We start from the raw sequence: 115343 nt of genomic DNA, 5'->3' as shown, positions 1-115343 counted from the left end.
GGTACTCGTTCACCGGCAGCAGGCCGCTCGTCGTGATGAATGACGCCGTGTTGCCCTGGTTGTCCGCGCTGTCGGCACCGTTGAGGTTCAAGGACACGCCGGTGAGCGGGTTCGCGACGCCGCTGACCGGGAACGTGTCGCCGGTGTCCGGATCCTGCCCGGCGCCGCTGTTCACGATCGCCGCGCCGAACCAGTAGGTGAGGACGTCGTTGACGCCGTCGCCGGATCCGTCGAGCGGACGGCACCGCAGCGCCGCGTCGGGCAGCGTGGAGCACTGCTTGTTCTCGAACGGGTCGTAGACCTGGTTGCCGAACCCTCCCGCGTACTGGTGCCCGGCGTTCTGCCCGGTGTAGAGCACCTTGCCGCCCTCGTTGAGGTAGTCGCGGATCTCGAACAGCTCGGTCTGCGCCAGGCTGGACGCGTTGCCAGGTCCCCACCCCGGCTCACGAGTGACGACGTCATCGCCGGTGTACCAGATGACGGCCTTGTAGTGGCTCAGCACGCCGAGCGCGTCGGGTGCCTTGCGGCCGTTGGCATCCACGTCGTACACGTCGTGCGCGACGCCGTTGGCGTTGAGCGCGTCGGTGTAGTACGAGAGGTACTGCGGTGCGGTCACACCCTGGGCGGGTGAGGCGCCGGTGTAGTCCTCTGCGGCCATGACGAGCACGTCGGCACCGGACTCGGAGACCGCGGTGTAAGTGAACGAGCCGCTCGTCTGCCCGCCGCCCTCGAACCACACCTTGACCTGGTCACCTGGGTTCGTGCCGGTCACCGTGCCGCGCACGACGTGGTAGTAGTTCGAGTTGCCTGCGCTGTACCGCTCGCCGCCGGTCCACACGCTCGTCGGTGCGCTCTGCACCGGTCCACTGCCGATCTGCCACTTGGCCGTGACGGCACCGAGCGACTTCTTGGCCAGCACGCGGACTTCCTGCGGGTCGCCGTACGACTTGTCGAACGTGAAGTCCAACATGGACAGTGGTGTGTTCTCCTGGTCCAGTTCGGCCTGGTCGAGGTAGAACGGCTTGGTGGTGATGCCCACCGCCGACTTCGGGTTCGCCGGATCGGGCGCGGACTTCGCGAGCGACAGCGAGAACGGCAGCGTCTTCTGGAACTCGGCCTCGACGAGCGTCTCGTCGTCCGGGAAGACGAAACCGCAGCCGTCGCAGCCCTCGCTGAGCTCCGGGGTGAACGCCACGGTGCCGTTGCGGCTGTCGGCGTAGTCGGTGGTCTCGCCGTTGGTCACGTAGAGCTCGTCGGAGCTGATGCCGGGGTCGAACCCGGCGATCGCGGGCGTGGCGTCGGTGCCCGCCAGCGCCACGTAGATCGGGTTGTCGGCTTCCGGCGATCCGGTCTGCCAGCCCTGCGGGTAGAGGATCCACTGGCCGGCGGAGTGCCAGTTGGACTGGAACTTCGGCTTGATCCGGTCCAGCAGCCCCTGCATGGCCTTGGTCTCGGGCTCGGACGCCGCGCTCGTGCCGCGGTAGGTCTCGCTGGCGGTCGCGGACGACGAGCCCTCGTTGTCGTAGTTGAAGTGCTCGTCGAAGTTGCGGTTCGGGTCGACGCCGTCGCCGACGGTGATCTGGCCGTTGCCGTCGTTGTCACGCAGGTTCTTGCGCCACAACCGTTCCGCGTCGAACGTGTACTGGTAGCCGTCGGGGTTGGCGACCAGCACGAACCACAGCTCGGTGGACTTGAGCAGGTTCTTGATCTCGTTGTCGCCCGCCTTGAAGCGGTTCACGTAGTGGTTGAGCAGCCTGCGGTTCACCTCGGTGCTGATCCACTCACGTGCGTGCTGCGTCGACGAGTAGAGCACCGCGGGACGGACACCGTCCTTGATGCCGTTGGCGCCCTGGGTGACCTTGACCGCGATGATCTCGCGTCCCTGTCCGGTCTTGCCGAGCACCTCGAGCTTGACGAGGTTCTGGTTGTTGCGCGCCAACGAGTACAGCTGGTCGCGGATACCGCCGGGTTCGTCGTAGGACCGCCACACGGTGAACCCGCCCGCGGCCTGTTCGGCGGCGAGCTGCCTGGTCGTCTTGCCGTCCTTGGTCTTCTTGAGCTGCGCGTCGACACCGCGCCCGGCCAGCTCCTTCTGCTGGCCCTGGGACAACACCAGCTCGAGCTCCACCTTGTCGCCGGTGGTTCTGGTGCCGGCCACGTCGAAGCCTTGTCTGGACAGGGCACCGGCCTGCGCAGGGGTCACCTGCGCCACGTAGACGTCGAGGGGGTCGTCGGCAGGGGCGGCGAGCGCGGGTGACACCGCCACGCCGCCCAGGACGAGTACAAATGCGGACAGGACTGTCGCGGACCGCTTCATCGCGTTCCTCCGGGGCGTGCGTGGTCGACGCAAGATGGCGGAACGCTACGCCGATCGGCCGTTACATTGACGTGCCTTTCGGCCCTACTCGTTCAGCCCAACGGGCGCACACCGTGATCAAACGGTGGCAGGGCGTCATTTCAGCACGAGTGCGGGCAACCGGTAGCGGGTCCGCTGGATCACTCGTGCCGCGGCACGCACGTGCTCGTCGGAGTCCCAGCTCCAGCCGAACGCGTTGCCCAGCCGGTTGACGACGTTGAAGACCGCGTTGACGTGCAACGCTTCCACGAGTGCCGACGAGGGCACACCGGCCGCGCGCACGGCCTCCGCGTCCTCCTGCGTGACACCGGCGCGGTTCAGCCGCGTGATGAACGTGATCACCGCCGCCAGTTCGGGCCGCACGTCCCGGTGTCCCGCGAGCCGCGCGGTCTCGGTGTGCACCCGCACGCAGAACGGGCACTCGTTGAGCTCGGAGGAGATCGCGGCGAGGTGCTCGCGTTCGGCCACCGACCAGAACGACGGCCCGCGCAGCACCTCCTGCCCGTACTCGAAGAACGGCCTGCCGAAGAACGCGGGCCGGTGCAACGCCGTCTTCACGACGTCGTCCACCTCGTGACCCATGAACGTGACCACAGCCTTCTGGAACCACCGCGCGGCCCTGCCGTGCCCGTGCTCCAGCACGTCGAGCCTCATGACGGCCCCGCCACCCGGAGTCCGGCGTCGAGCCGCGCCAGGGCAGCGCCCACCGCGGCGGCGACGGTGACCTCGAAGATCTCCTCCTCGCCGAGACCATCGGCCTTCAGCGCCGCGATGTCCTCTTCGGACACGAGGTAGGACGCGTCCCGCACAGCCCTGACGTACTCCGTCCACGGCCTTGGCGCGGCACCCGACGCCGCGGCCTGGCGCAGCGACGAAGCGGTGACACCAGGCCCGTCGAGCACGGCTGCTCGCAGTGCGGCCAGCCGGTCGGTGGGCTCCATCGGCCGAGTATGCGCCGTCAGCCGGACTTGTGCCGTGGCCACACGTACGGCTGGACGACACTTCCCTCGTACAGCTTGGTCAGCGCCTGCTCGGCCGTCGTGCCCGGCGCGATCCTCGCGGCGACCGCACCTCCGACGACGGCGGCGGCACCGGACGTGCCAACCCACGACGCGTAGCCGGTGAACTCCTTGATGTCGTGACGACCCCCGGAAAGCCGCCGCCGCGGCCAGGCACGGCCTGCGCGTCCTCGACGAGAACCACGCCGCTCTCGGCGCCGGAGACCTCCGCGCCCACGCCGCGCTGCACCGCGCCGATCTGGCCTCGTTGGGCCTGCGCCTGGCCCTGACCAGCGGAAAACCGGCGGACGTCTTCGAATGGTCCGAACGCGGCCGGGCGAGCAGCCTGCTCCACCAGGCCGTCCGCCCGCCCGACGATCCCGAGCTCGCGTCGCTGCTGCCCCAGCTGCGCGCCACGGCGTTCGAACTGGAGAGCGCGCGGACCTCGGGCGCGCCGACGTCGAAACTCGAACACCGCCAGGTAGAGCTGGAACGCCGGATCAAGAACCGCAGCCGCCTCCTGCGCGCGTCCGGGGAAGCCCCGGCCGATCCTGTCCGTCCGTCCGAGCTGGACCTCGGCGACCGGGTGCTCGTGCAGTTCGTCGAGGCGGACGGCGCCGTGCTGGCGTTGACCCTCGCGGACGGCCGGATGACCCTGCGCACGGCGGGCACGGTCCGCGAGCTGAACGACCTGCTCGACCGCGTCCCGTTCGCCCTGCGCCACCTGGCCAGGCGGCCACGCCCGGAGCTGCGGAAGATGCTGAGCACGACGGCGGAGAAGCTCGACGAGCTGCTCCTGCCGCGGCACGACCGCCCGCTAGTGGTCGTGCCGACCGGTGCCCTGCACTCCCTCCCGTGGTCGATCCTCCCGTCCTGCAAGGGAAAACCGGTGGTCGTCTCCCCGTCGGCAACGCTCTGGCACACCGCCGCGCGCCGCCCCGCCCGCGCGAGCACCTTCGCGGTGGCGAGCGGCCCAGGCCTGCCGGGTGCGGAGGAGGAGGCGCAGGCCGTCGCGGACATCCACGACACGACCTGCCCTCCTCACGCGACGGTCGACGACGTGCTGAAAGCCCTCGCCACGGCCGGCACCGTGCACCTCGCGGCCCACGGCAGGCTCAACCCCGGCAACCCGCTGTTCTCGGCGCTGTCCCTGCACGACGGCCCGCTGGTCGTCCACGACGTCCAGCGCCTCGACCAGGTGCCGGAAACCGTGGTCATGGCCGCCTGCGACGTCGGCCGCTCGGTCGTCGTGGCGGGCACCGAGCTCCTCGGCCTGGCCGCCACGTTCCTCGAACGCGGCGCGTCCCGGCTGATCGCCCCGGTCGTGCCGGTGCCGGACGCCGAGACGAAGGACCTGATGGTCGCCGTGCACCGCCGGTTGCGGGACGGCCGGTCTCCCGCGCGGGCGCTGGCCGAGGCGCAGGAGGAGCTCGACCGGCCGAACGGGTTCGTGTGCGTGGGCGCCTAGGACCGCCCGGTGATCTTGGCGAGGGTGAGGACCTCGCCGCGGATTCCCCAGCCGCCGTCGATCACCTCGTCGACGAGAACCATCGTGTTGTCGCGCACGGCATCCCCGAACGTCTCGGCGTAGAGGTCCGTGACCTTCCCGACGAGAACCTCCTTCTGCTCCGCGGTGAGCGTTCCCGCGGGGACCTTCAGGTTGGCGAACGGCATTGCTGCTCCTTCAGTGGTTGGTGATCTCAACCCTGACCGGAGCGGCACGGGGCAACCAGGGGTTGTCGACCCCTCGCTCGCGACGGCGCGGCTCGGTGAGACTGTCGGGGTGAACCTCGCCGAACTCGGTCTGTTCCTGCAGTCGCGCCGTGCCCGCATCACGCCCGCGGAGGCCGGACTGGTCGCAGGCCCGCGGCGGCGGGTGCCGGGACTGCGCAGGGACGAGGTCGCGCAGCTGGCCGGCGCCTCCGTCGACTACTACATCGAGCTGGAACGCGGCCGGGGCGCCCAGCCGTCCGGGCAGATGCTCGCCGCGCTGGCCAGAGCACTGCGCCTCGACGCCGACGAGCGGGAGCACCTGTTCCGGCTCGCCGGCCGGTACTCGCACACCGTCGCCGCGCACGTCCCACCGGCCATGCTCGCGTTGCTCGACCGGCTCGGCACGGCCCCGGCGCGGATCATCACCGACCTGCACGAGACCGTGACGCAGAACCGCCTCGCCACCGCGCTGCTCGGACCGGCGAGCCCAGGGAGCTTTCTGCTGCAGTGGTTCGAGGACCCGGCCACCCGCGCCGTCTACCCGGCCGAGGACCACCCGCACCACTCGAAGGTGCTCGTGTCGGACCTGCGCGCGGCGGTGGCGAGGCGCGGGCACGACGAGTCGTCCACCGCGATGATCAGACGGCTGCGCGAAGTCAGCGAGGAGTTCGCGGCGCTGTGGGACACCGGTGACGTGGCGGTGCGGCGCGGCGAGCGCAAGCGGATCGTGCATCCGGAGCTGGGGGTCGTGGAGGTGCACTGCCAGAACCTGTTCAGCGAGGACGGGCGCCAGCGGCTGCAGTTCTTCACGCCACCACCGGGAAGTCCGGCGGTGGCGCAGCTCGAACTGCTCGGAGTGATCGGCGTTCAGGAGCTCGCCGAACCCCGTTGACCTTGGCGGACACCGGGGCTGTCACCCTTTGTATCGGCCCGATCGCCCAAAGGGATGTGAGCAGGAACACTCGCCTGTGACGTTGCCGTGTTCATTTCGTAATATGGCCCGCCGTGTGACCATGCCCCCGTCCCCGACGCAAGGTGCTCCTGAATGCCGGGCCGACATAGAACCCCGCAGACCCCCAACCGCAAGCTGCCCATCGCAGTCGCCGCCACTCTCACCGCAGGCCTCGCCGCGACCTTCTGGGTCGTCCGGGGTTCCGACCAGCCGGTCGACCCGACCGGAGCCGCCGCCCTGCTGGCCGCCCCGTCGTCTTCCGTCAGCGCTGTCACGTCATCGACCACCGCGCCGCCGTCCTCGGAAGCTCCGACGACCACGCCGCCTCCGGTGACCACCACACCGCCAGAGACCACCACGCCACCGCCGCCGCCTCCTCCACCGCCCCCGCCGCCCTGTCCGACCACCCTGGACGGCGTCAAGCCGCACGTGGCACAGGTCGGCCACCACGTCGGCGGCAAGTTCGGTGTCGAGGACATCGGCGGTGCCACGGGCCGGGCCGGCTCCGGCGAGCACCCCCTCGGTCTGGCGCTGGACTTCATGGTCGACACGGCCACCGGCAACTCCCTGGCCGACTACGTGCTGGCCAACCGCAAGGCGTTCGGCGTCACCTACGTGATCTGGCGCCAGCGCTACAACGACGGCAGCGGCTGGAAGCCGATGGAGGACCGGGGCAGCCCCACGGCCAACCACATGGACCACGTGCACGTGTCGTTCCAGGCGAACGCGACCGTCAAGGTCACCTGCTGATCTCCTCGAGCGCTCGGGTGAAGTTCGCGGCGAGCGGCCTCGCGGTCGCTTGGGCGGGCAGGACGGTGAGCTTCGGCGGAGGGCCGTCCGTCGCTGCGAGGCCCGGCTCGCCTTCGCCCCGGCTGGACCACCAGGCCTCTCTGGACTCGCCGCCCGCTGGCAGTTCGCCGACAGCAGTTACTTCATCCGGGCCTTCAAGAAGCACTACGGCCAGACACCCACCGAATACGCTCGTTCGAACGAACGGCCACCAGGCGATCGACAGGAGTTCCCCCTGGCCACTTCACGCGGCCTCGACCGCGGGGGAGTGGGTGGGTGAGGCCTTCCCGCAGCAGGACGTCGTCCTCAGCGATCACAATGCGTACGCCTCATGGTCCCGTGGGAATCGCCACCCGCACGACGGTGGGGCCACCCAAAGGGCTGTCGATCTTGGTCGTGCCGTCGAACGCGGCGATCCGGTGGTGGATTCCGCGCAGGCCGGTGCCCTGCCCGTCATCGGCGCCGCCGTGGCCGTTGTCGGTGACCTCCACGACGAGTGCGCCGTCCTCGGCGCGCAGGCTCACGGCGATCCGGTCGGCTCCGCTGTGCTTGACGGCGTTGGTCAACGCCTCGGCCACGACGAAGTAAGCCGCCGCTTCCACCGCCGCAGGTGCCCGTGGCAGGGGATGTTCGTCGAGTGTGCACGGGATCGCGCACTGCGCCGCCAGCGAGGCCACCGCCTCCGAAAGGCCCCGTTCGGCCAGCACCGCCGGATAGATGCTGCGCACCACCTGGCGCAGTTCGGCGAGCGCGTCGGTGGCCGCGTTCTGGGCGGTGAGCACCGAGGGCAACGCCGCGGCGGGATCGCGCATGAGGGCTCGTTCCACCAGTCCCAGCTGCATCACCACCGCGACAAGACGGTTCTGGGTGCCGTCGTGCAGGCTGCGTTCGATGCGCTGAAGCTCGATGCCGTGCGCCTCCAACGCGGCCGCCCGTGTCGCGGTGACCTCGGCGAGGCGTTCGGCGAGCGACTGCACCGGCGGCGCCAGCCGGGCGGCGCTGACCTTCGCGTACCACCGGGCCACGTGCGGTACCACGAGGACGCCCATCAGCCCGTACGCGGCGGCCGTGGCCAGCGTGAGGGCCGCGTCGCTCCACGACCGCACCGGCATGCCGAACGTGGAGGTGACCCCGGGGAGGAACGGCCAGAACGCGGCGATGAGCACGTTCTGCGCGATGCCGGTCACCGACCCCACCGGCAGCAGCCCCGCCAGGATTCCGGCGGTGGCCTGCAGCGTGAGCCACCGGACGTCCCGACGAACGGTCGTGGCACTGTCCTCTGTGGACGGTAGCGGGACCGGGGTCGCCAGGTATCGGCCGACGCGGTCGCGTTCGTTCGCGGCGAGCTGACCGACGGCCTCCAGGACGCGGGGCTGGTGCGGCAGCGCCATCCTGACCAGCAGACCCAGTGCCCGCAGCCCCACGACCACACCGAAGGCGAGGAAACGCCAGGCCTTCAGCCGTGGCTGGTTCGTCACGGTGACTCCTTCTCGATCAACCGGGGGCGATGGTGACACGCTAGGCACCCGCGCCGACGGCATCGACAGGACCTCGTCAACTACTTCACGCCGAGCTTTGTCCGATGTCGTGCTCCACCGCGGCTATTTGATCAACCAGTGGGGCCGTTCGGCCGCAAGTACGGGTCGGCGAACCGGACTGCGAGCACGTCGCTGCCCGGTCCTCCATCCTTCGATCGGAGGATGAAGGGAGTCCACCGCGTCCGGGGCAATTCCCGCCCGCGTGGTCGATCCGGCTCGCTCCTGCGGGCGGCAGGCTTCAGAACACGGCCATCATCGAGCCGACTGCACACGTCAACAGCCGAGCGGCTGGTACCTGACGGGTGCGAGTACCAGCTGTTGACCCCGCCGGCCGAGGGCGTGCGATCATGGCAGGGCGCCACGGCCGGTCACCGGCCTCAGCCGCTGTGACGCCGGGGTGGGCGATCCTCGACGGTTTCCCGTCCAGGAGGGACTTCTGCTAGGAGCAGGTCGTGGGCGTCGAGGCCGAGTTGCGCGAGGAGTTCGACCGCTGGGAGCGCAAGGAGACAGCGGTCCTGAAAGCGCTTCCGTACCCGTTGCTGGCGGTCAGCGTCGTGTTGACTCTGCTGCAGCCGCTCTGGAACGCGGAGGTGCACCTTCCGTGGGTGCTCGTGCTCTCCACTCTGCTCGCCGCGTGGGTGCTGTGGTTCCACACGTTCCATCCGGAGTTGCACGGCAACGGCGTGCTGATGGGCCTGTACTACACGGGGCTCATGGCGTTGACCGCCTGCCTGGTGCTGCTCACGCCCTGGTTCGGCTTCTTCGCCTTCGTCGGCTACGTGCACGCCTTCCAGTACCTGAAGGGCCGGTGGCGGTACGTCGGCGTGGCCGCCACGTCCGCGGTCTCGGCGGTCTCCTACGTGGGAGGGGCCGACGGCATCACGGCCGACGGGTGGTGGAAGTGGCCCGCCGTCAGCGCGCTCACCACGGTGATGGCCACGGCGGCCTTCTACGCCGACGTGATGTCAGACCGGCGCAACCACCGGCAGAAACGGGCGCTGGTCGAGTTGCACAAGGCCAACGTCGAGCTGGAGACCGCATTGGCGGAGAACGCCGGCCTGCACGCTCAACTGCTGGTGCAGGCCCGCGAGGCCGGCGTGCTCGAAGAGCGGCAGCGGATGGCACGGGAGATCCACGACACTCTTGCTCAGGGGCTGGCCGGCATCCTCACCCAGCTCCAGGCCGCCGAGCAGGCGTCGTACGAACCGGCGGCGTCGCGCCGGCACGTGGCGAACGCGATGGACCTGGCCCGCGAGAGTCTCACCGAGGCCCGCCGGACGGTGCACGCCGTGGGACCGTCCGCCCTGGCGCAGGCTCGCCTCCCGGACGCGATCGGTGACGTGGCCAGGCGCTGGTCGAAGGTGAACCACGTCGAGGCGGTGCTGACCACGACCGGTGACGCCCGGCCGATGCACACCGACGTCGAGGTGGCGCTGCTGCGGACCGCGCAGGAGGCACTCGCCAACGTCGCCAAGCACGCACGAGCCGGTCGGGTCGCTCTGACCCTGTCGTACATGGAGGACCTGGTGACACTGGACGTCCTGGACGACGGCGTGGGTTTCCTGCCCGACGCCGTGCGCGCCAACAGCTCCGCGGACGGGGGGTTCGGGCTCGCCGGCATGCGGCAGCGGGTGCAGCTCCTCGCGGGGAGGCTGGACGTCGAGTCCGAGCCGGGCGGGGGCACCGCGATCACGGTGACGGTGCCTGCGATCCCCGCTGGGAGCGAACGTTGATCTCACTGCTGATCGTCGACGACCACCCGGTGGTGCGGGACGGATTGCGCGGCATGTTCGGCTCCGATCCGCGCTTCGAGGTGGTCGGCGAGGCCGGTGACGGTGCGGAGGCGGTCGCGGTCGCGGAGCGCCTCAGCCCCGACGTGATCCTCATGGACCTGCGGATGCCCGGGACCGACGGGGTCGCCGCCATCAGGGAGCTGGCGAAGCGCGGAGTGCCGTCACGGGTGCTGGTGCTCACCACGTACGACACGGACAGCCACGTGCTGCCCGCCGTCGAAGCCGGCGCAACGGGATACCTGCTCAAGGAGACGCCGAGGGCGGAGCTCGTCCGCGCGGTGGAGGCTGCGGCACGCGGGCAGTCGGTGCTCTCTCCCGCCGTCGCGACGAGGCTCTTGGGACAGGTGCGCAAACCAGCCCCGGCACCGCTGTCCCAGCGCGAGCTGGAGGTGCTGGAGCTGATCGCCCAGGGCTCGACGAACCGCGAGGCGGCGAAGCGGCTCTACATCAGCGAGACGACGGTCAAGACGCACCTGCTGCACGTGTACGCGAAGCTGGGCGTCAACGACCGGGCAGCCGCCGTGGCCGCCGCGTTCACCCGCGGTTACCTGATGCCGCGGGACTGACGAGGAGGCCACATGAGTGCGGGAATGATCTTGTTGGCCGTGCTCAACGGCATCGTCTCCCTGCTGTCCACCGGGTTCGCGATCGTGGCGGCAGTCCGGCCGTCGTCCCTGAGTCACGAGACGACACCGACCACGGGCGAGCGCTTCTACGCGTGGATGTACTCGGCCAGGGGGGTGCCGCTGGGACTTCTCGTCTGCGTGGTGCCGTTCGTCGCAGCCGGACCGGTCAGCGCACTGGTGCTGATCACCGCCGCGGTCGTCCAGGCCGGGGACGCCGCCATAGGCGCTCATCGGCGCGAGGCCCGCATGACCGTCGCGCCGGCCATCGCCGCTGTCGTCCACGTGATCACCGCGCTGGCGGTGGCGGCACCGTAGAGTCGTCGGCGGCGTCGAACGTGTCGCAGTTGTGCTGGACCAGGGGCATGTACTGCTCAGCCCAGGTTCGCAGGCTCCGCAGCGGCGCGACGAGCGTGGTGCCCAGGCTGGTCAGGCGGTAGTACACCCGCGGAGGCTTGCTCGCCTCGACACGACGACCGACGAGCCCGTCTCGTTCCAGTGTCCTGAGGGTCTGCGCCAGCATCTTCTGCGACACACCGGTCATCTCGCGTTTCAGTTCGGTGAACCGCAGCTCGCCCTCGGCGGCGGCAAGCGACAGCACCGCCAGGGTCGACCACCGCGACCCCACGCGGTCGAGCAGCTGCCTCGTCGGGCACAGAGGATCGAACAGGTCCCCTTTCCGCGAGGCGGTTACCACGACGTCACCTGGTGCCGGGAAAGTGCCTTCTTCCCCGTTCACGAGCGGTTTCCTACGGTTACCACGTTCCCAAGCGTAACCAAGAAGGGCTCCTGTGCACCAGATGACTCTGTCTCCTCACCTTCCGGGCGCGACCGTGCACCGGGTACCGATCTACGGCGTCGACCTCGTCGTGGAGACTCTCGGGCAGGGGCCGGCCGTGCTGCTGCTGCACGGCTTCCCGCACACCCGCGCGATCTGGCGCGATGTCGCACCCCGGCTGGCGGCGGCAGGCTTCAGGGCCATCGCGCCGGACCTGCACGGGCTGGGCGACAGCACACCTGCCGTCCGCGGCTACCAGGCATCCGCGATCGCCACGGACCTGCTCCGGATGTTGGACGTCCTCGGTGACAGCGCGGCACACGTCGTCGGCACCGATCTGGGTGTCACGCCGGCCTTCGCGCTGGCGGCATCGTCGCCCGAGCGCGTCACCAGCCTGACCCTGTCCGAAGGGCTGATCGGACTTCTTCCCGGCGCCGAGGCCTTCCTGCGGCAGGGGCCGCCGTGGTGGTTCGGCCTCCACCAGGCGCCCGGTGGTCTGGCCGAGGACGTCCTGGAGAACTCGGCGGAGCGCTACATCCGCTTCTTCCTCTCCGCCGGCAGTCGCCGAGGTGTGCCGGAAGACCTCACACGGGTGATCGTCGAGGCCTATCGGGCCAAGACGAGTCTCGGCAACGCCTTCGACCACTACCGCGCGATGCCGGCCACCGCGGAATGGATCGGAAGCTGGGCGCAGGACCAGCGCCTGACGACGCCGACCCTCGCCATCGGCGGTGGCGTGATCGGCGCGGCGACCGCCCGCCAGCTGGAGCCGATCACCGGCTGCCTCGACCAGCACCTGCTCGAGGACTGCGGGCACATCACCCCGATCGACCAGCCGGGCGCCTTCGCCGACCTCCTCATCGAGCACGCCAGGGCCGTCTGAGCTCACCGTGGTCATCCGATCGGAGGATGCGGCCTGGTTGTCCGGTGGACCGGGTTTCAGCCGCTGGCCTTCGATTCGGTCGATGTGTGCCCGATGCCCGCGCTGAGACGGTTTGCGTGCCCAGTGAACCGGAAGGGATCGCGGATGAGTCGATCGGAACGCAACCAGATCAGTCGTCGTGTGCTGCTCGCCAGTGCGGGTGCCGCGGCAGGCGCCACGTTGACAGCCGGAGTGTCCGTGCGGGCGGCCACCGAGCCGCCGGCGTTCGGGCCGGTGAAGATCCGGCCGGGCGATCCGCGGTACGAAGGTCTGTTGCGCGGCAACAACTTCAGGCACGTGGGACGGCCGGACGAGATTCGCGTGGTCGGCTCGACCGACCAGGTGGTGCGTGCGGTGACCGAAGCGGTGCGGGCCGGGCGACGGGTCGCGGTGCGCAGCGGCGGCCACTGCTTCGAGAACTTCACGACCGACCCGGCGGTGCGGGTGCTGCTCGACCTCTCGTCCATGGACGAGGTCGGCTACGACGCTGACAAGCGCGCGTTCGCGGTGCAGCCGGGAGCCACGCTCGGGCAGGTGTACCGGGCGCTGTACAAGGGCTGGGGTGTCACGATTCCCGGCGGTGGTTGCCCGGCGGTGGGCGCCGGCGGGCACATCGTGGGTGGCGGGTACGGGACCTTGTCGCGCCGGTACGGCTCAGTGGTGGACCACCTGTACGGCGTGGAGGTCGTGGTGGTCGACCGGGACGGCACCGCTCGCGCGGTGACCGCCACCCGTGAGACGAACGACCCGCACCGCGACCTGTGGTGGGCGCACACCGGTGGAGGTGGAGGCAACTTCGGGGTGGTCACCCGGTACTGGCTGCGCTCGCCCGGTGCCACCGGCGATCCGTCCCGGCTGTTGCCGGCCTCGCCAGAGCGGATGCTGGAGTGCGTGCTCGTCTGGCCCTGGGAAGGTATGACCGAGCAGGCGTTCACCACGCTCATGCGCAACTTCGGCGTCTGGCACGAGCACAACAGTGCGCCCGGCTCGCGGTCCGCCGGTCTGTTCGGTCTCTTCCTGGCGCAGCACCGCAACGCCGGGTTCTTCTCCGTGGTCGCGCAGATCGACGCGGACCTGCCCGGCGCGGACGGCGTCGTGACCGATTTCGTGGCCGCGCTGACCGCCGGCACCAGCGTCCAGCCGATCGTCGACCGGCGGCGGACGTTGCCGTGGCTGCACAAGACGACCTGGCCGGGCACGGGTGAACTGGGCGACGGCGCCACCCGCCGGTACAAGCTCAAAGCCGGGTACCTGCGCCGGTCGCTGACCGACAGGCAACTCGCCGCGGTCTACCGCAACCTGACGAACTCCACCGGCGGTGAGGAGTCCGGCATGTATCTCCTCGGCTATGGCGGCCAAGTGAACACGGTGTCGCCGGCGGCCACCGCCGTGGCCCAACGCGACACGGTGATGAAGGCGATCTACCAGACGGTGTGGGCCAACGAGGCCGACGACGCGGCCAACCTCTCCTGGATCCGCAGCTTCTACCGCGACGTGTACGCCGACACCGGTGGCGTGCCGGTGCCCAACGACGTCAACGACGGCTCCTACATCAACTACCCCGACACCGACCTGGCCGACCCGGCGTGGAACACCTCCGGCGTGCCGGCACGCACGCTCTACTACAAGGACAACTACCCCCGGCTTCAGCAGGTCAAGGCCCGCTGGGACCCGCGTGGCATCTTCCGGCACGCCCTGTCGGTGGAACCGCCGGAACGGTGAACGTCCGGCTCTGCAACGAGAAACCAGCACTTCGCTTCCAGAACCAGGAGATGTCCGGCATGGGCAGGTACGAAATCGCCTTGCCGGCGCGGCCGGACGAAAGCTTTGTCCCCCGTGCGAGCTACACGGAATTGTCCACTGCGCGGTGACGATCTTGCGTCGCTGATCCCATAGCGTTCGACGTGGCAACAAGCGCTCCAGCAGGTCAAGGCCCGCTGGGACCCGCGTGGCATCTTCCGGCACGCCCTGTCGGTGGAACCGCCGGAACGGTGAACGTCCGGCTCTGCAACGAGAAACCAGCACTTCGCTTCCAGAACCAGGAGATGTCCGGCATGGGCAGGTACGAAAGCAAGAAGGTCGTGATCACGGGCGGCAGCAGCGGGATCGGACTGGCCGCCGCGCAGTCGCTTGTGGACGAAGGGGCGCGAGTGCTGATCACCGGGCGCACCAAGGAAACACTGGACGCGGCCGCCGAGCAGCTCGGCGAGAACGCTGTGGCAGTCCGCAGTGACGCCACGTCGCTCTCCGACATCGAGGCGCTGGCCGACCGCGTGAAGACCGAGTTCGGCACGGTCGACGTCCTGATCGGCAACGCAGGCGGCAACAACGGCTACGGTCCCTTCGAGACGATCACCGAGGAGATGTACGACCAGAACCTGATGGTCAACGCCAAAGGCCCCTACTTCACGATCCAGAAACTCGCCCCGCTCATGGCGGACGGCAGCGGCATCGTGCTCACCACGACGATCGCCAACTCGCTGGGCCTGCCGATGTTCAGCACGTACGCGGCCGGCAAGGCGGCCCTGCGGTCGATGACCCGCAGCCTGGCCCGGGAACTGCTCCCGCGGAAGATCCGCGTCAACGCGGTCAGTCCGGGCGCCATCGACTCCGGTGCCCTGGAAAGGGCCCTGCCTCCGGAGATGGTCGATCAGGCGGTGGCGCAGTTCATCGCCACCACTCCCATGCAACGCCTGGGCACCCCGGCCGAGGTCGTCAAGGCCATGCTGTTCCTCGCGTTCGACGCCACCTACACCACCGGCGCCGAACTCGTCGTGGACGGTGGCACCACTCAGCTCTGACGGGGCAACGGCCAAGAGGAAGGGGTGGAGGATGCCCGAGCCGCTCGAGGCCCAGCTCGCTCTGGTGGCCGGAAAGCTGCTGCTGAATGCTGAGGAGCTGGTGGCCGCGCAGTTGGGGGTGACCGGCGCGATCGCCTCGTATCGCGTGGTTGGGCCGTCGGAGGTCCGGCCGTCCGCGCATCGCAACGTCGTCCGCGTGGTCGCCGCCCTCGGCGGTGAGGAGAACCTGACGGCCGGGCCGGCGGAGGATGAACGGGAGACGGGGCGGCGGCGGGCGTTGCAGGGCATCCCCGTCGTCGACGTGCTGACCGCCTATCGGAGTGGTGTCGCGTTGCTGCGCGACGAGTTTCTCCGGATCGCCCGGGCCGAGGGGACCCCGGCCGATGCCGTGCTGCTGGGCACGCAGCGGATCTGGCAACTCGGCGATCACTACAGCAACGAGTTCCTCGCAGGTCACCGGGAAGCCGAGTTCGACGTCACCCGCCGCGAGACGCAGCAGCGGACGACTCTGCTCGCCCGTGTGCTGGAGGGCACGATGACCACCGACCAGATGGTCGCGGCGGGGGTCGGGTACGGGCTCGCCACCGACCAGCGCTACTGGATCCTGCGGGCACGATCCGCGAACACCGACCCGTTCCCGCTCACTCGCGTGCTGGAACGCGCGGCCGGGCCGCAGGACACGGTTCTGGTCGGCGCCTACGGCGGCGATGCCGCAGCAGTGCTGTCCCGTCCCGTCACCGGCGGGCTGGGCGACGACGTCACGGCCGGCCTGGCCGGCCCGATCGAGCTGGCGCGGTTGCGTGCCGGATTCGCCGAGGCCACGCAACTGCTCGAGGTGGCCACCAGGTTCGGCCACCGCGGGATCGTCGACCGCTGGCGCATGGCGCTGCGGCTGGCCGTGGCGAACGAACCCGAGCTGGGGAAGCACCTCCACGCCCGTTACATCGAACCGGTGGAGGTGGAGAGTGCCATCGGCGAGGCACTGCTCGCCACCGTCGAAACCTACTTGTCCCGGCGGCGGTCGATCCCCGAGGCCGCCGCCGCCTTGTCCGTCCACGTCAACACACTGCGCTACCGGTTGGACCGGTTCGCCGCGCTGACCGAAGCGGATCTCCAGGAGACGGAGACCATGTTCGAGGTGTGGTGGGCCCTGCAGTACCGCAGCTTGCGCGGATCTCCGATCTCGCACGGCTGACGCGGCAGCCGCGTCACCGCTCGGCGATGCCGGGGTTCGGCTCGAGGGTGGGCACGGTCGCGGTCCAGCTGGCGAGGAGGTCGAGAGCTCGTCGTGAGGGTGAGCCCGGTTCGGTGGTGTAGATGAACAGGGTGGTCTCGGGGTCGCCGGGCAGGGTGAGGGTTTCGTATTCGACGGTGAGGTCTCCGACGAGGTTGTGCCGCAGGCGCTTGGAGCCGTGGGTGCGTTGGTGGACGCGGTGTTGGGCCCACCACTGGTCGAATTCGCGGCTGCGCTCGCGCAGTTCGGTGACGAGGTCGGTGGTGGCGCGGTCGTCGGGGTTGCGGCCGACTTCGAACCGGAGGCTCTCGACGGCGGCGCGGGCTTGGTCGGACCAGTCGAGGAAGAGGGCTCGGGCGTCGTCGTCGAGGAACATCCAGCGGGCGTAGTTGCGGTGGGTGGCGGCGAACTGGTCGAAGTCGGCGAAGAGGGCCTTGGCCATGCGGTTGGCGGCGAGGACGTCGGTGCGGCGGCCGAGGACGAGGGCGGGTTCGCCGTCGAGGGCGTCGAGGAGCTGGTAGAGGCCGGGGCGGACGCGTTGGACGTCGTGGCTTCGGCGGGTGGGTGTCGAGGGCAGGCCGATGAGGTCGTTGAGGTGGGCGCGTCCGGCGGCGTCGAGGCCGAGAGCGCGGCCGACGGCTTCGACGACGGCGGCGGAGGGAGTGATGCGGCGGCCTTGTTCGAGGCGGGCGTAGTAGTCGGTGGACACGCCGGCGAGGCGAGCGACTTCTTCACGGCGGAGGCCGGGTACGCGGCGGACGCGTCCGTCAGGGGGCAGCCCGGCGCGGGCGGGATCGACCTGGCTGCGTGCTCGCCGCAGGAAATCGGCGAGTTCCTGGTTGGTTCTGCTCACGGGTTCGAGTGTCCCTGAGCCTCCGCGGTCCTGGGTGGACCTGCGAGTCCTAGGTTCCCCGGACCGCGCCCCCACAGGGCGCGGGATAGGCCTCCGAAGGGGCTTGCGGCGGGTCAGTCTTGAAGCACGCCACCACGGGAACAGCCCGGCGGCGCATCCCCGAAATCATGAGCAGAGGACGACCATGAGTTTTCCGACGGACCGACCCGCGACCTGGTTCGTGACCGGTACTTCCCGCGGTCTGGGCCTGGAGTTGGTCACGCAGCTGCTTCGGCGTGGCGACCAGGTCGCTGCGACGACCCGTTCCACGCAGCGGCTGCTGGCAGCCCTCGGTGAGGGCGTCGACACTTCGCGGCTGCTGCCGCTGACCGTCGACCTGCGTGATGACGAGCAGGTCCGGCAGGCCGTCCGCCAGGCCACGGAGCGATTCGGCGGCCTCGACGTGGTCGTCAACAACGCCGGCTACGGCTACCTGGCCGCGGTGGAGGAGACGAGTGCCCGCGAGGTTCGCGACATGCTCGACGTCCAGGTCGCCGGGGTGTGGAACGTGTTGCGTGCCACGTTGCCGCTTCTTCGCGAGCAGAAGAGCGGTCATGTGGTCAACGTGTCGTCGGTTCTCGGGCTGACCGCGGTTGCGGGCTGGGGCCTCTACTGCGCGGGCAAGTTCGCGCTCGAGGGTCTCACCGAAGCGCTGGCCCAGGAGATGGCCGACTTCGACGTCGAGGTCACCATCGTCGAGCCCGGCTACTTCCGCACCGATTTCCTCACCACCGACTCGCTCGCGCTGCCCGCCTCGACGACGGACGCGTACCCGGGTCTGCGTGAGATGACCGAGAACCACCTGAAGCTCCAGGGCAACCAGCTGGGCAACCCGGTCAAGGGCGCGGAGGCGATCATCCGCCAGGTGGTCCGCGGCGAGGGCCCGCTGCGCCAGCTGCTCGGCTCGGACGCCCACGCCTACGCCACCGCCAAGGTCGATGCCCTGCGCGCGAACCTCGAGGCCACCGCGCAGACCGCCGACGCCACTGACTTCGCCGACGCCTGAGAACTCGCCGTCGGTAGCAGAAAGGAAACAATCGTGCGCAAGATCCTGATCGTCATGTCCGCCGCCGGCATCTGGGAACGCAACGACGGCTCGGAATACCCGACCGGGTACTGGGCCGAAGAGCTCGCTGCGCCCCACGAGAAGTTCGTGCAGGCCGGCTTCGCGGTCGACTTCGCTTCCCCTGGCGGCGTTCTGCAGCCGCTCGACGCCCACAGCGCCGACCCGGAGATCGCCGGCCCGGACTGTGCGCGCTACGTGGAGCACGCCGCGCGGGCCCTGAGTGAGTTCGGTCCGCTGCTCAAGCTGGACGAGATCGACATCAACGACTACGTCGCCGTGGTCATCCCGGGCGGGCACGGTCCAGTCGTCGACCTCTACCAGGACCGCGACCTCGGCCGCCTGCTCACCGAGGCGGACGCGGCCGGGAAGATCATCGGGGCGGTCTGCCACGGCCCGGCCGGTCTTCTGTCCGCAGTGGACGAGAACGGCGAGTGGCTGTTCGCAGGTAGGGAGATGACGGCCTTCACCGACGAGGAGGAGCAGAGCTTCGGCACTGCGGAAGGCGCTCCGTGGCTGCTGGCCAGCACGCTGCGTCAGAAGGGTGCGAAGCACTCCGGGGGACCGGCGTACGAGGCGTACAACGTGCAGGACCGGAACCTCTTCACCGGCCAGAACCCGGCCTCCAGCGGCCCCATGGCCGAGGCCATGATCGGCGCGCTCGAGTAGCAGTGCCGACCGGCGTCCATCGGCAGATGACCCCCATCACGATCGCTCAGGAAGAAGCGTGGAATCCGTGCTCACATCTCTGTCTCAACCTGATGCCGTTGAACGTGTCGAGAAGGGCTTGTTCATCGGCGGTCGATGGCGATCGGCATCCGGTGGGGGCAGCTTCTCGGTGGAGGATCCCGCCACCGGGCGGACACTGTGCGAGGTGTCGGACGCGACCCCGACGGATGCGCTGACCGCCCTTGACGCTGCAGGTGCCGCACAGACGAAGTGGGCTGCGGTACCCCCGCGCCGGCGAGGCGAGATTCTGCGGCGTGCCCATGATCTGCTGATCGAGCGTATTGACGAGTTCGCGTTGCTGATCACCCTGGAGATGGGCAAGGCACTGGCCGAGTCCCGGGCGGAGGTCGAGTACGGCGCGAACTACTTGCGCTGGTTCGGCGAGGAAGCCGTCCGGATCGACGGAAGCTGGAAGGTGAGCGAGGACGGCACCGCCCGAGTGCTGGTCACCCGCCAGCCGGTCGGGCCCTGCCTGCTGATCACGCCCTGGAACGCGCCGCTGGCCATGCCGGCCCGCAAGATCGGCCCGGCCGTGGCCGCCGGCTGCACCATGGTTGTCAAACCCGCGCAGCAGACACCCCTGACGATGGCTGCGCTGGCGGCGCTTCTCGCCGAAGCCGGCCTCCCCGGTGGCGTGCTCAACATCGTTCCCACCTCACAACCCGCCGCGATCACCGAGGCCCTCCTGGGGGACGGCCGGCTGCGCAAGTTGTCGTTCACCGGCTCCACGCCCGTCGGCCGCACGTTGCTGTCCCAGGCAGCCGACACCGTCCTGCGAACCTCGATGGAGCTGGGGGGCAATGCTCCGTTCATCGTCTGCCGCGACGCCGACATCGACGCCGCGGTCGAGGGTGCGATGACCGCCAAGCTCCGGAACGTCGGTGAGGCCTGCATCGCCGCCAACCGCTTCCACGTGCACGCCGACGTCGTCGACGAGTTCAGCGAGAAGCTCGTCGCGCGCATGAGCACCATCACTGTCGGACCCGGCACGGACCCTGCCTCCGACCTCGGGCCGATGATCGACGCGCGCCAGCGGCGCAGGGTCGCGGACCTGGTCGACGAAACAGTCGACGCGGGCGCCCGAGTGCGCACCGGCGCTCGGGTTCCGGAGGGTCCGGGCTACTTCTACCCACCCACCGTGCTCACCGACGTCCCCGCCGGCGCTCGCATCACGTGCGAGGAGATCTTCGGCCCGGTCGCGGCCATCCAGACCTTCAACACCGAAGCCGAAGCCCTTCACGACGCCAACGACACCGAGTTCGGTCTCGTGAGCTACCTCTACACCCAGGATCTGGGTCAGGCCCTCCGGATGAGCGAACAGCTCGAAACGGGCATGGTGGGTCTCAACCGCGGCTACGTGTCCGACCCGAGCGCTCCCTTCGGGGGCATGAAGCAGTCGGGCGTCGGCAGGGAAGGTGGTAACACCGGGATCGACGAATACCTCGAGCAGAAGTACATAGCCATCCACATGGGTTCTTCCCAGTTCGGGGACAGCGGTGCCCTCGCCGCCGCAACGTCGATCCGATCCGGCGTCGGTGGGGCGGAGGGCGGGCGATGACCCGCAGCACCGTTTTCGACTCGTTCCTGTTCCGCGACCTGTTCGGGACAGCAGAGATGCGGGCTGTCTTCTGTGACCTGTCCTATGTGGACCAGGTTGTTCGCGTCGAAGTCGCCTTGGCACAGGCAGAAGCACGAGTCGGCGTCATACCGCGCCACAGTGCGGACGTGATCGCGGCATCGTGCGACCCGGCGCGACTCGACCGTGATCGACTTCGCCGCGACACGGAGACGGTCGGCTACCCGATCCTGCCCATCGTCGAGCAACTCGCTGAGCAATGCGGTGACGCCGGCGGACACGTGCACTGGGGAGCCACCACCCAGGACATCATGGACACGGCGACGGTTCTCCAGTGCGCCAAGGGTTTGACCCTGATCTCGGCTGCGCTCGATCGCCTGCGCGCGCACCTGCGCCATCTGGCCGCGGAGCACACCGACACGGTCACCGCCGGCCGGACTCATCTCCAACACGCCCTGCCCGTCACCTTCGGCTACCGGGTGGCCGTCTGGTTGTCCGCGCTGGACCGCCATGCCGATCGGTTGACCGCTGTGCGGGAGCGGGACCTGATGGTGCAGTTCGGAGGAGCGGCAGGGACCCTGGCCTCTCTCGGCCCAGGCCCGGCGGGCCTTCGAGTGCGGGCAGAACTGGCCGCGGAACTCGGCCTTCGCGACCCCGGAATCACGTGGCACGTCGCACGGGACGGCCTTGCCGAGATCGTCGGCCTGCTCGCGGCGATCGGTGCTTCGGTCGGCAAGATCGGCACCGATGTCGCGTTGATGTGCTCGACGGAGTTCGGCGAACTCGCCGAACCGTTCGCGCCGGGCCGGGGAGCCAGCTCCACCATGCCCCAGAAACGCAACCCCATCTCCAGCGAGCTCATGGTGGCAGCGGCGAAGCTGCTTCGCGACAAGGCCTCCGCCATGCTCGACGCGATGATGCAGGACTTCGAGCGCGCCACCGGTCCCTGGCACGTCGAATGGGCGGTGATCTCCGAGGCGTTCCTGCTGCTCGCCTCCTCGCTTTCGCAGGCGGAGCAGGTGATGGCAGGTCTGCACGTCGACGCGGAGCGAATGCGAGCCAACCTGGACCTGACCGGCGGGCTCATCGTCGCGGAAGCCGTGATGATGGCACTCGCACCCGAGATCGGCCGTCAGCACGCCCACGAGCTCGTCTACGCCGCCTGCAGCCGAGTACGGGATGCCGGCACCGAGCTGGCCGTCGAGCTGCGACAGGACCCGGAGGTCGCGGCAATCCTCGGCGCCGACCGGATCGACGCGCTCTGCCACCCCACCGGCTACCTGGGAAGCGCCCAGGCCATGGTCCGCAGCGCGGTGGGGGTTGTCGCGCATCGCAATTCGTGTGGATCTCCAATTGGCGCCGACTGACGTTGTAGCGCCACACCTGGTTTCCTTGCTGGATCAGTCGTTACGGTTTATCGGTGACGCACCAGCCGTCCTCGGTTTCCATTGAATTTTCACTTCTGCGGAGGACTCAGTTGGCTCGAAAGTGGAAAAAGCTTGCAGCGGCTGCACTGGCCACCCTCGCGGTGTCGGTCGCAGTTCCCGCCGGCTCGGCATTTGCGATCGACGAAGTCGGTTGCAACAACCGTGAGTACTTGCGGGTCGAGTACCACTCCACCACCGGCTCCAGTCATACCAGATGTTTCGCGAACGCTGGATCCAGGCGTATTTACGACCAGTTCAGCCGGAGTGTCTGGGTCACCGAGATCTGGACGGGAAACAACCGCGTCCAGTGGAACGGCGACGGGCGGTGGCAGCCGGACATTCCGATCGACAGGTGGACCTCGTTCACCTGGCCGAACACCCCCGGCGGAGTGAAGCTCGACGAGATTCGTATCCTCTGATGGTCTGCAGTTCAACTTCGAACGGTCCTGCATCAACGAATTGGGGTCAATGGTGAAGAAGGTGAGCCTGGCCGGCGTCGCCGCCATACTGGTGGCGCTTCTGCAACCGGCCGCGACCGCCTCTGCGGTGGAGGTCGACTGCGTTGACCCGAACTTCGTCCGGGTCTGGTGGCACCCCAGCGGCGGGCCCACCTACGAGACCTGTTTCGCGGGCGCCGGCAGGAACTGGTTCCGCGGCGCAGTTGGCTACTCCAGCTGGATGCAACATCTCCGCACCGGCAACAACGACATCACATTCGTGGACTGCAACGGGACGACGGTGGACTACGGACGAGGCAGCGACATCTCGTTCAGCACCCACCGGTGTGTTGCCTGGATCAACATCAAGCCCTATTGATCTCCGAGGTGGCGGCGCTGATCCGTGTGTTGTGCAGCGAAGTGTTGTGCAGCGAACCGACTGCACGGGGCGGGATGCGCGGGCCCTGACCGGTCTTCTCGGCGGGTGAGTCGGTCAGACCTCGTGCTGCACAACAACCACCTGTTCGCGGTCAGCGACCTCGCCAACGCCGGCGCCTCGGTCCACCTGTGAAGGTCCTGACCAGGGCGTCGGCGTCGGCCTGAAGACCTCGATATCCGTTTTCCTGGATGAGCGTGAGAGCCCGCCCCGCCGTGGCCGTCGTTTCGTCGGCTCGGTCGAGTGCCCGCAGTGCCGCCGCCATGCCAACGAGTACCGCCGCCTGCACGTACCGGCTGTCAGTCGCGACTGCCAGCCGGTAGGCGTGCTGGTGTTGCTCGAGCGCGCGCTGCGGGTGCCCGCGCTGCAGGTAGACGCTGCCGAGGGTGTTGGCTGCGATCGCTTCGGTCCGTCGGTCGGCGATGTCCACGGCGAGCGTGAGCGCGGTGCGGGCGAAGTCCAACGCCTCGTCGCACCGGCCGGCGACGCGATGCACGTTCGCCAGGCCGTACAGACAGATCGCCTGGCGGTCTCGGTTGCCGGACTGGCGGTGCAACGTCAGGGCATCCGTGTACAGCGTCAGGGCGTCGTCGAGTCGCCCCAGGTCGTGGTAGGCGTCGGCGAGGTTGGTCAGTGCCGTCGCGTGACCAAGCCGGGCGCCACTCGCCTGGTGCAGCTCGACTGCCCGCTTGTGGAGGGTGACAGCGGCCTCGGGGTCACCCAGTTCGCGGCGCACTCTGCCCAGGTTGTCGAGGCTGACCGCCTGTCCGGCCAGGCAACCGGCCCGTTCATGGGAAGCGGCCGCGCGGACGTAACGCTCGGCGGCGTGGCGGTGCCGACCGGCCTGCGAGTGCACGGTGCCGAGGTTGTTGAGCGCTGCGGCCTGTCCTTCATGCCATCCGGCCCGCTCGGCAAGGCGCAACGCCGCTGTGAAGTGGGTGATGGCGGCTTCGCCGTCGTTTCGGGCGTTGTGGGCAGTGCCCAGGCTGAGGTGCGCGGCTGCTTGCGGGCCCGGTTCATCGTCCGCGGCCCGTAGCGCGTCCGTGGCAACGGCCAACCAGTCGCCGATGTGGCGGCGCAGGTAGAAGTAACCCCGCAAGGCGTCCGCCAGCTGGCACGCAGCCCAGTGCGGACCGCGTCCTGCCGCCTCGTGCACCAGTGCGAGCAGGTTGGCGCGTTCACGGTCCAGCCAGTCGGAGGCCGACGCCGGGTCGGTGAACGGCACGTCGACTGGGCCTCTCGGTGGCGAGAACGCCGTTGTCCACCGCGTCGTCTCGGGGTAGAGCAGCTTCGCCGCGGCGTCCGTCGCGGTCACGTAGAACGCGCACAGCCGGTCCACGGCGGACGTGATCTGACCTTGGCCGTCCTCGGCGTCGGCGAGCGTGCGCGCGTACAGCCGCAGGAGGTCGTGCAACGTGAAACGGCCGGTGGTCGTCTCGGCGACGAGGTGGGCGTCGACGATCCGTCCGAGCATCCGTCGGGCGTGTGCCGGCTCGGAGTCGGTGAGGGCTGCCGTGGCCGACAGGTCGATGTCGGTGCCAGGCACCAGCCCCAGCATTCGGAACATGCGGCGTTCGTCCGGCTTCAGCGCCGCGTAGGACAGGTCGAACGCCGTTCGGACCGCCGACTGTTCGTCGCCGTCGACCTGCAACGAGTCCAGCCGGTTGCCGCCGCGCAGGTCGGCGACGTACCGCGCGATGCTGTTGTGCGGCCGCATGACCAGATTCGCAGCGGCGATGCGCAGCGCGAGCGGCAGGTAGCCGCACACCTCGGCCAACTCGGCCGTCGCCTGCCGTTCGGCGTCAACCCGCCGCTGGCCGAGCATTCCGGTCAGCAGGGCCTCCGCCTCGTCCGCCGCGAGGATGTCGAGCGTCACCAGGCGGGCACCGTCGCTCACGAGCAGACCGCCGAGACGGACCCGGCTGGTGACCACCACCAGACACCGCGGACCGCCCGGCAGGAGGGGGCGCACCTGCTCCGGACTGCAGGCGTCGTCCAGCAGGATCAGCACCTGCCGGTCGGCCAGCAGACTCCGGTACGTCCCGGCGGCCTCGTCCACGTCGACCGGGATGCGTTCAGGTGGCACGCCGAGGCCGCGCAGCAGCTGCCCGAGCGCGTGCGCGGGCTGCATCGGCGGGCTGGTCGCGTAGCCGCGAAGGTTCACGTACAGCTGGCCGTCCGGGAACCGTGCCCGGACGCGGTGACCCCAGTGCAACGCCAGCGCGGTCTTGCCGATGCCGCCGACGCCGCCGATCGCGGCGATGAGCAGCGTCGACCCTCCGCCGTCCTGTGTCGCGGCGAGGAACGAGTCCATCTGCTCGAGCTGCGCGGACCGTCCGACGAACCCGTCCACCGGCGCCGGGAACAGCGCAGGTCCCGGCGCCTCGTAGGACCTCGCCGCCACCCGCGGCCGGTGCAGCTCGGGGTCGTGCCGCAGGATGGCCCCCTCGAGATCGCGCAGGTGCGGGCCAGGATCGATGCCGAGGTCGTCGTGGAGCACCCGTCGCAGACGCTGGTAGGTGCCGAGAGCGTCGGTCTGCCGACCGGATCGGTACAACGCGAGCATGAGCTGTTCGTGGAAGCGTTCGTGGAACGGGTGTTGCCGGGTCAACTCCTCCAACTCGGGCACGAGCTCCTGGTGCTCGCCGATGGCCAGTCTGGCCTCGACGAGCGTTTGAACGGTCTCCAGTCGTAGAGCGGCCAGGCGCTCGGCCTGGCCGCGCAGCCATTCGAGCTCAGCGACGTCCATCAGCGGCTGTCCCCGCCAGAGGCCGAGCGCCTCCCGCAGGAACGCGATGCTCTGCGACGGGTCGCCGGCCTGCTTGCTCTGGCGGATGAGGCGTTGTGCGACCTGCAGATCCGTGCTCTCCGCACCGAGGTCGAGCACGTACCCCGGTGACCGCGCCACGATCGCACGCCTGCTGCCCAACACCCGTCGCACGTGGGAAACATGGCTCTGCAGCGTGTTGGCAGCCGTCGCCGGAGCCTGGTCGCCCCAGACGACGTCGATGAGGTGGCCGACGCTCACGATCTCGCCGGCCGCCAACCCGAGCACCGCCAGCACGCTCTTGCGCCGCAGACCCGAAAGCGACCGGACCGCGCCGCCGACAACCACGTCGACCGAGCCGAGAAGCCGCACCTGCATGAGTCCGCCTGTTGTCCCACGAGATTCGAACAAGACCACCGCCAAGCCGAAGCCCTCGTCCGGCAGTAGAGATGAGCGAAAGTGCCGGTCCTGGATACGTCGTGGTGCGGGTGGGTGGTGCTCATGAGTGGCTTCTGACCGGAAGTCCCTGCTGTCACGGACAAATCGGCTGGTGGTCGGCAGGTCCCGTTCCAGCGCGCTTTCAGCACGGGATCAGGCGGTGCCGCCACCGTTGACGAGCCCTGGGGGAACGGGCCGCCGCAACCTGGGTAACCGAGGCGCCGATTTGGGTACGCGGCTGCCCGCATCGCGGCGCCGTCAACGGATACACCTTCTGGAGCAGGGGCAACGGGGGAGGAAAGTCAGGTGGATGACGGCGCGCTGTCAGGTGGGCTGACCGTGTTCGTGTTGGGCGAACTGGAGGTGCATCAGGCGGACCGGGTGCTCAAGAACGCCGCCGTGGGGAGCAGGAAGGCGCGCCTCGTGCTGGCGATGCTCGCGGTGCACAAGGGGTACTTGCCGGTTGATCGCATCGCGTTCGAAGTGTGGGGTGGCCGGGCACCGCGCGACTCCGGTGCCAACGTGGCCACGCTGGTGAGCAGGCTGCGTTCCGTGCTCGGACCGCGCACGATCACCGGTGGCCGCGGTGGTGGCTACCGGTTGGCGGAAGCGGTGCGCGTCGACCTCACCACGGCCGCGGACCTGGTGGGCGAGGCGGAGTCGCACCACAGCCAAGAGCGGCCGGCGACCGCGCTGGCGGCGGCTCGCCGAGCGATGACGCTGCTGGACGCCGGTGCCGTGCTCGCCGGGGAGCCGGAGGCAGGCTGGCTGGAACCGGCTCGCGCCTGGCACGCACGGCTGCTGCGCCGGGTGCGGCAGGTGAGCGTCGACGCCGCCCTGGGGACCGGGGACGTCCGTGCGGCGGTGCACGCGGCCGAGGAGGCGGTGGCAGCCGATTCGTTCGACGAGGCGGCTTGTCGGCTGTTGATGCGTTCCTACCGCGCTGCGGGCGAGCCGGTGCGCGCGCTGCTCGCCGCGGACCGGCTGCGCGGCATCCTCGCCGCCGAGCTCGGGGTCGATCCGGCACCGGCGACCCAGCAGCTGTACCTCGCGATATTGCGTGACACCGCAAGAGCCGCCGGTTAGCCGATATCTGGGCGCCCGTCGACGCCCACCTTTGGTTGTGATGCTGGAGCGAGAGCACGAGATCGCCGAGCTGGCCTCCGCCGCCACCGCGGCCGCCGGCGGCTCCGGATCGGTGGTGCTGCTGTCCGGAGAGGCGGGCATCGGCAAGTCCAGGCTGGTAGCGGCCGTGCGCGGCGTGCTCCCGCCACGTGGCCGGCTGCTCGTCGGCTACTGCGACGACCTGGCCACGGCGCGGACACTCGGCCCGTTCCGGGACCTGGCGGACGATGTCGGCCCCGAACTGGCCGGCGTCCTGCGTGACGGCGGTGACCGGGACGAGCTGCTCGACGCGCTGCGCAGGGAGCTGACCCGGCCGCGGCGGCCTACGGTGCTCGCCGTCGAGGATCTGCACTGGGCCGACGACGCGACTGTGGACGTGCTGTCCTACCTCGTGCGGCGGGTGGCGGAGCTGCCGGCCGTGTTGCTGCTGACCTACCGCGACGGCGAGTCGACCGCTGGTCATCCGCTCGAGCGGTTGCTCGGTCAGGCGGCCAGGGCACCTCGGCTGCGGCGGCTCGAGCTGGCGCCGCTGTCCGAGACGGCGGTGCGGCGACTGGCAACGCCCAGCCACCTCGACCCGGACGAGGTGTACGCGGTGACCCGCGGAAACCCGTTCTTCGTCACGGAGGTCCTCGCGGCAGCGGACGTCGATGCGGTCCCGCCGACGGTCGTCGACGCCGTGCTGGCCACGGTCAGCCGGCTGGACCCGCAGACCCAGGAGGTGCTGGCCCAGCTCGCGGTCGTGCCGTCTGCTGTGCACTCACACCTGCTGGACAGGTTGTTGCCGCAGGGAATCGCCGCGGTCGCGATCGCGGAGCGGCATCGGCTGCTCGACGTGTCGCCGGACCGGGTCGTGTTCCGGCACGAGCTGATCCGCCGCGCGATCGCCGACGCGTTGCCAGTGGCGCGAAGGGTCTTGCTGCACCGCCGGGTGCTGGCCGCGCTGGCCGCACAGGAGGGATCCGACCCGTCGGCGATCATGCACCACGCCGTGCAGGCGGGCGAGGTCGCCGCGATCGTGAGGTTCGGCCCACGTGCCGCTCGTGACGCGGCCGAGGCCGGCGCCCACCGCGAGGCCGCGAGCCACCTGCGTCAGGTACTGGAGCACCGGGACTGGTTCGAAGCCGGCGAGCTGGCCGATCTGCTCGGCCGGTACGCGGTCGAGTGCACCACGATCGGTGAGATCTCCGCGGCGCTGACCGCCCAGCGCGACGTGGTGGAGGTGTGCAGAGCCCTCGGCGACGCGCGGGAGCTCGGTGCCGCGTTGCGGTGGCTGTCCCGGATCTGCTGGATGGCGGGGGAGCACGAGCTCATGGAACGCACCGCGGACGAGGCGGTCACCGTGCTGGAGAAGGCGGGCGACGACAAGCTGCTGGCCCAGGCGCTGAGCAACAGGAGCTGGCAGCACCTGCTGGCCGGCCGGTGCGCCGACAGCGTCCGCACCGGCATGCCCGCGATCGAGCTCGCCGCCGAAGATCCGGTGACCCTCTCGCACGTGTTGAGCACCGTGGGCACGGCCCAAAGTCAGCTGGGACTGCCGGGCGGCAGGCGGCTGCTGGAGCACAGCCTGCGGGTGGCGTTGTCGGCAGGGTCGGCCGACGCGGCCTGTCGTGCCTACAGCAACACCGTCTGGCTGGACATGCAGGAGCTGCGCTTCGCGCGGGCCGGGGCCGTGCTCACCGATGCGATCAAGCTCGCGGAGGGCACCGAGCACCTGACGTTCCTGCACCACTTCTTCACGTTGCGGGCAGAGGTCGCCCTGGCCACCGGCGCGTGGAACCAGGCAGTGGCGGATGCGGAGCTGGTCATCACCGTGCACCCGCACGTCCAGCCGCTGATCAGGTGCCCGGCGCTCACGGTGCTCGGCCTGGCCGTGATCCGCCGCGGCCGGCCGGGAGGCGACGCGTTGCTGACGGAGGCCTGGGAACTGGCGCAGCGGATGGCCGAGCCGCAGCACACCGTGCCCGTCGCCGCCGCCCGAGCCGAAGCGGCCTGGTTGCACGGCGACGTCGTCGAGGCGGTCGAATGGCTGGCGCCCGCCTACGCAGAGGCCTGTCGGCCGGGACACCCGGCGTTTCGTGCCGAACTGTCCTACTGGCTCGGGAAAGCCGGGGATCCTGTGCCGCCGGACGACTCGGACCACCCGTACGCGCTGCAGGCCGCCGGTCGGTGGCGGGACGCGGCCGCAGCCTGGCAGCGCGCGGGCTGCCCCTACCACCACGCCGCGGCCCTGGCCGAGAGCACCGAACCCGACGACCTGCTGGCCGCACTGTCCATTTTGGATGACCTGGACGCCCGGCCGTTGGCTCGGCGGGTCCGCCACCGGCTGCGAGAGCTCGGTGTGCCGCGCATCCCACGTGGTCCTGCCACCGCCAGCCGGACCAACCCGGCGGGACTGACCGGTCGGCAGCTGGAGATCGTGCACCTGCTCGCCGCCGGCCTCACCAACGCCGAGATCGCCGACCAGCTCGTGCTTTCCGTGCGCACCGTCGACAACCACGTCGCGACCGTCCTCGGCAAACTCGGTGTCAGCACACGACGTCAGATTGCCGCCCGTGCCGAGGCGCTGGGAATCTCGTTGCAGACCAACGCGTGTTGACCGCTCCCGCTGCAACGGCACTGCAACGGCACTGCAATCCGGCTCGCCATCCTTGAACACGTCACGAACACGACGTCGTCGAGGAGGTGAATCGCATGAGCGTGCTCAAGCTCCAGACCATGACCGCACAGGTGAAGTCGGGCCCGGTGGCCACCAGCTGCACCAGCAGCGGTGGCAACTGCTGCAACGGCAAGCCCACCGCCGCCGGCCGCTGACCGTTCCGCCAGTTCTGACAGCGAGGGGGATCGGATGAGTGTGCTCAAGCTCCAGCGCATGACGCCTCAGGTCAGGTCGGGCGCCGCGGTCGCCACCATCGGCAGCAGCCACATGAACTGCTGCAACGAGCTGACCAGAGCTGTTCGGTTCTGAGGACGACCCGTGCGGGGGCGAGGCCCGCCCCCGCACGGCTTCCAACGCCAGGAGGAAGAAAGACATGCGTGACGAGAGATGGGTGGACCGGTTCTTCTTCGCCTGGCGGGACACGCTGTTCTTCGATCCGCTGGAGGTCTACTACGTGCCGAGGGAGGACCACTTCCTCGCTTCGCTCGACGAGCGGGCACGCGAGCGGTTCGTCCGCCACGGCATCTGGTGGATGCACCGGCACAACGAGCACCTGCCCGTCCAGGGCTGGAAGATCCACGTGTCGGCGAGCGGGCGCAACGTGTACGACGTCGCCGCCACCGCGATCGGGTACCTGACCGCCCACGAGATCGACTTCAAGATCGCGCTCGACCGCAACATCTTCGAGATGCTCAACACCAAGACGATGTCCCGCGGCAGCAGCGGGAAACTGGTGACCATCTACCCGCGCGACGACGACGAGTTCCGGTCGTGCCTCGCCGATCTCGCCGAGCTCCTGGCCGGTGAGGAAGGCGCGTACGTGCTCTCCGATCGGCGTTATCGGGACTGCAGGTCGCTTTACTTCCGGTACGGCCAGTTCCTCGACAACCACACCGTCGACGCGCTCGGCAGGCAGGTGCAGCACATCACCGGGCCGGACGGGCTGATCGACGACGACCGGCGCCCCGAGTTCGTCCAGCCGTGGTGGCTGCCGTGGCCGTTCACCGACTGGAAGCCCGACGACGAGGACGAGGACGAGCTGCTCGGCGGCCGCTTCCGGGTGACCGAGGCCATCCAGTTCTCCAACAGCGGCGGTGTGTACAAGGCGGAGGACACCGCCGACGGCGATCGGACCGTGGTGATCAAGGAGGCACGCCCGCACTCGAACATCAATCCGCGCGCGGGCTACGACGCCGTGGACGTCCTCGCTCGCGAGTGGACGTTCCTCAACCGGCTGGCCGACGTCGGCGCGTTCCCCGCGCCCGTTGCCGAGTTCCGCCATTGGGAACACCACTTCATCGCCGAGGAGTTCGTCGACCGGCAGGACATCCGTTCGGTGCTGCTCGAACGCAACCCGCTCGCCCGGCCGGGGTTCGACATCGAGCGGTCGCGGGAGTTCCTGCGGCTCTTCCTCGCGATCTTCCGCGGGCTGGCGCGCGCCGTGCGGGCCGTCCACGAGCGCGGCGTGATCCTCGGTGATCTGAGCGCGCCGAACGTGCTGATCGACCCGGAGACCTTCGAGGTCACCATCGTCGACCTGGAGGCGTGCCGGCTGGACAGGGCCGACGACACCGAGGCGCACCTGGAGAGCGCGATCGAACTGTTCACGCCGGGATTCAGCCACTCACGGCGCGAGTTCGTCGCGCAGGGCACCGCGGACGACGTCTTCGGCCTGGCGAACATCATGGCGTACTTCATCTTCCCGATCGCTGCGATGTCGTACCTGCGCGAGGACGTGCTCGACCTCTACCGGATCTTCGTCGACGCCCTCGGCTGGCCCGCCGGGGTCCACGACCTGATCAAGGACCTCGCTCAGGGGCGGATCACGCTCACGGACGTCCTGGCAGCGCTGGAAGACGAGGCGGATCTCGTTGGCCAGGTCGAGGCGCCACCACCGCGACCTGCCGACGAGGAACGGCTCAGGTCGGCGGAAGCGGGCGTGGCCGCCTTCGTCGAGGCAGCCGCCGATCCGGACCGGAGCACGCTGTTCCCCACGGATCCGTTCGCGCACCTCACCAATCCGCTGAGCCTGGGCTTCGGGGCGAGTGGCGTGCTGTGGGCACTCCGAGCGTCCGGTGTGTCCTGCCGGCCGGAGTGGATCGCGTGGCTGCGCGAGCAGCTGCACGGCATGGACGTGGGGGAGTACCCGGACGGTCTGATGAACGGCCTCGCCGGCATCGCGTGGGCGGCGGACTCGCTCGGACTCGTGGCACCGGCCAGGCGGCTCCTGCGGCAGGCCAACGAGCGGGCGGCGGAGGCCGGCGACTACACGTTCTACTACGGCCTCGCCGGTCTGGGGATGACGAACCTGCACTTCTACCTCCGCGACCGCGCCGAATGCGACCTGGCCGCGGCCAGGGAGTGCGCGGAAGCGTTGCGCGCCAACGCACACCACGACGGTGACCACACCTACTGGATGAACGAGTTCGCCCAGGACGGGCCGCTGACCGGCCTCGGTTTCGGTCAGGCCGGCGCCGCGATGTTCCTGTTGCGGATGTACCAGGTCACCGGTGACGAGGACTACCTGCGGCTCGGGCGAGGTGCGTTGTCTTGGGAGATGGCGAATGTCGAGCCGTTCGACGACATCGTCATGTTCAAGCACCAGGGCACTTTCGAACCGTATGTCGAGGTGGGGAACGCGGGTGTCGTGCAGGTGCTGCTGCGCTACGGCGACCTGGAATCCGCCCGAAACCTCCTGCCCGCGCTGGACATCGGTTGTTCGGTGATGCCGGGATACGCGTTCGGCATCACCGGGGTCGCCGACGCGCTGCTCGACGCGGCCGCGTTCACCGGCGACGCCTCCTACCGGCGCACCGCGCTGCGGCAGCTCGACTTCGTCAGGAACGTGTTCCTGTTCGAGCCCGCCGAGCGGTTCGAGGTGCCCCGTCGGGACGGGACGGTGCCGCTCGGTCTGCCGGGTGAAGGTCTGTTGCGCTGCGCCTGCGACTACCTCACGGGCTCGGCCGGGGTGCTGCGGGTGCTGCACCGCCTGAACCACGGTGGTACGGCCGACTTCCTGCTCGACGAGGTGTCGCGATGACCGAGCTGTGGCACGCCCTGAGGGGACACCGGACCCCGTTCGTGCTGATCGCCGCGAGCGTCGCGATCATCGGCGGGGTCGAGGCCGTGGTGCACCCGTTGCTGATCCAGGCGTTGTTCGACCGGGCGATCATCGCGGGCGACTACGGCACTTTCCTGGCACTCGGTGTCTTCTACCTGCTGCTCGGTTTCACCGTCAACATCGCGAGCTACTGGATCCTCCGCTGGCGCAAGCGGTTCGAGAACTCGTTCACGTTGTCGGTGGAGATGGAACTGCTGGACCGCACACTCGCCCTCGACCTGCGACCGGTGTCGGCCGCGGGCAACGCCTCCTACGTGAGCCGGATCCACAACGACGTCCACGAGGGTGTCCTGCCGGCCATCGACGTCTGGATCCGCATCGCGAGGACGACGGTCGCGTCCACGGCGTTCGTCGGAGTGCTGCTGTACCTGTCCTGGCAGGCCAGCCTCGTCCTGCTGGTGATCGTGCCGCCGCTGGTGTTCGTCAGCAACCGCCTGGCCAGGCGGATAGCGGAGAACACCGAACCCGAACGCGAGGCGGAGGCCAGGTACGTCAACGTGCTGGCCAGGACGCTCGAAGCGTTCCGGGCACTGCGTGGTCTCCGGTTGCTGCTGCCCGGCACCCGTGAGGCGAACAGCAAGGCACTGAGCGGTTTTCTCGACATCACGTTCGTCAACTACCGGCTCGCCCTGAAGCAGAGCACGCTGAGCGACCTGGTGATGAACCTGTCGGACACGGCCTCCATGATCGTCGGCGCGTACTTCGTGTTCGTCGGCAGGATGACCTTCGGCAGCTTCCTCGCGTTCGTGAACTCGCTGTGGCGAGCCGTGACCGGAATCTTCGACCTCATCAACATGATCCCGGAGACGCGCCGCAACACCGCGGTGCTCAAACGCATCGACGGCCTGCGCGGCTCGCAGCCTGCGCGATACCACGACGAAGGACCCGTGGTGCTGGTCGACGGTGCCAAAGTCACCTACGACGACGGCTCGACGGTCTGGCTCGACGACTTCGAACTGCGCGCGGGTGAGCGCGTCCTGCTCCGAGGCCCGAACGGTTGCGGGAAAACAACATTGCTGCACGTCATCTCCGGCACGCTCGCCCCCGAGACCGGCTTGGTGGCCACGCCCGCGCGGGTGGCGAGCCTGACCGCACCGGTGAACCTGCCGCCCTTGCCGGTCCGCTCACTGGTCCCCGACGCCGACCTTCGCGCGTCGCTGGACCTGGACGGCCTTGCCGACCAACTGCCGACGGACCTGTCGTCCGGCCAGCGGCAACGGGTCGGGATCGCCGCGCTCGTCGGTGAGGACGCGGACGTGTACCTCGTCGACGAACCGTTCGCGAACCTCGACGAAGACGCGAGGCAACTCGTTCTCCTCGAGCTGATGCGGCGGACCAGCGGTCGCGGCCTGCTCGTCGTCCACCACGGCGACGAGAACCTCGACTGCCACTTCGACCGCGTGGTGACTTGGTCGGGCGCGTTCACCTCCGGGTGATGAACCGTGGGCCTCGCCGAGGATGAGCCGGATCCACTGGCCTGTGGCTGCCGTTCGCGGATGGAGGCCGCGTGCCGGACGTGGTCGGCGGTGAGCCTGCCCGCGGTCTCGGCGTCACCGTCCCGCAGTGCCTGGAGGATCTCGTCGTGGTCGCGCTGCAACGCGTCCGCATGCTCGGTGGGCCAGATCGTCGCGGGCGGTGTGAAGCGCACCCACAGCGCCTCGACGTACTGCAGCACCAGCGGTGACGACATCTCGTAGATCGCGAAGTGGAACCGCTTGTTGAGCCGGGAGAGCTCGGCGGGTGCGGTGCCGTCGCGCATGCCACGTTCGTGCGGCGGGTGATCGGCCGTGCGTGAGGTCGTTTTCGAAAGGCTCTGACCATCGGGGAAAAGATTTTCGGTTAACCATCTTCTGTGTCGTCGCTGTCATGTTCCTGTATCGGTTGTGTCAACGACCGGAATCTTTGTTGAGTCGAGGCAAAATCGCGGAGCCTCGGATCGAGCCGCGCCCAACGCACGGGGACATCCGTAACAAAGCCCAGGACGCGTAACCCGCTGGTGTTCCGGATGAAACGGAACGGAAATGGTTGACGGTTGAACTTGTCCGTGTCATCAACGGACTGCGGGGAGGCAACCGTGCCTGAAGTTTTGTTCCGCGTGCGCTGGCCGGACGACTCGGTTAACAGATGCTATTCGCCTTCGACCGTTGTTGAGGAGTACTTCCGTGCGGGTGGCTCCTATCCTTTGACGGAATTCGTCGCGTTGAGCAGGAAGGCGCTGACGGAGGCATCGGAACGGGTGCGCGAGATCTACGGGTTCGGGTGTGCTCAGGCGGAGGCGCAGCTCACCGACATCGAGCTGAAGGCGGCGGAGTTCGCCGACCAGCAGGCGAAGGTCGTGGTCGAGGGGTTCGAGCGATGAGCACCGACCTGGACGGGGTTCATCGCACGGTGGTCGTCGTCGGCGGAGGGCAGGCCGGGCTGTCCACCAGCTACTGCCTCAACCTCGCGGGCATCGACCACGTCGTGCTGGAGCGCGATCGTCCCGGTGGCGAGTGGCGGAACCGGCGGTGGGACTCCTTCTGCCTGGTGACCCCGAACTGGCAGTGCCAGTTGCCCGGTTTTCCCTACCGGGGAAGCGATCCCGACGGGTTCATGGTCCGCGACGAGATCGTGCGCTACCTCGAGGACTACGTGAAGTCCTTCGACTGCCCGCTCGTCGAAGGCGTGACGGCGGTCCGGTTGCGGCGCCGTGAAGGTGGCGGTTTCCGGGTGTCCACGACGCACGGCGAGCTCACCGCTGATCACGTCGTGCTGGCCACCGGGCCCTACCAGGTGCCGCTCAAGCCGAGGATCGCCGAGCGCGTGCCCGCGGACGTGGTGCAGCTGCATTCCTCCGAGTACCGCAACCCCGACGCGCTGCCGCCGGGTGAGGTGCTCGTCGTCGGTACGGGACAGTCCGGCTGCCAGATCGCCGAGGACCTGCACCTGGCCGGCCGGCAGGTGCATCTGGCGGTGGGCAGCGCACCGCGGGTCGCCCGGTCCTACCGGGGGCGCGACGTGGTGGCCTGGCTGGAGGACATGGGGTACTACCGGCGTGGCATCGACGAGTTCGAGGACGCCGACGCGGTGCGGTTGCGGGCGAACCACTACGTCACCGGTCGCGAGGGTGGCCGTGACATCGATCTGCGGGCGTTCGCCCGTGACGGGATGCGGCTCTACGGCAGGCTCACCGACATTCGTGACGGTCTGGCGCGGTTCGCGCCGGACCTGACCAAGAACCTCGACCACGCCGATGCGGTGTCCGAGGGGATCAAGGACTCGATCGACGCTCACATCCTCGCCCGCGGTGTCGACGCGCCCGCCGAGGCCAGGTACGTGCCGGTGTGGACGCCGGGCACCGAACCGTCCGAAGTGGACCTGTCCGGAATCACCTCGGTGGTGTGGAGCACGGGTTTCGGCCGCGACCACCGCTGGATCGACGTCCCCGTCTTCGACGGGCGCGGGTATCCCACGCACGAGCGCGGTGTCACCAGCTGCCCCGGGCTCTACTTCATCGGACTGCCCTGGCAGCACACCTGGGGCTCCGGCCGGTTCTGCGGCGTGGCGGACGACGCCCGGCACCTGGTGTCCCACATCGCGTCGGAGCGCCGCAGCGGGATCGCGAACGGGGTGCCGTGGATCGCGGGGACACCCGAGGACACCTTCCCCAGCGACGAGTACTGGACGGCCACCCGCACCGTGGCCTAGGCCCGCAACCGACGAAGTGGGTGCCATGCCTGACCGAACTGTCCACGACGCGCACCGGCACATCGGTGTGATGCCCGCCTTTCCCTTCTACGGCGGCCCGGCGGTGCGACCCGACGTCACCGCCAGGGCCACGATCGACGAGCTGATCTCCGACCTCGACGCCGAAGGCACCGAACGAGCGCTCGTGCTGCCCAACTACGGCGTGCCCGACCCGGACATCGCCTTCTCCTTCAACGAGTTGTGCGTCGAGGCGGCGAACCGCGACGACCGGATCCGGGCCTGTCTGTGGGTGTCCCCGCTGGAACGCGACGCACAGCGGACCGAGGCCGCGCTGGCGCTGGCAGGAGAACGCGGTGTGCGGGCGCTGAAACTCAGCTTCCTGCTCGGCGGCAGGCCGGACGACCCGGCGTGCCGCCCCGGTCTCGACCGGATCTTCGCGGTCGCCCGTGAGCACGGGCTCGTCGTCCACGTGCACACCTCGCCCGGCGCGGCGTCGGACATCGACCAGGTCGGGAACCTCGTCGACTGGTACGGCGACGACGTGGCCGTGCACCTCGTGCACTTCGGCGGTGGCATGAGCGGCCACATCAAGCTGGTCTCGCACCGGTTCTTCGACTGGATCGAGGTGGGCAAACAGGTCTACACCGACCTGTCGTGGGCGATCGGCTTCGCGCCGCGCTGGCTCGCCCACGAGATCGACCGGCGCGGGATCGGGCACGACCGGATCCTCTTCGCCAGCGACCAGCCCTGGGGAGACCACGAGGGCGAGTACGCCCGCCTGCGCGCCGCCACGGGCGACGGCGAGCTCGCCGGCCTGGTCTTCCGCGGCACCTTCGAAAAGCTCTACGGGTAGCTCCCGTGGTGAACGTCCCACCGAACAACCCCAGAGAACAACCGAGGAGAACGCGTGTCCGAGCTGACCGAGACCGAGAAGCAGAGCCTCGAGGAGATCCCGCACCCGTCGCTGCCGGAGGGCTCCAGCCTCTACGGCGGCACGAAGGTCTTCCCCGACTACCAGGCCGAGCCCGGTCAGTCCTACTTCACCCTGATCCACGGCATCGCGCACGAGTCGTCGGTGAGCTTCGTGGCGATCCTGCAGGCGACCCGCGCCCTGCGGAAGGGCTTCGAGTCCGCGATCTACTTCTACGGACCGGGCTCGATGAACTGCATGGCCACCCGCGGGTTCCCGACCACCGGCAACTCCGCGTTCCCCGGTGAGCACAACATCAACGACCAGCTGAAGACCTTCATCAAGGAGGGCGGCAAGGTCTACTGCTGCCGCTTCGGCCTGTCGCTGCACGGCCTGCGCGAGGAGGACCTGATCGAGGGCGTCATCCCGACGCACCCGCTCGACGTGCAGGACGCGCTGATCCACTACGCCCGCAAGGGCGCGATCATCAACTCCACGTACATGTGGTAGCTGCGCCGGCCGATTCGCGTTCCTCCCGAACGGTGGCTGCCGGCCGGGAGGTCCGGCCGGCAGCCCGACGTCCGATGTCCTTGCAGAGTCAGGGGTTTGACTTCTCCTTGCCCTGCAGGACAGGGATTCCCACCCGCCGTGTGGCGGGTAGCGCTTACGCGCTGTGCCTCGCGGCGCGGGTTTCCTGTTTCATCGCCGATCGCGGAAGAGAGGGCCCTTGCCGTCTGACATCAGCTCCGCAGGCATCACCCGAGACTGTGCTTCGGGCTACGGCTCGACCAGCCGCAAGGATGTTCTTCGCCGCGTTGAGATCCCGGTCGTGCCGGGTGCGGCAGCCCGGACACGTCCAGTGCCGGGCGGACAAAGCAAGCTCGGCGAGCACGTGCCCGCAGGCCGAACACGTCTTGCTGGACGGGAACCAGCGGTCGATCACGACCAGTGTGCGACCGGCCCGGTCGCACTTGTACTCCAGCTGCCGCCGGAACTCTCCCCAGCCCGCGTCGGAGATGGCGCGGGCGAGGTGCCGGTTGCGCACCATGTTCGTGACCGACAGGTCCTCGATCACGATCACGTCGGCCGAGCGCACCAGAGCAGTCGTTGTGCGGTGCAGGAAGTCCTGCCGGGCGTTGCGGACCTTGCGATGCGCGCGGGCGACCTTGGCCTTGGCTTTGCGGCGGTTGCCGCTGCCGCGCCGGCAGCGGGCCATCCGGCGCTGGTAGCGGGCCAGGTTCCGGGACTTGCCGGCCAGGTGCCGCGGGTTGGCGATCCGCTCACCGTCACTGGTCACCAGCAAGTCGGTCAAGCCGAGGTCGACTCCGACAGCGTGCCCGGCGGGCTCGGTCGGGGCGGGCTCGGTGATGTCCACGGCGAACGTGACGTACCAGCGGTTGTCCGGCTGACGGGACACCACCACCATCGTCGGGTCCAGTGCGGCCGGGTCCACGTCGTCGAAGGACCAGACGAATCGCAGCGGTGTGCTGGTCTTGGCCAGCGTCAGCACACCCTCGCGCATCCGGAACGCCGAGCGGGTGTAGTGCGCGCTCTGCCGCCCGGTACGGGACCTGAACCTCGGCGCGCGGGCACGCCCGGCGAAGAAGTTGCCGAACGCGGTGTGCTGGTGGCGCAGCGTCTGCTGCAACGGCACCGACGACACCTCCGACAGAAACGCGAGCTCCGTGGTGCGTTTCCACTCGGTCAGCGCGGCATCGGTCTCGCGGTACGAGGTACGCGCACCCTCGGCGCGGTAGCGGCGGTTCCGCTCGGCGAGGGTCTTGTTCCACACCAGACGCACACACCCGAACGTGCGGTTCAGTACCGCAGCCTGCTCGGAGGTCGGGTAAGCCCGGCACCTGTACGCCGTCCGCACGACACACAACCTACCGGGAGCACCATGACGACCACGACGCCGACCCGCCGACCCGCGCACCATGTGCTCGGACCACCCCGGCTCCGCCGAGACGCTCCTGGCAGAGTCCGGATTCCTCTCCGGCCTGAAGGCCAGGGCTTCCACCGGAGGCCCTGGTGACCGTGCGCGTTGACACAGATGAGCAGGCGGCGCAGAAGCTCGCCACGAGGATCGACCTGGCCGTGCGGGGCGTGCGGGTGGACGCGCCGGTGCGGCGCAGCAAGGGTGCGGGCCCGAGCGACGACGGCCACCTGGTCGTCGACGGCGCCAACGCGGCACTGCCGCTGAACCCCGAAAGTCCTTACACCGTCCGGGACGGGCGGGTGTTCGAGGGGACGATCGACCTCGGCCTGTCCGTGGAACCGGTGGCACGGCCCGAGTTCTACGACCTCACCACGGCGGACGGTGTGCCGTACCGCAAGATCGCGCTGTTGCACGGACGCGACGTGCTCGCCACGACCGTGGTGCAGACCTGCATCCGTTACGCCGAGGAACAACGCTGCCGGTTCTGCGCCATCGAGGAGTCACTGCGTTCCGGCGCGACGGTCGCGGCGAAGACACCGGCGCAGCTGGCCGAGGTGGCCGAGGCCGCGGTCCGGCTGGACGGCGTGCGGCAGATGGTGATGACCACCGGCACCACGGCCGGGCCCGACCGCGGCGCCCGGCACCTCGCACGATGCGTGCGCGAGGTGCTCGAGGCGGTGCCCGGCCTGCCGATCCAGGTGCAGATCGAGCCGCCCGCCGACCTCGCCGTGCTGACCGAGCTGCGCGAGGCGGGTGCGACCTCGATCGGCATCCACGTCGAGTCGCTCGACGACGACGTGCGGCGGCGGTGGATGCCGGGCAAGGCGACCGTGCCGCTCGCCGAGTACGAAGCCGCGTGGGACGAGGCGGTCCGGGTGTTCGGCCGCAACCGCGTCTCGACCTATCTGCTCATCGGTCTCGGTGAGGATCCGGACGACCTGGTGGCGGGCGCGGCGCGGCTGATCGAGCGCGGTGTGTACCCGTTCGTGGTGCCGATGCGGCCGATGCTGGGCACGCTCGCCCGCCGTGACGGCGCCGAGCCACCCGCGCCCGCCGTGGTCCGCGACGTCACCGAGCGGGTGGCCGCGTTGCTGCGCGCCGCGGGGATGAAGGGCGCCGACCAGGGCGCCGGATGCGCGGCCTGCGGGGCGTGCGGTGCACTGAGCGCGGCGGGAGGCTGACGGTGATCGACGTCCTCGCGGTCCTGGGAGACCGTGCCACCATCGCGCGTCAACCCGCGTTCCGCATCGAGCAGACCGACGACGCGGTGACCACAGCGGCCTACCACGCGTTGCGGACCGAGGTGTTCGTGCGAGAGCAAGGCCTGTTCACCGGACACGACCGCGACGATCGTGACGACGACCCGCGGACCGTCGTGCTGGTCGCCCGTGACGGTGCGGGAGAGGTCCTGGGCGGGGTGCGGCTCGGCCCGGCGACCGAGGGACCCGACCTCGGCTGGTGGCTCGGCGGAAGACTCGTGGTCGCTCCGGCGAGCCGCGGGATGATCGGAGCGGCGCTGATCAGGGCGGCGTGCGCGTACGCCGAGAACGCCGGGGTGCTCCGCTTCGAGGCCACCGTCCAGACCCGCAACGAGCCCCTGTTCACCCGCCTGGGCTGGACGACGGTGCGGCCCGTGTCCGTGGCCGACACCCCGCACGTGCTGATGCGGTGGCCGATCGGCCGGATCGCCGCACTGGCCCAGGCCACCAAGAGCGATCTCGGGCCGCTGCTCGCCGGACTCACCGGCGTGCCCGGCTTCGTCGGCGACGACGGCGTGCCGGTACCGGGCAGCGACCTGGTCGCGGCGTGCGACGCGATCCTGCCGTCGATGGTCGAACGCGACCCGGACTGGGCGGGCTGGTGCTCGGTGCTGGTCAACGTCAACGACCTCGCAGCAATGGGCGCCGAACCGGTCGGCTTGCTGGACGCGCTCGGCGCGCGCGACCGCTCCTTCGCGGCACGTGTGCTGGCCGGGTTGCGGCGGGCGAGCCAGGCCTACGACGTGCCGGTGCTCGGCGGGCACACCCAGCTCGGCGTGCCCGCCGCGCTGTCGGTGACGGCGCTGGGCCGCACGGCGCGGCCGGTGCCCGGTGGTGGCGGGCGGCCGGGGCACCGGGTGCGGCTCACGGCGGACCTCGCCGGGAGCTGGCGGCCGGGATATGCGGGCAGGCAATGGGATTCCACGACCTCGCGGCGCACGCCGGAGCTGCGGGCGATGCTGGGAGCGGTCGCGACGGCCCGCCCCGCGGCCGCCAAGGACGTGTCCATGGCGGGAGTAGTGGGGACGCTCGGCATGCTCGCCGAGTCCAGCGGGTGCGGGGCGGTGCTCACCGTCGCCGACGTACCCCGGCCGTCCGCTGCGACGGTGGGGGACTGGCTCACCTGCTTCCCGGGCTTCGCGATGCTCACGGCGGACGAACCCGGTGCCGCCCCGCTCGTGAGCCCCGCGGTGAGTGCCGAATGCGGGGAGCTGGTGGCGGGCAGCGGCGTGACGCTGCGCTGGCCGGACGGCGAGGAGACCGCGGCCATCGAGGCTGGGGTCACGGGATTGGGGACTTCATGAGCAAGCTGCGCATGGCCGCGGTGGCCGCGCCGTTCGACCGCGACCTGGAGGCCGCCTTCGCGCGGATCTCGCGGCTGATCGACCGGGCACGTGCCGACGGGGTCGGGCTGCTCGCGCTGCCCGAGGCGTGTCTCGGCGGCTACCTGGCCAACCTCGACGGAGACGCGGACGGGCCACCGGCGCTCGCGCTCGACGGGCCCGAGATCCGCAGGCTCGCCGCGCTCGCCGGCGACATGGTGGTCACCGCCGGGTACTGCGAGGAAGCGGACGGGTTCCGTTACAACAGTGCGGTGTGCGTCCACGGTGACGGCGTGCTCGGCAACCACCGCAAGGTGCACCAGCCGTTGTCCGAGGACGCCACCTACCGGGCGGGCGACGCCTTCGCCGCGTTCGACACGCCGGCCGGCCGGCTGGGCATGCTGATCTGCTACGACAAGGCCTTCCCCGAGTCGGCGCGGTCGCTCGCGCTGGACGGCGCCGAGATCGTGGTGTGCATGTCGGCCTGGCCCGGCAGCCGGACGAGCCCCGCCGCGGATCTCGCGCAGGACCGGTGGAAACGACGGTTCGACCTGTTCGACCGCGCGCGGGCGCTGGAGAACCAGATCGTGTGGCTGTCGGCCAACCAGTCCGGCACGTTCGGCGACCTGCGGTTCGTGGCCAGCGCCAAGGTCGTCGACCCCGGTGGCGAGATCGTGGCCGACACCGGCGTGGCCGAGGGCGTCGCGGTCGCCGAGCTCGACGTGCGGCAGGCCCTGGACACTGCCCGGCGGTCCATGGGACACCTGAGAGACCGGCGACCCGAGGCGTACGAGGATCTCGTGGCAGCGAGATACTGACCCGATGGGAGCGATCCGCATCGGTGCCGTTGCCGCGCATTTCGGGCGGGACCTCGACTTCGCCCTGCAGCGCATCACCACACTCATCGACCACGCGCGCGCTTCGGGAGTCTCCCTGCTGGTGCTGCCGGACGCGGCGCTCGGCGGCTATCTCGCGGACCTGCGCCACCCGGACCCGCACGCGCTGCCACCCGCTCTCGAACGCGACAGCCCGCTGGTGAAGCAGATCGCGACGCTGGCCGCCGAGATGGTCGTCTGCGTCGGCTACTGCGAGGCGGCCGACGGCGACAGGTACAACGCCGCGGTGTGCGTGACCGGGGACGGGATGCTCGGGCACCACCGCAAGGTGCACCAGCCGCCGGGGGAGACCATCGCCTACTCTCCGGGCGACACGTTCGCCGCGTTCGACACGCCAGTCGGCCGGCTCGGCATGTTGATCGACTACGACAAGACGTTCCCCGAGTCGGCGCGGTCGCTGGCGCTGGACGGTGCCGAGATCGTGGCGTGCCTGTCCGCGTGGCCGACGAGCATCACCAACCGCGCGCCGCGCATGACCCAGGACCGCCAGTCCCGCCTGTTCGATCTCTACGACCAGGCACGTGCCGCCGAGAACCAGGTCGTGCTCGTCTCGTCGAACCAGACCGGTGCCATGGGCGGGATGCGCTTCCTGGGGCAGGCCAAGGTCGTCGGACCAGGCGGGGACATCCTCGCCCGCACCTGGAGCAAAGCCGGCATCGCCGTCGCGGAGCTCGACGTCGTCGCGGAGATCGCCAACGCCCGCCGGGTGCTGCACCACCTCGGCGAGCTCAACCCGGCCGCCTACCGGAGAACCCCGTGAAGATCGCGCTGCTGAGCTACTCGACCAAACCACGCGGCGGCGTCGTGCACACCCTCGCACTCGCCGAAGCGCTGGCGGCGGCAGGCGAGGACGTGACGGTGTGGACGCTCGGCCGCGGTGGCGACAGCGGTTTCTTCCGTCCCGTCGACCCCGCGGTCCGGCAGGAGATCGTGCCGTTCCCGGACCGCGACGGAGAAGACGTCGGCGCCCGCATCCTCCGTTCCATCGAGACCCTGCGCGCCGCCTTCGACCCCGTCGGCTACGACATCGTCCACGCCCAGGACTGCATCAGCGCCAACGCCGTGTCGCGGTGCGTCCGCACGGTCCACCACATCGACCACTTCACCACTCCCGAGCTCATCGCCTGCCACGAACGCGCGATCAGGGAGCCGTTCGCCCACCTCTGCGTCTCCGCGGCGGTGGCGGAGGAACTCAGACAGGGCTGGGGAATCCAGGCCGACGTCATCCCGAACGGTGTGGACTCGCGACGGTTCGAGCTCGCGGCCGAAGACGTCCTCGGGCTGCGCCGATGGCGCTCGCGGCTGGGCCGCTACGTGCTGGCCGTCGGCGGCATCGAGCCGCGCAAGGGCACGCTGGACCTCCTGGAGGCGTACGCGCTCCTGCGGGAGTCCGACCCGGACCTCGAGCTCGTGCTGGCAGGCGGCGAGACCCTGTTCGACTACCGCGACTACCGGGCCCGCTTCGACGCACGCGCCGCCGAACTCGGGGTCGAACCCGTGGTGCTCGGCCCGATCCAGCACGACGAACTGCCGTCACTCGTCGCCGCCGCGAGCGCGTTCGCCTTCCCGTCCACCAAGGAGGGCTTCGGCCTGGCCGCGATGGAAGCCCTCGCCGCCGGGGTGCCCGTGGTCACCCGGGACCTGCCCGTGCTGCGCGAGGTCTTCGGCACGGCCGCCCGGTTCGCCGCGGACCCCGCCGGGTTCGCCGCCCAGCTGCGCGCCGCACTCGCCGAACCCGGCTCCTTCCAGGCGGCAGGACAGGCCCTCGCCGCGGGCTACAGCTGGGAGAAGGCAGCGGCCAGCCATGTGCTCCTCTACCGGCGCCTGCTCGAGCAGAGCCGTCAGCTGGTGGCTCCTCGACCCGGTGGTTGATCTCGCCGCCAGCAGACGAGGCGTGGTGTGCGGATCTGGTCCGTGGTCAGAACGAGCCGGGCCTCACCGCGTGCATCGCGTCGTCCACGAGCCGGCGCAGGGATTCTGTTCCGTCGCTCTGCAGCCAGACGCCGTTGGCGACGCTGAAGCACGCGAGCGCGGCGGCGGTGAGTGCGGTCGCGCGCGGGTCGTGATCCGCGGCGGGCAGGGCCAGGCGTTGGGCGACGAGCGGGCTCAGCAGGTCCTGCCACTGCTTCTGCTGCTCCACGCGTCCGGCTCGCAGCGCCGGTGACTGGTCGGTGATCCGCAGCAGCGCGAGACCGTAGCGAGGATCGTGTTCGGTGGCGTTCACGATCACGTCGAACGAGCGGCGCAGCGCCGTCCAGGCGTCCTCCTCTGCGGGCCGACCGGCGAGCTCGTCCGCCAGGAGCGCGCCGACCTTCTCGAACTTCACCAGGACGACGTCCTCTTTGGACGCGAAGTAGCGGAAGAAGCTGCGCTGTGACATCCCGACCGCGGCGGCGATCTCGTCCACCGTCGTGGTGTCGTACCCCTGCCGGACGAACAGGTCCCACGCGACGTCCATCAACTGGGCGCGCACCGCCTGCCGGGTCCTCTCCCGCAGGCCCTGCTGCTTCGCACTCACGCGACCACTGTAGCTTCCGCCAAAGTTGACGCCTACCGTCTCATTTGTCAGCGGCTGACAAGTTTGACGTATGCTGTCGGCACGTACAGAGCACCAGAGGAGACCGATGCGCCCCACCACCGCCCTGCCCAGGAAAGTGGCCGCCACCGTGCTGGCCGTGACCCTCGGCGCCATGACCGGATTCGCACCAGCGGCCGTCGCGTCGAGTCCGGCACACTCCTGGCAACCGAGCGCGCTCGACAAGCACAAGGCCATCACCGTGCAGGTGCTCAAGCGCCTCTTCGAGGACGGCGACACCGCGGTCGTGGACCGCTACATCCGTCCCGACTACATCCAGCACAACCCGTTGGCACCCAACGGCACGGAGGCGCTCAAGGCCCTCGCCGGCCCGTTGACGGCGCAGTTCCCCCACCTCAAGTACGACATCAAGCGGATGATCGCCGACGGCGACCTGGTTCTGGTGCACTCCAACGTGGTTCTCACGCCCGGCACGCGCGGCTCGGCCGTGGTGGACATCTTCCGCTTCGACCGCAACCACATGATCGCCGAGCACTGGGACACCGTTCAGGACGTGCCGGCCACGTCCGTCAGCGGCAACGACATGTTCTCCACGGTCAGCTCACCGCGGACGAACCAGCCCGGCCCGCGCTGGCTGACGCAGCGCACCAGGTCGGCCGCCACCGCCTACTTCGACCAGCTCCTCGTCGACAAGGACGTCGACGCGGTCAAGCGCCTGGCGCCCGAGTACCACCAGCACAACCCCGCCATTCCCAGCGGCACGGCCGGTCTCCGGGAGACGTTCACCGCGTTCTTCCAGCAGTTCCCGCAGCTGACCGCGGACCGCAAGCGCGTCATCGCTGAAGGGGATCTCGTCGCGATCCACGCCCACTACCGGACCAGCCCCGAGGATCGCGGACAGTCCGTTGTGGACATCTTCCGCGTGCGCCCGGACGGCAAGATCGTCGAGCACTGGGACGTGGTGCAGGACGTGCCTGCAACGTCCGCCAACGACAACACGATGTTCTGACCCTGCGGCGGACGTTCGCTTCCCGGTAGGGCGACGATCAAGAACATCTGGAATGCCGCAGCCCGCACGCCTGGTTGCCGGCGGGTGGCCGGGCACGCAGTGCGCCCGGCCACCTGAGAACACGACTCGTCAGCCCTTCTTCACGATGCCCGGCATCGCCTTCTCGGCCAACCGGATGTCGGTGAACACGTCCATGCAGTCACCGTCGTTGAAGTTGCCGCCAGCGCTGAGGATGCCCTTCGCGACGATCTTCCCGCCGCTGACCGTGTAGGTCGGGCCGCCGGAGTCGCCACGCGCGGTGCAGGTGCCGCCCTTCTTGCCCAGGGTCACGTTGCGCGCCATCTCGCCGTCGAGGTACCGGATGTTGGTCTTGGCGTCCCAGACCTTCCAGCCGCACAGCTCGCCCTTGGTGGTGCCGCCCGTGCAGTACTTGTCGCCCTTCTTCGGCGCCCTGCTGGCGACTCCCTTGACCTTCCGGTAGGAGCTCGAGTTCGGCCCGCCGACGTACATCTTGCCCGCGGTCTTCCAGCTGCCGTTCATCTTCACCAGCGCGAGGTCACCGCTGTAGTACGACACACCGCTCATCTTGGTCGAGCCGGTGGTGTTGTTCCAGTTGTCCTTGACGACCTTGCCGACCTTCTGCGTGCCGTAGCGCGGCATCCGCACGTCGCTGTTGGCACTCGTGCAGTGCCCGGCGGTGAGGAAGTAGCTCTCGCCCTCGTGCGTCCAGGAGAACCCGACCGTGCAGGTGCCTGCGTTGGTGTTGGTGGTGGAACCGCCGAAGAACGGGTTGGCGTCGTCGTCCCGGCTGACCTGCTTCTGCGCGAAGGTGTTCGGAGCGAGGTGCACCGCGACCTTGTCGGCGCCGTACTTGCTCGCCAGCGCCGTGCGGGTCTCCTCGGTGAGCGCCGAGGCACGCACCACCACGCGGTTGCGCTCGGCCTCCACGGACGCGGCGTACAGGTTCTGCACACCGGGCACGTCGGACTCCAGCACCGCGTCCTTCACGGCGTCGAGCTCGGCCAGGCTGTACTTGGCGTTCGGCGTGCTCGGGTAGAAGATCTTCGGGATCACGACAGCCTGCGCGGCCTCCGGCTCAGCGGCCGCGGTCTCGGACGCCGGTTCCTCGGTCTTGCCGGTCTCGAGGCCGTCCTGGTTCGCGTCGTCGTTCCCGTTGTCCGCAGTGGACGGATCGACGCCGATGCTGCCTGCCGCGTAGGCGGTCTTCGTCGAGTCGGCGCCGGTGCGCACGCCCGCGACGATCCGGCCGGTGGTCCGGTCGACGTAAGGAGGCGCGAGGTCCGCCGGGTCCGCCTCGGCACGCGCCTCCGCCGCCTCCAGGGCCTGCGCCACGTCGTCGGCGAGTTGGTCCGGTATCGCGGGCGCCGCGGTGAACACCTCGACCGCCGTGGCGGTGGCCGGCCGGTCACCGGTCACGTCGGTGCTCGCCACAGCCGACTGCCCGGCAGTGAGCACCGTCGCCGCCAGGGAACCGACGGCGATCACGCGGGTCAGGATTCGACGCTTGTGTCTGTTCAAAGAAACCCCCATGCAACGAACGGCCACGGCGGACCGCCGTGGCCTACAGGGGAGGAAACGCGGACGAGGCGAGACCGGGTTGTCACGTCTGGCCACCCAGACACCGTGCTGATGATCACAATCGAGCGTCACAGGTTCAGGATGGTGGCTCGACGCTGTCGGTCTGTTCGAGGTCGGAGATCCACAGGGCGAGCGCTGTCCGTGCGTCGCGCAGGGTGCGTGCCGGCTCGCCGAGTCCGCGCAACGCCAGCCGCCGCTGTTCGAGCCTGGGGCTTCGGAACTTCGGGAAGGCGAGCTTGAGGCACGTGTCGATCATCTGGGCGTGGTAGTGCAGTAGCTGAGTCACCCGGAACTCCAGTGACGCGCGGTCGGCGTCGCCGATGAGGTCCAGAGCCCACCCGTGCAGCCGGCAGTAGTTGGACGCGATCCGGCCGCCCTGTCGGGCCACCTGTGCCGGAACGTTGCCGGGTTGTGCGCAGGCGTCGATGATCTGCTCGGCGGCGGGTTGGAGTGCGACCGCATGGGTGGCTACCTCCAGCAGCGAGCGCAGTGCGACCAGACGCGCGGCGGCGGGATCCTTCGCAGCTGCCACGGCCTCGCCTCGCCGAGGGCGACGTCCCGGAATCCGCATGTGATCCACCAGCCTCGATGAGCCAGCCCGGAAGCATCCAGTATGAACCGCCACGAGGCGCGCCGCGAGGTGCGGGAGTGTGGAAGGGCTTCCGGCCGGTGGGGCGTCGCGCTGGGGCGGCGGATCCGTTCGCTTCAGTGCCCTCGCGCACTGCCGTTGAACGGCTTGAGGTGAGCGGGTGCGAGACCGAACCGCCGGCGTGCGAGTGGCACCGGTGCTTGATGACCTTCGCTGCCGCGACGCGCACCGGAGAATCCTCGCTGGCCGGTGCCAGCCGGGCTTGCGCTTTGCGTTCTACGGCCGGATGTCGACGAGCACGTTTCAGGACATTCAGACGTCTCGTGCGTGGCCTGGTCGATCAACGATTTCACGTCGCTGAAACCAATGTGACACCCCCGCTGACCTAGTGTCTGGTCATCCTCGACGAGATTGATCCTTTCATCGGAACGGCTGCCACCTCACTGCCTGCGGCGCAGGGACTGGCGGCCACCTGGTGGTGGCCGAAAGCGCAGGTCGGCAACACCCATCCCGGCGCGACGTCGCCGCTGGGCATGGTGTCTGCCTGCGCCTACTCCGGTGCCTATCCGACCGGGTACGGCCTCTACATGAAGAACACCGAGGGGCAGCCGGAAGAGCTGTTCGATCGGCTGCACGCCTCGGGTTTCACCCACTTCCAGCAGTCCGGTACCGGTGCGATACGCAAGTACTACAACTACGTGCGGGTGACCCCGATGGTGCAGCCGCTGGACGTCCTCGGCCAGGCCTGGCCGCTGCACGACGAGACCGCTGAAGCCGGGTACTACGCGGCCACCCTCGACACCGGTATTCGGTGTGAGGTCACCGTCGGCGCCAAGGTCGCCGTCCACCGCTACGTCTTCCCCGAGCATCGCAGCGCACGGGTCGTCGTCGACCTGTCCTGCGGTGGGCTGGCCATCGACCTCGGTCGCACGGTGCCGCTGCGGGCGCACGTGGAGAGCCTCGGCAACGGCCGCGCCCAGGGAACGGTGGTCGTCGAGGGTGTGCCGCTGTCGGTGTACATCAAGGTCGACGGTCCGGGCTGGCGGCAGATGCTCTGGCACGACCGCCGGCTGATCGAGGGTGGCACGCGGCTCGACTTCGACCGCATCAGGCAGACCACGTTGCGCCCGTTCGGGATGCTCTACATGGGCCCCACCTCCGCCGGGCAGAGCGTCGAGATCCAGATCGGATTCTCGTTGCGCGGCTGTGAACAGGCCAGGGAAAACCTGTATCGCGAATGCGGTGACGGGGCGCGGGCGTTCGACGCCGTCCGGGCGCAGACCAAGGCTCGGTGGCGCGACCACGTGGGGCGGGTGGAGGTCGAAGGCGGCTCGCCCGCCCGGCGACAGGTGTTCGCGACGGCCCTGTACCACTCTCTGGTCAAGCCGTGCTTCGCCGACGACGAGAGCCCGTTCTGGCCGTCCTCCGGCCCCTTCGTGTTCGACATCTGCACGATGTGGGACATCTACAAGACCCAGCTGCCGTTGCTCATCGCCATCTGCCCGGACCGGGCGGTCGATCTCCTGGAGTCGCTGATCCGGGTCTGCGAGGAGGAAGGCAACTTCCCCATCGGATATCGGATGGCTCGCGGCGCGGACAGGTTCTTCCGGCAAGCGAGCGCGTTGGTCCACACCGCGCTGGCCGACGTGCACGCCCTCGGCCTCGGCGACCTGGACTGGACCTGGGCGCTGGTGCACATGTACGACGACCTGCGCCGGATGTACGGCGAGGACTTCTACGAGCACGGCGTCGTGCACCCGATCTCGCACACGCTCGACCTCGCCTACGCGTGCCACTGCACCTCCGGTGTCGCCCGTGCCCTGAACGACGTCCAGCTCGCCGACGACCTCGATGCGCGAAGCCGTCTGTGGTCCAACGCGTTCGACCCGGACACCGGCCTGCTTCTCGACTCGTCGTTCTACGAAGGCGGCAAGTGGAACTACTCGTTCAGGCTGCTGCACGACATGGCCGCGAGAATCGCGATGGTCGGTGGGAACGAAGCGTTCGTCAACACACTCGACGCGTTCTTCGGCTACGGCGCCCCGCGTGTGGTGCAGCCCGGTCAGCGGCCGGACGCGGCGGAGATGGCGGCCGGCTACCTGCTGAACCGGTTCGAAGGGCTGAACAACGAGCCGGACATGGAAGCGCCGTGGTCCTACCACTACGCGGCTCGGCCGGATCGCACGGCCGAGATCGTGCACGCGGCCCTGACCTGGCAGTTCGGCACGGGTCGCGGCGGCCTGCCCGGTAACGACGACTCGGGCGGGCTGAGCTCCTGGTACGTGTGGGCCTCGCTCGGCCTGTTCCCGGTCGCCGGGCAGAACCTCTTCCTCGTCAACGCGCCCGCCTTCAGCCACGCCACCCTGCACCTCGGGGACCGCGATTTCGTGATCGAGACACGTGGACACCGCGAGACGTCCATCAGTTCGGACGGGTTGGACGAGAACCCGCCGCCGCAGTACGTGCAGTCCGCCCAGCTGAACGGCACACCACTGGACGCGGCGCACCTGCGCGCGTCCGACGTCCACGCCGGTGGCCGGCTGCTCCTCGAACTCGGCCCGCAGCCCTCGGAATGGGGACGCAAGATCCTGCCGCCATCCGTGTCCGACCCGCTCGGAAAGGGGGCTCGCCCATGAACAGGCCACGCCGCCGTCTCGTCATCGTGGTCCGGGCCGACCCGGTCATCTGCGGTCACTCCGGAGAGGCCCGCAACCTGGCCGAGGTCGCGCTCACCCGCGGCTTCGACGACGTCCGGCTGCTGACCTGGCCGATACCCGTGCTGCAGGCGGCAGGCCTGCCCCTCAAGCCGCTGGATCGGATCATGCCCTACAGCGAGGGCATCACCGTGGAGCGGCCCGAGCCGGTCGGCGACTACCGAGTGCCCGACGGCCGGTATCTGGCGGGGCTGACGGGACGCCTGGTCGAACTGCTCGCCGAGCCGGTCCCGACCACGTGTGTGTCGATGTACCTCGCTCCCCACGACGCCGTGGTACGCGATGCCGTCGACGCGGCACGCGCGGCCGGCTACGCATCTGACGTCCACACCATCGCGAAGGCCGTCGGCTCGGACGTCACCAACGTGATCCGCTCGTGCCTGCGCGAGGGGCGATTCGGGGCAGCCGTGGTTCTGTTCACCCGGTTCCTCGCGAACGACCAGGTGATCGCCGTGTCGGAGTACACCAGGCAGGAGATCATCGCCTGTGCGGAGGCCGTCGACGAGCACTGCGGCACCCGGTTCGCCCGCCAGTGCGAGCGCCGGATATCGGTCAGCTATCCGCCGATCGACACCTCGGCCTACCTCGACCTCGATCCGGCGCTCGTGGACGCCGCCCTGAAGCGACGCGGCCTGGAACGCGACGGTTACGTGTTGTTCCTGTCTCGCGTGACGAGGGCCAAAGGCATCTACGACCTGGTGGACGCGTTCGCCCGGTGCCAGGCGCAGGCACGGCTGAAGCTCGTGGTCGCCGGCAACGGCCCCGAACTGGAGCACCTCCGGGCGATCACTCGGCACAACGACCGGATCGTCTTCCTCACCGACGTGGAGGACGAGGAGAAGCCGCTGCTGATGAACGGCTGTGCCGTGTACGCGCTGCCGACCAAGCCCGAACCGGACTTCGTCGAGACCTTCGGCATCGCGCTGACCGAGAAGATGCTCGCCGGCGGCGGGCCGGTGATCACGACCACCACCGGTGGTGTCGGTGAAGCGGTGGGCGGGACGGCCATCGTCGTCGAGGCCGGCAACGCGAACAACATCGCTGTTGCGATCGACCGGGTGGTGCTCGACATGTCAGCCGAGGAACGCCAACTCATGGCGGACCGAGCACGCGAGCACGCCCTGTCCTTCGATCGTGTCCGGGTGTTCGACAGCCTCTTCGCCACGTCCAACCCAGCTGTCGCCCTGACGGGATGAACGGGTTCGAACTGTCCACTGCGGACGACGGTCTCGCACCTCAGTCCTGGTGGCGCGAGGAACGGCGATCAACACGCCGGGTTCCGTTGCCCTGACGACGGAAACCACTCGCGGCACCGGGCGTCGTGCCCGTCCACCGACGGAACGCGCGGATGAACGTGGCGGCGTCGGCGTAGCCCAGTCGCAGCGCGGCCTGCTCGACGCTGAGGTGGTGCAGGTTCATGAGCTCGACGGCCTTGGCCCGGCGAGTTTCCTCGACGAGGCTCCGAAACGACGAGCCCTCCGCGGCGAGGTGCCGGCGGAGCGTGCGGTCCGACAGGTGCAGGCGCGCGGCGACGAGGCTCGCGTCGGTGACTCCTTCGTCGATGATCGTCCGCACGCGCTGCGTGATGCCGGGGGAGCTGCGTTCCAGCAGCAGTGTGTGGCACGCGCGTTCACACGCCGTCTTGGTGAGTGGATCTGCTTGGGGGAGCGGGAGGTCCAGCACCGCGGTGTTCGTGACGATCGCGTTGTGCGGAGCGTCGAACCGCACCGGTGCGTCGAGCACGGTCTCGTAGTCGAGGGACGGACGGGGCAGTCGCAGCTCCACGCGCATCGAGGGCGGTGACCCGTCGAGGATGGCGCGGAGGATGCCGGCCGTGACCGCGATCTCGCGCTCGACGAGGAACGTCCTGAGCGCCGGCGGCGAATCGGGTTCTTCCACGACCAGGTGGGCTTCGTCCTCGCACACGCACAGGCCGAGAGCGGTGACCGCGTAGGTGAGCGGCAGGTAGTGCAGACCGAACTCGACGGCACTGCGCACCGTCGGGCAGGTCAGCAGCGCGAAGCCCCAGACCCCGTAGGCGCGCAGGGAAAGCCGTTCACCGACGGCGAGCCCGACACCGGACTCGGCGCCGGACTCGGTGACCAGGTTGGCCGCCACGGCGAGTTCCTGCGTCCCGTTCACCACCGCGCCGCCGTGCAGCATCTCCGGGGAAATTCCGGTGCCGCGCAACATCTTCCGCACGTCCACGCCGTGCTCGGCGCCGACCTCGATCATCGCCCGCATCCCGGCCGTGCCGCGGCGGAACGCGAACGGTTGGCCGGAAAGAGCAACACCTCGGCCGCGATGGCCATCAGGCGACACCGTCGATCTCCCTAACCTCGAACCAGGTTGAGGGCGCCGGTGCCCGAGTTCGATCTCACGATAAGGGCGGCCGGGACACCGACCTGCGGCATCACCCGGACGCCGATGATCTGAAAGGTGCACACGATGACGCGCACAGTTCTGGTGACCGGTGGCAACCGGGGTATCGGCAGGGCGATCGCCGAGGCGTTCCTCGCCGGTGGCGCACAGGTCGCGGTGACGCACCGCGGCGGCGACCACCCGGAGGGGACGTTCGGCGTGAAGTGCGACGTGACCGACGGTGGGCAGGTGGACGCCGCGTTCACCGCGGTCGAGGCCGAGTTCGGGCCGGTGGACGTTCTCGTCGCGAACGCCGGCATCACCGACAGCACCCTCATCACGCGGATGGCGGAGGACAGGTTCACCTCGGTGCTGGACACGAACCTGACCGGGGCGTGGCGGTGTGCGCAGCGTGCCGCCACGCCGATGCTGCGCGCACGCCGCGGTCGGATGATCTTCATTTCCTCGGTGGTCGGGATGTACGGCAGTGCGGGCCTGACGAACTACGCCGCCAGCAAGGCGGGCCTGATCGGGCTCGCCCGGTCGCTCGCGCGCGAACTGGGCAGCCGGGGTGTCACGGCGAACGTGGTCGCGCCCGGCTACGTCAACACGGACATGACGGCGTCGTTGCCCGAGCAGTACGGCAAGCAGTACCGGGAGTCGATTCCGTTGCGCCGCTTCGCCGAGCCCGAGGAGGTGGCGGCTGCGGTGGTCTGGCTGGCCGGTGACTCGGCGCGGTACGTGACCGGGGCCGTCATCCCCGTCGACGGCGGTCTGGGGATGGGGCACTGATGCCCGTCTCCGTGCTGCTGATCGATGACGAGGTTCTGGTCCGCAGAGGGTTCCGGCTCGCGCTGGAAGAAGCAGCGGACGTGGTCGTGGTGGGGGAGACGGCCAGGGTGGCCGATGGACTGCTGCTCGCGCAACGACATCGGCCACACGTGGTGATCACTGCGGACGTGACGGAACTGGCGCGGCTGCGCGCGTGCGTCGACTGCGGCGTCGTGGTGCTCGCCGCGGAAGGCACTGACGAGCAGCTGCACCGGGTGCTGACCGAGGGAGCGCGTGGGTTCCTGCTCAAGCGGTCGAGCCACGAGGAGCTGCTCGCCGCGGTGTGCGCGGTGGCGCGTGGCCACGCCTACCTCTGCGCCGAGATGACCGGGCGCCTGCTCGACCGGTTCGAGATCCTGCCCCCGCCCGAGGAGGCCGACCGCGGGCTGGGGCTGCTGAGCGAACGGGAACGCCAGGTGCTCATCAGGATGGCGCGCGGCCGCAGCAACGACGAGATCGCGCGGGAGCTCTACCTCACCTGTGCGACGGTCAAGTCCCACGTGTCGCACATCCTCGCGAAGCTGGGCCAGCCCAACCGGATGCATGCGGCGTTGCTGGCGCAGCGGCTGGGGTTGCTCAGTCGGACCGCGTGAAGGCGAGCACGACGTTGTGACCGCCGAAGCCGAACGAGTTGGAGATCGCCGCCCCGACCCGCGCGTGCCGCGGCCGGTCCGCGACGATCTCCAGCTTCACGTCGGAGTCCTGGTCGTCGAGGTTGCGGGTCGGCGGGATGACACCATCGCGCACGGCGAGCACGGTGAAGATCGCCTCGACTGCTCCCGCGCCGCCGATGAGGTGACCGGTCATCGACTTCGTCGCGGTGACCAGCGGGTGCGGTCCCAGCGCCTCCAGGACGGCGGCCGCTTCGACGCGGTCGCCGACCTGGGTACCCGGTGCGTGGGCGTTGACGTGCGTGACGTCGTACGGGCTCAGGCCGGCGGACCGCAGCGCCCGCCGGATGGCGCGGATCTGGCCGTCCGGTGACGGTGCGGTCATGTCGTGGGCGTCGGAGCTCATGCCGACGCCGGCGAGCCGGGCGGCGATCCTGGGCCGACGCGCACGTGCGAACGAGCCGCGTTCCAGCACGAGCGCCCCCGCGCCCTCACCCATGACGAAGCCGTCGCGGCCGGAGTCGAACGGCCGGGACGCGTCCTCCGGCCGTTCGTGCCTTCGGGACAGTGCCCCCATTCTCGCGAACGCGGCGATCGACAGCCTGCCCAGACACGCCTCGGTGCCTCCTGCGACGACGACGTCGGCGAGTCCTCGTTGCAGGAGAGCGGCACCCAGTGCGATGGCCTCCGCGCCGGACGCACACGCGCTGGTGGGCGCGTGCGCACCGCCCCGCGCACCGAGATCCATGCTCACCGCGGCGGCCGGGCCGTTCGGCATGAGCATGGTGACGGTGAACGGTGACACGCGGTCGGGACCGAGCTCCTGGCACCGGTCGTACTGTTCGACCAGCGTGCCGCCACCGCCCAGTCCGGTGCCGAACACGACCGCCAGCCGTTCCGGCTCGACCTCCGGTGCCCCGGCGTCGGCCCACGCCTGTCGCGCGGCGACGACGGCGAGCTGCTGGCACCGGTCCATCCGCCGGCGTGCCACGCGGTCGAGCAACGTCCCGGGATCCTCGCGGACCGGCGCGCCGATCCGCACGGGCAGGTCGGCAGCCCACGGCGCGTCGAGCCGGCGGACACCGGAGGTGCCAGCCAGCAATCCGTCCCAAGTGGACTGGACGTCGGCGCCCTGCGGTGTCGTCATGCCGAGGCCGGTGACGACGATCGCCTCCTCCCTTCCGGGCAGCGGCGGCAGGGACGGGTGCAACACGGAGAAGTCGAGGAAGGTGTGTTCATGAGGCATGTGTCGAGGAGAACACCGCGATCTCTCCGGCGGCAGTGGTCACGGGACTGATTCGCACCTCCGTCGCGCGACCGATTACACCGCCGCCGGATCTCCGTAACGTCCGCACGGCAAGGAAATCGGGACGAGTGGGAGTTGATGCTCGGTGTCAGCGGAAACGGCGGCGGACGTGATGAGCCTGGCGGATCTGTGCCGCGGACATGCGGCGCTCAGAGGCGGGGAACGCGCGTTCGTGTTCCTGGAGAGCGGTGTGGTGGAGTCGACCTCGCTCACGTACGCGGAGCTGGATCGCCGGGCCCGAGCGATCGCCGTGCGGCTGCGGTCGCTCGCGGCGCCAGGATCGCGCGCTCTGCTGTGCCACCCGCCCGGACTGGAGTTCGTCGCGGCGTTCCTGGGTTGCCTGTACGCCGGCGTGATCGCGGTTCCGGCACCACCGGTGCGCCGGGCCGCCGGGGATGCGCGGCACACCCGGTTGCTCGCCATCGCCGAGGACTGCGGTCCGGAGCTTCTTCTGTCCACATCGGACATGATCGCCGGTGTGCGGGCGGTGCTCGGTGACCGGCCGATCGTTCCGCTCGCCACGGACACCGTGGTGGACGGCGATTCCGAGTGGAACGAACCGGGCGGGCAGCACGAGATCGCGTACCTGCAGTACACCTCCGGTACCACGGGCAGGCCCAAGGGCGTTGTGCTGACGCACGCGGGAGTGCTGCACAACCTGGAGCTCATCGTCCGTGGCGGCTCCCGGCCGGACGAGGACTACGGAAGGCTCGCGCCAACGGTGTCGTGGCTGCCCGTGTTCCACGACATGGGCCTCATCGGCGGTGTGCTGCAACCACTCTTCCTCGGTCAGCTGTCGGTGCTGATGTCCCCGCAGTCGTTCGCGCGCGTGCCGGCGAACTGGCTGCGGGCGATCTCCCGCTACGGCGCGGAGATCGCCGCCGCACCCAGCCTCGGGTACGAGCTGTGCCTGCGCCGCGTGACCGACGACCAGCGGGACGGCCTGGACCTGAGCCACTGGCGGATCGCCGCGATCAGCGACGAGCCGCTGCGGGCCTCGACGATCGACCGGTTCGCCGCGCGGTTCGCTCCGTGCGGGTTCCGTCGGCAGGCCTTCTTCCCCAGCTACGGCATGGCGGAGTCGACCGTGCTGGTCAGCGGTGGCCCGCTGGAGGGTCAACCGGTGGTGCGGCCGTTCGACTCGGCCGAACTGGAACGCGGACGAGTCGTCCGCGCGTCGAGCGGCGCTGGTGCGCGCAGCCTGGTCGGCTGCGGTGAGCCGGATCCGTCGCTGCAGGTCGTGATCGTCGACCCGGAGACCTGCGCGCCGCTCGGGCCGGACGAGGTCGGCGAGATCCTCGTGTCCGGGCCGAGCATCGGTGCGGGGTACTGGAACGACCCCGCCGGCACCGAACGCACTTTCGGTGCGCTGGTGGACGGCCAGCCGTTCCTGCGCACCGGGAACCTGGGATTCCTGTCCGAGGGTCAGCTCTTCGTCACCTGCCGGATCCCCGACCTGCTCGAGATCGACGGCCGTCAGCTCTACCCGTACGACATCGAGGCGACCGTGGTGGGCAGTCATCCCGCGGTGCGGACGGCGTGCGCGGTGATGGACGGCGCGGACGTCGTGGTGTTCGCCGAGGTCGATCACCGGCACCGCACCACGTCCCAGGAAGAGATCAGGTACGCCGTCTCCACGGCGGTGCACGCGGAGAACGGCGTCGTGCTCAGCCGGGTCGCACTGATGTCACCCGGCACGCTGCCGCTCACCACGAGCGGAAAGCTTCGTCGCGCCGCCTGCCGTGCGCTCATGTTTGGAGGCCAGTGATGCACGTCCAGGACGGAGTGAGGCTGCCGAAGGGCGTCGCGGGCGGCAGGCGCAAGTTCACCACGCTGGTCGACCTGTGCCGGGCCAGGGCCGAGGCCGAACCCGAGGTGCGCGCGTACTCCTTCTACGCCGACGGGCGGACGGAGTGGGACGCGCTGACGCTGGTCGACCTCGACCGCCGGGCACGGGCGCTGGCGGCGCAGCTCACCGAGCTGGCGCCGTGCGGCACCCGCGCACTGCTGTGCTTCGAACCCGGCCTGGACTTCCACGTCGCGTTCTTCGGCTGCCTGTACGCCGGGCTGATCGCGGTCCCGGTCGCACCGCTCGACGGCACCCGCACGAGCCTGAAGGTGGGCCGCATCGAGTCGATCGTGGCCAGTTGCGGGCCGGAGTTGCTGCTCTCCACCGGCCTCACCTTCGCCAAGTGCCTGGCGGTGGTCGAGGAGTCGCCAGTGCTGGCCGACCTGGTGCGCGTCGCGGTCGACGAGACCGATCCGGCACTCGCCGAGCGCTGGCGCCCTCCCGGCATCGGCATCAACTCGCCCGCGTACCTGCAGTACTCCTCCGGATCCACCGGTGAGCCCAAGGGCGTGACTCTGACCCACGGCAACGTCCTGCACAACCTCGCGCTGGTCCACGAAAACCTGTACCGCCCGTCCGACGAAGACGGGTTGCCCCGCCCGCCGAGCGTGTCGTGGCTGCCGTCGCACTACAACATGGGACTGATCGGAGGTGTGCTCGACCCGCTCTACGCCGGCCGGTCCGCAGTGCTGTTCCCGGCCGGAGTGTTCGTCCGCAGCCCGATCAGCTGGCTGCGGCTGATCTCACAGCTCGGCAGAGCCGACAGCTGCGCGCCGAACTTCGCGTTCGATCTCTGCGTGCGGCGCATTCCCACGGCGCAGTTGGCGAAACTCGACCTGAGCGGCTGGGAGATGGCACTCGTCGGAGGCGAGCCGGTCCGCGCGGAGACACTCGACCGGTTCTGCGAAGTGTTCGCTCCCGCAGGTCTGCGCAGGGGCTCGCTCGTTCCGGGATACGGCCTCGCGGAGTCGACGGTGATGGTCACCAGCGCGGTGGTAGGGGAAGGGCCGGTGACGCTGCGCTGCGACGCCGACGCGCTCACGAAGCAGCGGGTCCGGCCGGTCGATCCTCCCGGTGGCAGGCGACTGGTCAGCAGTGGCCCGGTCTCGCCCTCGATCACCGTGGTGATCGCGGACCCCGGCAGTCTCCAGGAGTGTGCGGACGGCGAGATCGGCGAGATCTTCGTGCAGGGCCCGAGCGTCGGCACCGGCTACTGGAAACGACCGGACGAGGTCTTCCACGCAGAGCTGCCCGGCCGGCGTGGCACGTTCCTGCGCACCGGCGACACCGGGTTCCGGTGGGACGGCGAGCTGTTCGTCACCGGACGCGCCAAGGAGGTGATCATCGTCGCCGGTGCGAACCACCACCCGCACGACCTCGAGACCACCGCGGAGGCAGCACATCCCGCAGTGGTCGCCTGCTGTGTGCTGGGCGTCGACGACGGGCAGCGGGAACAGGTCGTCGTGCTGGCGGAGGCGCTGGGCGACGCCGATCGGGAGGAGATCGCGATGGCGGTGCGCCGGACCGTCCACACCGGACACGGTGTGCGAGTGGACGACGTCCTCGTGGTCGCGCCCGGATCGTTGCCGCGCAGCTCGAGCGGCAAACTGCAACGCGGGGGCTGCCGGGACGCCTACACCGCGGGTGCACTCGGCTCGGCCGGCATCGAGTCCGGGAGTGGGCGTTGACGCAGCCGTTGACTGATGATCAGCGGAGTCACCGAACCGCTGCCGGATTCGGCTGCTGACCAGCTCCTCGTCGGCGTTGACGGGGTCGGTCGGCGTCGAGCCGACGACGTCGACCGTGCGACGAAGTTCTGCCCATCATGCGTCGGGCCGGTCGATCGGCTCGCGGAGCGCGTCGGTGCGGGAACACCACCGGGCGAGGACGAGAACGAGTTGGGAGTTCTTGGTCAGGTGTGAGTTCTTCCGCCACGGGTAGCCGCTGCACGAGAGCTGGCGAGGTCCGAGGAGGAAGACGCAGTGGCTACCCACAAGCCGGGCAAGCTCGTGAAGGCGGCACTCGAGAAGGCCGTGGACAAGGTCACCGAACTGGTGAACCCGCCGATCCCCGGAGCGCCGAACAGCGAACCGCCGTCGCTCGACGAGCCGACCGACCCGCGCGGGCCGTTACCGCCCAAGCCGGACCAGGCCGGGCCCGAGACGGTGTCGCCGACCGGCGCTCCGACCGGTGCCTCGCAGCTGTCCCGAGGACAACAGGGCGACTTCCTCACCACGTCGGCTGGCGCACGGCTGTACGACACCGACCACTCGTTGAAAGCCGGAGAGCGCGGACCGACGCTGCTGCAGGACCACCACCTGCGCGAGAAGGTCATGCACTTCGACCACGAGCGCATTCCGGAGCGGGTCGTGCACGCACGCGGCTACGGCGCGCACGGCGTGTTCGTGGGCTACGGCACGGCCGCGAACGTCTGCAGGGCCGCGTTCCTGGGTGACGGCGTCGAAACGCCGGTGTTCGTGCGGTTCTCGACCGTGCTGGGCTCGCGCGGATCAGCGGACACCGTGCGCGACACCCGCGGGTTCGCGACGAAGTTCTACACCCAGGAAGGCAACTTCGACCTGGTGGGCAACAACATCCCGGTCTTCTTCATCCAGGACGGGATCAAGTTCCCGGACATCATCCACGCGGGCAAGCCGCACCCGGATCGCGAGATCCCGCAGGCGCAGAGCGCGCACGACACGTTCTGGGACTTCGTGTCGACCCACACCGAAGCGACCCACCACGTCATGTGGAACATGTCCGACCGCGGCATCCCTCGGTCCTACCGGACGATGGAGGGCTTCGGCGTCCACACGTTCCGGCTCGTCAACGCCGCCGGTGAGACCTCGCTCGCGAAGTTCCACTGGAAGCCGAAACTGGGCGTGCACTCCCTGGTGTGGGAGGAGGCGCAGATGATCAACGGCATCGACCCGGACTTCCACCGCCGCGACCTGGCCGACGCCATCGAGTCCGGCGCGTTCCCGCAGTGGGAGCTCGGCCTGCAGATCCTGCCCGACACGCCCCGGCAGACGTTCGAGAACATCGACCTGCTCGACCCGACGAAGATCGTGCCGGAAGAGCTCGCGCCGGTGCAGCCGGTCGGGATGCTGACGCTCAACCGCAACCCGATGAACTTCTTCGCGGAGACCGAGCAGGTCGCGTTCCACCTCGGCAACCTGGTGCCGGGCATCGACGTCACCGACGACCCGCTGCTGCAGGCCCGGCTGTTCTCCTACCTGGACACCCAGCTGACCAGGCTCGCCGGGCCGAACTTCAACCAGATCCCGATCAACCGCCCGCACGCGCCGGTCAACGACATGTTCCGCGACGGCTTCCACCAGCACGCGGTGCACGCCGGTGTGGCCCCGTACCGGCCGAACACCCTCGACGGCGGCAACCCGTTCGAAGCACGAGCCGAGGACCGGCCCCTGGTCGAGGTGGCGCAGCCGTTGCCGAAGGCGGTGAAGGTCCGGCAGTCGCCCACGTCGTTCGCCGACCACTACACGCAGCCGCGGCTGTTCTGGCAGAGCCTTTCGCCGGTCGAGAAGGAGCACGTGGTGCGCGCGTTCACCTTCGAGCTCGGCAAGTGCTACGAGCAGGCCATCAAGGAACGCCAGCTGCTGGTGCTGGCCAACGTCGACCCGACGCTGTGCCGGGAAGTGGCGCAGGGCCTCGGGCTTCCGGCGCCGGCTGCCACCGTCCGGCCGAAGAAGGTCACGCCGAGTCCTGCCCTCTCCCAGATCGGGCAGACGTGGCCGACCGACGGGCGAATGATCGGGATCGTGGTCGATCCGGCCGATCTCGACGGCGTGCGGACGGTCCGCGAGACGATCCTGGCCGGCGGCATGGTGCCGCTGCTGATCGCTCCGACCGGCGGACCGCTCAACGACGAGAGCGGCCTGGTCGCCCAGCGCACGTTCCTCACCGCGCGGTCGGTCGAGTTCGACGCACTGCTGCTCGCGGGCAGCCCACCGCCTGGCGCCGACGCGGTGCCGGCCAGGGACGCGAAGGCCGGCGCACCGGGCGGCGCCGTCGATCCGCGGGTCGTCCTGATGATCCAGGAGTGCTTCCGCCACGCCAAAGCCATCGGCGGCTGGGGAAGCGGCCGTGCCGCCATCGAGGCCGCCGGGTGCGCCACCGGGCCGGGCGTCGTGATCGACGACGACCCGTCGGCCGTGCTCAAGGCAGTGACGATGCTGCTGGAATCCCACCGCGTGTGGGAACGCTTCCCCGCGACGATCTCCTGAGGAGCCCGGTCGTGACCACCCAGCTCACCGAGCAGGAGCTGGCCTTCCTGCACTCGATGTTCGACCTGGCCCGCACCGGTGACACCGACGGGCTGACCGAGGCCGTCGACGCGGGCATACCGGTGAACCTCACCAACAGCTCAGGCGACTCGCTGCTCGTCCTCGCCGCCTACCACGACCACCCGGAGACCGTCCGGGCGTTGCTGGAGCGGGGCGCCGACACCGGGCGGGTCAACGACCGGGGACAGACGGCGCTCGGAGCGGCGGTGTTCCGCCGCTCCGAGCGCACCGTCCGCCTGCTGCTGGACGCGGGAGCGGACCCCGCTCTCGGACCGAGGTCGGCGCTCGACGTGGCCAGGTACTTCGACCTGCCGGAGATGCTGAGCCTGCTCACCGAACGGTCCTAGTGTCCTGAGTCATCAACTCGGTGGCAGGACCGAGCGAGGTTGCCGAGGATCTCGTCGGCGGTTTTGGTCCACACGAACGGTTTCGAGTCGTCGTTCCACGCGTCGATCCACTCTTCGACTGGAACCGGGGGTGTCGGACCAGCCAGGTCGACGGATGCTCAGCGACCCAGGATCTTGCGGACCTTGTCGCGGGCGCGCGGGGAGAGCCGGCGTTTCGCGACGAGGTCTCGCAGAGCCCGCTTCCCGCGTTCCTCGTTCAGTTCCACCGCTCGCTCGCCCGCCTCGATGAGAACGTCGTCGTGGTCCTCATCGCCGACGATGTGGAGCAACGCCTCGAGAGCCTGCTTGTCGGGCAGCAGACAAGCCATCCTGACCCGGATCTGACCGCCCCGGCGGGTCTTGACGATCTTGTCGATCACCTCGGCGCCGAGCTTCCGGTCGACGTCGAGAAGCGCGGCGACGGCCTTCAACCGCAAGGCGATCGGCCCCGCCTGCAACGCCTGCTGGCGCAACACGGGCTTTCCCCGCGCACCAGCCTCCAGCGCGAGGCTCAGCTGGAAGGCGCGGTCCGAGGTGAACTTGCTCGCCAGGCGCGCCATCAGCTGTTCGCCCAGGTCCTGGTTCATCCCGACGACCTTGCGCGCGGCCGTGCGGGCGGCCTCCTTGTCCGAAGTGCGGGTCGCGATGTGCTGGTAGAGCTCGAGGGTCTTGGTCCTGTCGAAGATGCCGAGCTCGACGGTGCGGATGCGGAACGGCGCCGGCCGTCGAGTGTCCCGTGCGATCTCCTCGAGTGCCGCCGCCGCAGCTGCGGGGGCGAGGGCGTGTGCCTCGGAGAGCAGCGTCAGCTGGCCGGGGTCCGCCGACGTGGAGCTCTTCGCGATGTCGACGAGCAGCCGGCCACCGATGCGCCTGTCGACCTTGGCGACCCCGCGGGCTGCCTTGATCCGGCGATCACGGTTCTTCCTCGGGTTCGCGGCGAAGTCGCGCAGTGCGGTGACGGGCCCGCCCAGCTCGACGATGGCGAGCGCGGCTTTGAGCTGTGTTTCCTCGTCCTCCACCTCGCGCGACAGCCGGGCGAGGTCCGAGAACCGGCGGCTCGGCACGAGTTCGCCGATCAGGTGCACCGCGGCCAGCCGCACCGGTCCGGAGATCTTGCGCCCCGTCGGCCAGGCGACGTCGTCCGCGATGCGCAGCGCGACGTCCGCGTCCACGTCGCGGATCGCCTTGGCGATCTCCACCGGCGTCGCCTCGGAGCTCGTGGTGCTCGCGAACTGCTCGGCCGCCGGGATCGCCAACGCGGGGTCTGCATCGACCAGCGCGGCCAGCAGCCTCAGCAGTGCGGTGTCGGAGATGTTGCTGCGACTACTGACCTTGGCCGCCCAGAGCTTGGTGTCACCGGTGAGCTTCGCCGCCTCCGCCTGCAGATCGCCCATGTCCGGAGCGTCCGCGAGGTCGCGCAAGGCGCGGTCACCGAGTTCTTCGTCGCGCTGCCGGATCGCCTGGGCGACTTCGAGCCGCTCGGGCGGTCTGCCGCTGCCGGACAGCGTCTCCGCCAGCACGCGAAGCACCTGCTCGGCGCGAGCGGGATCGTGCTTGGCCAACTCGTCCACGGCGTCGAGCCGGCGCATCGAGGAGCCCGTCCGCAGCCGGCCCAGCCGCTCCAGCGCGTCGATGGTCTGCACGGGCTCGAGCATGTGCAACGTGCTGACCGTCGCCCGCCAGGCGTCGAGCTCCCGGCCGGGCTGGGCGAGGTGTTCGTGCAGGATCTCGACCGTCTTCCCACGAAGGTCGTCCGCGCTCACCAACCTCCGGTGCAGGAGTTCGGCGACGAAATGCACGTTGGGATCGCAGTGCTTCCGGCTCAGCAGCGCGGTGAGCCTCTTGCGCATCGCGGCCTCGGCGTAGGGCCACGACAACGCCACCCGGTAGAGCTGAGTCTCGCTGTCCGGCCACGGCCAGGTGGCGAGGGGCCGGAGGAACTTGCGCAGAGGCCGCCACAGGCGCGGGCCGCGTGGATTCTCCCGGACGAGGTGACAGGCGGCGAGATAGTCGGCGACGCCGTCAGGCACGAACTGGGTCACACCGCCGCGCTCGGCGACGACACCGTGTTCCACCAGCAGCTGATGGAGCGAGGTGCCCTGCCCGGGCTCGTCGAGCAGATTGGCCGCTGCTGCTCTGGCAAGCGCGTCGGTGAAGTCGAGCTCGAGGCCGTGGAAGGCGATCTGTTCGAGGACCGGACGTGCCTTGCCGTTGACGAGCGGCGACGCCTCCACCGCCGTGACGTGCCGCATCACGGCCGCTTCGAGCGACTCGATCTGCCCGGGCACTGTGCGAGGCGGCTCGTCGGCTGTCGTCACACGGAAACATGCTAGGTCCATCCAACGATTCGTCACTGGACAACAACATGACAGTTCCGGCCGCCTGGTTCGACTGGGGCACAAGGGATTCCTGCGATTGGATGATTGCGACGACCTGGGCTCCGTGAACGCTCAGACGAGCTCGCCGGCCTCAACCGCGCTTCGCGAGGTAGACGGTGTTGGTGGAGTCCCTGTCCTGCAAGCGGTTGGGAAAGCTGACGATCTCGGCCCGGACCGCGGTGAAGATCGTGGCGAGCGTGGCCGCGTACTCCTCGTCGGGCGGGTCGTTGGACCACAGCGCGAAGACACCGCCGGGACGTAGCACTTCGGCGAGCCGCGTCAGGCCCTCTGGCTGGTAGAAGTCGGCGTGGCCGGGGTGCAGCAGGTGCTGCGGGGAGTGGTCGATGTCGACGATGATCGCGTCGAACTGCGTGCCGGGGGCGGCCGGGTCGAAGCCGTGACCGGAGCGGAGCATGGCGAAGAAGTCACCGTGGACCAGGCGGCAACGGTTGTCGGCCATCAGCGCTTTCCCGGCGGGGACGAGCCCCTGCTGGTGCCATTCGATCACCTCGTTGAGGGCGTCGACGACCAGCAGCGAGCCGACGTGCGGATGCTCCAGCACGGTTTGTGCCGTGTAGCCGAGCCCGAGGCCGCCCACGACCACGTCCAGGGGTTTCCGTGGCAGGTCCGCGAGCGCCAGGCGGGCCAGTTCCACCTCGGCGACGGTGAAAAGACTGGACATCAGGAACTCGTCGTTGAGCTTGATCTCGTGGATCTCCTCGCCGCTGCCGAGATCGATCCGCCGACGGAGGCTGAGTTCACCCAATGGCGTCTGGCGCCAGTCGAGTTCCTGGAAACGTGCACTCATCCGCCCATCCTGCCTTGTGCCGCCCACTGTCACCGGTCCGGGAGCGGATCGGCTCTGCGGAGCGCCCGTGGCTCGCGGCTTCCGTCGCGCTAGGCCGCCCTCATCTCCGCCAAGCCCTTCTCCAGCGTCACGTCAGGTGAGTAACCCAGTTCGGTCCTCGCGGCGGTGATGTCGTAGGAACGGTCACGGCCGGTCCAGCTCACGAGCCAGTTCGTCAGCGGGGGCGCCGTCTTCCGGCGGAGCAGGCGTGCCGTGCGATCCATCATGGCCGCCATGGGTGCGGCGATCGTCATGGGCACGCTGCGGCTCTTGGACAAGTCCACACCACGCGTGGTGAGCAAGGGGGTGAGGAAGTTCCGGATGGGCATCGGGGTGCCGTCGGTGATGTAGTAGACGCCTCCGTGACGGCCCCGTGTGAGCGCGAGGAGGATCGAGCCGACCAGGTTCTCGACGTGTACGAAGTCGACGGTGTGCTTGCCGCTGTCGATCCAGGAGAACCGTCCGGCCTCGGCGACCTCGGTCAGCTCGTCGAGGGTCGCCATGCCGCGGCCCCAGATGAACGGTGGCCGGAGCACCACCAGTTCGGTCCTTCCGCCACGGGCCTTCAGCAGGGCGCGTTCGGTGGCCAGTTTGACCCGGCTGTAGGCGATGTTCGCCCTGCCTTCCGGCGTCAGCTCGTCCACGACGGGAAGACGCTGACTGCCCGTGGAGACGGACGCGGCGCTGACGAGCACGAACCGCCGCACGCCGGCGGCGACGCTCGCTGCGTGCAGGGCCACCGTCGGCACGTGATTGGCCTGCTCGAAGAGGGAGTCGGGTCCCCAGAACTCCATGTGGGCCGCGACGTGCACGACCGCGTCGACCTCCTGCAGCCTGGCGAGCCACGGCCGTGTGCGGGGATCGGTCTCGCGGAGGTCGGCGAGATCGCCGGGGACCGGGCCGGCCCCGGCTGCACGCACGCGCTGGACGCTCGAGGCCGACCTGGCGAGTGCCAGGACCTCATGTCCTTCGGCGACGAGGCGATGGACGAGAGAGCTGCCGACGAAACCGCTGCCCCCGGTGACAAAGATCTTCATGCTTCCACTCCTCGTGGGCGCACGTCTCGTGCGCTTCTGGTTCGAGTCCCGCGAGGCGAGCGGCTTGCCCGCTCGCCAGACGCATCGCTACCGAATAGTTTGGCGTCGATGTATCTACGTCTATGTAACCTGCCGTAGGATGGTGCGTCAAGCAGGAGGTGGCGATGTCCGGCGCGAGAGAACGCGTGACTGCGGCGCGAGTGGCCGACGAGTTCAGCCGTGCGGCGAAGATCCTCGTTCGTCACTTCAACGAACGTCTGGGTGAGCACGGCGTGTCGACACCGCGGTCCCGCCTCGTGGTCGAGGTGGCACGGTCGCAACCCGTTCGGGTCACCGAGCTCGCTCTCGCGGTCGGCATCACTCAGGGGACCGCTTCGTCCCTTGTGGACGCGCTCGTCCGCGACGGACTGCTCGAACGTCAGGCCAGCGAGGACGACCGCCGGTCCGTGTTCCTCCGGGTGACCCCGCAGGGAGCCGCGCTGGCTCAAGACTGGACGACCAGCTACGAACTGGCGGCGGAAGAGCTGTTCAGTCCACTCACCGCGGAACAGCTGTCCACACTGGTCGGCATCCTGGGGATTCTCAGTGCCGGCGAGACGTCCGCGGCTGGCGACTGACTGGCTGCGCACCGATCGGCCTGCTCGCCGGCGAAGTCGTGCTGATCACCGCGCTTCCACGCTGCGGTGATGACTTTCGAGCGTCACAGCCTGCCTGCTCGAGTTCTCTGGCGACGATGTTCACCAGCTCGGCCCAGCCACGCGTGGTGGATGTCTACGAGTGGGAGGAAAGCCGGCAGCAGCGCGCCGAACTGCTCACTCTGTTGCCGGGCTCGCCATGCTCCCGCACCGACGCGCTTCCCGAGCCCATCGATCTGCGGCTGCTCGTCTGGTTGGGGGATCGTCGGTTGGTGACCTTCTCAGGTGGCGAGGGCTTCGGTCGGCATCACCCCGGCCGCCCGCATCGACGGGTAGAGCCCAGCAACCACTCCGATCAGCAACGCCCCGGCGCAGCCTGCGGCGAGGAGTCCCGGCTCCAGGACGACGGGCCAGTGCTGCCGGGTGGCGTAACCGGCTACCGCGACCGATCCGAGCAGGGTGCCGAACAGGCCGCCGAGCCCTGACAGCGCAACCGACTCAGTGAGGAACTGGCCGAGGATCTGGCCGCGGCGCGCGCCCAGGGCACGCCGCAGGCCGATCTCGCGGCGGCGTTCGAGCACCGAGATGACCATGGTGTTGGCGACCCCGATCCCGCCCACCAGCAACGCCACCCCTGCCAGGCCCAGGAACAGGCCGGACAGCGCGGTCTGGGTGACGCGTTTGGCCGCCAGCGCGTCCGACGGCTTGGTGACCTGCACGGCGTCCGGCCGGGCCGGGTTGACCGTGGCGGGCAGCACGGCGCGGACGTCCTCGACCGCCGACTCGGTGGCACGGAGGTAGATCGTGCTGGGATGGCCGCCGAACTTGAGATAGCGCTGCGCGGCCGGCCAGCCGACCAGCACCGACCGTTCCAGCTCCGGGTACAGCGGCATGGGGGCGAGCACACCGATCACCGTGAACCAGGTGCCGCCGACGTAGATCTGCGGCGCTCCCTCCGGCCCCACGCCGAGCCGGGTGGCCGCCACCGCGCCGAGTACGGCGGTCGGGAACGACTGCGTTGCCTCGTCCAGGAAGCGGCCCGCCTGCATCCGGCCGTTGACGGCGGGGAGCAGTCCGAGTTCGGCGGCCTGCACGCTCACCCCCGACACCTCGGACGGGTCCGACCGGTCCGAGCGTGTGACCTGCGCGGTCGTCTTGCCCACCGAACTCGCCTCGGTCACCGGGGCGATCCGCCGCACCATCGCCGGCGACTCGACCGGCAGCGGCACGGGCGGTTCGATCTTGCCGGGAGACGACACCGCGAGAACGTTGGTGCCGAGGGCGGACAGTTCGTCCAGCAAGGCACGCTGGCTGGACGCGGGGATGCCGGTGACGAGGACGAGGGTGGCGATGCCGATCGAGATGCCGAGCGCGGACAGGGCGGCACGGGCCTTGCGCGCCCGCAGGCCGATCAGTCCGGCGGCGATGAGATCACGCATGCACACGCTCCGAGTCGGCTACGAGTCTGCCGTCGCGGATTTCGACCCGGCGCGGCAGTCGCGCGGCGATGTCCCGGTCGTGGGTGATCACCGCGATGGTGGTGCCCTCGGCGTTGAGCGTCGCCAGGAGGTCGATCAGGGCGGTCCCGGTCGCGGTGTCGAGCGCGCCGGTCGGTTCGTCGGCGAGCAGCAGAGCGGGTTCCTTGACCAACGCCCGCGCCACCGCGACGCGCTGACGTTCACCACCGGAGAGCTGACTCGGCAGGTGCCCTGCGCGGTGCGCGAGGCCGACGCGGTCGAGCGCCGCCAGCGCGAGCTCCCGGCGACGCCGCCTCGGCACACCGCTGTAGAGCAGGCCGATGATCACGTTGGCCGTCGCGGACAGGCCCTCGATCAGGTGGAAGTGCTGGAAGACGAATCCGATGAACCGCCCGCGCACCGCGGAGAGTTCGGCATCGGGCAGCGCCGCCACGTCACGGCCGTTGATCTCGACGCTGCCTGACGACGGCCGGTCGAGCGTGCCCATGACGGTGAGCAGGGTGGACTTGCCGGAGCCGGACGGCCCGACGATCGCGAGCAACTCTCCCGCGTGGATGCTGAGGGTGACGTCGTCGAGCGCGACGACACCGCCGGGGTAGGTCTTGCCCACGCCCCGCACCGCGAGAACGGGGGTCATGACGCGACCACGACCTTCAGGCCTTCGGTCACGTCCGGGCCGCTGACCTCGACCACGCCCTTGGCGAACAGCCCGGTGGTCACCGGGAGGAGCCGGCCGTCGGGCAGCTGCAACGCGTAGCCGCCCTGTTTGACCGCGAGCAGCGCGCCGACGGGAACGGCCAGTACGTCGGCCTTGGTCTGCGCGGTGAACGTGACCTGGACCCGGCCGGAGTCGGCCGTTCCGTTGGCTGGAGGCTCGTCGAAACCGATGAGCACGCTCATCTTGGCCGACGTCGAACCGTCGGTGCCCGCAGCCTGCTCGGGGGCCGTGACCGAGCTGACCTTGCCCGGTGTGGTGGTGCCGTCGGCGAGCGTGATGGTCACCGCGTCACCGGTCTTGACGCGGGTGGCCGCGGCGGCGTCCAGCTCCACGGTCACCGCCTTGGCCGTGCCGCTGACCGTCATCAGCGGGGCCGAGGCGCTGTCGCCGAGCTGGGCCTGCACGGCACCTACCCTGACCGGTCCGTCGAGGACGACCGCGTCACCGACGTCGAGCACTCCGCTGGGCTCGACGCCGATCGTCCTCTGATAGCGCTTGATCGCGTCCACCAGGGACTGGGTGAGCGCGGTCTCCTTCTTCACCCCGGACTTCGGCGCGTCGAGGCGGTACCCCAGCGCCTTCAGGTTGTCCGCGACCACGGTGACGTCGCCCCCGATCATGCCGACCGAGTCGAGCTTGCGGTACAACGGCGTGCCGCCGTACATGAGGGTGATCGGCTTGTCGTCGACCGAGAACAGCCGCTCGCCCTGGGACACCACCGCTCCCGGCTGGGGCAGCCAGGTGACCAGGCCGGGCTTGGCGGTCTTGAGGGTGCGCAGCCTGCCGTAGCCGAGCATGCCGCCGACCGTGTCGGACGTGGTCAACGTCGTCTTGGTGACCGTGGTGGTGGATCGCGTTTCCGCGCCGGTCGTCTGAGGGGCCGGTGCGGCGGAACGGGCAGGCCAGACGTACCACGTCGCCGACGCCACGGCGATCACCGCCAGCGCCGCGAACACCATCGTTCTACTACGCACCGTAGGCCTTCTTGCGGCAGTCGAACTCGACCTTGGTCTGCTGTTCCTGGGACATGGTCGGTGTGCCGTCGTAGTTGTAGCCGCCGCCGTTCGGCAACGGGGTGACCTTCAGGCCGTTGTCGTTCAGGCACTTGATCTCGACGCGGTACTGGTCCAGGTAGCGGGGGTTGGTGTCGGGGGACAGCAAGGGGTTCGGCAGAGGCCGCAGGACGTCGCACTGGGCGAACGCGTCCTTGTAGGTGGTCTCCTTGCCGCCGTTCGCCTCCTGGGTCGGGAAGGTGACCTCACCCTGGTCGTTGCGCTTCGAGTAGGTCGGCACCCCTTTGGCGGCCAGGCATTTGCCCCACGTGTTCCACCAGCCCCACCACTCGGTGTCCGTGGTGTCCAGCGTTTGCTGCGGATGCTTGTCCGGGCCCTTGGCCGGGGGCGCGCTCGAGGGTGCCGAGGAGGAAGCGGCTTTGTCGGGGAGTTCGGCGACTGACGGCGTTTCGGGCGCTTTCTGGGCACATCCGGTGAGCACGATCGTCAGCACCGCGGCGCCCAGCACCGCACGTCGGGAAGAGCTGGTCATGGCGGAAAGCCTGGCCAGCGGATGTGAGGATCTTGTCAGAGTGAGGTGCCGGTGGTGTCTGACCTGATGTGCCTGCCCATAGAGTGGCGGCATGTGCGCTCACGTGCTGGTCGCCGAGGACGACCCGAACCAGGCGCAGGTGATCGGGATCTACCTCACGGCGGAAGGCCATTCCGTCACGGTGGTGCACGACGGCGCGATCGCACTGACACGGGCCCGTGAACAGCAGCCGGACCTGCTCGTGCTCGACGTGATGCTGCCGGGGATGGACGGTCTCGACGTCTGTCGTGCGTTACGCGCGGAATCCGAGGTGCCGATCCTCGTCCTCACCGCCCGCTCGTCGGAGTACGACCTGGTGCGGGGACTCGACTTCGGTGCCGACGACTACCTGACCAAGCCCTACAGTCCCCGCGAGCTCACCGCCCGCGTGCGCACGCTGCTGCGCCGCGCGAGACCGAGGGAACTCGCGGACCGAGCGCAGGCACATCGGCTGGGTGACCTCGTCGTCGACCCGGTACGGCACCAGGTCACGATCGACGGCATCTCCGTCGAGTGCACGTACGGCGAGTTCCAGCTGCTGGAGATCATGGTGCGGCAGCCGGACCGGGTGTTCACCCGGCAGCAGCTGCTCGAGCTGACCAGGGGTACCGACGCGTACGTGACGCCGCGGATCATCGACGCGCACGTGCTCAACCTGCGCAAGAAGATCGAGCGCGATCCGAGCAGGCCGGCCCGGCTGGTGACCGTGTTCGGCGTCGGTTACAAGCTGACCGATGGCTCCTAGGATCCCGCTGCGCCGCACGCTGGTGGTGCGGCTGACGGCCATCTCGGTGCTCATCGCGATCGGGTCGATCGCCGCCACCGCCTGGCTCGCGGTCACCACGACGACACGGGAGATCCAGCAGGAACGGGGAGCGGCGCTGTCGAGGGCGGCCACCGTCTACAACGACCTGCTCGGCTTCGCCGCCAGGAACCCGCGCTGGTCCGATGCCGCCGAACAGGTGAGGGTCGCGTCCGCCCGATCAGGACGCCGGGTCTTGGTGACCACAATGGACAGACAGCCGCTCGTGGACTCCGGTGGGAAGGAGCCGCTGTCACTGCCGGCCGAGGCCAGCGCGGTGATCGACCCATTGAAGGTCGACTCGGAGCTGGTGCCCGACATCGGGCCGGACCGCGTCGATCCCCGTGCGACAGGACCGTTTCAGCTCACCGCTGAGGAACAGGTCCGGCAGCAGACGCTGGCCGCGAAAGTGACGTTCTGCCTGCATGGCGATGGCGTGCGCTACCAGGTGCGGGAGCTGCCGACCGGCCGCGTCAGGATCACCGCCGCCCCCGGCTTCGACAACCAGGTCAGGCTGTTCAAGTGTGGACTGGAGGAACTCCAGGCTCCGACCACCACCGAGAACGCCGCCCTCGCCCAGCTGAACGACCTGCTCCACGCCTGCCTGCAACGCCAGGGCCTGCCGCCGTCCGCGGTCGGCCTCGACCTCACGCCCACCTCCGGAAACGACACCCTGGCCAGCAGGTCCTGTGTGGACTCGGCACGACGTCAGCAACTGGCGGCGTTCGTCGCGCCGCCCGCGCTGCTGTTCGTCCTGGATCCGGCTACCGCGCACGGCAACGAGCTCACCCTGAACCGGGACGGCTGGGTGCGGATCGCGCTGGTCGTGCTGGCGGTGGTCGCGGTCGCGATGCTCGCGATGATCTTCGTGTCGTCCCGGCTCTCCCTGCCGCTGCGCGGACTGACCGCGGCGGCCGTCCGGGACGAGCGCGCTCCGGTGAGCACGCGTGACGAGATCGGGTATCTGGCGCAGGCGTTCAACTCACTGCAGGACCGCCGCCAGGAGCTCGACGAGCAGCGCCGCCGGATGGTCGGCGACATCGCCCACGAGCTGCGCAACCCGCTCAACACCATCCGCGGACGCCTGGAAGCGGTGGAGGACGGCCTGCTACCGCTGGACCGCGGGCTCGCCTCGATCGTGCTGGACGAAACGCTGCTGCTCCAACGGATCGTCAGCGACCTGCAGGACCTCGCTGCCGCCGACGCCGGACAGCTGCGCCTGAATCCCGAACCGCTGCGCCTCTCCGACATCGTCGACCAGGTCGTCACCACCCACCGTGCAGTGGGAACAGCCCGGCTGACCGGCTCGACGGCAGGCGATCCGGTGATCGTCGCCGACGCGGCACGCCTGAGGCAGGCTCTCGGCAACCTGGTGTCGAACGCGCTGCGGCACACTCCCACCACCGGCGAGGTGACGGTGACCGCGTTCGCCGAGGGCGGCGAAGCGGTGATCACGGTGCGCGACACCGGCCCCGGTATCGACCCCGGCGACCTGCCGCACGTCTTCGACCGCTTCTGGCGAGCGGATCGATCGCGGGCACGGCACACGGGCGGCAGCGGACTCGGCCTGCCCATCGTGCGGCACCTCGTCGAGGCCCACGGCGGCAGCGTGACCGCCGAGTCGCCGGGCGGGGCGCTGTTCACCGTTCGTCTCCCACGAGCAGCGGAGCTGTCGATCTGACAGCGCAACTCCGTGATCTTCACCTGGAAATCGTCGGCGGCGCCGCTGGTCTGCGACACCGATCGCATCGCCGGCCAGGATCCGCGGCTCGCCTGCGGTCGAACGCGGCTCGGACGGTCAGATCACGCAGTACCTGGCGGGTAGGCCCGCGTTGCTGCAACGGTTCGAAACGGCGCCACCGGCGGCGAAGGTGTTGACCGTGGCCGCGATGGACGCCCGGCGCGTGTGGCACCAGCCTAGTTTTGGCACCCCACAGGCATACCCGAAGATCGTGGAGATTGAGGGTTTCACGGCCGCTCAGCTTCTGCGGAAGTCGAAGGGCAACCTGGGGAGCGCTCGGAAGACGGGATGGTCCGGACGTGCACTGAACACCGCTACTTGTTCCGTGGGCGAATCAGTTGCGACATGAGCCCGTACGCGTGGCAAGCGTGCGACATTCGCGCGTTCATGCGGCTATGGATAACTCGCCGCCAAATTAGAGGGCCAATTCATGTAATTCGCGTAATCGCTTGATGGAAGCTGCTCTGCTCGCGTCAGGTCGACGCCGGCTCCTGGCGCGACCTGCTGCGGGTAGGCCTGCCGTCAGACGCTCGGCTCCCAGCATCCCCCGAGTGCCCTGAGCGCAGTTGCGCTCAACTCGAGCGGCGGCTCCAAGGGTTTGTTGCCCACAGTCTGCACCATCGCGATCCCTCCAGCCCCGGTTGTTCAAATGCCCGTTCGGGCGACTTTGGCGCCCAACAAGCCTGTTTGGTGGTGGGCGCGTGGTTGGCTTCCTGCCCGGAAGCGTCGCTCGTTCCGTCGGGTGGAACGCGATGTGCTAATACGTTGGTATGTAGCCGAAGCCGGAGCCGCGGAACCTCCACACTGGACCCGCGCCGCCAACCTCAACCGCCGCAGGCCCGGGCTGGAGTCCGTTGTAGGTCGACAGCGGGCTGCCTGTTTCGCTCGACGACAACTTCGATTCGCCCTGCTCTGTCACGTCGTGTGGAAGCGAAGGAATGCACATGTTGCTCATGCGTGACGAGGCGCGCCGCCTGGCCGCCGCTCGAACATTTCGGCGCCACCAGTCGCTCATTGCAGACATCCACACGGGGAGCGCGGTTCCGGACGAGTTGCGTCTCCAGAAGCTGCACGAGATCCTCGCCGCCGCGTCGCGCGCGGAACTGTACGCGGACTCGGTGCCGGCGCTGCTGGCCGACGACGTCATGCGCCTCCGGCCTCTTGCCGAGGTGCTAGGTGCACTGCCGCTGCTGCCGAGGAGCGAGTTGAGCGCCCACAGCCACGCCACCTTCACGGTGCCGCTCGGTGAGTTCCTGCACTACTACGAGACGTCCGGAACCACCGGTCCGGCCTCGGCTGCGCCGAAGGCCGACGACGACCTCATCGTCAACACGGTCAACATCGGTGAGATGTGGGCCCGGTTCCTGTCACCGGGGGACATCGCGCTGATCTTGATCATCGGTGCGCTCGCGCCGGCTCCGTACCAGTTCGAGAAGGTGTTCGAGTACCTCGGCATCACGTCACTGCGGCCGACGGTGGACTACATCGACGGCGACTACTCGAAGGTGCTGCGGCTGATCGACGAGCTGTCGGTGAACGTCTTCGTGGGAGCCCCGTCACGGTTGCTGGCGATGATCCAGTTCGCCGCCCGGCACGGCCTCGCGGTGCCGCGGTTCGACCGCCTGCTGCTCATCGCCGAACAGGTCGGTCCGGCTTGCCTGCGGCACTTGAGCCGTCTGACAGGAGCGGAGGCGTTGGTCGGGAGCTTCGGCTCGTCCGAGACCGGGACGACCGCGGTGACCTGTGAACGCGGTCAGCTGCACCTGCAGCTGCAGAGCTACGTCCTCGAGTTGCTGGACGAGCGCGGTGTCCGGGTGGTGGATGGCGCTGCCGACAGCGGGGAACTGGTGGTCACCACACTCGACCTGCCCGGTCGGCCGCTGTTGCGGTACCGGACGGGCGACCTGATCGAGGTGGTCGGTACACCGTGCGCGTGCGGACTGGCGCTCCCGGTCATGCGGACGAGGGGGAGGGAGTCGGACGTGCTCGCCTTCGCCGGTGGCACTGTGCGCCAGGAAGACGTCGAGTCCGCTCTGTGGGTGGATGGCTCGCCTGACGCGGCCGTTCTCAACTACATGCTGGTCATCCACGAGGACGAGATCGTCTGCCTGGTGACCACGGATGTGCTCCCCGACAACGGGTGGGCGGACCGGACGGCCAGCCGGATCGCCCATGTCTTCCCAGCCCACCACCTCACCGTCCGGCCGGTAGAGGTGCTCTCGCCGTTGGCGACGTTGAGCGGGGACCTCGGCTGGAAGCTGTCCCGCGTGCTCGATCTCGGTGACATCGGGGCGTGGAGCCGGTTGCCGACGTCGTTGAGCCACGTGGTCAAGGAAACCCTTGAATCAAGAGGAGTGATGGTGTGCCCGAGATGACCGATCGCGAGAAGTACGAGTTCGTGCTCGGGGTGTACTTCCGCACCCAGGCAGCCATCGAGAAGTACATGGGACGTGAGCGGGTTCCGGAGTGGGCCGCTCACGTGGCGCGGATGAACACCGACGCCACGAGGCAGCGTCTACCCGAGCGGGTCGACCAGGAACGCAGCGTCCTCGGCTCGCTGGCGGCCATGTTGGACGTGTACGGCTCGGACAAGACGTTGGCGGAGGACGACGGCGGGTACCGGCTCGAGGTCCGGCGCTGCGGCATCTTCGACTACCGCGAACGGGCCCGTGATCAAGGGGTGGAGCTGACCCTGCCCGTCCCGTGCGAGTTCTGCGTGGAGCTGCGGTACCAGACTGCCGCCAACCTGGACATGGTCGTGTCGCACCAGTTGGGTCATCGCTCCTGCACCTGGGAGTGTCGCTCTGCCGCTGAACCCGAGGGTTCGCGATGACCGCGACCCGGACGGAACCGCCGTTGCCCTACCGGCGAGATTCCGCGCATCCGTGCAACCCCGCGAGTGACCTTCGAGCGGCAGCGGCCGGGAACCCCGTCGTGCGACTGCCGCTCACCAGCGGAGTCCTGGTGTGGCTCGTGACCGGTTACGACGAAGCGAGACAGGTGCTGGCCGACTCCAGGTTCAGCAGCAACCTCACGACGCCCGGCACCGCGTTGCCGAAACCAGGGGAGCGGACGGTCGCCGAGGAGCTCCAGGATCGGCAGCCGGGCACGTTCCTGGAGTACGACCCGCCTGACCACACCAGGCTGCGCGGCATGGTGGCCGGAGAGTTCACCGCTGGAGCCATGCATCGGCTCCGGCCGCGGATCGAGGCCATCGTCGAGGAATGCCTCGACGCGACCGAGGAAGCCGGCTCACCCGTCGACCTGGTCGAGACGTTCGCCTTGCCGATGCCGTCGAAGGTCATCTGCGAGATGCTCGGCGTCCCGTACGACGACGACTTCGACTTCGCGGGTCACACCGTCGTCATGACGGACCTCATGGCCCGGCCGGAGGACACCCTGGCGGCGCGCGACGCGATGCGTGGCTACATGCGCGGCATCGTCCAAGACCGGCGCAAGAACCCGACCGACGACGTGCTCGGGAGGCTGATTCGCAACTACGGCAACGATGTTACCGACGAAGAGCTGGTCGGCATCGGCAACCTGCTGCTCATCGCAGGCCACGAGACCACCGCGATGATGCTCGGCCTCGGCACGCTCGCCCTGCTCCAGCACCCCGAACAGCTCGCGATGGTGCGAGACGACCCGTCGGCGGTACCTTCGGCGGTGGAGGAGTTGCTGAGGTACGCGTCGATCGCGAATCACGGCGCCATCCGCACCGCCACCGAAGATGTCGTGATCGGCGGCAGGCTCATCCAGGAGGGTGACGCGGTGGCAGTGTCGATCCCCGTGGTCAACCGCGATCCCGATCGGTTCGACGACCCGTACCGCTTCGACATCACCAGAGATCCGAAAGCGGGACAGCTGGCCTTCGGCTACGGCATCCATCGCTGCATCGCCGCCCCGATGGCGAGGATGGAGATGCAGATCGCCTACCCCGCGTTGTTGCGCAGGTTTCCCGCGCTTTGCCTGGCGACGCCCATCGATCGCATCCCGGTCCGCACGTCGAACGCGACCCACGGCCTGCACGCACTTCCCGTGGCCTGGTGAAGGAGCTTCAATGGTCAACATCATCGAGGTGGTCGCCAGAGTCTACGTCGACGATCTGGACGCGGCGCTGCCGTTGTACCGCAGGCTTGCCGGTGCGGCTGAGGCGAAGCGATTCGAGTTCGGCGAGGTCCAGCTCGCGAGCATTGGTCCGTTCCTGTTGCTCAGCGGCAACACCGCCCCCTACAGGGACCGTGTTGCGACGCTCGTCGTCGCTGATCTGGTGCCGGTGATCGAGGCGCTGGAGGAGAGCGGCGGGACGATCTTGGACGGGCCATCGCCGACTTCCAACGGCGATCGACTGATCGCACGACATCCAGACGGCTCGGTGTTCGAGTACATCGGTAAGGGAGCAGCGATCTGACGCGCAGCGCGTCGTCGGTCAGCCATGACTGCTGTTCTGGTGCAGAGCGAGGTGGTGACGGATTCTCCGGGGCAGGGCGTAGGCGCTGTGGCGGACCTGGCGTTGTGCGTGCCGCGCAACACGTCCGTGCAGGTCAGCAGGCATCGGCATGGTACCGATCATCATCGGGCATGTTCGCGGTCGTGCCTGTCCGCTTCGCCCACCTCACCGTCTCCCACGCCTTCGCCGCGCTGTGGCTCCTGCGCATGACCGGTCAAGTGCGCTGAATTGCCACATGGGCTGAGTGCTTCCCAATTCGTCTCCGGCTGGAATGATCAACGAGTACGAATCTGCGGCGGCCTGAGGCGCAGGTCAGACCACCAGGCATCGTTTTGGCGCCCCACACGTCCGCACACTCGGGCAACGGCTGGTGACGGCGCGCGACCTCGGTGACTTCGGCGATGTGCTCACGGTGGAGCTGCCGCGCGTCGGGATGAGGATGTACATGCGGCGCCTGGGACACTGGACCCCCGACCACCCGCAAGACCAGGAGTGCACCGTGCAGCAGGGAACCGTCCGCTGGTACGACCTCGAGCGCGGCTTCGGCTTCCTCGCCCCCGACGACGGCAGCGACGACATCTTCGTGCACGTCTCGCAGGTGCAGGGCGAGGGCGCGGCTCGGGCGCTGCGTGAGGGCCAGACGGTGGAGTTCGAGACCGGTGAGGGACCCCGCGGTCCGCAGGCGCTGCACGTCGTCGTCACCGGGGACGCCGCACCCGATGCGACCTTGGGCGTGCTCGCCACCGTCTCCTGGTACGAGCCGGCCAAGGGCTACGGGTTCGCCGTTCCGGACGGCGGGGGTGCGGAGGTGTTCGTGCACTCCTCCGCCATCGTCACCGGGGGAGTCCTCGCGGCCGGGCAGCGGGTGGCCTTCGTCGTCATCGCCGGGGAGAAGGGGCCGCAGGCCCAGCACGTGGTGCCGCTGAGCTTCGACGCCGGGGTCCGCCGAGCCCCTCTGGTCGCGGCCGGCGATGGTGCTGACGGCTCCGTCCTGTGGTTCGACGAGGAGAAGTCGTTCGGCTTCGTGGCCGCCGACGACGGGGCGGGCGACGTCTTCCTGCACGTGCGCGCCCTGGTCGACGAGGGGTATCTGCCGGTGGAGGGTGACCGGGTCTCGTTCACCACGGTCACCGTGGACCAGGGTCGTCAGGCGCGCGAGGTGCGGTTCGTGGCCACCGGCGAGCCGGTGGAGGCCGCCGCTGCCCCCGGCCAGGCCCGTCCGGCCACTCGGCCCGCAGCCCGCGCCGGCGACGGTACGGTGGCCCGCTACGACGCCGACCGTGGCTTTGGCTTCATCACCCCCGACGCGGGCGGGCCCGACCTCTTCGTGCACGTCTCGGTGGTCTCCGGCGAGCCCCTGGTGGCCGGCGACCGGGTGCGCTTCCGCATCCGGCAGAGCGACCGGGGCCCGCAGGCCGACGCCGTCGAGCACGCCTGACCGTCCGGGACGGTCCTACGACGCCTCGAAGCGGGCGACGTAGCGGCGCTGCCACGGCGTCTCGACCGCCCGGTGGTCGTAGCGCGCCCGCACGAGGAAGCAACAGACGTGTTTCGCCGTGCTGTAGAACTATCCGCTGCACGACGACGTTCGCTCATCGGCTACTTGTTCACTGGTGGCACGATCGGTGCCCGGCCAGGCCCGGTCGAGGTGTTCGGCGGGTCGCTCTCTCATCGGCTGCCCACCGCGCGGTCGGGTGTGGCTCTCACATGGCATGCCTCTCGCCGGGCACCCGCGGCCAGGAGAGGCTCAAGAGGGGGCCGCCCAGCTCGAAGTAGCGTTGCCCTCCTCTGCTCAGGCACGTGAACCGGATGGTCTTCGGCGACGCCGATCTGCGGATCGACGCGACCTGTGGCGTCAACTCCACCCTGGGGCGCTCTCGGTCACAAGCGCGCCTCCGTGCGTGAGCTCAGCAGACCGCGGGCGGCGAGGTTCTCCATCAGCGCGGTGATGCCGAACGTCCAGTCTTCCGCGTCCTCGGCCGTGTTCACGACGTTCGTCAAGGCGCCCAATCGGGGCGAAGAGATGCGAACGACGTCCCCGATCTTGTGGGTGAACCCTTCGCCGGGCTGGTCCCGGTCCTCTGTTGGGGCGAACATCGTTCCGGTGAACAGCGCGAAGCCGTCGGGATAGCGGTGGTGGGCGCCGAAGGCGTGGGACACGAGGTCCTCGAGCTCCCGGCTGATCTCGGACACCGGATTGACGCCGTGCAGCTCGAAACCGTCGGGGCCGGTGATGTCCAAAGCGATCTCGGTGGCTTTGGCATCCGCCAGGGTGAACCTGTCGTCGAACAACCGGAGAAACGGCCCGATGGCGCAGGAAGCGTTGTTGTCCTTCGCCTCGGTGAGCAGAAGAGCACTGCGGCCTTCGAAGTCGCGCAAGTTGACGTCGTTGCCGAGCGTCGCGCCGACCGGGTTTCCGCGCGAGTCCATCACCAGGACGAGCTCGGGTTCGGGGTTGTTCCAGGCTGAGCGGGCGAGAACACCGATGTCTGCTCCCAGCCCCACCGCCGAGAGCACCGGGGCCTTGGTGAAGATCTCGGGGTCCGGGCCGATACCGACCTCGAGGTACTGCGACCACAGGCCCTCGGCCTGAAGAACCCTCTTCACCTCCACGGCCTCCGCGGACCCCGGCTTCAGGTTGGAGATGTGGCCCTGGACGATCGCGCCCACCTTCTCACGAACTTCCTCGGCCCGCGTGGGATCCCCGTCGGCACGCTCCTCGATGACCCGCTCGAGCATGCTGCGGACGAAGGTCACGCCAGCGGCCTTGAGCACCTGCAGGTCGACCGGTGCCAGAAACCGGGGAACAGCACCGGCCGGGTTCGTCGTAGCCGCCAGAACCTCCGCGAGCGGCCACGAGGTACCGCCTGGGTGATTCCTGACGATCTCCAGCGCGTCCGGCCGCTCGAGCAGTGACGACACGGTCGACGTCAGCGGTGACAGGTCGACGACCTCCTCACCGCGGATCGTCACGACCGAAGGTCCGCCCGCGGACGGGTCGAAGACCCTCGCGACAAGTGTGGCGTCCGCTGCGTCCCGGGGGAGAACGTTGGCGGCGTTGAGTGAGATCCCCATGGAGATCCTTCCTGCTCGCACTGCAGATCAGCTCGAAGTCCCGATGAGCTTCCTCCGCCTCGGCTCCGAGTGACGTATCGAAGTCCGCACCAAGCCCCTGCTGTTTGGCGCGAAAAGCACGTTCGGGCCGATAGATGGCCCGAACGTGCTTTTCGCGCCAAAAAAGTATGTCCGGTAAGTCTGAGGTGCTCTACGTTCGATACAGGCGCTAGATCGGCGATCCCGTCCAGTAGAAGACGATCGAACCCCACCGGAACTCGACATGCCCGTCAGACTTTGACGCGAGGCCGGACGACGACGAGCGGCACCAGAGCGAGCGCGATGATCCCGCCCGCGAACGACAGCGCCGGGTAGCTGCTGCTCGCGACCACGAAGCCCGAGGCCATGCCACCGGTCGCACCCGCCACCGCGATCGCCATGTCGATGCGGCCCTGCACCGATGCGCGAGATTCGAGCGGTACGGCGTCGGTGATCAGCGCGGTGCCGCTGACCAGCCCGAGGTTCCAGCCCAGCCCGAGCAGTCCGAGCGCCACCGTCAGCAGCGCAACCGACTCCGCGGGCGCGAATCCGGCGACCAGCCCGGCAGTCAGCAGGGTGACGCCGGAAGCGGCGATGACGGGGAGCCTGCCGAAGCGGTCCACGAGCCAGCCGCTGAGCGGTGAGGGCAGGAACATCCCCGCCACGTGGACGGCGATGACGAACCCGGTCGCCGTGAGACCGTGGCCGTGGTGCTGCATGTGCACCGGGGTCATGGTCATGATCGCGATCATCACCAGCTGGATGACGACCATGGTCGTCGCGCCGATCAGCAGCAGCCGAGGATTGCCGCTGGAGTTGCCGGTCGTCACGGGATCGACCGGCAGGGAACGGGCGGTGAGCAGTGGATCGGGGCGCAGCATCACCCAGAGCACGATGGCGCCCGCGGTGTAGGCGAAAGCGGCCAGGATGAACGGTCCAGCGAGCGCCGGCACGCCCCAGCTCCTGGCCAGTGCGCCGGTCGGGGTGACGAGGTTGGGGCCGAGCACCGCGCCGAGGGTGGTGGCGACGAGCACGGTGCTCACCGCACGGCCGCGGCGTTGTGGTGCGGCGAGGTCGGCGCCGGCGTAGCGGGCCTGGAGGTTGGTGGAGCTGCCCGCGCCGTAGACGAACAACGCGATGAACAGCAGTACGACGTTGTCGGTCGCGGCGGCGATGACGACGCCGAGCGCGCCTGCCGCGCCGGCGAGGTAGCCGCCCGCGAGGCCGGCGCGTCTGCCGTGCAGGCCGGACACGCGTGCGATCAGCACGGCAGCCAGTGCCGAGCCGATGGTGAACAGGGCCGCGGGTAAGCCGGCCGCGCTGGTGGCGCCGAGCATGTCCTGGGCGAGCAGGGCGCCGACGGTGATGCCCGCGGCCAGTCCGGCGCCGCTGAGGACCTGGGCTGCGACGAGCACCGCGAGGATGCGTCGCTGAGCAGGGTGCTGGGTGATCACGGTGTCCATTTCGGGAGAGTTCAGATCGCGACGGGGAGGTCGGCGAGGCGCCACTCGAGCATGCCGTCGGTGAGACGGAGGGCGGTTCGTCCGTGCGCGGTGAGCAGGCGGACGGCCTCGTGGGAGAGCACGCAGTAGGCGCCGCGGCAGTACGCCACGATCTGCTGGTCCGCAGGGAGTTCGGCCAGCCGGTCCGCCAGTTCGTCCAGCGGAACGGAGACGGCGCCGGGGATGTGGCCGGCGGCGTACTCCTCGGCGGGCCGCACGTCGATCACGGTCGCGCGTCCCGATCGGACACGGTCGAGCAGCTCGGCGCGGCTGACGGCTTCGGTGCCATCGCCGAGGTAGGCCTCACGCGCCGACCGCACATCGGGCAGCCGGTCGTCGGCGACGGTGCGCAGCAGCGTGAACAGCTGGGCGACGTCGTCCCCTGCCAGCCGGTAGAAGATCTTCGTGCCCGCGCGCCGGGTGGCCACGAGGTTGGCCTGCTTGAGGGTCTGCAGGTGCGCCGACGCCGTGGTCAGGCCGAGCTCCGCCGACTTCGCGAGCGCGTCGACCGTGCGCTCGCCCTGGGCCAGCAGGTCGAGCAGCTCCAGCCGCTTCCCGCTCGCCAGGGCCTTCCCCACGCGAGCGAACTGGTCGAACAACGCGTTCTTCGCGTCCCGGTCACCCATGTTCCTCCAATCATCTTTGGAATACTGTAGTACACGTGACTGAGGTACTTGCGCTTGTTGACGAAGGACTGGGGAACTCCGCGTACCTGGTCGATCTGGGTGACGGTCGGGCGCTGGTCGTCGACGTGAGCCTCGATCTCCGGGAAGTCGGCCGCACCGCGCAGCGACGTGGGTTGAGCCTGGCGTTCGCCGCCGACACGCATCTGCACGCCGACTTCCTGTCCGGCGCCTGGCAGCTGTCGACGACTGAGGGCGCCTACGTGCTCGCATCGGCGGCCGGGCACCGCGAGTTCACGCACAACGGGCTGCACGACGGCGACGAGGTCGACCTGGGCGGCCTACGCCTGCGGGCGCTGGGAACTCCTGGCCACACCGACGAGCACCTGTCGTTCCTGCTGCTCGACGGCGACCGTCCGCTCGGGGTGTTCACCGGCGGCTCGTTGATCGTCGGCGCCGCCGCCCGCACAGACCTCGTCTCTCCTGATCGGACCGAGGAACTCGCACGCGCTCAGTACGCGTCGCTGCGCAGGCTCGCCGAGTTGCCCGACGACGTGGCCGTCTGGCCCACCCACGGAGCCGGATCCTTCTGCTCCGCCCCGCCCGGCGCGGACCGCACCAGCACCATCGGCCGCGAGAAAGCCACCAACCCGTTGCTGCGCGCGCCCGACGAGGACGCCTTCGTCAAGGAACTGCTCGACTCGCTCGGCAGCTATCCGCCGTACTTCCGACGGCTCGGCGAGATCAACCGCCACGGTGTTCTCATCGGGACGCCCAGCCTGCCGCCGCTCGATGTCAGCGCGGTGCGGCGGCTTCTGGCCGACGGCGCGCGACTGATCGACGTCCGGCCCCTCGCCGAGTTCGCCGCCGCGCACGTGCCCGGCGCGTTGTCGATCCCGCTGCGGCCGGTGTTCGCCTCCTGGCTCGGTTGGCTGGCACCGCACGACCGGCCGCTGATCGTGGTGCGCGGTGCCGATCAGGACCCGTCCGAGATCGCCTGGCAGGCCGCCAAGATCGGCTACCTAGACCTGGCCGAGCTCAACGGCGGCATCGACGCCTGGACCGCCGCGGAACTTCCCACCGCCACAACCAGGTTGGTCGGCCCGGCCGAGGTGCGCGGGCCGGTGCTGGACATCCGGCAGAGCGCTGAGTTCGCCTCCGGACACCTGCCAGGAGCCCAGCACGTCGAACTCGGTGACCTGCCCGGCCGGGTCGACGACGTGCCGCGGGAACCGCTCGTAGTGATGTGCGGCCACGGCGAACGTGCCATGGGCGCGGCCAGCCTGCTCGAACAGGCCGGACATCGCGACGTCGCCGTGCTCACCGGCGGACCCGACGACTGGGCCACCGCGACAGGCGGCAGCCTGGAGAGCGGCCGGTGAGCCTGCGACTCGGCCTGCGCGCCAACCTCGCCCAGTTCAGTCTGCTCGTCGCCGTCAACGCACTCGTCGGCGGCGTGCTGGGCCAGGAGCGTGCGGTGCTGCCGTTGCTGGCGGAGGACGAGTTCGGCCTGACCGGCTACACGTTCGTCCTCACCTATGTGGTCGCGTTCGGGCTGACCAAGGCCGCCACGAACTACTTCGCGGGCACCTGGTCCGACCGCTTCGGCCGCCGGCCGGTGCTGCTCGCAGGTTGGCTCGCGGCGATCCCAGTGCCGCTGATGCTGATCTGGGCGCCGTCCTGGGGCTGGGTGATCGCGGCCAACGTGCTGCTCGGCGTCAACCAGGGCCTGACCTGGTCCACCACTGTGATCATGAAGATCGACCTCGCCGGACCGTCCCGCCGCGGGCTCGCGATGGGACTCAACGAAGCCGCCGGCTACATCGCCGTCGCGGTCACCGCGCTCGCCACCGGCTACCTCGCCGCCCGCTACGGGTTGCGCCCGGCACCGTTCCTGCTCGGACTGTCCTATGTGGTCATCGGGCTCGGTCTGACCGTGTTCGCCGTGGGGGAGACCCGAGAACACGCCCGCCTCGAAGCGACACAACACCCCGCTGCCGCCGAGGAGACACCGAGCGATCGAGAGGTCTTCACCCGCACGAGCCTGCGGGAGCCCGCGCTGTCAGCGGCGAGCCAGGCCGGGATGGTGAACAACCTCAACGACGGCCTCGCCTGGGGTTTGTTCCCGATCCTGTTCGCCACCGCCGGCCTGTCGGTCGCCCAGATCGGCGTACTGGCCGCCGTCTACCCGGCCGTGTGGGGCCTCGGGCAGCTCGTTACCGGCCCCCTCTCCGACCGTTGGGGCCGCAAACACCTGATCACCACGGGCATGCTCATCCAGGCCGCCGCGCTCGCCCTCGTCGCGCTGACGGACACCTTCACGGTCTGGCTGATCGCGGCCGTACTGCTGGGCGCGGGTACCGCGATGGTCTACCCGACCCTGCTGGCCGCGATCGCCGACGTCGCCCATCCGGCGTGGCGCGCCAGGGCCGTTGGCGTCTACCGGCTTTGGCGTGACGGCGGCTTCGCCGTCGGCGCTCTGCTCGGCGGCATCGTCGCCGATCTCTGGGGCCTGCGCGCCGCCGTGTGGGCGGTCGCCGCACTCACCGCGCTGTCCGGAGCCGTGGTCGCCGTGCGCATGTACGAAACCCACGCCAACAGGAAGATCAACGCGTGACGTTGTGCTGCAGAGCCAGTCTGGCCGCTCGTCAATCCTGTGCGCTTGCAGCGATGAGTTCGGGTGTTCGCCGGGATCAAGGGGGATGAACGGCCGCGTCGCGGCCCGACCACAGGAGTTCCGAGTGGACCCACGAGAGATCGTGCAAAGGTACTACCGGGCGTGGACGGACCACGCCGGTGACATGACGGGCGTGGCACTGGCCGAGGACTTCACGTTCCGCGGTCCGGTGGTGAGCTTCGACAGCGCGGACGGGTTCCGCGCCATGGCGAAGCAGGCCGGTGCGGCCGTGCGTGAGTTCACGGTGCGCCCATTCCAAGGATCCACGGCATCCCGTGGTGAGGCGGCTCGTGGGGTCAGTTGTGTCGGTGCACGACGGCCACCGGGCACGGCGCTTGGTGGAGCACGGCGTGGCTGACCGAACCGAGCACTGCCCGCCGTAGAGCGCCGCGGCCGTGGCTGCCCACGACGAGCAGTCCCGCATCGCCGGCGGCGTCGAGCAACGCCTGCGCGGGGCCGTGGAACGAGACGTGCCGCTCCACGCGGACGTCCGGGTGGTTTTCCTGGTGGCCTGCCAGGCAGCGGGCGATCACCGCTTCGGACTCCGCGCGGATCTGGTTCCAGTTGTAGTCCCAGTTCTGTGCCGGCGCGAGTGCTTCGATCGGCATGTCGGACCAGGCGTGGACGGCGAGCAGATCGCGACCGCGGCGACTGGCGAACTCGAAGGCGAAGTCGATGGCCGTCGCGCTCGTCTCGGATCCGTCGACACCCACCACGACACGACCGTCGGCCGCCTTTGCTTCTCGCACAACGACAACCGGACGTTCGTGGTGGACGGCGAGGTCGGCGGCGGTGGAGCCGAGCAGTGCCCGTGTCAGGCCGGATCGGCCGGACGAGCCGACGACCACCATCTCCGCGTCGCGGCCGATTTCCCCCAGTACGTCGGTGGGATGGCCGTATTCGACACGCGTCGTGATGTCGAGGCCAGGGGACAGCCGGTTGCACTCGGCGGTGAGGTCGGCCAGATCGTCCTCGGCGCGGGACCGCACCGACTGCTCACTCACCGCATCGGGCAACGGTGTGGACATCGGTGTGAACACCAGTTCCGGAAGCGGTCCTCGAACCACGTGTGCGAGCAACAGCCCACAGTCACGGCTGGCGGCTTCCTCCGCGGCCCACAGTGCGGCCGAGCGCGCGGGTGGCGAACCGTCGACGCCCACCACGATCGAGTGCTTTCCGGTTCGGGGCATCTCTTGTTCACCTCCACCGTGCCGCGATGGTTACCCGGTTTCCGCGGCCGGGAAACGTGTGGTCAGCGTTCGCGGTCTGCGGCGCGCTGTTCTTCGCGAGCACGCCGTGCCCGCAGTGAACCGGGATGGGCCTTGGCGGACGGATCGCGCCTGGTCTTGACCAGGCTGGCCACCGTGACGACCGCGAGCACCACGGCGATCACCGCGAGGCTGAGCAGTGTCGGTATCTCGGGGACGCGCTTGTCGATGTCCTCGTGCGCCCACTGCAGGATCAGCTTGACGCCGATGAAGGCGAGGATCAGCGCAAGCCCGGTGGACAGGTAGACCAACCGGTCCAGCAGCCCCTGCACGAGGAAGAACAACGCGCGCAGGCCGAGCAGCGCGAAGGCGTTGGCGGCGAAGACGACGTAGGGCTGGGCGGTGATGCCGAAGACCGCGGGGATGGAGTCGAGCGCGAACAGCAGGTCGATGGTCCCGATCGCCACCAGCACCAGGAACAGCGGCGTGACCACGCGCTTGCCACTGTCCCGTGTGAACAGATCGCCTTCCACGTAGTCGTCGGTCACCGGCAGCACCCGGCGCGACGTCTTGACCACGACGTTGTCCTCGATGTCCGGGTCCTCGTCGCGGTGCCGGTACAGCTGCACGGCGGTGTAGATCAGCAACAGACCGAACAACAGGAACACGAAGGAGAACAGCGACAGCAACGTGGCGCCGAGCGCGATGAACATCGCACGCATGACCAGGGCGAGCACGATGCCGAACGTGAGCACCTTGTGCTGGTGCTCGTCCGGCACCGCGAAGGTCGACATGATGATCACGAACACGAAGAGGTTGTCGACGGAGAGGCTCTTCTCGACCAGGTAGCCCACGAAGTACTCCGTGCCCGGCCCGCCGCCGTAGTGCAGGGTGAACCACACACCGAACCCGACGGCGACCGCGACGTAGAACACCGACCACGCGGTGGCCTCGCCGAACCCGACGTGATGGGGTCGTTTGGCCGCGACGACGAGGTCCACGGCGAGCAGCGCCACGACGAGACCGACGGTCAGCGCCCAGGTCAGGAAGCTGATGTCGAGCTGAGCACTCATGTCACCTCCAGCGCCGAAGCCCTCGCCCGGCGCATCACGGGTACCCAGTAACGCGGCGGTGGTCGCTTTCTCGGCCACTCCATCGGAGATGCCTGGTGAGCTGGGCCTGTGGCCTGCGGGACCAGCCGCGAGCGTGGTCGGTCTTCGATCTGCGCGGTGTGTGTGGGCAATCCCGACGCCGAGGCCGAGCAGCTCACCGCGGAGGAGCTGCGGGAGCTCGTGGCCGGCCAGCGAGGCATCGACGCGGAGCAGCGCGAGAGCATCACGGGCGCGTTGGAGATCCACGAACGGCGTCTGCGAGAGGTGCTGGTGCCGCGGCGGTCGGTCTTCATCCTGTCCGGTGACCTCGATGTGGCGGCTGCGCGCGGTGAGCTTGCTGCCCGGCAGGATCCCGGAGCAGTCAGGAGACGTCGTGCGGATATCGGGCTGGGCGATCGAGGTGGTGTCCGTCGCGCACCACGCCATCACCTCAGTGCGGCTGCATAGGGCCGTCAGCGGTTCGTAACAACTCATGCGCCGGTCGTGCGGCAGGATCGGCCCATGTTCCGAATCCGAGTTACGGTCGGGTCACTGGTCCTACTCGCCTCGCTGGCGGCGTGTGGTGGTGATCCGGCGGGTGCGCCGCAACCGGCCCCCACGCCGCCGGCCACGTCCCAGACGAGCGCCGCCGCACCGACAAGTGGCACTCCCGCGGTGCCGGACCAGCTGAAGTTCACCGCCAAGACCGTCGACGGCACGGACCTCAACGGCGCGGATCTGGCCGGAAAGCCGGTCGTGCTGTGGTTCTGGGCGCCGTGGTGTCCCAAGTGCCAGCGCGAAGCGCCGGGCATGGCATCGGCCGCGAAGGAACACTCAGGAAAAGTCACCTTCCTGGGCGTCGCCGCGCAGGACAAGGTTCCGGCGATGCAGCAGTTCGTGCAGAAGTACAACCTGCAGTCGTTCCAGCACGTCGCCGACGAGGACAGCGCGGTGTGGAAGCGGTTCGGCGTGACCGCTCAGCCCGCCTACGCCTTCATCGACGCCTCCGGCAAGGTCGACATCGTGACCAGCCAACTGTCCGAACAGGACCTGAAGCAGCGGCTGAGCAAGCTGGCATGACGCAAACACTGCTGGTGGCCGTGGTGGCAGGCATGGTCGCCACGGTCAACCCGTGCGGGTTCGCGATGCTGCCCGCCTACCTGGCGCTCGTCGTGACCGGCGCGAGCGAGCAGTCCCGCGCCCGGTTGCTGACCAGGGCTGTGGTCTCCAGCGCGATGATGACCCTCGGGTTCGTCACCGTGTTCGGCCTGTTCGGCCTGGCGTTCTCCGTGGTCGCCTCGTCGGTGCAGCGTTACCTGCCGTTCGTGACCGTGGCAATCGGACTCGCACTCGTCGTGCTGGGCGCCTTGCTGCTGACGGGCCGGGAGATCACGCTGCTGATCCCCAAGCCCAGCAGGGGAGCCCCGAACCGGCACGTGGGGTCGATGTTCGGCTACGGCGTCGCGTACGCGATCGCGTCGCTGTCGTGCACCATCGGCCCGTTCCTGGCCGTCGCCGGCTCGACGCTGCGCGGCGGCGACCTGGTGGAGGGCGTAACGGCGTTTCTCGCCTACGCGGCAGGCATGGGGCTGGTGGTGACGGTGCTCGCAATCGGCACCGCGCTGGCCAGCGACGCGGTGACACGACGGGCCCGCTCGCTGCTGCCGCACGCCTCCCGGCTCGGCGGCGCCCTGCTGGTGCTCGTCGGGTTGTACGTGGCCTACTACGGCGTCTACGAACTGCGGCTGTTCCTCGGCGGGGCAGACCCGTCGGATCCGGTCGTCGACGGCGTGGGACGGTTGCAGGGCCTGCTGGTGGAGTGGTTCACCGCGATCGGGCCGGTGCCGTTCGTCGTCGTGCTGATCCTGCTCACAGCCGGTGGAGTCCTGCTGGTCCGGCGGCGCGCTCGGGCGCGGTGATCAGCCCACGGACGCGTTCCCGGCGCCGCAGAGATTGCCCAACCGGTGCCGGGCGAGTTGGTACCGCGCGCCGCATCTCTGGTTGGCGGACGGGAGCTCGCTCTACGATCACCGGACGCCCAGGTCCTGCACGTGACCCGGGAGGATCGTCCGGTCGGCGGCATGGTCGTCTCCATCGACGAGCACACCCAGCTGAACTCGTTGGATTTCTTCTTCGTGGACGGCGACCAGCAAGGCCGGGGGACAGGGGTCCTGGCGTGGCGCGCTGTCGAGGCGAGGTACCCGGACACGAGGGTGTGGACCACCCATACGCCCTACTTCGAGCAGCGGAACATCCATTTCTACGTGAACAAGTGCGGCTTCGCGATCGTGGAGTTCTTCCACCCGGGCCACCCGGACCCCCATGATCACCGGGCCTCGTCGGGCGATTCGCATGACGGGGACGGGACCGATCACATGTTCAGGTTCGAGAAGGTGATGAGCCCGCAGCGTCGTCGATGAGGCGACGGCGGCCGTTTGCATCGACGTGAGCCACCGCGCCCTTGAGGAGGTTTCGGGCGGCGATCGCGGCAGGAGCCGACCCCGTGGCGCTGGTGGATGCGATCAACGAGGCGGAGGAACAGCGTGCAGCGGCGATCGCGGAACTGAAGTGCTTGCCCGCGCCGACAACGCTCACTTCCGCTGAGGTACAAGCGAGGCTCGACGGGCTCGACGACGTGACGACAATCATCACGGAAGGGAGGCCAGAAAGGCTCGCGAGGCTTTACGAGGACTTCGGCGTTGAACTCAGGTATGAAAGTGTCCGAGGGGCGACTTGACCTCCGACGTGTAGCAAGCGTGCGCAGTTCGTGTGTTCACTCGCTATTGGGTAGCTCGAACCCGGTGTAGACGGTCAGTCGGCACTAATCAATCTTTCGGGCTGATCTGTATCGACTGGAGCAAGAATTTTAGCGGCGACCTGTTCGACCGCGCTGAGCTGGAATCAGGCCCATCTGCGCCCGGCGCTGCGTGAGAAAGAGTCGCACTGCGGCGAGCGCCAAGCCCACCGATCGCTGGCTGCACGCCACCCTCTGCAGGGGCGGCGTCGGCCTGGTGAACCCGCTCAGATCGAGCGCCTCATCACAGACCGACATGATCTCTCAAGGTGTTTGACCTAACCGAATCGTGGTTCGCCAGACCGATGATGGCGTGAAACACGACCTTTGGGGCGGAGACTCCTTTGCTCGGCCGGTCACACTCGAAGGTGACCTGGAAGAACAGGCCGGAGCACGACGCTCAGTCGTTCCACGATCGGGGGCACGGGGTCGCAGGTTCTCTTCTGCGCCCGGAACGATCTTCGCTTAATTGCCAGTCTCGTGATCAACAGGTGGGCGAAGGGGCTAATCAGGAGCTACTGGCTCCTTCTTCTTGTCAGAGCATCCTGATGATCTCGACTGGGACGTGCTCGTGGATGGTCTGTACCGGGACACCGACATTCTCGCGTTTTCGATCCGAGTCGCGACGGTATCGAAGCTCCGATGATGATGAGAACCAGTACGTGGGCACTCGTGGTCACGTATCCAGTCCGAGTCTTGGTCTCCGGACTGCTCAGCACCGACTACCGCCTTGGCCGGATGACCTGCGACCTGAGCCGCCTACGCCTGGCCGGACTTGTCTGTCGTCTCCCGCACGGCAGCCGTCGCCTGGTCGCCGAGGACGGCCATCCGCATCGCGGTGTTCCACACCAAGATCCACAACCGGCCGTCTGGCGGTGTGCACGACATCGTCGCGGCCCGGATCTGGAACATCGTCGCCGCCGTGCGACGCCGGGCGGATCGCCCTGGGCGACAAGGGTTGCCACGGCTGGGGCGAGGGGTGTGCACGTGATCAACCTTGCAAGGACGGGAACAGGCCGAGTCGCAGAAGGCCGAGTCGCAGAAGGACGTCGACCGTGCCCGTCTGTGCTGCCCCGGCGGAAGTCACCGCTGGATGAATGAGTGCCCTCACTGGTGGTGGATTCTGTTCTGTTTCGTTTGGAGTTGGTGCCTCAAGCTCCGTGTCGGCGATGACCGCCGGGTGATCCGCTGTCAGGTGCGTAACAGATTCGTTCTGAATTCTGCCTGGCCGGCGGCTTTGTCGTGATGCCGGATTGTCGTCGTTGGCTCGCCACGGTTCGTCGAACGCTGTCGGCGCGGCTCGTCGAATATGTCGAATGTGAAGCTGTTTCGCGAATTTTCCGGCAGGTGAGTTTCTTCGTATTGGCCGTGCGAGGTGGTATAAGGGTTTCCCGGCAGCTTTGCAGTATGGCGTGATTGTTCCCTTTTTGATGGATCACCTCCGGTGATGCTCTTTGGCTGGACTTGCTCTTTGGCGGGAAACGCCAATTGAGATGCTCGTCGAGCGAGACGAAGGTGCGTGATTGTGACCGCAGATGTGTTGATCGGCAGAGATCGGGAATTGGTTCTCTTCGCTGACGTGGTGGCTGCGGCGCGCGCTGGCACCCCACGGGTCGTACTCGTGCGCGGCCCGCGGGGGATCGGCAAGTCGGCCTTGGTCGACGCGGCGCTGGCCGATCCGCCGACTGAGCCGGGCGCGGTGCTGCGGACGACCTGTCTTCCCGGCACGGCCGCCTTCGGTGCGGCGTGTGCGTTGCTCGCCTCCGTGTCCGGCGGAGACCTGTTCCGTCGGAAGTTGCTGGCACTGCGGTCGCTCGGCGACTGCTCCGCCGGAGAGGATCAGGCCCTCGTCTGTTCGATCATGCACCGGCTGCACCGGGTCGTGGTGAACACCATCGATCGTGCTGGTGGGCTCGTGTTGGTGCTCGACGACGTGCAGCACTGTGACGCAGCGTCGCTGCGCTGGCTGGACTTCACCCTGCGCAGGGCAGCGGAACTGCCGTTGCTCGTCGTGCTCGCGCTGCGCACGGAGGCGTTGACATCGGTGCGGCCGCTGCCGGCTGGTCTGCTGGAGCAGCACAGCGGGCTGGTCCTCGACCTCGGCCCGCTTCCCCACGCCGCGGCGGCGGCGCTGGCCGCGGGCGCGCTGGGGTCGGGGACCGAGGCCGGTTTCGCGGAGCAGTGCGTTCGCGTTGCCGACGGAAACCCCGGCGTGTTGTTGCGCCTGACCGAAGTTCTGAACGGCCGGCGCGTCCGGCCGGTGAACGGTGAGGCCTCGCGCGTAGCCGCGTTCGGCAGGCTGGCCGCGCTGCGGGACATGCTCGCGGTGCTCAGCCACACCGAGCACGCACTGGCCGTGGCGAGGGCGGTGGGCGCGTTGGGCACGACGGACGCCGAGCTCGTCGCCACGCTTGCCGCGGTGCCGGTGGCTCGTGTGCAGGTGGTCGTGGAGCTGTTGCGGAACAACGACTTCCTGGACGAGAGCGGGCTGGCGGTCCAGGTCGTCGCGCCGGTGCTGGACGGGCTGTCCGCACGGCAGCGCGAGGAACTCAGGGGGCGCGCCGCGTGGCTGCTCAGCGTCGCCGGATATCCGGCGGTCCAGGTCGCGGAGCAGTTGCTCCCGCTGCCGGAGCAGCCTGAGCCGTGGATGCTCGACATCCTGCGTGAAGCCGCGAGGAACGCTTCGTTCTCGGCTCGGCGGCGCTATCTGTTCGCGGTGTACAGATCCGATCCGCACGACCCGCGGATCCGGGTCGACCTCGCTGCCGCGGTGGGGCGGGAAGATCCGGAACGCGCACTGGAGCTGTTGAACGAGGCGCTGGCGCTCACCGGGAACGTCCGGGAGCGCGCGTCTGTCGTGGTCAAGCTCGCCGCCGTCGGGCTCGCCACCGGCCGGGCGCCAGAGGTGCTGGAACTGGTCGACGCCACGCTGACCGAGCTGGGGTCGGCGGGTGGGGCCGACCACGCCGCCCATCGGGACCTCGTGCGCGGTCTCACCGCGACTCGGATCATCTGCGGTCTCGCCGACGTCAGCACGATCGGCGCCACGCTGAGGAGCGCCGGAGCCGCGGTGTTCACCGACTTCGGTACCGGTGGTGAGACCGCGGCCGAGCGACTGCTCGCCGCGGCGCGGGCCGTGCTCGTCACCGCCCGTGGCGAGCAGGCTCACCTCGCGCTGGAGTACGCGAGCACGGCGGCGGGACCTGTCACGTCGCGGCAGTCCGTGGCCAGCTCGTTCCTCTCGGCCCTCGTGTGCCACCTCGCCGGCGAGCGGATCACCGCCCTCTCGATCCTCGGCCGCCTGGTCGAGGAGAGCGGCGCGGAGAACGATCACCAGAGCGAGAGCACGGCGCTCTCCCTGCGGGCCCTGATCCGGGCGGAGTCCGACGAACTCTCCGGCGCCTATGCGGACGCCCGCCGGGCGGTGGAGCTCTCCGGTGGCACGGGACGGCCGGGCTCAGTCGCACCACGGGTGGCGCTGGCGACGGTGCTGGCGTTGCGCGACGAGGTGGACATGGCGGCGCTCGTGCTGGGTGAGCCCACGGCCTCCGGGGTCTGGGAGCATCACGAGTACCTCATGACCAGGGGCCGAATCCGCTGGGCGCAGGCAGACATCACGGGCGCGATCGACGACCTGACCGCCTGCGGCGACAGCCTGCGCGAGGCAGGCATCGCCAACCCCTCCTTCGCACCGTGGTGGCTGGACCTCACCCGCCTGCTCGCAGAGGTCGGCCGAGCAGACGAGGCCGGGGAACTGGTCGAGCACGGTGCGGAGCTCGCCCGGCGCTGGGGCACGCGGCACGCCTGGGGACTGGTCCGGCTCGCGCAGGGTTCGATCGCGCACGACGACCGGGCGTCCGCGCTGCTGTGCGAGGCCGTCGAACTGCTGGCCGCCACGGCGGACCGGGTGCGCCAGGTGGAGGCCGAGCACCTTCTCGGACTCGTGCTGGCCCGCGGCGGTGACCTGAGAGGCGGACGCGCACGCCTTCGGCACGCGGTCGATCTCGCGGTGCGGTGGGGCCAGCGGGCGCACGCGTCGTGGGCTCGTGCCGACCTCGAAGGACTCGGTGGCCGGATGGGCCGTCGGGACGCGGTGCTGACGGGCTCGCTCACTCCGAGCGAGCGGAGGGTCGTGGCCATGGCGGCGTCCGGGGCGAACAACCGCGAGATCGCCGAGGCGCTGGTGGTCTCACTGCGCACTGTCGAGATCCACCTCACGAGCGCTTACCGCAAGCTCGGGGTGAGCGGGAGGGGACAGCTCGCCGAGGCACTGACCGCGCACACCGGTTCGCAGGCCTGAGGATGACGGCGGAAGGGAGCCGGCGATGACGGAAGCCCGTGGGGAACGCGCCTCGTGCCCCGGCAGCGATCCGGGCAGTGGGCACGTCCTGGTCGAACGCGAACAGGAGCTCGACCTGTTGCGCGGTGTGGTGGCCGATCTGCTGTCCGGCACGCCGCGCACGGTGTTGTTGCGAGGGCCTGGGGGATCGGGGCTCAGCGCCCTGCTGCGCTGGACTCGCGCACACGCCGAGACATCAGCCTGCCGGGTGCTCGTCGGCCGGTGTTCACGCAGCGAGGTGACCACCAGGTTCGGGCTGGTGTCGCAGCTCGACCCGGCGTACTGCGAGGAGAGCGGGGCACTGGCCATCACGATCCGGTCTGCTCTGCTCGAAGAGGCCGGGAGGTGGCCGGTCCTCGTCCTGCTCGACGACGTGCAGTGGATCGATCCCGACTCGGAGCACTGGCTGCGCGTGATGATCACGAGATCGGCCGACCGGCCGTTGGCGGTCGTTTTCGCGGTCACGGATCCGTTCGCACAGGAGTGGCAGGAGTACGACATCCAGAGCCTGCCCGCGGCGATGACGATCCGGCGGCTGAGACCGCTGGGCGAGTCGGCTGTGCTCTCGGTGCTGCGGGCACGCACGGGAGGAGCGATCGATCCCCAGATCGCTCGCGTCGTCGCCGGCTTGACGAACGGACGTCCAGCACTGGTCCACGACGCCGCTGCTCTCGTCGGCACCGACCCGCGCCCGCACCGGGCGGCCGAGCTGGTCCGGCGTCACGTGGACGCCGACCGGGCCGCGGCGCTGATGACCGGACTGCCGCTCGAGCTGGCCGATCTCGTCCGGGTGCTCGCGCTGGAACCGGGAAACCTGGACTTCGAACTGGTCTGCGCACTGGCCAGGGTGCCCGCGTCACCGGCCAGGATGCGGGAGATGGTGCGGGGTCTGGAACTCGGTGCCGGTGCCACGCCGCTGGAGCACGACGCGCCCGCCGCCGAGCGGATCCTCGCCGGGATGGACCCGCAGCGCAGGGAGGAGCTCTACGCCAGGGCCGCGGACATCGCCCACCGCAGCGCGCTCGCGGACCCGGAGGTCGCCCGGTTGCTGTTGCGAGCCCGGCCGATCGGGGAGTGCTGGGCTGTCGAGACGCTGTGCCGGGAAGCGGTGCACGCCCGCACCGCCGGTGAGTTCGGCGTCGCCGTCGAGCTGCTGACCAGGGCACTGAGGGAACCGCTCGACCCCGTGCAGAGGAGCAGGCTGGAGATCGACCTCGCGATCGCCTGCGCACCGGACTCTCCCGTCGCGGGAGAACGGCTGCTGCGACGGGTGCTGCTGCGCGACACCGGGCCGGAACTGTCGCAGGTCCGGCTGGACGCGGCCGACCTGCTGGTGGCCGGCGGCGATGACGCCCAGGTCCGGTCGACGCTCGGGGCGGTCTGCGACAGGGCCGATGTCGCGCCGCACGAACGGGCCGCGCTCTCGGCACTGTGCTGGATCGCCGACGATGCTCCGCACGAGGGACCCGAGCTCAGTCTGCCCGTGTCGGCGGAACCGCCCGGCCGTCCCGACGGACCGGTCCAGGCCGGTGTGGTGGCGTGGCGGCTCGCGGTGCGGGGCGCCGACCTGCCCGCGGCCCGCGCACTGGCCGTGACGGCGCTGGAGGACGACGAGACCCGGCTGATCACTCCCAAGGTGCTGGTGTGCCGCACGCTGATGCTGACCGATGACGTGGGTGCGGCCATGGCGGGTCTGGACAGGGCCGTCGCCCTCGCGCAGGAGCGAGGCGCGGGTGTGCTCTCCTCCGTGGCACATCTGGCTCGCGGCAGGTTGCACACCCGCGACGGCAGGTTCGAGGAAGCGGCCGCGGACATCGAGGCCGCCCTGGTCCACACGCCCAGGCGGTGCTGGCACCCCATGGCGTTGCCGAGCGTGGTGGCGGTGGAGGCCGCACTCGCGCTCGAGCGAGGACATCTCTCGCAGGCGGAGTCACTGCTCGACGTCGAGTGGGAGCCGAGGGTCCGGCGCGGCTTCGGCTGGGTGCAGGTGCTGCTGGCCAAAGGACTGATCGACCTGCACCGCGGCCGGCCTGTCGACGCGTTGACGAACCTGCGCGAGTGCGGACGGCGGCTGCTGGCACGGGAGTGGACGAATCCGGCCCTGCTGGCGTGGCGGACGCTCGCGGGAATCGCGCTGCGGGCACTCGGCAGGCAGGAGGAGGCCGCGCAGCTGGTCGCCGAGGAGCTCAGGCTGGCCAGGCAATGGGGTGCGCGGACGACGGTCGGGGGTGCTCACCTGGGCGCGGCGCTGGTGCTGACCGGAGCAGAGGCCGAACAGCACTGCGCCGAGGCGGTCCGGTTGCTGCGCGGCTCGGGGTGGCGGTTCCGGTACGGGCAGGCGCTCGTCGCGCTCGCCGGCCACCGGGTGTCGTCGGGCGCGGTCGGCGACGCGCTCGACCTGTTGCTCGAGGCCGACCAGCTGGCCTCCGAGTTCGGGTCCCACCAGCTCACCGAAAGCATCCGCGGCACCGCGGCGCGGATCGGGGACCTGTTGTCCCCCACTGAGCGCAGGATCACCGAGCTGGCTGCCTGCGGTCTGTCCAACGTGGACATCGCCATGCGACTCGCAGTCACCCGCAGCACGGTTGAAGGACATCTCAGCGGTATCTACCGCAAGACCGGCGTGACGCGTCGGCACCAGCTCAGAGCCCTGCTCGAGCTGGCCGTCGTCGAGGAGCGTGACCGCGATGATGCTGGAGCGTGACGAGGAGCTCGCCCAGCTCGAGGCGGTGCTCGACCGGGGGCGGGCAGGCGCGGGGGCGTCCGTTGTGATCAGTGGCCCGCTCGGCGTGGGCAGATCCGCACTGCTGCTCGCCGCCGGGGAACAGGCCCGGCGACGCGGATATCGCGTCCGGTGGGCCGCCGCGTCACCACTGGAGCGGGACTTCGTGCTCGGGGTGGTGTCTCAGCTGTTCCACTCCGGCTCAGGTGAGCGCGCGACCGGAGAGTCTACAGTGGACTCCGTTGTCCGTGCGCTGAGCGCGGAAGCACCGCTCGCGTTGCTCGTCGACGACCTGCAGTGGGGTGACGAGGCCTCGTTGCGGACGTTGGGGCGGCTGGCCCACCAGGTCGACCGGCTGCCCGTGGTGCTGGTCGTGACGGTGCGCGACGGTGACCCCGGTACGGAGGCGGCGCCGGTACGGGACGTGCTCGACTCGGCGTCAGTGGTGCTGCGGCCGCGGGCGCTGTCGGCGGCGGCGACCGGTGAACTGGTCAAGAGCATGTTCGGCGAGCGGGGCGACGATGAGTTCGTGCGGCTGTGTCACGAGATCACCGCTGGGAACCCGGTCACGGTGAACGGCCTTCTCATGGACCTGGCCGGTGATGGGATCAGTCCGCTGGTGAGCGCCGCCGACGGCCTGTCGGCCCGGCGGCCGGAATCAGTGCGCGCGAGACTCGTCTCGTACGTCCGCGCTCTGTCCGCACCCGCGCGGACCGTCGTCCAGGCCGTCGCGGCACTGGGGCACGACGCGGACGAGGAGACGGCGCGGCTGCTGGCCGGGCTCGATCCGGTCCTCTGGGGCGACACCGTGCGGCAGCTGACCCGGCTGGGCCTGCTCGTCACAGACCCGGAGCTGCGGTTCACCCACGTGTTCGCCGCCGACGCGGTGGCGCACGTCGTGTCCGCGCACGAACGGGAAGCGCTTCATCTCCTGGCGGCGGAACTGCGGCACAACCGGGGCTTTCCGGCTGAGCGGGTGGCCACGCACCTGCTCGCCGTCACCGCCGCGCTCGACGAGTGGGCGATCTCGTCGCTGCAGGAGGCGGCCAGGCTGGCGCTCGGCCGGGGTGAACCGGAGACGGCCACGTGTTACCTCCGCCGGGCGGTGTTCGCGGTACCGGAGGACGGCGTGCGCCGGGCGCGGCTGCTGGTGGATCTCGCCTTGGCCGTCCGCGGTACCGATCCCGCGGTCGCCACCCGCCACATCGCCCAGGCCCTGCCCCGTCTCGGCTCCGCGAGGGAACGCGGCGCGGCGCTGATGCGCCTCGCGCCCTCCCTGCTCGACGCGGCGCGTCAGCCGGTAGCCGGCCTGATCCGCGATGTCGCCGCGGAGCTGGGTGACACCGCCGAGCTCGCCGGAGTCGAGCGCGACCTGGCGCTGCGGCTGGAGGCGAGGACCCGCTACCTCGGCAGCCGGGATCCGAACACGCTCGCGTCCTCCGCCCGGCGGCTGGCCGCGCTCGGCAGCGAGCTGGGTGTCACGAGCGGCGCGGAGCGGGAACTGCTCATCGTGCTGCTGCACTCGAGCATGCTCTCGGTGCGCATCTCCGCGCCGGATGCCGCCAGGCTGGCCAGGAGCATCCTCGACCGGGAGCCGGCTTCCCCCGCGCACGTCCACACCGCGATCCCTCTGCTGGTCGAGGTGCTCGTCGCCGTCGAATCGCTGGACGAGGCGTCGTCGTGGCTGGACACCGCGTCCGGTCTGGCCAATCCTCTCGACCGAGGTGCGGAACTCGCGCTGATCGACGCCGCTCGGGCTCTGGTGCGGGTGAACGAGGGAGTCACGGCCGAGGCCGCGGCGCTGGCGGTCACCGCGGCGCAGGCGTCGGTGCCGGACTGGGCGGTGCCGGAGTCTCCGTTCGTGCGGTCCATGGCTTCGGTCGCGATCGAGTGCCAGGACCGGGATCTCGTCCGTCTGGTGCTGGCGCGCTGTGAGGCCCACGCTGCCACGGACGGACGGGTGTCGGCTGCCCTGGGGATGCTGCGGGCAGCGTTGCTCGACGGACAGAACGACGCGGCGGCGCTCTCGCACGTGCTGGAGTTCGGACGCATGCTGGACCGGTTCGGCTGGCGGAACCCCGTGCTGATGCCCTGGCGGGTCTGGGCGGTGCGGTTGAACAGGGGGCTCGGCGACCTCTCCGAGGCACGGCGGCTCGCGGACGAACAGCGCCGCCTGGCAGCGGCATGGGGTGCGCCGCGGGCACATGGACGGGCCTTGCGCCTGCTCGGTGAGGTGACCGAGGGCGCGCGTGGAGTGGCGCTGCTGCAGGACGCCGTCGACGTGCTGGAGTCGTTCGGCCGTCCGCAGGAACTGGCCAGGGCACTGTGGTCACTCGCCAACCGGCTGCGGGACGCGGGCCTGCCCGGTCACGAGAGCGCGTCCGCGCAGGCTCGCCGCCTCGCGCTGACCGGCGATCGGGAGTTCGGGGCGCAGCCCGCCCGCGCCGTCTCCACCCCCGGCATCCCGGAGCTGACCGGCGGCGAGCGCCGGGTCACCGAACTCGTCGCGGAGGGCCGCACTAACTCCGAGATCGCCGAGGTGCTGGAGATCAGCAGGCGTGCCGTGGAGAAGCGGTTGACCAGTTGCTACCGCAAGCTCGGGGTCGCGGGCAGGTCCGGGTTGCTCGAGGTGCTCGGCTCCGCGGCGCACCGGCTCACCGAGTAAGCCGGATGATCCGGGCGGACAGGTCCCCGGTGCGGGAGTGCGGAGTCCGTACCGCGAGAGAGCGCTCCCACAGAGTTGCCGCGCACCTGTCGTGATCGATTGACCACGTGGAGTGGCATTCCTAGCCTTCTCGCATCGGAACGTCCTCCTACGAAAGGACAGGTCATTGTGAAGGTGGCCACCGGATTGCCAGAGGGATGGGCCGCCGCTGCCGTCGATGACGACGCGCCGCCGGCGTACGACACCACCAGTCACCCGGACGCCTGGGTCGACCTGTTGCGGTGGTTGTCGGTCGAACCCGAGGCCGGGGTCGCCCGGCTCGACAGCGGAATGCGGATCACCGAAGCGAACGCCGAGTTCCTGAGGCAGTTCCGCAGAACGCCCGGCGATCTCTACGGATGCCCGTTCCTGGATCTGTTGCACCCCGGTGCCAGGGTGCGGGCGCGCAGGAAGTTCGCCCGCCTCTCCGACAGCCGGCGACCACAGATGCTCGATCGGATGGCCGCGGCCGGTGCCGCGCCGGGCGAGCCGGCGTTTCGCTGTCAGGTGGCCGCGGTGCCGATCAGGGATGTGCTCGAGCGCCTGGTGTGCGTCGTCGTGCTGGTGAAGCCCGAACACGCCGGCGACGGCAGCGTGGCCCACCGCATCCCGTTCGACGAGGTCGACGCGCGGATCCTGGAGGGGATCGCGGCAGGTGAGTCCGGAGCGCAGCTGGCCCGCAGACTGCACCTGAGCCAGCAGGGGGTCGAGTACCGGGTCGGTGCCATGATCCGCAGGCTGGGTGTGCACAACAGGGCGTCGCTGGTGTCCAAGGCGTACTCGCTGGGCCTCATGGACCTCGGCGCGTGGCCGCCCAGGGCACGGCGTGTGCAGGCCGGCTGAGCCGTCAGGAACGCCACCGGCGATCAGGACAGCACGTTGCCGTCCGCCTCCCGGTAGGGCCTGGTGCGCCGGGGATCCAGGTGCACGTAGGTGCGTTGCAGCCAGCGGTCCCTGCCGTCGTAGCGGGGTCGGAACGCGGTGCGGCCGTGCAGTGCCAGCCGGTTGTCGACGATCGCCAGGTCGCCGGTGCGCAGGACGAAGGTGCGCCGCACCCGCTCCAGCGCCTCCCCGAGCGCGCGGAACGCGGCCGCGGCGGCTTCGTCCTGCGGCTGGGTGGCGTGGAAGTCCACCACGATGTCCGGGTCGTCCGGGCAGCCGTTCAGCACGGCGGACGGTTTGGCGGAGGGCGTGCTGTCCCCGAACGACGGCGGCGCGTCCGTGACGAATCGGGGTTCACTCAGAACTCGCCGGGTTTCCGGTGACAGCAGGGCCAGTGCGGTCCGGACGCTCGCTGTGCGCAGTCCCGCCACGTTTTCGTGGTCGTTGCGCAGGCACAGCAGGGCGACGTAGTCCGGCCGGTGCGTGTGGAAGGCGTTTTCCACGTGCATGGTGAGCGTGGTGGAGCCCGCGTTGCCTTGGAAGTCCTCCTGACCCGGCACCGGGACCACGTTCTGCACCAGGGCGCCGCCCTTCTCCTGGCGGAACGCGGTGATGTCACCCAGCTGCAGGCTGGTGAGTGCCAACGCCGCAGCGGGCGTGGTCGGGTGCCGCTCCACCGAGCCCGGCACGCTCGGAGTGGGCGGCAGGTCGTCCTCGTCGACGGGCAGGCCGCGTACGAGCAGCACCGCCTCGGCGCCGGGGTGCCGCCGGAACCGCCGCAGCGCCTCGCGCAGACGCAGTGGGAGTTCGCAGGACAGCTCCATCGCCTGGCGCACCCACTCGGTGCTGTCGATCAGCGCCAGCGGGTTCGTGGTCAGGGCGGTGGTGAGCCGTCGAACGGCGTACCGGTCGTTCTCCGTGAGCTCCAGCGAGATCACGCCGTCCGCGTTCACGGGTGAGTTCATCTGCGTCGTCATCGGTGGCTTCCCCTTTCGGGAGTCGGGACGGCGCCAGCTTCACCCGCCCGCCGGCCTGGTCACATCGCCCAACCTGCCAGTCCGTCACGCGAAATCCGGTGTGCTTTCGTGCCGTTCACCGTGCCAACTCGGGGGATGTGCTCGTCCTTCACGGGGCCGGAGGCTCTTGGCGCGGGCCGGTCGTCGGCCTGCTGATTGCCTTTCGAACACGAGGTGGTGGCTGCGATGAACAACAACCGCAACGCGAACAACCTGAACAACAACGCGAACAACATCAACAACAACACGAACAACCTCAACAGCTGACCGAACCGCAAACCGGTCGTGCCGGGGTCGGGCGAGTCTTGCCCGACCCCGGTTTTCGCATGTTCGGACACCGGGGTGCGGTCGGGTGGAGGTACCGAACCACCGCTGTCTCAAACCACAGTCTTTCGGCTCGATGCAGTTCGCTCGACCGTCGAGAGATTGTGAATGGTATGTTTCCTGTGGCGATCATCTGTCTTTCTTGAATCCGCGTTCTCGCATTGTCTGTGCCGGAATTCGGCGGCCTGCTCACTTTCGCGGATGGTGACGGCTCGGCCAGGAGAAGGGGTCGTGGTGAACAATTGGGACGACCGTTCCGACATTCGGGCATGCCTGCGTTCGGCGGTGTCCGCACTGATGGCGGGCTCCGGCGGAGTCGTACTGGTGGAAGGCGAAGTGGGGATGGGGTACGGCCGCGAACTCGCCTTCGCGCGAGCTCTGGCGGTCTCCCGCAACGCGTGCACGTACCTGGCGCGGGCCGATGAGCTGGCCCGGTGGACCCCGCTCGCCGTTCTCTGCCAAGCGCTCGGGGAGACCGTGTGGGGCTCGAGGCCACCGGATCTGCTGCGGTCGATCGGTGACCGCAGCGGTGAGGGTCCCGTGCTCATCGCACTCGACCACCTGCAATGGGCCGATCCGATGACGTTGTCCGCGCTGAAGTCCTTCCCGTCGGCGCTGCGCGACCGCCCCGTGCTGTGGCTGCTGGCGCGCCGCGACGGCATAGGTGTCGCGACGGAGGTGGAGCGGCTGTTCGACCACCTCGAGTCCGAAGGCGCCACCCGGCTGCGACTGCGGCCCCTGTCCGCGGCGGCCGTCGAGCGGATGCTGACCGGTTTCGCCGGTCGTGCACCGGATGGTGACCTGGTCGTGCTCGCGGCTGGTGCGGGCGGCAACCCCACCCTGCTGACCGCGCTGCTGGACGGCTTGCGTGAGGAGCACGGTGCCGCGATCGGTGACGGCGCCGCGGTCTGGTCGTCGCGGCCGTTGCCGGGCAAGGTCGTCGCCGTCGTGCAACGGATGCTGGCCGGATGCGAGGCGGAGACGATCTCCGTGCTGGAGGTCGCGGCGATCTTCGGTACGACGTTCCGGGTGGCCGACATCGCCGACGTGCTCGGCCGCACCGCGGGGGACATCCTGCGGGCGGTGCGCGAGGCTTTGCGGGCGCGCCTGGTCGTACCCGGCGACGTACCGGACAGCCTGTCGTTCCGGTACGACCTCGTCCGCAGGGTGCTGCAGGAGTCGGTGACGCCATCGGTCGCCGCGGCGCTGCACCGGCAGGTCGGCCTGTTGTTGTTGCGCCGCAGCGGTTCCGCCGCCGAAGCCGCCGATCATCTCGTGCGGGGGGCACTGCCGGGGGACACCCAGGCGATCTGGGCGCTCGCCGACGCGGCGGCGCAGGCACTGGACACCGCGCCGACCGAGGCCGCGGAGATCTCACTGAGAGCGTTGCGGCTCACCCGGCCGGGGAGTGCCGACCACCACCGGCTCCTCGACGTCCGGGTGACCGCGCTGCTGCGGCTGGGCAGGCTCGTCGAAGCCGAGGAACTCGCCTCGGCCGGGCTGGCGGTCGCACCGCCGGACGAACACGGGGTGCGACTGGGTGCGGCGCTCGCGACCGTGCGGGTGCTGAACGGTCGCTACCGCTCGGCGGTCACGGTGGCCGAGCAGATGCTGGTCGGCGACGCCAGCTCCTCCGACCACGAGCGGGTGCAGGCCACGCGGATCTGCGCGCTCATCGCCAACGGCGACCACCAGGAGGCCTGCCGGCTCGCCGAGGTGGCGGTCACGGGCGAGGAGGACCGGACGGTGCTCGCCGGGACGGCGAGGCTCGTGCTCGCCACCCAGCGCTGGGCCGAGGGTGACGTGACGGCTTCCTTCGAGCTGATGAAGGAGGCCGTGCGCTGCGGGCCGGGCGGGTGGCGGGACGTGCCGACGCCGCATCCGCAGATGGCGCTCGCCGCCGCGTTGGCCACCGTGGGCGACATCCGTGCGGCCGAGGAGGCGTTCGCCGAGGCGGAGAGCCTCGTCCAGCACGCCACCGACGTGGGCAGCGACCTCGCGTTGCGGGTGGTGGGAGCGTGGGTGAAGGCGAGGGCCGGCCGGGTCGAGGAAGCCGCCGAGGTGGTGGAGGCCGCCTTCGAGCTCTCCGAGGAACTCGGGGTGACCTGGTGGACCTCGTTGATGACGACGGTGCTGGCCACGGCCGCGTTGCGGCGCGGGGATCCCACGGCCGCCCGGTTGCACCTCGGCATGGCGCCCGAGTCGCGGCTGCCGTACTTCCGCGCCTACCACGTGTGGACGGCCCTGCAGGTCGAGGCCGCGCGCACGAGCCAGGGCGCGGCGCTGTCGGTGTTCGCCACGAGCCACCCCGAACTGCTCGAACAGCCGGCGCCGTTGCTGCTGGAGCCGGGTGCGGCCGCCTGGTTGGTCCGCGCGGCCCGATCTGCCGACGACAGGGACCTGGTGCGGATGGTCGTCGCCGCGTCGGCCGAGCTGGCCCGGCGCAATCCCGGCTTCCCGGCGCTGGCCGCCGCCGCGGCCCACGCTCGTGGTGTGGCCAGGGGAGACGCCGCCGCTCTCACCGCGGCGGTGGACCAGTACACCGACCCGTGGGCGAAGGCGTCGGCCGCGGAGGATCTGGCCGCGGCGGACGGCGCCGGGGCCGTTGCGGCGCTGGAGACGGCGATGGCCGGGTTCACGGCGGTGGACTCCACCAGGGACGTGGCGAGGATCAGGAGCAAGCTGCGGGAAGCGGGGGTCCGGCGCAGGCACTGGACCTACACCGACCGTCCGGCCACGGGCTGGGAAAGTCTCACCGACACCGAACGCGAGGTCGCCGAGCTGGTCGCCGGAGGACTCACCAACCGTCAGGTCGCCGCACGGATGTTCGTGTCGCCCCACACCGTGCACGCCCACCTCGGCCGGATCTTCCGCAAGCTCGGTATCGCCTCCCGTGTCGAGCTGACCGGACTGCGTCATCGAATTGCCTGAGCAGGCGTACCAGGAGCGGGAAATGACTGTTCGCGCACGAAGGGTCGTCGTCACCGGGCTCGGTGTCGTGTCGAGCATCGGCAACGGCCGCAACGGGTTCGGCACCGGGTTGCGGGAAGGCCGCAGCGGCGCGGGGCCGATCTCGTTCTTCGACACCTCCGGGTTCGCTCACGACAGGATGTGCGAGGTACCCGATTTCCCGGGCGGGAACCCGGAGCACGGGCTGGCCACCCGAATGACGGTGGCGGCGGCCCGGATGGCGGTCGACGACGCCGGGGTCGACCTGGCGGTGTTGCGTGGCGCACCAGGGCTCATCGCCATCGGCAGCACCGATGGCGACGCGCGCGACGTCGACGAACTGACCGAGTTGGAGTTGTCGCGGGGCCTGCCGCACCTCGACCCGTTGCTCGCCCGACGGTTCCGGCTGAGCAGGATGCCGGTGGCGGTGGCGGCCGACCTCGGCCTGTCCGACGTCGAGGCGATCACCCTGCCCAACGTCTGCGCGGCCGGGAACTACGCCGTGGGGTACGGGATCGACGCGATTCGTTCGGGTGACGCGGACTTCGCCTTGTGCGGCGGTGGTGACACCCCCAACCGCAAGGTCTTCGCGAACATGTACCGCCTGGGCGCGCTCGCACCGGACGCCTGCCGGCCGTTCGACGCCGACCGGCAGGGCGTGATCTTCGGTGAGGGCGCGGCCGTGCTCGTCGTGGAGGCGCTGGACTTCGCGCTGGCACGGGGCGCGACGATCCACGCCGAGCTGCTCGGCTACAGCCTGACCTGCGACGCGTACCACCCCACCCGGCCACTGCAGGAGATGGTGACCGCGTGCATGCGCGGCGCCCTGGCCGATGCGGGTGTCGCGCCGCACGAGGTCGGTCTCGTGCTGGCCCACGGCACCGGCACCAAGGCGAACGACCCCATGGAATGCGCTGCGCTGGCGGAGGTTTTCGGGCCGGGCGCCGTCCCGCCCGTCTCCGCGATCAAATCGATGATCGGCCACACGATGGGGGCGGCGGCCGCGCACGCGTGCACCGCCGCGGTACTCGCGGTGCAGGAGGGCTTTCTGCCGCCGACGATCAACCACCGCGTGCTCGACCCGGAGTGCCCGATCGACTGCGTGCCCAACACGTCGCGCGCCGCCCAGCCGGACGTCGTGCTGGTGAACGCTCTCGGCTTCGGCGGCGCGAACGCCGCGGTCGTGCTGAGCCGTTACGCCGCGTGACCGCCCCGAGAGTACGCGGGGAGCTTTCGTACTCTCCCGCAGTACGAGAGGGCCCCGCGTACGCCCAGGAAGAGGGGGATGGGCTGTCGGCCGGGGCGGGTTTATTGGCGCGAAAAGCACGTTCGGGCCATCTATCGGCCCGAACGTGCTTTTCGCGCCAATAGCAGTTGGCGGCTGGGCGTCAGCGGCCCAGGGTGTAGGCCGCGCGCAGGCCTTCCTCGAAGGCGCGGGTGGCGTTGAGACCGGTTGCCCCGGAGGAACCGCCGATCACCTGGAGGGGGACGCCGGTTCGGGCGAGCAGTGGCAGCAGGTCGGTGCGTGGTTCCTGGCCGATCGCCACGACGACCGAGTCGGCCGGGATCGTGCGCGGGGTTCCGGTTTCGTCGGTGATGTGGACGCCGTCAGGGGTGATGGCCTCGTACTGCACGCCGGTGAGCAGCGCGGTGCCCTGGCGGCGCAGCGCGTCGACCGCCGCCCACCGCGTGCTGCGTCCCATCCCCGCCCCGATGCGGCCCCGCCGGCGCAGGATCGTCAGCGACCGCGGTGACGGCACGGGCGGCGGTCCCTCGGCCAGGCCGTGCTCGGCCAGGAACCGTGTTCGCGCGTCGAGCGGGCTCGGTCCGTGACCGAGCAGGTGAGCGAGATCCACCGCGATGCCTCCGCCGCCGATGATCACCACCCGCCTGCCGAGCGACTCCGGTTCGAGGAACGCCCGCTGGTAGTGCACGACGTGCGGCAGGTCGGCACCCGGCAGGTCGAGCTCGCGCGGCGTCACGCCGGTCGCCAGCACCACGCCGTCGGCCTGTCCGATCAACTCCAGGTTGTCCGCGGTGATCGGGGTGGCCAGGCGCACACGGACGCCGAGCCGGGCGAGTTCGTCGGTGAAGTAGCCGATCGTCGCGCCGAAGTCCGCCTTGCCCGGCACGAGGCGGGCCAGCCGGAACTGGCCGCCGAGCTCACCGGAGGCCTCGAACAGCTCGACACGGTGACCGAGCGACCGCAGTGCCCGTGCGGCCTCCATACCGGCCGGGCCGCCGCCGATCACCGCGTACTGCCGGGCTTTCCGCACCCTCACCTGAGAAAAGACGAGTTCCCGGCCGGCACGGGGGTTCACCACGCAGGACACCGGTTCCTCCCCGAGTGACCTGTCGATGCACGCCTCGTTGCACGCGATGCAGATGTTGACCGGCGCGCCTGTCCTGGTCTTCGTCACGATCGCGGGATCGGCCAGCAGCGGACGGGCCATCGACACGAAGTCCGCCTGTCCGTCGGCCAGCGCCTGCTCGGCCTGGGCGAGCCGGGTGAACCTGTTCGCCGTGATCACCGGCACGGTCAGGCGTTCGGCCGCGAGAGCGAGCTTCACCCCGGCCGAGTAGTGGCTCCACGCTCCGGGCGGCACCAACGACTGGACAGTCGGTATCCGGGACTCGTGCCAGCCGACACCCACGTTGAGGGCGTGCACGCCGGCCAGCGCGAGCTCGACCGCCAACGCCCTCTGCTCGTCCACTGTGGACGATCCGGGCATCAGGTCGTCACCGGACATCCGGAACAGCACCGGCAGGGCGGGCGCGCTGTCCCTGATCGCCGACACGACGGCCACGGCGAACCGGTTCCTGCGGCGCGCGTCACCGCCCCACTCGTCGGTGCGTGTGTTCGTCAGCGGAGAGCCGAACTGGTTGACGAGGTACCCCTCCGAGCCCATCACCTCGACCGCGTCGAAGCCGAGTTCGCCCGCCAGCACCGCGGCGCGGGCGAAGTCGGCGATGGTGTCCTCGATCTGCCCGGCAGTCATCGCGACCGGTGGCTCGTCCGGGAACATTCGGCTGGCCACTGTGGACGGACCCAGTGGGGGCAGTCCGGTGTACCGGCTGGAGGTGAGCCGGCCGGCGTGGAACAGCTGAAGTGCGATCCGGCCGCCTTCCGCGTGTACGGCGTCGGCCCACCGTGCGAGTGCGTCGTGCCGCGCGCGATCGCTCAGCACGACGTACCCCCGGCCTCCCGAACCCTGCCGGTTCACCGCGCAACCACCGGTGACGATGAGCCCGGCGCCGCCTCGCGCGCGTTCCGCGTAGAACGCCGCAACGGCCGCGCCTCCGTCGTCACACGTCTCGAGGTTGAGGTGCATCGACCCCATCACGATGCGGTTGGGCAACCGCATCCGCCCGATCGCGCCGGGCTGGAACACTCGCGGCAGCAACGGATCAGTCCGTTCGCGCGGGACGGGGCGGCAGGCTCAGCGGTGTGGTGGCGTCAGCGAAGAACGGTGGTGCGATCACGCTCAGCCCGCCGTCGACCACGACGGTCTGACCGGTGATGTACTCGGCCTGCGGCGACAGCAGGAACTCCACGGTCGCCGCCACCTCCCGCAGCGTGCCCGGCCGTCCCTTGGGCACGCGGTCGAGCACCGTGCCGATCTTCGGCATGCCTGGTACGCCGTAGAAGTAGTCGAGCGAGTCGGACTGGATCAGCCCGCCGTTCACCGCGTTGACGTTGATGCCGTACGGCGCGAACTCGACCGCCATGTACCGCACCCACGCCTCGATGGCGGCCTTCATCGCCCCGAGTGCCGCGTAGGTCGGATAGGCACGGATGCTGCCGTAACTGGACAATGCGACGATGCGGCCGCCGTTGTCCATCAGCCGCACCGCGTGCTGCGCACCCAATACGAACGGACGCAGGTTCATCGCGTACGACCGGTCGATGTGGTGCGGCTTGAGATCCATGATGTTCTTGAACGCGCTGGCCGCGGCGTTCGAGACGAAGTAGTCGAGCCTGCCGAACTCCTCGTGCACCGCGTCGAAGAGGGAGTCGGTGCCTTCCTGCGTCTCGACGTCGGCCCGCACGGTCACCGCGCGGCAGCCGAGCGCCTCCGCCTCGGCTGCCGTCTTCTCCGCCAGCTCCGCGTTCTTCTTGTAGTTGATCACCAGGTCGGTCCCGGAACCGGCCAGCAGCAGCGCGAGCTCCCTGCCGATGCCCCGGGAAGCCCCGGTGATCACCGCGACCCGTCCGCTCATCGCGCACCCTCCCACCGAGCCTGCATCTCCCGGAACACCACGGACTTCTGCGCCTCGTTCGTGCCTTCCTCGAACCGCTGCGCCCGCGCGTCGCGGTACACCCGCTCGATCGGGCTGGTCTTCCAGTAGCCCGAACCACCGTGGATCTGCAGTGCCTTGTCGGTCACCCGGCCGAGCATGTCGACGGCGATCATCTTCGCCATCGACGACAACATCGCCGCGGCCGGATCGCCGTCCTCCCAGGCTCGCGCACCGTGCAGCACCAGCTGCTTCGCCGCCTCGATCTCCGCCTCGTTCTCCGCGAGCATGAACTGGATCGCCTGCCGGGAGGTCAGCGGTTTGCCGAACGTCGTGCGTTCCCTCGCGTAGTTCACCGCGAGCTCCTGTGCGCGCCGGGCGAGCCCGACGCAGCTCATCGCGACCGAGATCCGGGACGGGGTGAGGAAACCGCCGAGCGCCACCGCCAGCCCCAGGCCCTCCTCGCCGAGCCGGTTGGCCACCGGCACCGGTGTGCGGTCGAACGTGAGGTGCGCGTGGTCGGTGCCGGTCACTCCCATGGTTTCGGAGGTGTCGAGCACCGTCACCCCGGCGCTGTCACGCGGCACCATCAGCGCGACCGTGCCCTCGTGACCGCTGCTCCCGGCCAGCCGCGCCGTCACGAGCCAGTGGTCGCACCGCACGCCGAACGTGATCAGGTGCTTGACTCCGGAGAGCAGGTAGTGGTCGCCGGACCGCTCGACGGTCGCCCTGATGTCCGCGCCGGAGCCCGCGCCGGGCTCGGTGAGGGTGAACGCGACCTTGATCCTGCCCTCGATCGAGGGCAGGACGAACCTGGCGCGCTGCTCGGGGGTGGCGAACTCGTCCATCGCCCGCCACGTGCCGTTCACGACGTGCACGATCATCCGGAGGGAACCGTGCGACTGCGCGAAGATCTCCATGAGCTGCATCCACTGCGGGAACGAGACCCCGCGGCCCCCGTACTCGACGGGAGCGGCGAGCGACAGGTAGCCCCGCTCGCGCAGTTCCGTCCAGAGTTCCTCCGGCACCTCGCCCGTGCGCTCGATCCGTTCGGCCCAGCGTTCGCCGGGACCCGCGACGTAGGCCGAAACGTCGGCGAGCAGGTCGGTCAGTTCGGCCGTGCCGATACCCGCGGACCGTGCGGTCCGCTCGATGATGTCGACTGTCATGCGCTCTGCGCCTCCGGAGTCGTCAGTGGTTGTGGACGCAGGGACTTCGCCTGCTCGCGGAGGAGGAACTTCTGCACCTTGCCGCTGGGGTTGCGGGGGAGCGCCGCGGTGATCTCGAGCCGTTCCGGCCAGTAGTACTTGGACACGGCGTGCCGGTCGAGGTGTTTGCACACGTCCTCCAGGTCGAGGCGGGTGTCCGGTGCCAGCACGACGAACGCGCACGCTCGTTCGCCGAGCCGTTCGTCGGGCATGCCGACGATCGCGACGTCCGCCACCGCGGGATGGGCGTGCAGGAGGTCCTCGATCTCGGCCGCCGGCACCTTCTCGCCGCCGCGGTTGATGACGTCGCGGACGCGTCCGGTGATCTGGACGTAGCCGTCGGAGTCGATGACGGCCAGGTCGCCGGTGCGGTACCAGCCGTCCGGTGTGTAGGCGTCGGCGGTGAGATCCGGCCTGCCGTGGTATCCCTCGAAACAGGTCTTCGACCGCAGCTCGAAGTTCCCCTCCTGGCCGGGTGGCAGGACTTCACCGGAGTCGTCGGTGACCCGCAGCCGGGTGCCGTCCATGGCCCGGCCGTCGGTGGACCACACCTTGCCGGGCGGGTCGTGCGGGCCGGAAAGCGATCCGAGGCACGTCTCCGTCGTGCCGAACGCACCGCACACCGTGACACCGAGCCGGCTCACGGCACGGGCCGCCTGAGTGCGCGGCACCGTCGTGCCGGTCGCGACGAAGATCCGCAGCGACGGCGCGGGCGGCACGCCTTCCTCGACCGCGTTGGTGAGGTCTGCCAGGAACGGCGTCGCCGCCTGGACGAACGTGCCGCCGTGTTCGCTCAACGCGCGCAAGCCCGTTTCCGCGTCCCACACCGCCTGCAGCAGTGACGTGGTGCCCAGCGTCAGTGCCAGCCACATGCCGTAGAGGAAGCCGGTCTGGTGGGCCAGTGGTGAGGGGATGTAGACGACGTCGTCTCCGGTGAGCCTGAGCCGCTCGGCCTGGGCGAGGGCCGCGCGGCCCAGGGTGTCGTGCCGGTGCCGCACGCCTTTGGGCTCACCGGTGGTGCCGGAGGTGAACAGCAGCTGCGCGGTGGCGTCCGGCGCCGGGCGGCGGGACTCGATCACCTTCGTGTCCACAGTGGACTCGCGCAGGACGGTTCGCCAGTCGTGCCACCGCGCGTGGCCGAGTCGCACCGGCAGGGAGGCCACACCGCCGTCCGCGCCGACGACGACCACGTGATCCAGGCCGGCCAGCTCGCCGCCGTTCTCCACGAGCGCCGCCGCGATCTCTGTCGCGTGGGCACGGCCGCGGAACTCGTCCGTGGTCACCAGCACCCGTGCTCCCGCCTTGCGGAGCATGAACCCGACTTCACGGTTGCGGAAGATGGGCATGAGCGGGCAGCACACCGCGCCGATCCGCAGGGTGGCCAGAGCGACCTCGACGAACTCCGTCCAGTTGGGCAGCTGGCACGCGACGGGCTCGCCGGGACGCACGCCCAGCGCCAGCAGCGCGGCCGCGGCCCTGTCCACACCGGCGTCGAGCTCCTGCCAGGTCGTGCACCTGGTGCCGTCCGGCCGCACGTCTACGACGGCGGTGTCGCCCGGCCGTTCGGCGGCCCACCGCCGCAGCAGGTCCGGCAGCAGGCCCGCGGGTGAGCGGAAACCACCGTCGCGCCGGAAGATCCGCACGCCGATGCCGGTCATGTCGCGCAGGAAGTCCGGGTAGGAGATGCGGTAGGCGTTGGGGTAGCTGAGCCTGGTCTGCCCGTCGGCGACCGATCCGGCCAGCGCCAGCGACATCAGCACGCGATGGTCGTTGAACGACGACAACGCCGCACCGGTCAGCCCGCGGACACCGCGTACCACCAGCCGGTCGGCGCCCTCCTCCCGGAGATCCCCGCCCATCCGGTTGAGCTGTGTCATCGCGGCCACCCGGTCGGACTCCTTCAGCCGCACGTGGCTCACGTTCTCGAACACGGTGTCGCCGTCGGCGAGACACGCCAGGGTGCTCAGCACCGGAAGCATGTCGGGGACCTCGCGGCAGTCGATCGTCGTCGCCCGCAACGACGTGCCGTCGTGGCGGATGCGCAGACCGTCGCGTTCGAGCGCGAGCGGCACACCCATCTCGCGGGTGATGCGGAGGAACGCCGACTCCGGGTGGTCCGCCGCGTCGCCGTCGAGTGACGTGATGCCGCGCAACAGGACGTCGGCGGGCTGGATGGCGGCGGCGACGACACCGAACGCCGCCGAGCCGAGATCGGGCGGCAGCGTCACGTCCGCCGCCGTCGCGCGCTGACCCGGCTCGATCTCGAAGCGCCGCCAGTCTGGTGCCACCCCGACCTCGAGCCCGAACCGGCGCATCATCGCCACTGTCAGCTCGACGTACGGGCGTTCGTTGAGCTCACCCTCGACCTCGACGACCGTGCGGCCGGTGCCGAACGGCGCGAGCAGGACCAGTCCGGAGATCCACTGGGACAACGTGCCGGGGATCCGGACCCGCCCGCCCGCCGGACGTCCCGGCCGCACCAGCACGGGCGGACGGTCCTCGGCGCAGCTCACGTCGACGCCCAGCGCGCGCAACGCCGTGAGCAACGGGCCGACGGGTCTGCGCTGGAAGTACTTCTGACCCTCGACCGTCACCGGCCGGTCGGCCAGTGCGGCGAGACCGAGCATGAAGTACAGCGTGGTGCCGGAACTCCCGACCGAGACGGTGTCGCGCCGGGGCCGGTACGGGCCGCCGGTGACCGTGTAGCCGGAGTCGTCACGTTCCACAGTGGTGCCGAGATCTCGCAGCAGCGTCTCGGTGTAGCGCACGTGCCGGGCGTCGCACAGGCCGTCGATCCGGCTCGTGCCCTCGGCGAGCGAAGCCAGGACGAGCGCCCTGTGTGCGTGGTACTTCGACGGAGGAACGACGATTTCGCCTGTCAGCGGGCGCCGGCTGCGTTCGAGCAGAAGGTGCATGGTGACTTCCGTTGGTAGTCGTTGGCCTGAGCGGGCTGCCAGGAGCCCTGTCCGCTACTGCTCCTGTTTTGGCGCGAAAAGCACGTTCTGGCCATCTATCGGCCCCAAT

At 69.6% G+C, this 115343-nt stretch carries 95 protein-coding genes and 4 pseudogenes (1 of these 99 running past the window's edge); 63 read left to right on the top strand and 36 right to left on the bottom strand.

From position 1 onward, the window contains the following. From ACFOWZ_RS15400 to ACFOWZ_RS15390, 3 genes are all read right to left on the bottom strand, one after another. Window positions 1-2317 carry the 5' portion of a M14 family metallopeptidase gene (locus ACFOWZ_RS15400; protein WP_382372896.1) on the bottom strand. 779 nt of this gene lie to the left of the window's left edge, so the window shows 2317 of its 3096 coding nt (coding positions 1-2317); its start codon is at window positions 2315-2317; its stop codon lies off the left edge, out of view. Between the two features lie 135 nt (window positions 2318-2452). Beyond that, window positions 2453-3010 carry a carboxymuconolactone decarboxylase family protein gene (locus ACFOWZ_RS15395; RefSeq protein WP_382372894.1) on the bottom strand — a complete coding sequence of 186 codons (558 nt, stop codon included), beginning with the start codon at window positions 3008-3010 and terminating at the stop codon, window positions 2453-2455. Then, window positions 3007-3297, bottom strand: a complete 291-nt coding sequence (locus tag ACFOWZ_RS15390; protein WP_382372892.1) for a hypothetical protein — start codon at window positions 3295-3297, stop codon at window positions 3007-3009. The genes ACFOWZ_RS15395 and ACFOWZ_RS15390 overlap by 4 nt, the downstream gene beginning before the upstream one ends. A gap of 325 nt (window positions 3298-3622) precedes the next feature. On the opposite strand from ACFOWZ_RS15390, the gene ACFOWZ_RS15385 reads away from it, so the two are divergent. Then, entirely contained in the window at window positions 3623-4822 is a 1200-nt protein-coding gene (locus ACFOWZ_RS15385) for a CHAT domain-containing protein (RefSeq protein ID WP_382372890.1), read from the top strand. On the opposite strand, the gene ACFOWZ_RS15380 is transcribed toward ACFOWZ_RS15385, so the two are convergent. Continuing rightward, window positions 4819-5028, bottom strand: coding sequence for a tautomerase family protein (locus ACFOWZ_RS15380; RefSeq protein WP_382372889.1), 210 nt, complete (start codon window positions 5026-5028; stop codon window positions 4819-4821). The two genes, ACFOWZ_RS15385 and ACFOWZ_RS15380, sit on opposite strands and share 4 nt — an antisense overlap. Before the next feature lie 109 nt (window positions 5029-5137). Here ACFOWZ_RS15380 and ACFOWZ_RS15375 point away from each other — a divergent pair, with 109 nt between their 5' ends. The 3 genes from ACFOWZ_RS15375 (at window position 5138) to ACFOWZ_RS15365 (ending at window position 7088) form a co-directional block, all read left to right on the top strand. Continuing rightward, window positions 5138-5959 carry an MmyB family transcriptional regulator gene (locus ACFOWZ_RS15375; protein WP_382372887.1) on the top strand — a complete coding sequence of 274 codons (822 nt, stop codon included), beginning with the start codon at window positions 5138-5140 and terminating at the stop codon, window positions 5957-5959. A 153-nt stretch (window positions 5960-6112) separates the two neighbouring features. Beyond that, window positions 6113-6769: a hypothetical protein gene (locus ACFOWZ_RS15370; protein WP_382372885.1), complete on the top strand. Its 657-nt coding sequence runs from the start codon at window positions 6113-6115 to the stop codon at window positions 6767-6769. A 49-nt stretch (window positions 6770-6818) separates the two neighbouring features. After that, window positions 6819-7088, top strand: a complete 270-nt coding sequence (locus tag ACFOWZ_RS15365) for a helix-turn-helix domain-containing protein (RefSeq protein WP_382372883.1) — start codon at window positions 6819-6821, stop codon at window positions 7086-7088. Window positions 7089-7137: 49 nt separating this feature from the next. Here the strand turns inward: ACFOWZ_RS15365 and ACFOWZ_RS15360 are convergent, their stop codons facing one another. Then, window positions 7138-8286 (bottom strand): sensor histidine kinase, encoded by a 1149-nt coding sequence (locus tag ACFOWZ_RS15360; RefSeq protein WP_382372881.1) that lies wholly within the window; start codon window positions 8284-8286, stop codon window positions 7138-7140. 512 nt (window positions 8287-8798) lie between these two features. Between ACFOWZ_RS15360 and ACFOWZ_RS15355 the strand changes: the two genes are divergently transcribed. From ACFOWZ_RS15355 to ACFOWZ_RS15345, 3 genes are read left to right on the top strand one after another with little or no spacing between them, the layout of a single operon-like run. Next, window positions 8799-10079: a sensor histidine kinase gene (locus tag ACFOWZ_RS15355; RefSeq protein ID WP_382372879.1), complete on the top strand. Its 1281-nt coding sequence runs from the start codon at window positions 8799-8801 to the stop codon at window positions 10077-10079. Next, window positions 10076-10705 (top strand): response regulator, encoded by a 630-nt coding sequence (locus ACFOWZ_RS15350; protein ID WP_382372877.1) that lies wholly within the window; start codon window positions 10076-10078, stop codon window positions 10703-10705. Before ACFOWZ_RS15355 ends, ACFOWZ_RS15350 begins: the two co-directional genes overlap by 4 nt. 12 nt (window positions 10706-10717) lie before the next feature. After that, window positions 10718-11080, top strand: a complete 363-nt coding sequence (locus ACFOWZ_RS15345; RefSeq protein ID WP_382372875.1) for a hypothetical protein — start codon at window positions 10718-10720, stop codon at window positions 11078-11080. On the opposite strand, the gene ACFOWZ_RS15340 is transcribed toward ACFOWZ_RS15345, so the two are convergent. Next, a complete protein-coding gene (locus tag ACFOWZ_RS15340; RefSeq protein ID WP_382372873.1) occupies window positions 11052-11501 on the bottom strand; it encodes a winged helix-turn-helix transcriptional regulator in 450 nt (149 codons plus the stop codon). The genes ACFOWZ_RS15345 and ACFOWZ_RS15340 overlap by 29 nt on opposite strands. 61 nt (window positions 11502-11562) lie before the next feature. On the opposite strand from ACFOWZ_RS15340, the gene ACFOWZ_RS15335 reads away from it, so the two are divergent. The 5 genes and pseudogenes from ACFOWZ_RS15335 (at window position 11563) to ACFOWZ_RS15315 (ending at window position 16458) form a co-directional block, all read left to right on the top strand. Further along, a complete protein-coding gene (locus ACFOWZ_RS15335) occupies window positions 11563-12423 on the top strand; it encodes an alpha/beta fold hydrolase (protein WP_382372871.1) in 861 nt (286 codons plus the stop codon). 144 nt (window positions 12424-12567) lie between these two features. Beyond that, window positions 12568-14184: an FAD-dependent oxidoreductase gene (locus tag ACFOWZ_RS15330; RefSeq protein ID WP_382372869.1), complete on the top strand. Its 1617-nt coding sequence runs from the start codon at window positions 12568-12570 to the stop codon at window positions 14182-14184. Between the two features lie 198 nt (window positions 14185-14382). Further along, window positions 14383-14457 (top strand): annotated as a pseudogene (locus ACFOWZ_RS15325) (BBE domain-containing protein); the annotation flags it as partial. Between the two features lie 59 nt (window positions 14458-14516). Further along, window positions 14517-15263: a glucose 1-dehydrogenase gene (locus ACFOWZ_RS15320; RefSeq protein ID WP_382372867.1), complete on the top strand. Its 747-nt coding sequence runs from the start codon at window positions 14517-14519 to the stop codon at window positions 15261-15263. Window positions 15264-15294: 31 nt separating this feature from the next. After that, entirely contained in the window at window positions 15295-16458 is a 1164-nt protein-coding gene (locus ACFOWZ_RS15315) for a PucR family transcriptional regulator (protein ID WP_382372865.1), read from the top strand. A gap of 13 nt (window positions 16459-16471) precedes the next feature. Here the strand turns inward: ACFOWZ_RS15315 and ACFOWZ_RS15310 are convergent, their stop codons facing one another. Beyond that, window positions 16472-17350 (bottom strand): helix-turn-helix transcriptional regulator, encoded by an 879-nt coding sequence (locus tag ACFOWZ_RS15310; RefSeq protein ID WP_382372863.1) that lies wholly within the window; start codon window positions 17348-17350, stop codon window positions 16472-16474. A gap of 184 nt (window positions 17351-17534) precedes the next feature. Between ACFOWZ_RS15310 and ACFOWZ_RS15305 the strand changes: the two genes are divergently transcribed. From ACFOWZ_RS15305 to ACFOWZ_RS15280, 6 genes are all read left to right on the top strand, one after another. Further along, window positions 17535-18395 carry an SDR family NAD(P)-dependent oxidoreductase gene (locus ACFOWZ_RS15305; RefSeq protein ID WP_382372861.1) on the top strand — a complete coding sequence of 287 codons (861 nt, stop codon included), beginning with the start codon at window positions 17535-17537 and terminating at the stop codon, window positions 18393-18395. 33 nt (window positions 18396-18428) lie between these two features. Beyond that, window positions 18429-19121: a type 1 glutamine amidotransferase domain-containing protein gene (locus ACFOWZ_RS15300; protein ID WP_382372859.1), complete on the top strand. Its 693-nt coding sequence runs from the start codon at window positions 18429-18431 to the stop codon at window positions 19119-19121. A gap of 67 nt (window positions 19122-19188) precedes the next feature. Next, on the top strand, window positions 19189-20739 hold the full coding sequence (locus ACFOWZ_RS15295) for an NAD-dependent succinate-semialdehyde dehydrogenase (protein ID WP_382372857.1): 1551 nt from the start codon (window positions 19189-19191) through the stop codon (window positions 20737-20739). After that, window positions 20736-22124: a class-II fumarase/aspartase family protein gene (locus ACFOWZ_RS15290; RefSeq protein ID WP_382372855.1), complete on the top strand. Its 1389-nt coding sequence runs from the start codon at window positions 20736-20738 to the stop codon at window positions 22122-22124. Before ACFOWZ_RS15295 ends, ACFOWZ_RS15290 begins: the two co-directional genes overlap by 4 nt. A 53-nt stretch (window positions 22125-22177) precedes the next feature. Next, window positions 22178-22603 carry a beta/gamma crystallin domain-containing protein gene (locus ACFOWZ_RS15285; RefSeq protein WP_382372853.1) on the top strand — a complete coding sequence of 142 codons (426 nt, stop codon included), beginning with the start codon at window positions 22178-22180 and terminating at the stop codon, window positions 22601-22603. A 49-nt stretch (window positions 22604-22652) separates the two neighbouring features. Continuing rightward, window positions 22653-23000 (top strand): beta/gamma crystallin domain-containing protein, encoded by a 348-nt coding sequence (locus tag ACFOWZ_RS15280; RefSeq protein WP_382372851.1) that lies wholly within the window; start codon window positions 22653-22655, stop codon window positions 22998-23000. A 151-nt stretch (window positions 23001-23151) separates the two neighbouring features. On the opposite strand, the gene ACFOWZ_RS15275 is transcribed toward ACFOWZ_RS15280, so the two are convergent. Next, complete coding sequence (locus ACFOWZ_RS15275; protein ID WP_382372849.1) at window positions 23152-26202, bottom strand: AfsR/SARP family transcriptional regulator; 3051 nt, start codon at window positions 26200-26202, stop codon at window positions 23152-23154. A 366-nt stretch (window positions 26203-26568) separates the two neighbouring features. Between ACFOWZ_RS15275 and ACFOWZ_RS15270 the strand changes: the two genes are divergently transcribed. The 6 genes from ACFOWZ_RS15270 to ACFOWZ_RS15245 all read left to right on the top strand — a co-directional run bounded on the left by ACFOWZ_RS15270 (window position 26569) and on the right by ACFOWZ_RS15245 (window position 34603). After that, entirely contained in the window at window positions 26569-27348 is a 780-nt protein-coding gene (locus ACFOWZ_RS15270) for an AfsR/SARP family transcriptional regulator (RefSeq protein WP_382372847.1), read from the top strand. 40 nt (window positions 27349-27388) lie between these two features. Then, a complete protein-coding gene (locus ACFOWZ_RS15265) occupies window positions 27389-29986 on the top strand; it encodes an ATP-binding protein (RefSeq protein ID WP_382372845.1) in 2598 nt (865 codons plus the stop codon). A gap of 95 nt (window positions 29987-30081) precedes the next feature. After that, window positions 30082-30201: a class III lanthipeptide gene (locus ACFOWZ_RS15260; RefSeq protein WP_382372843.1), complete on the top strand. Its 120-nt coding sequence runs from the start codon at window positions 30082-30084 to the stop codon at window positions 30199-30201. 34 nt (window positions 30202-30235) lie between these two features. Beyond that, entirely contained in the window at window positions 30236-30355 is a 120-nt protein-coding gene (locus tag ACFOWZ_RS15255) for a class III lanthipeptide (protein ID WP_201779964.1), read from the top strand. 64 nt (window positions 30356-30419) lie between these two features. Next, window positions 30420-33086 (top strand): class III lanthionine synthetase LanKC, encoded by a 2667-nt coding sequence (lanKC, locus tag ACFOWZ_RS15250; protein WP_382372840.1) that lies wholly within the window; start codon window positions 30420-30422, stop codon window positions 33084-33086. Continuing rightward, window positions 33083-34603 carry an ATP-binding cassette domain-containing protein gene (locus ACFOWZ_RS15245; RefSeq protein WP_382372838.1) on the top strand — a complete coding sequence of 507 codons (1521 nt, stop codon included), beginning with the start codon at window positions 33083-33085 and terminating at the stop codon, window positions 34601-34603. Before lanKC ends, ACFOWZ_RS15245 begins: the two co-directional genes overlap by 4 nt. Window positions 34604-34737: 134 nt before the next feature. Here the strand turns inward: ACFOWZ_RS15245 and ACFOWZ_RS15240 are convergent. Continuing rightward, a pseudogene (locus ACFOWZ_RS15240) lies at window positions 34738-34926 on the bottom strand (FCD domain-containing protein); the annotation flags it as partial. Between the two features lie 285 nt (window positions 34927-35211). Between ACFOWZ_RS15240 and ACFOWZ_RS15235 the strand changes: the two are divergent. Genes ACFOWZ_RS15235 through ACFOWZ_RS15220 form a run of 4 tightly spaced genes read left to right on the top strand, consistent with a single transcriptional unit; the run spans window position 35212 to window position 38274 of the window. Beyond that, a complete protein-coding gene (locus ACFOWZ_RS15235; RefSeq protein WP_382372836.1) occupies window positions 35212-35526 on the top strand; it encodes an MSMEG_0570 family nitrogen starvation response protein in 315 nt (104 codons plus the stop codon). After that, window positions 35523-36854, top strand: a complete 1332-nt coding sequence (locus tag ACFOWZ_RS15230) for an MSMEG_0569 family flavin-dependent oxidoreductase (RefSeq protein ID WP_382372834.1) — start codon at window positions 35523-35525, stop codon at window positions 36852-36854. The genes ACFOWZ_RS15235 and ACFOWZ_RS15230 overlap by 4 nt, the downstream gene beginning before the upstream one ends. A 25-nt stretch (window positions 36855-36879) precedes the next feature. Further along, window positions 36880-37707 carry an amidohydrolase family protein gene (locus tag ACFOWZ_RS15225; RefSeq protein WP_382372832.1) on the top strand — a complete coding sequence of 276 codons (828 nt, stop codon included), beginning with the start codon at window positions 36880-36882 and terminating at the stop codon, window positions 37705-37707. 54 nt (window positions 37708-37761) lie between these two features. Next, window positions 37762-38274, top strand: a complete 513-nt coding sequence (locus ACFOWZ_RS15220; protein ID WP_382372830.1) for an MSMEG_0572/Sll0783 family nitrogen starvation response protein — start codon at window positions 37762-37764, stop codon at window positions 38272-38274. Between the two features lie 154 nt (window positions 38275-38428). Here the strand turns inward: ACFOWZ_RS15220 and ACFOWZ_RS15215 are convergent, their stop codons facing one another. Next, entirely contained in the window at window positions 38429-39640 is a 1212-nt protein-coding gene (locus tag ACFOWZ_RS15215; protein ID WP_382372828.1) for an RNA-guided endonuclease InsQ/TnpB family protein, read from the bottom strand. Window positions 39641-39795: 155 nt separating this feature from the next. Between ACFOWZ_RS15215 and ACFOWZ_RS15210 the strand changes: the two genes are divergently transcribed. Genes ACFOWZ_RS15210 through ACFOWZ_RS15190 form a run of 5 tightly spaced genes read left to right on the top strand, consistent with a single transcriptional unit; the run spans window position 39796 to window position 45052 of the window. Continuing rightward, complete coding sequence (locus ACFOWZ_RS15210) at window positions 39796-40884, top strand: MSMEG_0568 family radical SAM protein (RefSeq protein ID WP_382372826.1); 1089 nt, start codon at window positions 39796-39798, stop codon at window positions 40882-40884. Between the two features lie 2 nt (window positions 40885-40886). Next, window positions 40887-42266, top strand: a complete 1380-nt coding sequence (locus ACFOWZ_RS15205; RefSeq protein WP_382372824.1) for an MSMEG_0567/sll0787 family protein — start codon at window positions 40887-40889, stop codon at window positions 42264-42266. Then, window positions 42263-43102: a carbon-nitrogen hydrolase family protein gene (locus ACFOWZ_RS15200; protein WP_382372822.1), complete on the top strand. Its 840-nt coding sequence runs from the start codon at window positions 42263-42265 to the stop codon at window positions 43100-43102. Before ACFOWZ_RS15205 ends, ACFOWZ_RS15200 begins: the two co-directional genes overlap by 4 nt. Before the next feature lie 4 nt (window positions 43103-43106). Continuing rightward, window positions 43107-43940: a carbon-nitrogen hydrolase family protein gene (locus ACFOWZ_RS15195; RefSeq protein WP_382372820.1), complete on the top strand. Its 834-nt coding sequence runs from the start codon at window positions 43107-43109 to the stop codon at window positions 43938-43940. After that, complete coding sequence (locus tag ACFOWZ_RS15190) at window positions 43937-45052, top strand: MSMEG_0565 family glycosyltransferase (RefSeq protein WP_382372818.1); 1116 nt, start codon at window positions 43937-43939, stop codon at window positions 45050-45052. Before ACFOWZ_RS15195 ends, ACFOWZ_RS15190 begins: the two co-directional genes overlap by 4 nt. 46 nt (window positions 45053-45098) lie before the next feature. On the opposite strand, the gene ACFOWZ_RS15185 is transcribed toward ACFOWZ_RS15190, so the two are convergent. Then, window positions 45099-45698 carry a TetR/AcrR family transcriptional regulator gene (locus ACFOWZ_RS15185; protein WP_382372816.1) on the bottom strand — a complete coding sequence of 200 codons (600 nt, stop codon included), beginning with the start codon at window positions 45696-45698 and terminating at the stop codon, window positions 45099-45101. A 106-nt stretch (window positions 45699-45804) separates the two neighbouring features. On the opposite strand from ACFOWZ_RS15185, the gene ACFOWZ_RS15180 reads away from it, so the two are divergent. Beyond that, window positions 45805-46725, top strand: coding sequence for a nuclear transport factor 2 family protein (locus ACFOWZ_RS15180; protein WP_382372814.1), 921 nt, complete (start codon window positions 45805-45807; stop codon window positions 46723-46725). A 129-nt stretch (window positions 46726-46854) separates the two neighbouring features. On the opposite strand, the gene ACFOWZ_RS15175 is transcribed toward ACFOWZ_RS15180, so the two are convergent. Beyond that, window positions 46855-48231 (bottom strand): S1 family peptidase, encoded by a 1377-nt coding sequence (locus ACFOWZ_RS15175; protein ID WP_382372812.1) that lies wholly within the window; start codon window positions 48229-48231, stop codon window positions 46855-46857. Between the two features lie 169 nt (window positions 48232-48400). Further along, on the bottom strand, window positions 48401-48856 hold the full coding sequence (locus ACFOWZ_RS15170; protein ID WP_382372810.1) for a hypothetical protein: 456 nt from the start codon (window positions 48854-48856) through the stop codon (window positions 48401-48403). 449 nt (window positions 48857-49305) lie between these two features. Here ACFOWZ_RS15170 and ACFOWZ_RS15165 point away from each other — a divergent pair, with 449 nt between their 5' ends. Together ACFOWZ_RS15165 and ACFOWZ_RS15160 are read left to right on the top strand one after the other, a co-directional pair. Next, on the top strand, window positions 49306-51549 hold the full coding sequence (locus tag ACFOWZ_RS15165; RefSeq protein ID WP_382372960.1) for a glycoside hydrolase domain-containing protein: 2244 nt from the start codon (window positions 49306-49308) through the stop codon (window positions 51547-51549). Then, the gene (locus ACFOWZ_RS15160; protein ID WP_382372808.1) at window positions 51546-52823 is read left to right on the top strand and encodes a glycosyltransferase; all 1278 of its coding nucleotides are present in this window, start codon (window positions 51546-51548) and stop codon (window positions 52821-52823) included. The genes ACFOWZ_RS15165 and ACFOWZ_RS15160 overlap by 4 nt, the downstream gene beginning before the upstream one ends. Before the next feature lie 40 nt (window positions 52824-52863). On the opposite strand, the gene ACFOWZ_RS15155 is transcribed toward ACFOWZ_RS15160, so the two are convergent. Then, complete coding sequence (locus ACFOWZ_RS15155; protein ID WP_382372806.1) at window positions 52864-53949, bottom strand: AraC family transcriptional regulator; 1086 nt, start codon at window positions 53947-53949, stop codon at window positions 52864-52866. Between the two features lie 126 nt (window positions 53950-54075). Between ACFOWZ_RS15155 and fabG the strand changes: the two genes are divergently transcribed. Both fabG and ACFOWZ_RS15145 read left to right on the top strand, forming a co-directional pair. Continuing rightward, window positions 54076-54780, top strand: a complete 705-nt coding sequence (fabG, locus tag ACFOWZ_RS15150; RefSeq protein WP_382372804.1) for a 3-oxoacyl-ACP reductase FabG — start codon at window positions 54076-54078, stop codon at window positions 54778-54780. Further along, on the top strand, window positions 54780-55412 hold the full coding sequence (locus ACFOWZ_RS15145; protein ID WP_382372802.1) for a LuxR C-terminal-related transcriptional regulator: 633 nt from the start codon (window positions 54780-54782) through the stop codon (window positions 55410-55412). Before fabG ends, ACFOWZ_RS15145 begins: the two co-directional genes overlap by 1 nt. Here the strand turns inward: ACFOWZ_RS15145 and ACFOWZ_RS15140 are convergent. Then, the gene (locus tag ACFOWZ_RS15140) at window positions 55396-56676 is read right to left on the bottom strand and encodes a beta-ketoacyl-[acyl-carrier-protein] synthase family protein (protein ID WP_382372800.1); all 1281 of its coding nucleotides are present in this window, start codon (window positions 56674-56676) and stop codon (window positions 55396-55398) included. The genes ACFOWZ_RS15145 and ACFOWZ_RS15140 overlap by 17 nt on opposite strands. A 145-nt stretch (window positions 56677-56821) precedes the next feature. Between ACFOWZ_RS15140 and ACFOWZ_RS15135 the strand changes: the two genes are divergently transcribed. The 4 genes from ACFOWZ_RS15135 to ACFOWZ_RS15120 all read left to right on the top strand — a co-directional run bounded on the left by ACFOWZ_RS15135 (window position 56822) and on the right by ACFOWZ_RS15120 (window position 63239). Next, window positions 56822-58504, top strand: coding sequence for a fatty acyl-AMP ligase (locus ACFOWZ_RS15135; protein WP_382372799.1), 1683 nt, complete (start codon window positions 56822-56824; stop codon window positions 58502-58504). Beyond that, window positions 58504-60273 (top strand): fatty acyl-AMP ligase, encoded by a 1770-nt coding sequence (locus ACFOWZ_RS15130; protein WP_382372797.1) that lies wholly within the window; start codon window positions 58504-58506, stop codon window positions 60271-60273. The genes ACFOWZ_RS15135 and ACFOWZ_RS15130 overlap by 1 nt, the downstream gene beginning before the upstream one ends. Before the next feature lie 294 nt (window positions 60274-60567). Further along, a complete protein-coding gene (locus ACFOWZ_RS15125) occupies window positions 60568-62832 on the top strand; it encodes a catalase (RefSeq protein ID WP_382372796.1) in 2265 nt (754 codons plus the stop codon). A gap of 11 nt (window positions 62833-62843) precedes the next feature. Then, entirely contained in the window at window positions 62844-63239 is a 396-nt protein-coding gene (locus ACFOWZ_RS15120) for an ankyrin repeat domain-containing protein (RefSeq protein ID WP_382372794.1), read from the top strand. Here the strand turns inward: ACFOWZ_RS15120 and ACFOWZ_RS15115 are convergent. From ACFOWZ_RS15115 to ACFOWZ_RS15100, 4 genes and pseudogenes are all read right to left on the bottom strand, one after another. Next, window positions 63236-63358: pseudogene (locus ACFOWZ_RS15115) on the bottom strand (IS630 family transposase); the annotation flags it as partial. The gene ACFOWZ_RS15120 and the pseudogene ACFOWZ_RS15115 sit on opposite strands and share 4 nt — an antisense overlap. 39 nt (window positions 63359-63397) lie before the next feature. Then, window positions 63398-65596 carry a hypothetical protein gene (locus ACFOWZ_RS15110; RefSeq protein ID WP_382372792.1) on the bottom strand — a complete coding sequence of 733 codons (2199 nt, stop codon included), beginning with the start codon at window positions 65594-65596 and terminating at the stop codon, window positions 63398-63400. 151 nt (window positions 65597-65747) lie between these two features. Then, entirely contained in the window at window positions 65748-66464 is a 717-nt protein-coding gene (locus tag ACFOWZ_RS15105) for a spermine/spermidine synthase domain-containing protein (RefSeq protein WP_382372790.1), read from the bottom strand. 89 nt (window positions 66465-66553) lie between these two features. Beyond that, a complete protein-coding gene (locus ACFOWZ_RS15100; RefSeq protein WP_382372788.1) occupies window positions 66554-67540 on the bottom strand; it encodes an NAD-dependent epimerase/dehydratase family protein in 987 nt (328 codons plus the stop codon). A gap of 164 nt (window positions 67541-67704) precedes the next feature. On the opposite strand from ACFOWZ_RS15100, the gene ACFOWZ_RS15095 reads away from it, so the two are divergent. Continuing rightward, entirely contained in the window at window positions 67705-68157 is a 453-nt protein-coding gene (locus tag ACFOWZ_RS15095; RefSeq protein ID WP_382372786.1) for a MarR family winged helix-turn-helix transcriptional regulator, read from the top strand. A 299-nt stretch (window positions 68158-68456) separates the two neighbouring features. Here ACFOWZ_RS15095 and ACFOWZ_RS15090 read toward each other — a convergent pair whose 3' ends face one another. The 4 genes from ACFOWZ_RS15090 to ACFOWZ_RS15075 are packed head-to-tail and all read right to left on the bottom strand — an operon-like array spanning window position 68457 to window position 71916. Further along, window positions 68457-69614 (bottom strand): ABC transporter permease, encoded by a 1158-nt coding sequence (locus ACFOWZ_RS15090; protein WP_382372784.1) that lies wholly within the window; start codon window positions 69612-69614, stop codon window positions 68457-68459. After that, window positions 69607-70290: an ABC transporter ATP-binding protein gene (locus ACFOWZ_RS15085; protein WP_382372782.1), complete on the bottom strand. Its 684-nt coding sequence runs from the start codon at window positions 70288-70290 to the stop codon at window positions 69607-69609. Before ACFOWZ_RS15085 ends, ACFOWZ_RS15090 begins: the two co-directional genes overlap by 8 nt. Further along, window positions 70287-71345: an HlyD family efflux transporter periplasmic adaptor subunit gene (locus tag ACFOWZ_RS15080; RefSeq protein ID WP_382372780.1), complete on the bottom strand. Its 1059-nt coding sequence runs from the start codon at window positions 71343-71345 to the stop codon at window positions 70287-70289. Before ACFOWZ_RS15080 ends, ACFOWZ_RS15085 begins: the two co-directional genes overlap by 4 nt. Next, window positions 71338-71916, bottom strand: a complete 579-nt coding sequence (locus ACFOWZ_RS15075; RefSeq protein WP_382372779.1) for a hypothetical protein — start codon at window positions 71914-71916, stop codon at window positions 71338-71340. Before ACFOWZ_RS15075 ends, ACFOWZ_RS15080 begins: the two co-directional genes overlap by 8 nt. A gap of 91 nt (window positions 71917-72007) precedes the next feature. Between ACFOWZ_RS15075 and ACFOWZ_RS15070 the strand changes: the two genes are divergently transcribed. The 8 genes and pseudogenes from ACFOWZ_RS15070 (at window position 72008) to ACFOWZ_RS15035 (ending at window position 80386) form a co-directional block, all read left to right on the top strand. Further along, window positions 72008-72700 carry a response regulator gene (locus ACFOWZ_RS15070; RefSeq protein ID WP_382372777.1) on the top strand — a complete coding sequence of 231 codons (693 nt, stop codon included), beginning with the start codon at window positions 72008-72010 and terminating at the stop codon, window positions 72698-72700. Continuing rightward, window positions 72690-74438 (top strand): sensor histidine kinase, encoded by a 1749-nt coding sequence (locus tag ACFOWZ_RS15065; RefSeq protein ID WP_382372775.1) that lies wholly within the window; start codon window positions 72690-72692, stop codon window positions 74436-74438. Before ACFOWZ_RS15070 ends, ACFOWZ_RS15065 begins: the two co-directional genes overlap by 11 nt. Window positions 74439-75442: 1004 nt before the next feature. Then, complete coding sequence (locus ACFOWZ_RS15060) at window positions 75443-76873, top strand: phenylacetate--CoA ligase family protein (RefSeq protein WP_382372771.1); 1431 nt, start codon at window positions 75443-75445, stop codon at window positions 76871-76873. Continuing rightward, complete coding sequence (locus ACFOWZ_RS15055) at window positions 76870-77331, top strand: hypothetical protein (protein WP_382372769.1); 462 nt, start codon at window positions 76870-76872, stop codon at window positions 77329-77331. The genes ACFOWZ_RS15060 and ACFOWZ_RS15055 overlap by 4 nt, the downstream gene beginning before the upstream one ends. Window positions 77332-77432: 101 nt before the next feature. Beyond that, window positions 77433-78548, top strand: a complete 1116-nt coding sequence (locus ACFOWZ_RS15050; protein ID WP_382372767.1) for a cytochrome P450 — start codon at window positions 77433-77435, stop codon at window positions 78546-78548. A gap of 10 nt (window positions 78549-78558) precedes the next feature. Continuing rightward, entirely contained in the window at window positions 78559-78909 is a 351-nt protein-coding gene (locus ACFOWZ_RS15045) for a VOC family protein (RefSeq protein ID WP_382372765.1), read from the top strand. Between the two features lie 538 nt (window positions 78910-79447). Next, a pseudogene (locus tag ACFOWZ_RS15040) lies at window positions 79448-79651 on the top strand (cold-shock protein); the annotation flags it as partial. Window positions 79652-79681: 30 nt separating this feature from the next. Further along, window positions 79682-80386, top strand: coding sequence for a cold shock domain-containing protein (locus ACFOWZ_RS15035; protein ID WP_382372958.1), 705 nt, complete (start codon window positions 79682-79684; stop codon window positions 80384-80386). Window positions 80387-80829: 443 nt separating this feature from the next. On the opposite strand, the gene ACFOWZ_RS15030 is transcribed toward ACFOWZ_RS15035, so the two are convergent. The 3 genes from ACFOWZ_RS15030 to ACFOWZ_RS15020 all read right to left on the bottom strand — a co-directional run bounded on the left by ACFOWZ_RS15030 (window position 80830) and on the right by ACFOWZ_RS15020 (window position 84169). Further along, window positions 80830-82023 (bottom strand): fumarylacetoacetate hydrolase family protein, encoded by a 1194-nt coding sequence (locus ACFOWZ_RS15030; RefSeq protein WP_382372763.1) that lies wholly within the window; start codon window positions 82021-82023, stop codon window positions 80830-80832. A gap of 269 nt (window positions 82024-82292) precedes the next feature. Then, window positions 82293-83504 (bottom strand): MFS transporter, encoded by a 1212-nt coding sequence (locus ACFOWZ_RS15025; protein ID WP_382372761.1) that lies wholly within the window; start codon window positions 83502-83504, stop codon window positions 82293-82295. Window positions 83505-83515: 11 nt separating this feature from the next. After that, window positions 83516-84169, bottom strand: coding sequence for an ArsR/SmtB family transcription factor (locus tag ACFOWZ_RS15020; RefSeq protein WP_382372759.1), 654 nt, complete (start codon window positions 84167-84169; stop codon window positions 83516-83518). Window positions 84170-84204: 35 nt separating this feature from the next. Here ACFOWZ_RS15020 and ACFOWZ_RS15015 point away from each other — a divergent pair, with 35 nt between their 5' ends. Next, entirely contained in the window at window positions 84205-85548 is a 1344-nt protein-coding gene (locus ACFOWZ_RS15015; RefSeq protein ID WP_382372757.1) for an MBL fold metallo-hydrolase, read from the top strand. Beyond that, a complete protein-coding gene (locus tag ACFOWZ_RS15010; protein ID WP_382372755.1) occupies window positions 85545-86783 on the top strand; it encodes an MFS transporter in 1239 nt (412 codons plus the stop codon). Before ACFOWZ_RS15015 ends, ACFOWZ_RS15010 begins: the two co-directional genes overlap by 4 nt. A 153-nt stretch (window positions 86784-86936) precedes the next feature. Here the strand turns inward: ACFOWZ_RS15010 and ACFOWZ_RS15005 are convergent, their stop codons facing one another. The 3 genes from ACFOWZ_RS15005 to ACFOWZ_RS14995 all read right to left on the bottom strand — a co-directional run bounded on the left by ACFOWZ_RS15005 (window position 86937) and on the right by ACFOWZ_RS14995 (window position 89124). Then, window positions 86937-87086 (bottom strand): hypothetical protein, encoded by a 150-nt coding sequence (locus ACFOWZ_RS15005; RefSeq protein ID WP_382372753.1) that lies wholly within the window; start codon window positions 87084-87086, stop codon window positions 86937-86939. A gap of 53 nt (window positions 87087-87139) precedes the next feature. Next, window positions 87140-88033: a universal stress protein gene (locus tag ACFOWZ_RS15000; RefSeq protein ID WP_382372751.1), complete on the bottom strand. Its 894-nt coding sequence runs from the start codon at window positions 88031-88033 to the stop codon at window positions 87140-87142. Between the two features lie 62 nt (window positions 88034-88095). Beyond that, window positions 88096-89124: a TerC/Alx family metal homeostasis membrane protein gene (locus ACFOWZ_RS14995; RefSeq protein ID WP_382372956.1), complete on the bottom strand. Its 1029-nt coding sequence runs from the start codon at window positions 89122-89124 to the stop codon at window positions 88096-88098. Between the two features lie 540 nt (window positions 89125-89664). Between ACFOWZ_RS14995 and ACFOWZ_RS14990 the strand changes: the two genes are divergently transcribed. The 4 genes from ACFOWZ_RS14990 (at window position 89665) to ACFOWZ_RS14975 (ending at window position 91879) form a co-directional block, all read left to right on the top strand. Next, a complete protein-coding gene (locus ACFOWZ_RS14990) occupies window positions 89665-90222 on the top strand; it encodes a protein disulfide oxidoreductase (RefSeq protein ID WP_382372749.1) in 558 nt (185 codons plus the stop codon). Continuing rightward, window positions 90219-91061, top strand: a complete 843-nt coding sequence (locus tag ACFOWZ_RS14985; RefSeq protein ID WP_382372747.1) for a cytochrome c biogenesis CcdA family protein — start codon at window positions 90219-90221, stop codon at window positions 91059-91061. Before ACFOWZ_RS14990 ends, ACFOWZ_RS14985 begins: the two co-directional genes overlap by 4 nt. Before the next feature lie 45 nt (window positions 91062-91106). Continuing rightward, the gene (locus ACFOWZ_RS14980; RefSeq protein WP_382372745.1) at window positions 91107-91562 is read left to right on the top strand and encodes a GNAT family N-acetyltransferase; all 456 of its coding nucleotides are present in this window, start codon (window positions 91107-91109) and stop codon (window positions 91560-91562) included. Between the two features lie 83 nt (window positions 91563-91645). Then, on the top strand, window positions 91646-91879 hold the full coding sequence (locus tag ACFOWZ_RS14975; protein WP_382372743.1) for a hypothetical protein: 234 nt from the start codon (window positions 91646-91648) through the stop codon (window positions 91877-91879). Window positions 91880-92695: 816 nt separating this feature from the next. Here the strand turns inward: ACFOWZ_RS14975 and ACFOWZ_RS14970 are convergent. Both ACFOWZ_RS14970 and ACFOWZ_RS14965 read right to left on the bottom strand, forming a co-directional pair. Then, window positions 92696-92848: a hypothetical protein gene (locus ACFOWZ_RS14970; protein WP_382372741.1), complete on the bottom strand. Its 153-nt coding sequence runs from the start codon at window positions 92846-92848 to the stop codon at window positions 92696-92698. A 279-nt stretch (window positions 92849-93127) separates the two neighbouring features. Next, window positions 93128-93424 carry a hypothetical protein gene (locus tag ACFOWZ_RS14965; RefSeq protein ID WP_382372739.1) on the bottom strand — a complete coding sequence of 99 codons (297 nt, stop codon included), beginning with the start codon at window positions 93422-93424 and terminating at the stop codon, window positions 93128-93130. Window positions 93425-93455: 31 nt separating this feature from the next. Here ACFOWZ_RS14965 and ACFOWZ_RS14960 point away from each other — a divergent pair, with 31 nt between their 5' ends. From ACFOWZ_RS14960 to ACFOWZ_RS14945, 4 genes are all read left to right on the top strand, one after another. Next, complete coding sequence (locus ACFOWZ_RS14960; protein WP_382372737.1) at window positions 93456-96236, top strand: helix-turn-helix transcriptional regulator; 2781 nt, start codon at window positions 93456-93458, stop codon at window positions 96234-96236. Between the two features lie 25 nt (window positions 96237-96261). Next, window positions 96262-98979, top strand: a complete 2718-nt coding sequence (locus ACFOWZ_RS14955; RefSeq protein ID WP_382372735.1) for an AAA family ATPase — start codon at window positions 96262-96264, stop codon at window positions 98977-98979. Next, a complete protein-coding gene (locus ACFOWZ_RS14950) occupies window positions 98963-101662 on the top strand; it encodes an AAA family ATPase (protein WP_382372733.1) in 2700 nt (899 codons plus the stop codon). The genes ACFOWZ_RS14955 and ACFOWZ_RS14950 overlap by 17 nt, the downstream gene beginning before the upstream one ends. A gap of 174 nt (window positions 101663-101836) precedes the next feature. Then, entirely contained in the window at window positions 101837-102544 is a 708-nt protein-coding gene (locus ACFOWZ_RS14945) for a LuxR C-terminal-related transcriptional regulator (RefSeq protein ID WP_382372731.1), read from the top strand. Between the two features lie 23 nt (window positions 102545-102567). Here the strand turns inward: ACFOWZ_RS14945 and ACFOWZ_RS14940 are convergent, their stop codons facing one another. Then, window positions 102568-103560: a TauD/TfdA family dioxygenase gene (locus ACFOWZ_RS14940; protein WP_382372729.1), complete on the bottom strand. Its 993-nt coding sequence runs from the start codon at window positions 103558-103560 to the stop codon at window positions 102568-102570. Window positions 103561-104154: 594 nt separating this feature from the next. Between ACFOWZ_RS14940 and ACFOWZ_RS14935 the strand changes: the two genes are divergently transcribed. Both ACFOWZ_RS14935 and ACFOWZ_RS14930 read left to right on the top strand, forming a co-directional pair. Continuing rightward, on the top strand, window positions 104155-106854 hold the full coding sequence (locus tag ACFOWZ_RS14935; RefSeq protein ID WP_382372727.1) for a helix-turn-helix transcriptional regulator: 2700 nt from the start codon (window positions 104155-104157) through the stop codon (window positions 106852-106854). Window positions 106855-106876: 22 nt separating this feature from the next. Then, window positions 106877-108079 (top strand): beta-ketoacyl-[acyl-carrier-protein] synthase family protein, encoded by a 1203-nt coding sequence (locus ACFOWZ_RS14930; RefSeq protein ID WP_382372725.1) that lies wholly within the window; start codon window positions 106877-106879, stop codon window positions 108077-108079. Window positions 108080-108260: 181 nt separating this feature from the next. Here ACFOWZ_RS14930 and ACFOWZ_RS14925 read toward each other — a convergent pair whose 3' ends face one another. Genes ACFOWZ_RS14925 through aroA form a run of 4 tightly spaced genes read right to left on the bottom strand, consistent with a single transcriptional unit; the run spans window position 108261 to window position 115234 of the window. After that, complete coding sequence (locus ACFOWZ_RS14925; RefSeq protein ID WP_382372723.1) at window positions 108261-110276, bottom strand: oxidoreductase; 2016 nt, start codon at window positions 110274-110276, stop codon at window positions 108261-108263. 4 nt (window positions 110277-110280) lie between these two features. After that, window positions 110281-111093, bottom strand: a complete 813-nt coding sequence (locus ACFOWZ_RS14920; protein ID WP_382372721.1) for an SDR family oxidoreductase — start codon at window positions 111091-111093, stop codon at window positions 110281-110283. After that, window positions 111090-112280, bottom strand: a complete 1191-nt coding sequence (locus ACFOWZ_RS14915; RefSeq protein WP_382372719.1) for an acyl-CoA dehydrogenase family protein — start codon at window positions 112278-112280, stop codon at window positions 111090-111092. Before ACFOWZ_RS14915 ends, ACFOWZ_RS14920 begins: the two co-directional genes overlap by 4 nt. Continuing rightward, complete coding sequence (aroA, locus tag ACFOWZ_RS14910; protein ID WP_382372717.1) at window positions 112277-115234, bottom strand: 3-phosphoshikimate 1-carboxyvinyltransferase; 2958 nt, start codon at window positions 115232-115234, stop codon at window positions 112277-112279. Before aroA ends, ACFOWZ_RS14915 begins: the two co-directional genes overlap by 4 nt. Window positions 115235-115343: the final 109 nt, after the last annotated feature.

The organism is Lentzea rhizosphaerae (assembly GCF_042649515.1).
GTDB classification, from domain to species: Bacteria; Actinomycetota; Actinomycetes; order Mycobacteriales; family Pseudonocardiaceae; genus Lentzea; species Lentzea aerocolonigenes.
Note: the sequence above shows the minus strand (reverse complement) of the source record. Positions and strands in the feature narration are given on the sequence as shown.

What these genes read in the sequence shown, in the direction of transcription:
- ACFOWZ_RS15395 (WP_382372894.1), bottom strand. Translation starts at nt 3,010, where the DNA reads ATGAGGCTCGACGTGCTGGAGCACGGGCACGGCAGGGCCGCGCGGTGG.
- ACFOWZ_RS15390 (WP_382372892.1), bottom strand. Translation starts at nt 3,297, where the DNA reads ATGGAGCCCACCGACCGGCTGGCCGCACTGCGAGCAGCCGTGCTCGAC.
- ACFOWZ_RS15380 (WP_382372889.1), bottom strand. Translation starts at nt 5,028, where the DNA reads ATGCCGTTCGCCAACCTGAAGGTCCCCGCGGGAACGCTCACCGCGGAG.
- ACFOWZ_RS15370 (WP_382372885.1), top strand. Translation starts at nt 6,113, where the DNA reads ATGCCGGGCCGACATAGAACCCCGCAGACCCCCAACCGCAAGCTGCCC.
- ACFOWZ_RS15345 (WP_382372875.1), top strand. Translation starts at nt 10,718, where the DNA reads ATGAGTGCGGGAATGATCTTGTTGGCCGTGCTCAACGGCATCGTCTCC.
- ACFOWZ_RS15335 (WP_382372871.1), top strand. Translation starts at nt 11,563, where the DNA reads ATGACTCTGTCTCCTCACCTTCCGGGCGCGACCGTGCACCGGGTACCG.
- ACFOWZ_RS15330 (WP_382372869.1), top strand. Translation starts at nt 12,568, where the DNA reads ATGAGTCGATCGGAACGCAACCAGATCAGTCGTCGTGTGCTGCTCGCC.
- ACFOWZ_RS15320 (WP_382372867.1), top strand. Translation starts at nt 14,517, where the DNA reads ATGGGCAGGTACGAAAGCAAGAAGGTCGTGATCACGGGCGGCAGCAGC.
- ACFOWZ_RS15315 (WP_382372865.1), top strand. Translation starts at nt 15,295, where the DNA reads ATGCCCGAGCCGCTCGAGGCCCAGCTCGCTCTGGTGGCCGGAAAGCTG.
- ACFOWZ_RS15305 (WP_382372861.1), top strand. Translation starts at nt 17,535, where the DNA reads ATGAGTTTTCCGACGGACCGACCCGCGACCTGGTTCGTGACCGGTACT.
- ACFOWZ_RS15290 (WP_382372855.1), top strand. Translation starts at nt 20,736, where the DNA reads ATGACCCGCAGCACCGTTTTCGACTCGTTCCTGTTCCGCGACCTGTTC.
- ACFOWZ_RS15280 (WP_382372851.1), top strand. Translation starts at nt 22,653, where the DNA reads ATGGTGAAGAAGGTGAGCCTGGCCGGCGTCGCCGCCATACTGGTGGCG.
- ACFOWZ_RS15275 (WP_382372849.1), bottom strand. Translation starts at nt 26,202, where the DNA reads ATGCAGGTGCGGCTTCTCGGCTCGGTCGACGTGGTTGTCGGCGGCGCG.
- ACFOWZ_RS15265 (WP_382372845.1), top strand. Translation starts at nt 27,389, where the DNA reads ATGCTGGAGCGAGAGCACGAGATCGCCGAGCTGGCCTCCGCCGCCACC.
- ACFOWZ_RS15260 (WP_382372843.1), top strand. Translation starts at nt 30,082, where the DNA reads ATGAGCGTGCTCAAGCTCCAGACCATGACCGCACAGGTGAAGTCGGGC.
- ACFOWZ_RS15255 (WP_201779964.1), top strand. Translation starts at nt 30,236, where the DNA reads ATGAGTGTGCTCAAGCTCCAGCGCATGACGCCTCAGGTCAGGTCGGGC.
- lanKC (WP_382372840.1), top strand. Translation starts at nt 30,420, where the DNA reads ATGCGTGACGAGAGATGGGTGGACCGGTTCTTCTTCGCCTGGCGGGAC.
- ACFOWZ_RS15245 (WP_382372838.1), top strand. Translation starts at nt 33,083, where the DNA reads ATGACCGAGCTGTGGCACGCCCTGAGGGGACACCGGACCCCGTTCGTG.
- ACFOWZ_RS15230 (WP_382372834.1), top strand. Translation starts at nt 35,523, where the DNA reads ATGAGCACCGACCTGGACGGGGTTCATCGCACGGTGGTCGTCGTCGGC.
- ACFOWZ_RS15225 (WP_382372832.1), top strand. Translation starts at nt 36,880, where the DNA reads ATGCCTGACCGAACTGTCCACGACGCGCACCGGCACATCGGTGTGATG.
- ACFOWZ_RS15200 (WP_382372822.1), top strand. Translation starts at nt 42,263, where the DNA reads ATGAGCAAGCTGCGCATGGCCGCGGTGGCCGCGCCGTTCGACCGCGAC.
- ACFOWZ_RS15195 (WP_382372820.1), top strand. Translation starts at nt 43,107, where the DNA reads ATGGGAGCGATCCGCATCGGTGCCGTTGCCGCGCATTTCGGGCGGGAC.
- ACFOWZ_RS15180 (WP_382372814.1), top strand. Translation starts at nt 45,805, where the DNA reads ATGCGCCCCACCACCGCCCTGCCCAGGAAAGTGGCCGCCACCGTGCTG.
- ACFOWZ_RS15160 (WP_382372808.1), top strand. Translation starts at nt 51,546, where the DNA reads ATGAACAGGCCACGCCGCCGTCTCGTCATCGTGGTCCGGGCCGACCCG.
- fabG (WP_382372804.1), top strand. Translation starts at nt 54,076, where the DNA reads ATGACGCGCACAGTTCTGGTGACCGGTGGCAACCGGGGTATCGGCAGG.
- ACFOWZ_RS15145 (WP_382372802.1), top strand. Translation starts at nt 54,780, where the DNA reads ATGCCCGTCTCCGTGCTGCTGATCGATGACGAGGTTCTGGTCCGCAGA.
- ACFOWZ_RS15140 (WP_382372800.1), bottom strand. Translation starts at nt 56,676, where the DNA reads ATGCCTCATGAACACACCTTCCTCGACTTCTCCGTGTTGCACCCGTCC.
- ACFOWZ_RS15130 (WP_382372797.1), top strand. Translation starts at nt 58,504, where the DNA reads ATGCACGTCCAGGACGGAGTGAGGCTGCCGAAGGGCGTCGCGGGCGGC.
- ACFOWZ_RS15105 (WP_382372790.1), bottom strand. Translation starts at nt 66,464, where the DNA reads ATGAGTGCACGTTTCCAGGAACTCGACTGGCGCCAGACGCCATTGGGT.
- ACFOWZ_RS15100 (WP_382372788.1), bottom strand. Translation starts at nt 67,540, where the DNA reads ATGAAGATCTTTGTCACCGGGGGCAGCGGTTTCGTCGGCAGCTCTCTC.
- ACFOWZ_RS15095 (WP_382372786.1), top strand. Translation starts at nt 67,705, where the DNA reads ATGTCCGGCGCGAGAGAACGCGTGACTGCGGCGCGAGTGGCCGACGAG.
- ACFOWZ_RS15090 (WP_382372784.1), bottom strand. Translation starts at nt 69,614, where the DNA reads ATGCGTGATCTCATCGCCGCCGGACTGATCGGCCTGCGGGCGCGCAAG.
- ACFOWZ_RS15085 (WP_382372782.1), bottom strand. Translation starts at nt 70,290, where the DNA reads ATGACCCCCGTTCTCGCGGTGCGGGGCGTGGGCAAGACCTACCCCGGC.
- ACFOWZ_RS15075 (WP_382372779.1), bottom strand. Translation starts at nt 71,916, where the DNA reads ATGACCAGCTCTTCCCGACGTGCGGTGCTGGGCGCCGCGGTGCTGACG.
- ACFOWZ_RS15070 (WP_382372777.1), top strand. Translation starts at nt 72,008, where the DNA reads ATGTGCGCTCACGTGCTGGTCGCCGAGGACGACCCGAACCAGGCGCAG.
- ACFOWZ_RS15065 (WP_382372775.1), top strand. Translation starts at nt 72,690, where the DNA reads ATGGCTCCTAGGATCCCGCTGCGCCGCACGCTGGTGGTGCGGCTGACG.
- ACFOWZ_RS15060 (WP_382372771.1), top strand. Translation starts at nt 75,443, where the DNA reads ATGTTGCTCATGCGTGACGAGGCGCGCCGCCTGGCCGCCGCTCGAACA.
- ACFOWZ_RS15055 (WP_382372769.1), top strand. Translation starts at nt 76,870, where the DNA reads ATGACCGATCGCGAGAAGTACGAGTTCGTGCTCGGGGTGTACTTCCGC.
- ACFOWZ_RS15045 (WP_382372765.1), top strand. Translation starts at nt 78,559, where the DNA reads ATGGTCAACATCATCGAGGTGGTCGCCAGAGTCTACGTCGACGATCTG.
- ACFOWZ_RS15030 (WP_382372763.1), bottom strand. Translation starts at nt 82,023, where the DNA reads ATGGGGATCTCACTCAACGCCGCCAACGTTCTCCCCCGGGACGCAGCG.
- ACFOWZ_RS15025 (WP_382372761.1), bottom strand. Translation starts at nt 83,504, where the DNA reads ATGGACACCGTGATCACCCAGCACCCTGCTCAGCGACGCATCCTCGCG.
- ACFOWZ_RS15020 (WP_382372759.1), bottom strand. Translation starts at nt 84,169, where the DNA reads ATGGGTGACCGGGACGCGAAGAACGCGTTGTTCGACCAGTTCGCTCGC.
- ACFOWZ_RS15000 (WP_382372751.1), bottom strand. Translation starts at nt 88,033, where the DNA reads ATGCCCCGAACCGGAAAGCACTCGATCGTGGTGGGCGTCGACGGTTCG.
- ACFOWZ_RS14995 (WP_382372956.1), bottom strand. Translation starts at nt 89,124, where the DNA reads ATGAGTGCTCAGCTCGACATCAGCTTCCTGACCTGGGCGCTGACCGTC.
- ACFOWZ_RS14990 (WP_382372749.1), top strand. Translation starts at nt 89,665, where the DNA reads ATGTTCCGAATCCGAGTTACGGTCGGGTCACTGGTCCTACTCGCCTCG.
- ACFOWZ_RS14985 (WP_382372747.1), top strand. Translation starts at nt 90,219, where the DNA reads ATGACGCAAACACTGCTGGTGGCCGTGGTGGCAGGCATGGTCGCCACG.
- ACFOWZ_RS14970 (WP_382372741.1), bottom strand. Translation starts at nt 92,848, where the DNA reads ATGTTCCAGATCCGGGCCGCGACGATGTCGTGCACACCGCCAGACGGC.
- ACFOWZ_RS14955 (WP_382372735.1), top strand. Translation starts at nt 96,262, where the DNA reads ATGACGGAAGCCCGTGGGGAACGCGCCTCGTGCCCCGGCAGCGATCCG.
- ACFOWZ_RS14950 (WP_382372733.1), top strand. Translation starts at nt 98,963, where the DNA reads ATGATGCTGGAGCGTGACGAGGAGCTCGCCCAGCTCGAGGCGGTGCTC.
- ACFOWZ_RS14940 (WP_382372729.1), bottom strand. Translation starts at nt 103,560, where the DNA reads ATGACGACGCAGATGAACTCACCCGTGAACGCGGACGGCGTGATCTCG.
- ACFOWZ_RS14930 (WP_382372725.1), top strand. Translation starts at nt 106,877, where the DNA reads ATGACTGTTCGCGCACGAAGGGTCGTCGTCACCGGGCTCGGTGTCGTG.
- ACFOWZ_RS14920 (WP_382372721.1), bottom strand. Translation starts at nt 111,093, where the DNA reads ATGAGCGGACGGGTCGCGGTGATCACCGGGGCTTCCCGGGGCATCGGC.
- ACFOWZ_RS14915 (WP_382372719.1), bottom strand. Translation starts at nt 112,280, where the DNA reads ATGACAGTCGACATCATCGAGCGGACCGCACGGTCCGCGGGTATCGGC.
- aroA (WP_382372717.1), bottom strand. Translation starts at nt 115,234, where the DNA reads ATGCACCTTCTGCTCGAACGCAGCCGGCGCCCGCTGACAGGCGAAATC.